Origin of the sequence: Prevotella scopos JCM 17725 (assembly GCF_018127785.1) — a bacterium.
GTDB classification, from domain to species: domain Bacteria; phylum Bacteroidota; class Bacteroidia; order Bacteroidales; family Bacteroidaceae; genus Prevotella; species Prevotella scopos.
The window spans coordinates 1-115343 of sequence record NZ_CP072389.1 but is presented as its reverse complement, the minus strand read 5'-3'; the positions used below and the strand labels follow the sequence as shown (position 1 = coordinate 115343).

General features: G+C 41.2%; 86 protein-coding genes and 7 pseudogenes (1 of these 93 running past the window's edge). 35 read left to right on the top strand and 58 right to left on the bottom strand.

Annotated elements, in window-relative coordinates; all coding sequences use genetic code 11:
* From J4856_RS00455 to J4856_RS00425, 7 genes are all read right to left on the bottom strand, one after another.
* Nucleotides 1–32 carry the 5' portion of a carbohydrate-binding family 9-like protein gene (locus J4856_RS00455; RefSeq protein WP_065367987.1) on the bottom strand. 622 nt of this gene lie to the left of the window's left edge, so the window shows 32 of its 654 coding nt (coding positions 1–32); its start codon is at nt 30–32; its stop codon lies off the left edge, out of view.
* A complete protein-coding gene (locus tag J4856_RS00450; RefSeq protein WP_025839880.1) occupies nt 29–1120 on the bottom strand; it encodes a phosphotransferase enzyme family protein in 1092 nt (363 codons plus the stop codon). Before J4856_RS00450 ends, J4856_RS00455 begins: the two co-directional genes overlap by 4 nt.
* Nucleotides 1121–1185: 65 nt before the next feature.
* Entirely contained in the window at nt 1186–3336 is a 2151-nt protein-coding gene (locus tag J4856_RS00445) for a GH92 family glycosyl hydrolase (protein ID WP_025839879.1), read from the bottom strand.
* 75 nt (nt 3337–3411) lie between these two features.
* On the bottom strand, nt 3412–5487 hold the full coding sequence (locus J4856_RS00440; RefSeq protein WP_065367986.1) for a glycoside hydrolase family 20 protein: 2076 nt from the start codon (nt 5485–5487) through the stop codon (nt 3412–3414).
* Nucleotides 5488–5806: 319 nt separating this feature from the next.
* Complete coding sequence (locus J4856_RS00435) at nt 5807–8062, bottom strand: GH92 family glycosyl hydrolase (protein ID WP_025839878.1); 2256 nt, start codon at nt 8060–8062, stop codon at nt 5807–5809.
* 147 nt (nt 8063–8209) lie between these two features.
* On the bottom strand, nt 8210–9184 hold the full coding sequence (locus J4856_RS00430; RefSeq protein ID WP_025839877.1) for a glycoside hydrolase family 130 protein: 975 nt from the start codon (nt 9182–9184) through the stop codon (nt 8210–8212).
* 110 nt (nt 9185–9294) lie between these two features.
* Nucleotides 9295–9444 carry a hypothetical protein gene (locus J4856_RS00425; RefSeq protein ID WP_159102088.1) on the bottom strand — a complete coding sequence of 50 codons (150 nt, stop codon included), beginning with the start codon at nt 9442–9444 and terminating at the stop codon, nt 9295–9297.
* 171 nt (nt 9445–9615) lie between these two features.
* Between J4856_RS00425 and J4856_RS00420 the strand changes: the two genes are divergently transcribed.
* The 4 genes and pseudogenes from J4856_RS00420 to J4856_RS13040 form a co-directional block, all read left to right on the top strand.
* Complete coding sequence (locus J4856_RS00420) at nt 9616–9975, top strand: hypothetical protein (protein WP_065367985.1); 360 nt, start codon at nt 9616–9618, stop codon at nt 9973–9975.
* Between the two features lie 3 nt (nt 9976–9978).
* Nucleotides 9979–11271 (top strand): AAA family ATPase, encoded by a 1293-nt coding sequence (locus J4856_RS00415; RefSeq protein WP_025839876.1) that lies wholly within the window; start codon nt 9979–9981, stop codon nt 11269–11271.
* Nucleotides 11272–11275: 4 nt separating this feature from the next.
* Nucleotides 11276–12211: a DUF4435 domain-containing protein gene (locus J4856_RS00410; protein WP_065367984.1), complete on the top strand. Its 936-nt coding sequence runs from the start codon at nt 11276–11278 to the stop codon at nt 12209–12211.
* A gap of 77 nt (nt 12212–12288) precedes the next feature.
* Nucleotides 12289–12387 (top strand): annotated as a pseudogene (locus J4856_RS13040) (IS982 family transposase); the annotation flags it as partial.
* Between the two features lie 244 nt (nt 12388–12631).
* Here J4856_RS13040 and J4856_RS00405 read toward each other — a convergent pair.
* The 10 genes from J4856_RS00405 to J4856_RS00360 all read right to left on the bottom strand — a co-directional run bounded on the left by J4856_RS00405 (nt 12632) and on the right by J4856_RS00360 (nt 22374).
* Nucleotides 12632–12877 carry a hypothetical protein gene (locus tag J4856_RS00405; RefSeq protein WP_025839873.1) on the bottom strand — a complete coding sequence of 82 codons (246 nt, stop codon included), beginning with the start codon at nt 12875–12877 and terminating at the stop codon, nt 12632–12634.
* A gap of 828 nt (nt 12878–13705) precedes the next feature.
* On the bottom strand, nt 13706–15286 hold the full coding sequence (locus tag J4856_RS00400) for a hypothetical protein (protein ID WP_025839929.1): 1581 nt from the start codon (nt 15284–15286) through the stop codon (nt 13706–13708).
* A 33-nt stretch (nt 15287–15319) separates the two neighbouring features.
* The gene (locus J4856_RS00395; RefSeq protein ID WP_025839928.1) at nt 15320–15571 is read right to left on the bottom strand and encodes a hypothetical protein; all 252 of its coding nucleotides are present in this window, start codon (nt 15569–15571) and stop codon (nt 15320–15322) included.
* Between the two features lie 877 nt (nt 15572–16448).
* The gene (locus tag J4856_RS00390) at nt 16449–17015 is read right to left on the bottom strand and encodes a metallophosphatase domain-containing protein (protein ID WP_025839927.1); all 567 of its coding nucleotides are present in this window, start codon (nt 17013–17015) and stop codon (nt 16449–16451) included.
* Between the two features lie 10 nt (nt 17016–17025).
* Nucleotides 17026–17757, bottom strand: a complete 732-nt coding sequence (locus J4856_RS00385; protein WP_065367983.1) for a toxin-antitoxin system protein — start codon at nt 17755–17757, stop codon at nt 17026–17028.
* 18 nt (nt 17758–17775) lie between these two features.
* On the bottom strand, nt 17776–18894 hold the full coding sequence (locus J4856_RS00380) for a PDDEXK-like family protein (protein ID WP_025839925.1): 1119 nt from the start codon (nt 18892–18894) through the stop codon (nt 17776–17778).
* A gap of 287 nt (nt 18895–19181) precedes the next feature.
* Nucleotides 19182–20594: a P-loop NTPase fold protein gene (locus J4856_RS00375; protein ID WP_065367982.1), complete on the bottom strand. Its 1413-nt coding sequence runs from the start codon at nt 20592–20594 to the stop codon at nt 19182–19184.
* A gap of 135 nt (nt 20595–20729) precedes the next feature.
* Nucleotides 20730–20987: a nucleoside 2-deoxyribosyltransferase gene (locus J4856_RS00370; RefSeq protein ID WP_306302205.1), complete on the bottom strand. Its 258-nt coding sequence runs from the start codon at nt 20985–20987 to the stop codon at nt 20730–20732.
* Between the two features lie 98 nt (nt 20988–21085).
* Nucleotides 21086–21871, bottom strand: coding sequence for a uracil-DNA glycosylase family protein (locus J4856_RS00365; protein ID WP_065367981.1), 786 nt, complete (start codon nt 21869–21871; stop codon nt 21086–21088).
* A 77-nt stretch (nt 21872–21948) separates the two neighbouring features.
* Nucleotides 21949–22374 (bottom strand): nucleoside 2-deoxyribosyltransferase, encoded by a 426-nt coding sequence (locus J4856_RS00360; RefSeq protein ID WP_025839923.1) that lies wholly within the window; start codon nt 22372–22374, stop codon nt 21949–21951.
* 321 nt (nt 22375–22695) lie between these two features.
* On the opposite strand from J4856_RS00360, the gene J4856_RS00355 reads away from it, so the two are divergent.
* Both J4856_RS00355 and J4856_RS00350 read left to right on the top strand, forming a co-directional pair.
* Nucleotides 22696–23094 carry a transposase gene (locus J4856_RS00355; protein WP_065368028.1) on the top strand — a complete coding sequence of 133 codons (399 nt, stop codon included), beginning with the start codon at nt 22696–22698 and terminating at the stop codon, nt 23092–23094.
* Nucleotides 23095–23177: 83 nt separating this feature from the next.
* Nucleotides 23178–23954 (top strand): IS3 family transposase, encoded by a 777-nt coding sequence (locus J4856_RS00350; protein ID WP_025840004.1) that lies wholly within the window; start codon nt 23178–23180, stop codon nt 23952–23954.
* 405 nt (nt 23955–24359) lie between these two features.
* Here J4856_RS00350 and J4856_RS00345 read toward each other — a convergent pair whose 3' ends face one another.
* The gene (locus J4856_RS00345) at nt 24360–25697 is read right to left on the bottom strand and encodes a hypothetical protein (protein WP_065367979.1); all 1338 of its coding nucleotides are present in this window, start codon (nt 25695–25697) and stop codon (nt 24360–24362) included.
* Nucleotides 25698–25839: 142 nt separating this feature from the next.
* On the opposite strand from J4856_RS00345, the pseudogene J4856_RS00340 reads away from it, so the two are divergent.
* The 3 genes and pseudogenes from J4856_RS00340 to J4856_RS00330 all read left to right on the top strand — a co-directional run.
* Nucleotides 25840–26042: pseudogene (locus J4856_RS00340) on the top strand (IS4 family transposase); the annotation flags it as partial.
* Between the two features lie 221 nt (nt 26043–26263).
* Nucleotides 26264–27103 carry a GLPGLI family protein gene (locus tag J4856_RS00335; protein WP_025839957.1) on the top strand — a complete coding sequence of 280 codons (840 nt, stop codon included), beginning with the start codon at nt 26264–26266 and terminating at the stop codon, nt 27101–27103.
* A gap of 53 nt (nt 27104–27156) precedes the next feature.
* Nucleotides 27157–29712 (top strand): TonB-dependent receptor, encoded by a 2556-nt coding sequence (locus J4856_RS00330; RefSeq protein ID WP_025839956.1) that lies wholly within the window; start codon nt 27157–27159, stop codon nt 29710–29712.
* A gap of 89 nt (nt 29713–29801) precedes the next feature.
* Here the strand turns inward: J4856_RS00330 and J4856_RS00325 are convergent, their stop codons facing one another.
* Complete coding sequence (locus J4856_RS00325; protein WP_025839955.1) at nt 29802–30221, bottom strand: nucleoside 2-deoxyribosyltransferase; 420 nt, start codon at nt 30219–30221, stop codon at nt 29802–29804.
* A 403-nt stretch (nt 30222–30624) separates the two neighbouring features.
* Here J4856_RS00325 and J4856_RS00320 point away from each other — a divergent pair, with 403 nt between their 5' ends.
* The 8 genes from J4856_RS00320 to J4856_RS00285 all read left to right on the top strand — a co-directional run bounded on the left by J4856_RS00320 (nt 30625) and on the right by J4856_RS00285 (nt 40663).
* Nucleotides 30625–31917, top strand: a complete 1293-nt coding sequence (locus J4856_RS00320) for an AAA family ATPase (protein WP_025839954.1) — start codon at nt 30625–30627, stop codon at nt 31915–31917.
* Nucleotides 31899–32633, top strand: a complete 735-nt coding sequence (locus tag J4856_RS00315; RefSeq protein WP_025839953.1) for an RloB family protein — start codon at nt 31899–31901, stop codon at nt 32631–32633. Before J4856_RS00320 ends, J4856_RS00315 begins: the two co-directional genes overlap by 19 nt.
* A 305-nt stretch (nt 32634–32938) precedes the next feature.
* Complete coding sequence (locus J4856_RS00310; protein ID WP_025840005.1) at nt 32939–33337, top strand: transposase; 399 nt, start codon at nt 32939–32941, stop codon at nt 33335–33337.
* A gap of 83 nt (nt 33338–33420) precedes the next feature.
* Entirely contained in the window at nt 33421–34197 is a 777-nt protein-coding gene (locus J4856_RS00305; protein ID WP_025840004.1) for an IS3 family transposase, read from the top strand.
* Nucleotides 34198–35002: 805 nt separating this feature from the next.
* On the top strand, nt 35003–35965 hold the full coding sequence (locus tag J4856_RS00300; protein WP_428842430.1) for an IS256 family transposase, variant Zn-binding type: 963 nt from the start codon (nt 35003–35005) through the stop codon (nt 35963–35965).
* 351 nt (nt 35966–36316) lie between these two features.
* The gene (locus J4856_RS00295) at nt 36317–38701 is read left to right on the top strand and encodes a TonB-dependent receptor (protein ID WP_025839914.1); all 2385 of its coding nucleotides are present in this window, start codon (nt 36317–36319) and stop codon (nt 38699–38701) included.
* A gap of 453 nt (nt 38702–39154) precedes the next feature.
* Nucleotides 39155–39736, top strand: coding sequence for a nicotinamide riboside transporter PnuC (pnuC, locus tag J4856_RS00290; protein ID WP_025839915.1), 582 nt, complete (start codon nt 39155–39157; stop codon nt 39734–39736).
* 186 nt (nt 39737–39922) lie between these two features.
* A complete protein-coding gene (locus tag J4856_RS00285) occupies nt 39923–40663 on the top strand; it encodes a thiamine diphosphokinase (RefSeq protein WP_025839916.1) in 741 nt (246 codons plus the stop codon).
* On the opposite strand, the gene J4856_RS00280 is transcribed toward J4856_RS00285, so the two are convergent.
* The 5 genes from J4856_RS00280 to J4856_RS00260 form a co-directional block, all read right to left on the bottom strand.
* Nucleotides 40642–40851, bottom strand: coding sequence for a hypothetical protein (locus J4856_RS00280; protein ID WP_025839917.1), 210 nt, complete (start codon nt 40849–40851; stop codon nt 40642–40644). The two genes, J4856_RS00285 and J4856_RS00280, sit on opposite strands and share 22 nt — an antisense overlap.
* A 333-nt stretch (nt 40852–41184) precedes the next feature.
* Nucleotides 41185–43032 (bottom strand): hypothetical protein, encoded by a 1848-nt coding sequence (locus J4856_RS00275; protein ID WP_025839918.1) that lies wholly within the window; start codon nt 43030–43032, stop codon nt 41185–41187.
* 121 nt (nt 43033–43153) lie between these two features.
* Complete coding sequence (locus tag J4856_RS00270) at nt 43154–43345, bottom strand: hypothetical protein (protein ID WP_025839919.1); 192 nt, start codon at nt 43343–43345, stop codon at nt 43154–43156.
* 312 nt (nt 43346–43657) lie between these two features.
* Entirely contained in the window at nt 43658–45613 is a 1956-nt protein-coding gene (locus J4856_RS00265) for a hypothetical protein (RefSeq protein WP_143150374.1), read from the bottom strand.
* 14 nt (nt 45614–45627) lie between these two features.
* Nucleotides 45628–45816 (bottom strand): hypothetical protein, encoded by a 189-nt coding sequence (locus tag J4856_RS00260; protein ID WP_143150375.1) that lies wholly within the window; start codon nt 45814–45816, stop codon nt 45628–45630.
* A gap of 471 nt (nt 45817–46287) precedes the next feature.
* Between J4856_RS00260 and J4856_RS00255 the strand changes: the two genes are divergently transcribed.
* The gene (locus tag J4856_RS00255) at nt 46288–47949 is read left to right on the top strand and encodes an IS1182 family transposase (protein WP_065367651.1); all 1662 of its coding nucleotides are present in this window, start codon (nt 46288–46290) and stop codon (nt 47947–47949) included.
* A gap of 168 nt (nt 47950–48117) precedes the next feature.
* On the opposite strand, the gene J4856_RS00250 is transcribed toward J4856_RS00255, so the two are convergent.
* From J4856_RS00250 to J4856_RS00230, 5 genes are read right to left on the bottom strand one after another with little or no spacing between them, the layout of a single operon-like run.
* Nucleotides 48118–49110, bottom strand: coding sequence for a discoidin domain-containing protein (locus J4856_RS00250; RefSeq protein WP_025839087.1), 993 nt, complete (start codon nt 49108–49110; stop codon nt 48118–48120).
* A gap of 19 nt (nt 49111–49129) precedes the next feature.
* Complete coding sequence (locus J4856_RS00245; RefSeq protein ID WP_025839088.1) at nt 49130–50290, bottom strand: DUF1735 and LamG domain-containing protein; 1161 nt, start codon at nt 50288–50290, stop codon at nt 49130–49132.
* A gap of 16 nt (nt 50291–50306) precedes the next feature.
* On the bottom strand, nt 50307–51398 hold the full coding sequence (locus J4856_RS00240; RefSeq protein ID WP_025839089.1) for a glycoside hydrolase family 18: 1092 nt from the start codon (nt 51396–51398) through the stop codon (nt 50307–50309).
* Nucleotides 51399–51433: 35 nt separating this feature from the next.
* Nucleotides 51434–52984 (bottom strand): RagB/SusD family nutrient uptake outer membrane protein, encoded by a 1551-nt coding sequence (locus J4856_RS00235; RefSeq protein ID WP_025839090.1) that lies wholly within the window; start codon nt 52982–52984, stop codon nt 51434–51436.
* A gap of 31 nt (nt 52985–53015) precedes the next feature.
* Nucleotides 53016–56117: a SusC/RagA family TonB-linked outer membrane protein gene (locus J4856_RS00230; protein ID WP_065367978.1), complete on the bottom strand. Its 3102-nt coding sequence runs from the start codon at nt 56115–56117 to the stop codon at nt 53016–53018.
* A 1417-nt stretch (nt 56118–57534) separates the two neighbouring features.
* Between J4856_RS00230 and J4856_RS00225 the strand changes: the two genes are divergently transcribed.
* From J4856_RS00225 to J4856_RS00210, 4 genes are all read left to right on the top strand, one after another.
* Entirely contained in the window at nt 57535–57714 is a 180-nt protein-coding gene (locus J4856_RS00225) for a hypothetical protein (protein WP_025839097.1), read from the top strand.
* 34 nt (nt 57715–57748) lie between these two features.
* Entirely contained in the window at nt 57749–60571 is a 2823-nt protein-coding gene (locus J4856_RS00220) for a fimbrillin family protein (RefSeq protein ID WP_065367977.1), read from the top strand.
* A gap of 788 nt (nt 60572–61359) precedes the next feature.
* Nucleotides 61360–61584 carry a hypothetical protein gene (locus J4856_RS00215; RefSeq protein WP_025839099.1) on the top strand — a complete coding sequence of 75 codons (225 nt, stop codon included), beginning with the start codon at nt 61360–61362 and terminating at the stop codon, nt 61582–61584.
* 110 nt (nt 61585–61694) lie between these two features.
* On the top strand, nt 61695–63593 hold the full coding sequence (locus J4856_RS00210; protein ID WP_234967289.1) for a hypothetical protein: 1899 nt from the start codon (nt 61695–61697) through the stop codon (nt 63591–63593).
* A gap of 149 nt (nt 63594–63742) precedes the next feature.
* Here J4856_RS00210 and J4856_RS00205 read toward each other — a convergent pair whose 3' ends face one another.
* Nucleotides 63743–64678, bottom strand: coding sequence for a hypothetical protein (locus J4856_RS00205; RefSeq protein WP_025839102.1), 936 nt, complete (start codon nt 64676–64678; stop codon nt 63743–63745).
* A 136-nt stretch (nt 64679–64814) separates the two neighbouring features.
* Nucleotides 64815–66296 carry a proline--tRNA ligase gene (gene proS / locus J4856_RS00200; RefSeq protein ID WP_025839104.1) on the bottom strand — a complete coding sequence of 494 codons (1482 nt, stop codon included), beginning with the start codon at nt 66294–66296 and terminating at the stop codon, nt 64815–64817.
* 377 nt (nt 66297–66673) lie between these two features.
* On the opposite strand from proS, the gene J4856_RS00195 reads away from it, so the two are divergent.
* The 7 genes from J4856_RS00195 (at nt 66674) to J4856_RS00165 (ending at nt 77652) form a co-directional block, all read left to right on the top strand.
* The gene (locus J4856_RS00195) at nt 66674–67351 is read left to right on the top strand and encodes an OmpA family protein (protein WP_065367976.1); all 678 of its coding nucleotides are present in this window, start codon (nt 66674–66676) and stop codon (nt 67349–67351) included.
* Between the two features lie 210 nt (nt 67352–67561).
* Nucleotides 67562–68680, top strand: coding sequence for a leucine-rich repeat domain-containing protein (locus tag J4856_RS00190; RefSeq protein ID WP_025839106.1), 1119 nt, complete (start codon nt 67562–67564; stop codon nt 68678–68680).
* 202 nt (nt 68681–68882) lie between these two features.
* A complete protein-coding gene (locus J4856_RS00185) occupies nt 68883–71555 on the top strand; it encodes a TonB-dependent receptor (protein WP_065367975.1) in 2673 nt (890 codons plus the stop codon).
* The gene (locus J4856_RS00180) at nt 71552–71932 is read left to right on the top strand and encodes a hypothetical protein (RefSeq protein ID WP_025839108.1); all 381 of its coding nucleotides are present in this window, start codon (nt 71552–71554) and stop codon (nt 71930–71932) included. Before J4856_RS00185 ends, J4856_RS00180 begins: the two co-directional genes overlap by 4 nt.
* A gap of 44 nt (nt 71933–71976) precedes the next feature.
* Nucleotides 71977–73497: a DUF6850 family outer membrane beta-barrel protein gene (locus J4856_RS00175; RefSeq protein ID WP_065367974.1), complete on the top strand. Its 1521-nt coding sequence runs from the start codon at nt 71977–71979 to the stop codon at nt 73495–73497.
* A gap of 37 nt (nt 73498–73534) precedes the next feature.
* On the top strand, nt 73535–74770 hold the full coding sequence (locus tag J4856_RS00170) for a DUF4876 domain-containing protein (RefSeq protein WP_025839110.1): 1236 nt from the start codon (nt 73535–73537) through the stop codon (nt 74768–74770).
* 56 nt (nt 74771–74826) lie between these two features.
* Nucleotides 74827–77652: a M16 family metallopeptidase gene (locus tag J4856_RS00165; RefSeq protein ID WP_065367973.1), complete on the top strand. Its 2826-nt coding sequence runs from the start codon at nt 74827–74829 to the stop codon at nt 77650–77652.
* A 101-nt stretch (nt 77653–77753) separates the two neighbouring features.
* Here J4856_RS00165 and J4856_RS00160 read toward each other — a convergent pair whose 3' ends face one another.
* A complete protein-coding gene (locus J4856_RS00160; protein ID WP_065367972.1) occupies nt 77754–80141 on the bottom strand; it encodes a TonB-dependent receptor in 2388 nt (795 codons plus the stop codon).
* 192 nt (nt 80142–80333) lie between these two features.
* On the opposite strand from J4856_RS00160, the gene J4856_RS00155 reads away from it, so the two are divergent.
* Nucleotides 80334–81593 (top strand): S41 family peptidase, encoded by a 1260-nt coding sequence (locus J4856_RS00155; RefSeq protein ID WP_234967290.1) that lies wholly within the window; start codon nt 80334–80336, stop codon nt 81591–81593.
* Nucleotides 81594–81771: 178 nt separating this feature from the next.
* On the opposite strand, the gene J4856_RS00150 is transcribed toward J4856_RS00155, so the two are convergent.
* A complete protein-coding gene (locus J4856_RS00150; protein ID WP_004359180.1) occupies nt 81772–82644 on the bottom strand; it encodes a sigma-70 family RNA polymerase sigma factor in 873 nt (290 codons plus the stop codon).
* A 607-nt stretch (nt 82645–83251) separates the two neighbouring features.
* On the opposite strand from J4856_RS00150, the gene J4856_RS00145 reads away from it, so the two are divergent.
* Together J4856_RS00145 and J4856_RS00140 are read left to right on the top strand one after the other, a co-directional pair.
* Nucleotides 83252–86371, top strand: coding sequence for a SusC/RagA family TonB-linked outer membrane protein (locus J4856_RS00145; protein ID WP_025839112.1), 3120 nt, complete (start codon nt 83252–83254; stop codon nt 86369–86371).
* A 22-nt stretch (nt 86372–86393) separates the two neighbouring features.
* Nucleotides 86394–88007, top strand: coding sequence for a RagB/SusD family nutrient uptake outer membrane protein (locus J4856_RS00140; protein ID WP_065367971.1), 1614 nt, complete (start codon nt 86394–86396; stop codon nt 88005–88007).
* Nucleotides 88008–88549: 542 nt separating this feature from the next.
* Here the strand turns inward: J4856_RS00140 and J4856_RS00135 are convergent.
* The 7 genes and pseudogenes from J4856_RS00135 to J4856_RS00110 form a co-directional block, all read right to left on the bottom strand.
* Nucleotides 88550–89326, bottom strand: coding sequence for an IS3 family transposase (locus tag J4856_RS00135; RefSeq protein ID WP_025840004.1), 777 nt, complete (start codon nt 89324–89326; stop codon nt 88550–88552).
* Nucleotides 89327–89409: 83 nt separating this feature from the next.
* The gene (locus J4856_RS00130; protein ID WP_025840005.1) at nt 89410–89808 is read right to left on the bottom strand and encodes a transposase; all 399 of its coding nucleotides are present in this window, start codon (nt 89806–89808) and stop codon (nt 89410–89412) included.
* Between the two features lie 334 nt (nt 89809–90142).
* A complete protein-coding gene (locus J4856_RS00125) occupies nt 90143–90619 on the bottom strand; it encodes a hypothetical protein (RefSeq protein WP_025839804.1) in 477 nt (158 codons plus the stop codon).
* A gap of 344 nt (nt 90620–90963) precedes the next feature.
* Complete coding sequence (locus tag J4856_RS00120) at nt 90964–91173, bottom strand: helix-turn-helix transcriptional regulator (protein ID WP_025839803.1); 210 nt, start codon at nt 91171–91173, stop codon at nt 90964–90966.
* An 820-nt stretch (nt 91174–91993) separates the two neighbouring features.
* Entirely contained in the window at nt 91994–92773 is a 780-nt protein-coding gene (locus J4856_RS00115; protein ID WP_044081285.1) for a S1C family serine protease, read from the bottom strand.
* A 187-nt stretch (nt 92774–92960) separates the two neighbouring features.
* Nucleotides 92961–93253 (bottom strand): annotated as a pseudogene (locus J4856_RS13415) (IS30 family transposase); the annotation flags it as partial.
* Entirely contained in the window at nt 93225–93377 is a 153-nt protein-coding gene (locus tag J4856_RS00110) for a hypothetical protein (RefSeq protein WP_156766854.1), read from the bottom strand. The pseudogene J4856_RS13415 and the gene J4856_RS00110, both read right to left, overlap by 29 nt.
* Before the next feature lie 136 nt (nt 93378–93513).
* On the opposite strand from J4856_RS00110, the gene J4856_RS00105 reads away from it, so the two are divergent.
* Nucleotides 93514–94797 (top strand): AAA family ATPase, encoded by a 1284-nt coding sequence (locus J4856_RS00105; RefSeq protein ID WP_025839801.1) that lies wholly within the window; start codon nt 93514–93516, stop codon nt 94795–94797.
* Nucleotides 94798–94802: 5 nt separating this feature from the next.
* Nucleotides 94803–95381: an RloB domain-containing protein gene (locus J4856_RS00100; RefSeq protein WP_025839800.1), complete on the top strand. Its 579-nt coding sequence runs from the start codon at nt 94803–94805 to the stop codon at nt 95379–95381.
* Nucleotides 95382–96075: 694 nt separating this feature from the next.
* Here J4856_RS00100 and J4856_RS00095 read toward each other — a convergent pair.
* The 4 genes from J4856_RS00095 to J4856_RS00080 all read right to left on the bottom strand — a co-directional run bounded on the left by J4856_RS00095 (nt 96076) and on the right by J4856_RS00080 (nt 101320).
* Nucleotides 96076–97407, bottom strand: coding sequence for a DNA recombination protein RmuC (locus J4856_RS00095; RefSeq protein WP_025839798.1), 1332 nt, complete (start codon nt 97405–97407; stop codon nt 96076–96078).
* Between the two features lie 90 nt (nt 97408–97497).
* Nucleotides 97498–99978, bottom strand: a complete 2481-nt coding sequence (locus J4856_RS00090; RefSeq protein ID WP_025839797.1) for a bifunctional UDP-N-acetylmuramoyl-tripeptide:D-alanyl-D-alanine ligase/alanine racemase — start codon at nt 99976–99978, stop codon at nt 97498–97500.
* Nucleotides 99979–100060: 82 nt separating this feature from the next.
* On the bottom strand, nt 100061–100495 hold the full coding sequence (locus J4856_RS00085) for a Fur family transcriptional regulator (RefSeq protein ID WP_065368076.1): 435 nt from the start codon (nt 100493–100495) through the stop codon (nt 100061–100063).
* Between the two features lie 12 nt (nt 100496–100507).
* Nucleotides 100508–101320, bottom strand: a complete 813-nt coding sequence (locus J4856_RS00080) for a GSCFA domain-containing protein (protein ID WP_025839796.1) — start codon at nt 101318–101320, stop codon at nt 100508–100510.
* Between the two features lie 97 nt (nt 101321–101417).
* Between J4856_RS00080 and J4856_RS00075 the strand changes: the two genes are divergently transcribed.
* Nucleotides 101418–101849: an NUDIX domain-containing protein gene (locus J4856_RS00075; protein WP_065367970.1), complete on the top strand. Its 432-nt coding sequence runs from the start codon at nt 101418–101420 to the stop codon at nt 101847–101849.
* A 70-nt stretch (nt 101850–101919) separates the two neighbouring features.
* On the opposite strand, the gene J4856_RS00070 is transcribed toward J4856_RS00075, so the two are convergent.
* From J4856_RS00070 to J4856_RS00005, 14 genes and pseudogenes are all read right to left on the bottom strand, one after another.
* Nucleotides 101920–102099, bottom strand: a complete 180-nt coding sequence (locus tag J4856_RS00070) for a hypothetical protein (protein ID WP_025839795.1) — start codon at nt 102097–102099, stop codon at nt 101920–101922.
* A gap of 164 nt (nt 102100–102263) precedes the next feature.
* Entirely contained in the window at nt 102264–102752 is a 489-nt protein-coding gene (locus tag J4856_RS00065; protein ID WP_065367969.1) for a hypothetical protein, read from the bottom strand.
* 518 nt (nt 102753–103270) lie between these two features.
* Nucleotides 103271–103732 carry a DKNYY domain-containing protein gene (locus tag J4856_RS00060; RefSeq protein WP_025839792.1) on the bottom strand — a complete coding sequence of 154 codons (462 nt, stop codon included), beginning with the start codon at nt 103730–103732 and terminating at the stop codon, nt 103271–103273.
* 76 nt (nt 103733–103808) lie between these two features.
* Nucleotides 103809–104402, bottom strand: a complete 594-nt coding sequence (locus J4856_RS00055) for a hypothetical protein (protein WP_025839791.1) — start codon at nt 104400–104402, stop codon at nt 103809–103811.
* A gap of 139 nt (nt 104403–104541) precedes the next feature.
* Entirely contained in the window at nt 104542–105054 is a 513-nt protein-coding gene (locus J4856_RS00050) for a hypothetical protein (protein ID WP_025839790.1), read from the bottom strand.
* 7 nt (nt 105055–105061) lie between these two features.
* Nucleotides 105062–105364, bottom strand: coding sequence for a hypothetical protein (locus tag J4856_RS00045; RefSeq protein WP_025839789.1), 303 nt, complete (start codon nt 105362–105364; stop codon nt 105062–105064).
* Nucleotides 105365–105431: 67 nt separating this feature from the next.
* Complete coding sequence (locus J4856_RS00040; RefSeq protein ID WP_025839788.1) at nt 105432–106127, bottom strand: hypothetical protein; 696 nt, start codon at nt 106125–106127, stop codon at nt 105432–105434.
* Nucleotides 106124–107191 (bottom strand): annotated as a pseudogene (locus tag J4856_RS13375) (RHS repeat-associated core domain-containing protein); the annotation flags it as partial. The gene J4856_RS00040 and the pseudogene J4856_RS13375, both read right to left, overlap by 4 nt.
* Nucleotides 107192–107632: 441 nt before the next feature.
* Nucleotides 107633–108070 (bottom strand): hypothetical protein, encoded by a 438-nt coding sequence (locus J4856_RS00030; protein WP_065367967.1) that lies wholly within the window; start codon nt 108068–108070, stop codon nt 107633–107635.
* Between the two features lie 18 nt (nt 108071–108088).
* A pseudogene (locus J4856_RS00025) lies at nt 108089–108938 on the bottom strand (ISL3 family transposase).
* 240 nt (nt 108939–109178) lie between these two features.
* Entirely contained in the window at nt 109179–109691 is a 513-nt protein-coding gene (locus J4856_RS00020; protein ID WP_025839556.1) for a hypothetical protein, read from the bottom strand.
* Between the two features lie 8 nt (nt 109692–109699).
* Nucleotides 109700–109852, bottom strand: coding sequence for a hypothetical protein (locus tag J4856_RS00015; RefSeq protein WP_156766853.1), 153 nt, complete (start codon nt 109850–109852; stop codon nt 109700–109702).
* 65 nt (nt 109853–109917) lie between these two features.
* Nucleotides 109918–110427: pseudogene (locus J4856_RS00010) on the bottom strand (RHS repeat-associated core domain-containing protein); the annotation flags it as partial.
* Nucleotides 110428–110970: 543 nt separating this feature from the next.
* Nucleotides 110971–115338: pseudogene (locus J4856_RS00005) on the bottom strand (RHS repeat-associated core domain-containing protein); the annotation flags it as partial.
* Nucleotides 115339–115343: the final 5 nt, after the last annotated feature.

Genomic DNA, 115343 nt, shown 5'->3' with positions numbered 1-115343 from the left:
CACTCCAAACGTTTTACCTTTAATTGTTTCATTGTTTCAATGTTTTCTTCACAAAGTCAGCCATCATCTGGTCATGACGACGTACGTCACAATAGAGCAAGAGCTGATTGCGTGAGCGAACGAGGTTGTGCTCAGCATACTTTGTCTTGTAATATACATCTCCGTTGATGTAATCAGTAAAGAAACGAACACACTGCATATATGGGAAGAGTGCCACAGCGTATGGCAGATGGCTGGTCTCTACTGGTGTAAGGAAATTGCCGGCAGTACTGAGATAACCCTCTGTGAACGAACAGAATATATCCTCTTTCAATCCAACAGCATCGTAGTTATCGCTATCCTCAGCCACATGGTTAGCACCAGTGCGCAGGAAGTCGCCATAATCAGAGAAGATAAAGCTTGGCATTACGGTATCGAGATCAATAACACAGAGCACCTTACCATCTTTATCGAACATCATATTGTTCACCTTTGTATCGCAGTGACAGATACGCTTAGGCAGTGTTCCCTCACGATAGAGGCGCTCAGCAAGACACATTTCGTCAGCATCACGCTCTAACTCAGCAAGGATATCTTTCACAGAAGCCACTCGACCAGCCTTATCAGCACTAACAGCCTCACGCAACTGGCGCAGACGAAGTTCCATATTATGGAAGTCTGGGATGGTTTCTCCCAATGGTTCCTTCAAATCAACCAACATATTCTGGAAGTTACCGAAGGTTTCACCACAGCAGAATGCGCTCTCTGGGTTTACTTCCTCTTTTGTAACAGCGTTAGGAATGAAGACACTCACACGCCAGTAGAGGTTGTCAGCATCCTTGTAGTAGGTCTTACCGTCCTTAGCTTGTACGAAACGCAGACACTTACGCTCGATATCTGTCTCACCCTTCTCCATCAACTTGTGACGAATATGGTCAGTTACGAGTTCGATATTATGCTGTAACAAATCTACATCGGTGAATATGGCGTTGTTAATACGCTGTAAGATATAATCAGGCGTATTAGCCTCTACAGTTTTTACACGCAGCGTTTCATTGATCAGTCCATTACCAATTGGAGTTACACTTTCAACAGTTCCCTCAATACGAAACTGTGATACAACATCATTAAAATTAGTCATAGCTGTTTATTAGTATTAAAGATTGATGCACTATTAGGAGTTAAAGGAGTTAACTCCAAAAACTTTTAGGGTCTGTCAGCAGGCTTAACACCGAACTGAGAAGGCTTGCTACCCATCACAAACTCAAGTGTTCCACCACGTTTGATGTCCTTGAAGTCGATGTAAGAACGGGTATAAGGCTTACCATTCAACTTAGCACTCTGAATATAAATATTCTTATCGCTGTTGTTATGTGCCACAATGCGGAAGGTCTTACCATCTCCAACGTTCACCGTAGCCTCATCGAAGAGCGGTGTACCGAAGATATACTTACCACCTGCAGGCTCAACCTGATACATGCCAAGAGCGGAGAGAATGTACCATGCAGACATCTGACCCACATCCTCGTTACCACTCAATCCATCGAAGTCGTCGTGGTATAAGTTCTTGAGTACATAGCGAATCTTGTCCGCTGCCTTCCAAGGCTGACCCACATAGTTGTACATATAAAGGATATGATGGCTTGGCTCATTACCATGAGCGTACTGACCAATCAGACCAGTGATGTCTGGTGAAGCCTCTGCTCCCATGTCACCACTAACGATGAAGAGAGAGTCGAGTTTTGAAACAAATGGTTTCTCACCACCGAAAGCAGATACAAGACCATGCACATCGTGTGGAACCAACCATACATACTGCCAAGCATTACCCTCAGCATAGTCGTCCTGGCGGTGTACAGTACTGAATGGATCGAATGGTTCACGGAACTTACGATCAGATGTTACACCACGCATAAACTTTGTTTTCTTATCGAAGTAGAAGTCACGATACGACTGACTGCGCTTTGAGAAGTACTTATAATCAGCTGTCTTACCCAATTCCTTGGCGAGTTTTGCAATACATGCATCAGCCAAAGCATACTCCAATCCCTTTGCTACTGTCTCATGCTCTGGGTCGAGATCACAAGGAATATAACCATACTTCTTCAACAGTCCCATGCCACGTTCATCAAGCATAGCAGACGCCTTAGCAGCCTCAAAGACTGCATTCTTATCTACATCATAGCCTTTCAGTGCAATATCAACAAGCACAGGAACACCCGGATTACCAATCATACAGTCGGTTTCATTGCCCACAAGATGCCATACTGGCAACTTGCCCTGCTGCTTATAGATGCTAAGCATTGTCTCAGCAATGTCGCGCTGCTTCTCTGGATGAATGATAGTCATCAATGGATGTGCTGCACGATAGGTATCCCATAGTGAGAAGGTGGTGTAATCAGTGAAGTCACCCTTATGTGTCTTACCGTCTGCACCACGGTATTCGCCGTTTACATCATTGAAGACAGAAGGTGCAATCATCGAATGATACAGTGCTGTATAGAATATCTTTCTTGCACGCTCGTCCTGTGTCTTGATAGCAATCTTACTCAACTCACGATTCCACTCGTCCTTTGCCTGAGCAACAGCATTGCGGAAATCCCAACCCGGAAGTTCCTTCTGCATATTCAATCGAGCGTTCTCAACACTCACTGCAGAGATACCTACCTTCACGAGAAGTGGCTGCTCAGCATTGTCAAAAGTAAAGACACCGATCGTATCACGCTCGTTTGACTCCAACTTAACAGGCTGTGAGAACTCTGCCACGAAGTAAACGCGCTGGTCCTTAGCCCATCCTTGTGACATACGGTAACCGCTAACAACCTTAGCCGACTCCTGCTTGAAGCTGCAAGAAGTCATCTTGTCCCAACCGATACCCTGTGAAAGGTTCAAAATAACGTAACCCTTCGCTGCATCAGCAGGGAAAGCGTAACGATGGAAGGCTACACGCTGGGTGGCAGTCAACTCTACACGAATACCAGAAGCCAACATTACAGAGTAGTAACCAGGGGTTACATGCTCGGCACGATGTGAGAACTTCACCTCACGCTGTGCTGGATTGATAGTAGGAAGGAGTGATACATCACCCAAGTCACCAATACCCGTACCACTAAGGTGCATCTGTCCAAAGCCGATGACCGTTGAGTCGCTGTAATGATAACCAGAACACCAGTCCCAACCCTGCTTCTTCTGTGTAGGACCAGCCTGAATGTTACCGAATGGAACATTAGCTCCAAGGAACACATGTCCGTGTCCGCCTGTTCCGATGAATGGATCTACATACTGCGTATAGTCCTGTGCAAAAGCGAAAAGACTGGTTGCAGCAAACGCCATTAAAGTTAAGAACCTTTTTCTCATATACTGAATTGTTTTAATCTTCTTGTCTGATATGTCTTGACAAAGCCGTCATTCAATGGCTCATCAAGTATTCATTTACTTCTGATTGACGATGATTTCGTCTGTGAAGATCCATGCACCTCTCTCACGAGGGAGTGCTTTCACACGCACATAACGGCCCTGGACATCTCCCTTCCACTTGTAAGGATAAACGAGGTAGTCCTCTGAAGCCTTAATACCTGGACGTACTATGTCAATGGTCTTGAAGTCCTTACCATCGTCTGACACCATCAATTCGATTGTTTCAGGCGTATAGATAACCGATTCATAGAGGTGCATAAAGTCAACACGTACGTCACGTATGTCCGTAACCTTACCCATATCAACTACTACATCCACACCAGTACTATCAATGAAGCCCTGCCAACGGCCCTCAAGATAGCCCCAGTCGCCACGCAAACCATTGGTTAGCGTACTGTCGCCTTCGGCACGATACTTCTCTGCATAGCGTCCTAAGTAGGTGACAGGCTTACCCAATGCCTCATGCTGAGTCATGCTACGGCTTTCTATACGTGAACCCTTCTCCTTTGAAAGGTCAAAGGCATTGTAGCCCGCACGCTTCAAACGCTCAACATTTACGACCGCTCTCTTACGGAAGTTGTCATAACCTGTGCGCTTCTTTGTCCAACCTGTCTCTGCTAAAGCCAACAGACGAGGATAAAGCATATACTCTAAATGGCTTGGCTCAGCGATGAACTCGGTCCATACACAAGCCTGAACGCCATCCATATATTTCTCAAGATTACTACCCTTATAGGCTGCAGGGATTGGCTCATAGTTGTAAGTCTTATCCAAACGTGTATAACCTCCCTGTGCCTTTGGCTGTTCCATCGGGTTGTCCTGATACATATTCAGATAATAGAACTGCTGTGGTGCCATCACTACATGGTGCTTACTTGTTGCAGCCTCAATACCAGCCTCTGTTCCACGCCATGACATCACAGCTGCGTTAGGAGCTAACTTTCCTTCCATAATCTCGTCCCAACCGAGGAGCTTACGACCGTTACGGTTCAAGAACTCTTCCATACGATGGGTGAAATGGCTCTGCAATTCGGCTACATCCTTTAAGTGATTCTCCTTCATCATCTTCTGACAATCAGGACAAGTCTTCCATGTACGGCGCTCTGCCTCGTCTCCTCCGATGTGGATATACTTAGAAGGGAAGAGTGCCATGACTTCTTTCAGGACGTTCTCCATGAAGGTATAAGTTGCCTCCTTACCTACACAGAGGTCTGACTGCGTGTAAGGCTTGCCTGTACATGATATCTCCGGATAAGCATAAACTACCTCATCGCTATGACCAGGCATCTCAATCTCTGGGATTACCTCAATGTGGCGCGCTGCTGCATAGCGTACGATATCCTTGATATCTTCCTGTGTGTAATAACCACCGTATGCTCCCTGCGTATCCTTATGACAATACTTACGGTCGTTATCCATCCACCACTTTGTCCAATCAGACTGTGTGCGATAAGAGGCTTCATCGGTCAGTCGAGGATATTTCTTCACCTCCATGCGCCATCCACCACCATCGGTGAGGTGCCAGTGGAAACGGTCGAGTTTGAAATAAGCCATCGCATCAATCTGCTTCTTCAAAAAGTCCTTTGTCCAGAAGTGGCGAGAGCAGTCGATCATCAAACCACGATAAGCGAAACGAGGGGCGTCCTTCACCTTTACACAAGCTATCTGACCATCCTTTTCGAGCTGGCGAACGGTTTGCAAACCATAGAACAAGCCCGTTGGAGTCAATGCCTGAATGGTGATACCCTTTGGTGTAACCTCCAACTCATAGCCTTGCAGACGTACACTGTCCATTGCCTGCGCTGCCTGTTGGGCTGTTCCCTTGCAAATCAAGCGGAAAACGCCCTGCTTAGAAGGATTCTTTGCGTATGCTAATGGATGCTTCAGCACCTCAGAAGTGTACTGATTCAACACCTTAAAATCACGACCTGTAAGATTGGTCACAATCTTCGTACCCTTATTCAGCTTGAATTGACCCTTCAAAAGACTGATATTCTCAGGTTGTGGGATGATGTTCTGAGCTGCAACAGGCATAGAAACGGCTGCTGCAAACAACAGGAAAACTGCACTCAAAAGAACTTTTTTTCTCATAACGTGAGTATAAATTTCGATTTTAGATTTTTATTATTTGTTTTTACGTTATATCTCTTTCTTCGATAGCTGCCGGCTATTGGATTGCTTGCCTATAGTCCTTTAATACCTTCTTAATAGCCAACTGCCTTCCACATTAGCATCTTCTTATTTCGTGCTAAGGCTCCGCACACTATGTGCTAAGTATCCGCACAACTTGTGCTAAGCCTCCACACAGTAACAGAAAACGGCAAACAATGTCTGTTATTGTCATTATATATAATGTAATAAGACATTAAAGACCATCTGATGTGTGGGAGGTGCGCCCGATAGTAGCCTTTTACTTTAGATAGAACTTCAATGTTCCACCCTTTAAGAGTTCATCATTCGTAATACGATAGCGGTTCAATGGCTTACCACCTAATTCTATTTTCTTGATAATCACAGCCTCATCATTTGGACGAACAGTTTCAATCACAAGGTTATCTCTGCCCCACTGCGCCTTATCCAAACGGATTGTCACCTTGTCAAAGACGGGTGAAGTGAGCGTGTAAGATGGGTCCCCCGGACAGTCAGGATAGAATCCTATCATGTTGAACACCGCCCAAGCCGACATGGTTCCTGTATCGTCATTACCTGGGATGCCCTCTGGTGCATTCTTGAAATACTCCTTCAAGAGTCTGCGTGTCTGTACCTGTGTACGCCACTCATCGCCCTTGAAATAAGAGAAGAGGTGAGGATAAGCGATATCTGGCTCATTGGCAGGATCATAATAACCCTTGTCGAACACACTCTGGAGCTTGTTTACAAAGTTTTTCTGTCCTCCCATGAGCTTTGCAAGTCCCATAACGTCATGCGGAACATAGAAAGTATAGTTCCAAGCATTACCTTCATGGAAGCCTGGAGATGGTTCGAAGTTCTCTCCTTGCTTTGGATCGAAAGGTTTATAGAAGGTGCCGTCTGGCATCAATGGGCGCAACAAGCCAAACTCCTTGCTGAAGTAATGGCGATAACCCAAAGCACGATTGTGGAACAGACGAGCATCATCTTTCTTACCCAATGCCGCAGCCAAGCGTGAGAGGGCATTGTCAGCAATGTAGTATTCGAGTGCGTGAGAAACGGAATTGTCGAACTGCTCGTGCAAAGCAACATATCCCTTCTCCATATATTCGTCATTATCTGGGCGCAGAGGGTTCTCGCTTCCCTTTGTCAAAGCCGACTTGCGGAATGCCTCGTAAGCCTTGTTAATATCATAACCACGCAGACCTTTCAACCAAGAATCAGTGATAACAGGGATAGCTGGGTCGCCTTCCATCGTGTAAGTCTCACGACTGAAGAGTTCCCACTTTGGCATCCAACCATGCTCCTCGTACATCCCAATCATCGAACGAATCATATCACGCTGACGATTTGGATAAACCAACGTAAGCAACTGATGCACATTGCGATAGGTATCCCACAGAGAGAAGACTGTATAACGATTGCCCTCCTTCACCGTGCGAATCTCATCACCCTCCATAGCAGGGTACTGTCCGTTGACATCCTGCAGAATATTTGGGTGGATAAGCGTATGATAAAGAGCTGTATAGAATATGGTGCGCTCTGTCTTTGTACCACCCTCAACGAGGATGCGAGAGAGATCATCATTCCACTTAGCACGCGCCTCTGCGTAAATAGCGTCGAAGTTCTTTCCACGCTGTTCGGCATCAAGATTCTCACGAGCGTTTGCCATACTTACGAAGGACACACCCATCTGTACCTCTACCTGCTCATCTGCCTCAGTATTAAAGTTCATCCACACACCGATATCATCACCAGAGAGTTCCTTGTGATAAGTCTTATAAAGCTTGAACTTGCCATTGTCGACATCCCACTCAGACTCAACGCCTGTCATCGGACGCTGTTTCTTCCAATAGCCAGCCTCTGTAGGCTTCTTGCTGACACGCATCACGAAGTAAATTGGGAATACAGCCTGTGGGTTATAACAGAATGTACCCTGCAGTTTCATACCCTCATACTCCGTGTCGCTCACCTTCTTCACCATTGCACCCGACTCATTTGTCAAGCCTTCACCGAGGTTCAACAAGATATGACTTTCTCCTTTCGGAAATGTGAAACGTGCAACAGAACTGCGAGGAGTAGCTGTTACCTCTGTCTTCACATTATACTTTTTCAGATAATTAGAATAATAACCGGGGTGTGCAACCTCCTTTTCGTATGTACTTCCGTACTCCTTATAATCAACGTTCAACTTTCCTGTCGTTGGCATCAACAACAATGAGCCTACTTCTGGACAGCCCACACCACTCAGATTGACGTGAGAATAACCAGTGAAAAAGACGTTATGATATTCGTAAGGAGTTGACCACCAGCGTGCATCCTTGTCATATTTATTCAAATCAGAACCCATTACGTTGAATGGTACGACTGACATCAATCCGTTAGGGCATACTGCTCCCGGATTGGTAGTACCGAAATTAGATGTTCCGATAAAAGGATTGACAAGGTCAACAGGCTCTTCCCCACCCTTGTCAGCCGCCTTGAGCGAAAGAAAAGACAAGGAAAGAAGTAGTCCCAACAAGAAGTTACGCTTCATAAAGTTTAGGGTTGATAGTTATAATTCGAGTGATATTCTATGAAATGATAATATCCCCTGTTGGGACAAACACACTAACAAGCTTGACTCTATATGATTCAAACCTATAAACAAGTGTGTCTGTCCCTACAAGAGGATGTCCTATTCTTACAAAATACTATTGTTCTTTGTGAACTCTACGATGTCCTTAATATAGCCAAATGCCATACCAACGACGGTATCAGCTGCACCATAGTAAACGGCTACACGCTCGCCATCCTGCAAAGCAGCACATGGGAAGACAACGTTTGGCACGTCACCCTGCAACTCGTAAGGTGCATTTGGTGCAAGAAGATATGGACGAGTACGATAGAGAACCTTCTCTGGATTGTCCTTGTCAAGGATAGCTGCACCCATTGAATAACGGAAACCATTACAAGTAGTGATTACACCGTGATAGAAGAGCAACCAACCTTCGTCTGTCAAGAAAGGAACTGAACCTGCACCAATCTTCGTACACTGCCATGCACTCTCTGGGAAAGGAGTCACCTTCATCACGCAACGATGCTCGCCCCAATACTTCATATCTGGGCTGAAGCTGATATAGATATCACCGAAAGGTGTATGACCATTGTCACTTGGACGACTCAACATCGCATACTTTCCATTAATCTTCTCTGGGAAGAGTACGCCATTACGGTTGAATGGTAAGAAAGCATTCTCACACTGATAGAACTTCTTGAAGTCGAAGGTGTAAGCAATACCGATAGTTGGACCATGATAACCGTTACACCAAGTAATCCAATAACGGTCCTCAATCCATGTAACACGTGGGTCGTACTTGTATTCTGACTCAATCATCTCAGTGTTACCAGCCTCAAACTTGATAGGCTCATGATTGATTTCCCAGTTCACACCGTCCTTACTGAAACCAGCAAAGATGTTCATCTGCACCGCCTTGTTGTCGCAACGGAACACTCCAGCGAAGCCGTCCTCAAAAGGAACAACAGCACTATTGAAGATACTGTTTGATGTTGGAATATGATAACGGTCGATGATTGGGTTCTTTGAATAACGCCACATCACATCCTTGCAGCCTTCTGGACGTTCCTCCCAAGGCAGAATATCTTTTAAACTTTTCATTATAATTATAGTTTTATGCTTTTAGTTTTGTAATCTTGTTAAATATACACATTATATATACAAGCAAAGTTAGCTTTTTACTTCTACAATTGACAAGTTTTTATTATTCGTTAAAAAGGAAAAACACTTCTTAACAAGTAATACTGAACACCATCGCCCTTTTCGTAAAGCTCCGAAACCTTACCGACATCACTACGAACACCATCAACAGAGGCATCCGTGGAGGCAACAACGCCACTTGCCTCATTTAAATGACACAAAAATATCAAAAACTGCGATAGCCCCCCGCCCTTAACCTGAAATAATAAGGAAAATCTTCTGCAGACAACAATGATATTTTATCTATTATTGTAGTAACAAACAAAAAAAATAGTATCTTTGCAACATATATAGGCATTCAACAAAAAATTAATGCCAAAAAACTTATCATTATGACAGACGAAGAAAAGAAAGAATATTGTTGGAATCATGCCCAAATAGTAGAGGGTTATGATGAGGACACTATAAGAAAAGATGCATGCGGAGCATGGATCTTCAAGGCTCATTATGGGATGAGAGATTCTGTCTTCGGATGGGAAGTTGACCATGTTTTCCCTGTTGTTATGGGGGGCGACGACTTTGAACGTAACCTTAGAGCTATGCAATGGAAAAACAATGTATCCAAAGGAGATGATTATCCGGAATATATGTCTGCAATCCAATCAGAAGGCAACAAGAATATCGAAAAAGAAGCAAGCTATACAGTGAACGACTCTCTTCAACAAGAGTTACGTGAATATTATAATAAATAAACCATGCAAATTTCAAGACTACAAATCAAAAACCTTTACGACCAATATAACTATGATATAGATTTCAATAGCGAAGAGAAAGAACAGATAACTATTCTCACAGGTCCTAATGGATATGGCAAAACAACCATTCTACGCATTTTAAATTCCCTTAATCCAAAGTCTCTATATTATTTCTATGTTATTAAATTCAGCGAAATAATAATTTCTTTTGATAATAATACTGTATTAAATATCACTCAGAATTATAAAACAGAAATTGAAAGTATATTTGCTGTTGACTATAAGGATGAGTTGGAAAAAGAGGTCAGATTTATCTGGAACAAAGCTACGGGGGAACCACTCACTCATTTCGTATATAATAGAACAAACATTGAAAAAGCACGCCGTACATATAAATTCTTAAGAGGGACATATAGTAGACGTAAGACGTTTGAGGATTTGACTAATAGAGAAAAAGAAGAAATCTTATTAGACAACGAAGAATTCAACGAATATATTGCCAAAGCAAATGGACAGGAACAGTTCTTGATGCAGCTTGAAACGTTACGCTCCTGCTATATACCATCAAACCGTATCTATAATGAAGCCCATGAAGAGAATGAAAAACTGCCAATAGAGAAAGTTTGTGAGGCATTGATGGCTGAAATGAAAACCGCCAAATATGACTATCTGATACATTCACAAAGAATCGATTCAATTTTTATCAAAAAAGTATTAGGTTCAATTTATGAAGATTGCTCAATCTCTTCATACAATGAGTTGAAGGCTGAAGTTGAGAGTCAGATGAACACAGCCGCTGAATATAAACTTGCAGAAAAAGTAGAAATTCCAGAATATAACGAAGAAAACAAAGCAGTACTCTTTGCTTATCTTAAAGGACTCAAGGAGAAGTTCAGCAAGATTTCAACAATATCGAAAAAGACAGAATTGTTCCAAGAAATGCTGACTTCTAAGGGGTTTGCAAACAAATCTATTGAAATATCTCCTCAACATGGGTTTAGAATCAAATCGGACAATGGCGATATTATAGACGGATATAAACTTTCAAGTGGTGAACAGAATGAAATCATAATGCTGTATCGTTTAATATATGAGGTGCCTGACCAAGGTTTATTGTTGATTGACGAACCAGAGAACTCGCTTCATGTCGCATGGCAGAAGACAATCGTAGATGATATGAAGGAAATAGCTTCTGTCAAGCGTCTACAGATCATCATCGCCACTCATTCGCCAAGCATTGTAAGCAAAGGTCTTAGTATGACCAAAGACCTTTATTACTTAACAAACAAATAATCTAATGGAAAATTCCGTATTGCAGGAATGCGAATCCCAATCTTGCGTAGAAGATAATAAATCATTGGGGAACACCGTATTGGAGGAAACTGGAGCCGAAATTCTCGTAGCACGAATAAGGCTAAACATACAACATCCTAATCATAAGGAGGTGATAATTGTCGTTGAGGGAGAAGACGATGAAAAAGCTTTGAAAAAATTCTTTAATATCCAGGCTGTAGAATTCACATGTGCTACCAATTGCTCAATCGTAAAAGATGCTATGCTCATTGTAAGCACAGATAAGCAGCTCAAAGATTGCGTTATAGGCATCAAAGATGCTGATTTTGATCATTTAAATCATATCAATCATAACATTGCCAATCTTATGTTGACCGACACCCACGATATGGAAACAATGATGTTGACTCCTAAGGTCTGTGAATGTATTTGTTGGGAAACGATTAAAGAAGAATATCCAAATTTGTCGTTCGACGCAATGCTCTCTCTAAAAAACTTGTCATATCTCCGTTATTATAATGACAAAATGATTTTAAATGGAAGAGACCCTGATAAACACGGAATTAGCTTCAAAGGAATTGATATTGCTCAAGTAGCATCCAATAGTCAACCTATCAGTGTACAGAGTGTACTTCTACATGTACAAGAGAAAGGAAATTCTAAGAAAACATCATTTCCAGACTTGAACACAATGAACCAGTTTATACAACAGAACCCTATCAATGATGAAGAACTTTTTTTATTCACAAACGGACATGATTTGGTTTATGCTATTCGCAATATACTTCATTCTAAAGCTAAAAAAGCAAAAGAATATAGTGATAAAAACATTGCAACTATGATCAGAATTGGTTATGCCAAAGAGGATTTTGAAAAGACTAATCTGTATAAAAGCATAAACGACTGGAATAATAATAGATTCAATCTTTGGGCTGTATAATAATAAAAGCTACAGCAATAGTAATATTAACGTGAGTACAACGAATTATAAACATCTGCAAACCTAGTGGTTAGAGAATCATGCTGATAATGATTCTTTTTCACGATTCGGGTTATCGCTGCTTTAAACATTTCTATCTTGAAAAAGTATGCAAGCATCTTCGCCATCTGCCTCCTCTTTTTGTTTTTATGCATTGCTTGTTGAATTTTCTCTTACATGGGGGCTACTCGCCCCCAAACCCATCGGTGTTTTCAGGTATAGATTATTAGGCTACACCTGCACCAAAAATTGCAGTTCTATGTTGAACTTGCATATTTGCCAAACAAATTTATTGTAAAAATAGCCGTAATTACCGTTTAACCCAGTTCTGCACTTCCAATCCTTCTATACGTGCAAGGTGTTTTACATTCTCTATTGAATTTAGGAGCTCTGCCTGATAATACCCATCAGTTCGTCAGCAGTTTCGTTTCCTTCCCACTTCCCAAAAAACTTATTAAGCATTTCTTCTGTATAGGCTTCGTCAGACATTTCCTTACGTTCTTCTTCGAGTACAGAGTTGGTAAGTTTCACAGCTAAGCCCAACCGAATGTTCTTACTCATCGAACGCAATGCGTTCCAATACATACGTATCGTATTGTTCTCGATGTTTGTCATTGTGCCTGCCATAATTATACCTCTTGTTTATATTTTTCTGCAAAAATAATGCAAACGAGAGCAAAGAAAGCTTGCTTTCAATTTGCCGAGTGCAGCTTATTTTCTGTAAAAATAATGCAAATGAGAGCAAAGAAAGCTTGCTTTCAATTTGCCGAGTGCAGCTTATTTTCTGCAAAAATAATGCAAACGAGAGCAAAGAAAGCTTGCTTTCAATTTGCCGAGTGCAGCTTATTTTCTGCAAATATAACGTTTTCCTATGACAACTCCAAATCTACATCTTGGTTTTCACATTCTTATTGCAACTGATTAAGTGAAAAGAGCATTACACTATTACGCTCACAGCATAAGAGAATAACGGACCGAAATCCAACAATACTTTTATTTCATTTTGCTGTCATTTTAACATTTAGACAGAAAAGGCTGTAAACTAACCTGTTACACCTTCATACAGCGTGACAGAAGTGACAGGAAAAATGATTATTGGCTTATCATTGACATCTCATTCCATCGTTGAAAACAGCACATAAAAAACCTACCTCCAAACAAGAAATTACTTCTTGAAAGGAGGTAGAAAAATGAAATTAAAGTCACCGAATAAAAATCGGATGATAGTCAGCTACATCACGCAGCGGACAAACTTATTTTTATAACTAATATTCGATATCACATCGAAGAAAACTTTTCAACGCTGCAAAAGAAAATTTATAACCCGTTAGACGTCACGCACTAACACGTTCCCCGTAAATTTCTAACGTGTTAGAAATTTCCTTCTAACAGGTTAGATATTTTCCTCTTTTATCCTGTTAGGCTCCCTCTCCTCTCGGGGTGGGGCTTTTAGGACTACTCGAACACGCTGACTATGATCCCGCGGTTGCGGTTGGTGCTTTTCACGGTGACGGAATTACTGTCGAAGAACAGGTAGCCCGCGAATACCCTGTCCGCCGCGGAAGCACTAGACGACCAATAGTAGCCGTTGGTGCCAAAGTTTTCCAGCTGACCAAATAGGCTGTAGTTACCTAAGGCGGGCAGGTAGAAATAATTACCAGCGTCAGCAGCAGATGGAAGTGTCTGAGAAACATGCCAGCTACCACCCCATGCAGCTGAACGCCAATCATTACCGTCAATACCCATGTTGCCGTTGTAATGACCTTCGGCTTGCAATACTGACTTCTTCTTAAACCACATGCCACCTTTATATAAATGACCAAAAGTTGTCCATAATTCATCACCATCCCAACGAGGATCGCCATATTGAGCGTACCAAGACATCTCGTTTAGGTTGGGAAGGTCTTTGCATGAGGTGTGAGTAGCGGAGGTGTTTACACCATAAGTAAATGCTTCGTTGTACCAACGTGAGTCAGTGTTGCTCTTGGCGTAGTTGGCATTACTGGTCCAGTTCGCCACAGGCTGCCATGGATTAGCACTATTCCATTCGTGACCAGCCCAATAATTCTGCTGTGCATCCCACATGTAATACTGTTTACCATCGTAATTCTTTAAGTCTAGCTGCAACTTGATATCGTAGTAAGTGTTTGAAGCATAGGTTGTTGAAGAAAGTGTTTTTGTTATAGTTCCTTCTATATTCGTTGCAACGTCCTTTACCCAATAACGTACCTTTAAGGTATGAGTTCCTGGCTTAATCACCATGTAAGCACCGTTAGTTGTTCTGCTAGCTGTGCTGGTAGTCAGTGGGAAGCCATCTGGGTTGCTGCTGCCGCTTGTGGTTAAGACTATCTGTTTGCCGTCTGTTACTGCAGAAGCGTCTAAAGCACCTGTAGTTGGGTTGACAGTGTAGGTCTCAGCTATATCGTTGTCGGATGTAACCTCTACCTTTGTTAGGTAGCAGCCTTGCAGGATTGTGTTACTTGTGTAAGGCTGGAAGACTAAGTAAGTTGGCTGATGCTCCAACTCAAAACTAAAAGACTTTCCTCCCAAGGTTCCTGTAGCGGTTGCGGTTCCATAATCGCCTGCTGTGCCGAAGTGCTCAGTATTGTCTGGAGTTGTCTGGCTCTGGGCGGTTGAGATACTTACTGAGTTGCCGTTGCTGTTCTTGCCCAAGTAATAAACCTTATAGCTACTACTTGCATTAAACGTACCAGGAACTTCATACTTAAAAGAAGCCACCTTGCTCGTTGGAGCATTCGTACTCTTCTGCAATACACCGTTGTCATCCTTTACGTAAATATAATCGCCTGCCTCCCAATAGAAGTTTCCATTGTTGTAATCCATTGATGTGCGGGTCTTAGTCTCGTCACCTGCAACAAAGGTAGTGAGGTTCTTGTTGTTATCGTCCTCTGTACCTGTTGGGTTCTGTGCCACATCTTCCTTTGCGCAAGATGCAAAAGTCAAGGCTATGCCAAACACAACAGCCACGGACGCTAGTTGTGATGTGAATGAATGTTTTTTCATTGTTTTCTTCATTGTTACTTTGTTCTGTTTGTTAATAACTCTCTGTTACTCTTCCCATGATGGGCTCTCTTCGTCCTCGTCTTCTTCCCATGACATCGAAGCCTTTGCACTTGAAATGGCACCGCCATGATTCGCTGATCTGTGCTGACTGGGGAAAGACGTATCCATGATGGCACCGCCATAATGACCCGGTCTGTGCTGACTCGGGAAGGACGTGTCCATGAGATAAGTCGCTTCACTCATCTGAGCTATCTGGCACACTGGTGCTAAATAGTCGTCTCTTTTGTTTGTTCTCATCGTTATTTGTTTAATAAAATAGTTGTTATTAGCGATAGCTCGTTCATATACATTAACAACGCTTGCAGACAGGCGAAGCTAACAGAAGTGCCATGCCTATCTGCAAATCATAATAAATGGAGAAAAATCAACTTGTATTCAAAGAAACAAAACACTGATTAGCATACAGCATATTGATCACTAATCGTTCCTTATATTGTCTTTCTTTACGTTCAGAAAATAGTACACCGCAGCGAACAAAGGAAACTCCGTGAATTCCTTTGTCTATAAGCCTTACGCCACGACTTTCGCGCGCGTAAGATGGAAGAAAAAATGTATGATTAAACGCTAGTAGCGCCTGTGTGTGTGTGTGTGTGTGTGTGTGTGTGTGTGTGTGTGTGTTAACAAAATATCTGAGACAACCAAATATAAAGCACTAAAAAAGGCAAAGAAATTAAAGTTTCTTTGCAGCGCTATAGTCGTTTGATATGTCGTTAATAATCTCATCACGGCGGCAAAGGTATAACATCTTTTTAGAATGTGCAAGAGAAACCCAAAGAAATGTATAAATTAAATAAAAAAAGGACAGGAGAACAGGAAACAATGTAAGAAAAAGACAGAGTAACAGAAAACAGGGTAACTGGAAACCTTATCCATATATTGAAACGTTTTTGGCTCTATAACAAATTAACCATGCGCACATGTGGTGCATACCCTCCGCACCACATGTGCTAAGCACCCGCACCAAACGTGCTAAGCACCAAACCGGTGGAATATCAACACATCTGACGACCTGAGCTACTCTGTATCACGTTCATATATATGCACATCATCCTCCTTTGTTCGTGTCGTCACGCTCAAACTCCCTAAACCGATATACTCCACCAACAGCCTATTATCAGAACGTTATCAACTTAGGATTATGACACATCTCATAAAAATCATCAAGCGAAGAGCCGTTTGAAAACACTATGTCCTCATGTTTCTCAATCCCATAAGCATCATGAACATGACCAAACAAATGATATTTAGGCTTGGTTTTCATCACTCTATTACGAAGAGGAGCATTTCCCCAATGAGTGTTGTTACTTTCGTCTAATATCATTACAGGAGGCTCATGAGTCACAAGAACATCTATACCATCGGGTATCAAACTCTCAGGATGATTATAACCTAACCCAAAGAACTTTACACCATTAATCTCACAACCTCGGTCTTGAAGGAAGTGAACATTATCAGGCAAGTCTTCTATCCCATTTGCTTCCCACAAGCAAAGGTCGTGATTACCAACAACAAATAACTTATGCGGATAAGGTAGAGATATAAACCAATTCAGGAAGTCCAGTACTTCCTCTTCCGTACCCATATCAGTAAAGTCACCGCAATGGATAAGGACATCGGCTTCAGGCATATCAGTCAACAGTTGATGACGATTATGTGTATCAGAGATTTGAAGGATTTTCATTATCAGAGAACTATGAATTGTCATTTTCCCGCATAGGGTCCTCATCAAAACCTATAATATACTCTGTATGGTGCTGACCACATTTAGGAGTAATTTGCCATATGATTTCTACATTATCTGGAAGTTGTTCAAAGAAAGAGGCTAACACATCCATATTCTCCTTTGCCCTGTCTGCTTCAAGGCTTTGCAACTCCAGCCCGAGCATAACAGTTCGAATATTATTATTGCTATAGGATATAGGACAAATGGGCTGGTCTAACGAAGGGGCTGTTCCCGAAGTAATATATGTTGCTGTACGAGCACACATCCTAAAATCATTAAAGTCCATACCTATGAGTCCAACAGTTTCTATGAAATGATGGAAAAACATCAAAAAGTGAAGAATATTATCTTGCAAAGTATAATAGTGTGAGGTAAAAATATTGTAGAATTTCCACCTGTCCTTGAAAACTTTATACTGCGAAGTAGGGTGTAGGTCTAAAACAAAAATACTACCAACTAAACTATTATACTGTTTAATAAAAGCGTCTATTTCAGACATATATACTTCTGCATTGTCAGTAAAGACAAAAACAGCGAGGCATTCTAAAGGGCGTAAGTCATCTATATTATAAGTAACTATATCCTTATAAGGCTGCTGTAGACTGCTCAGACACTCTGTAGCTTTATCACCAAAACAATGATAAGCAACAAATTGTGGATATGATTCCCCAAAATCCAGGAGTTGATTCAATTCTTCCATTTATTTCTTTTCTAAATCTTAATTTTTGAAACAAGCTTCTATTTCACTAATTTTCTTCTCTATCCACCTCAACACTTCTTCTTTTCCAATTGCAGGATATTGAGCTATATCATGCCAGTTGTTACCTTCGTTATCAGAAATCCAACTCCAACCATAAGGGTATTTTGAGGTAGGTGCATCTGTAAAGCAATCTAATCTCTTTTGCAAAGGCATACAGCCCTCCTTTAACGTTACACCAATCCATATATTTCTCCAATAGGTCTTATCATCTGTTTTTATTACGATTGCGTAGTAATCATTTAAATCTCGCCATAAAGCACCATTGTCATCTTGACGCTGTTTAAAACCTATACCTATGAGAGGCTTGATTATATATTCTTGTCTTAATTTATCTCCAATTTGTTTCTCTAACATTAGCAATTCAGAAGTAGCATCTATATTATCAATGGCTTCGTTGATGATACTTTGTGAATATTTTGTATCCATATCTTGATAAGTAAGTTGTTTAATAATTGTGATATAGTCTTTAATGGTGCGGTGAATAGGCTTTTGTGGAGAAGTAGTTACCAATCCTTCTAACAATCCTAATATATCCTGTGCATAGGAAAGTTTGATAAAATCAAAATGTCCCCCTCCAAATGAATCTGGAGAAGGTTCACTACCATCTAAAGTAAGATAAACTAATTTAAAATTATTTTCACCAAACTGTTTCACCCCATAGTTATAATATCGAAGTAATTGATTGGGTTGGTCACATGCGTAGATTTTATTTTCTATGATAATGCCATGCTTACCATCTTCAAGAATAATATCTATGCGACCTCCTGTAGTTTCTGTTACTTCACCTATATATCGTTCAGCAATACTCTCATTACAATGCGTGATATAATTATCATCTACCTTTATAGCTGTAACAAGAAATTGCCTAAGGAACTCATTTCCCAAGCCATGGTTTGCTTTGGGATTGAATAATGTTGCAAGCAAACGTGAATGCAAACGCATTTCGTCAGAGCACATATTCAAAGCCGAAAACACATTAAAGTTTTCTCCTTCTTTTTCTTCTTTTTGAAGCCTATCTTGCTCAGCACTATGCATATCTGACAATTTAGATAGTAGCTCTTTTATGCTATTAGTCATAATAAAGATATTTTAGTTAGATTTTCCCTCCTTCATCTTATTCAACTCTTCCTCCTCCGTACCCATATCGGTTAAATGTCCTACTTATCATTATGGTTTTAACGACCAATTCCCATTTGAATTGTTCAACAGGGCAAAGATAAAAATAATATATGCAAAAACACTACTTAGGTCTAAGAACGAGTCATCCTCTCCATAATATAATGCCTTCATTGTTAAAATCAACCTGAAGTGAGACTTAACCACAAAGATACAATAGCTACTAACACTTCTCAAACTATATCAGCCTAATCTAATCGCAAGGCTGATAAGTTCGCAGAAATAGAAAGATGTTTCAGAAATGGTATAATTGTTTCTCCTATATCCTCTTGACCAATAATACCTTCCAAATTTCCTTCTGATACTATAATAGGTTCAACAACAACCTTGTAACCATTTTCCATTCCTCCTAACGTGAGTTTATATATACCTTTATAAGCTTTTATATATTGCATATTAGGAGAATTCGTTATGTACACTGGGTACAGAAATTTCATTATTTCATATGGATTTAAGTAAACATTAGAAAATTGAAATAAACATTTGTTGAGTGAAAGTAAATCCTCTTGTATCTTTTCCGTAGGCATACCACTTTCCATCATATAAATAATCAGATGAAATAAAGGTAAAGATGTTGGCATACTGCCCCCAAAATAAGAATACTCAAATCCATTAAAATAATCATCAGTATCAATTTGTGTGAGTTTATATAAATCACGCAATGAACTCCCAGCAAGTTTTTCCCTAAAATGTTTAAGATACGGCAGTAATTCATGAATACCAAGTTTTTCTCCTAATTGTGCCTCAATATCTCGAATCATAATAGATTTTATACTATATCTGAATGGTTCACGAGACAAGAATTTACTCATGTAGCCTTCATAACAAGCTTGCGCACCATAGAAATGATGAAATATATGCTTAGTCACATCATAGTCCATTACCAAGACAATGTTATTAAACCCAAATTTATTACCGACAATATCAGGTTGCTTACTATCGTCTATGTGCGCACTCACGACATTAAGAATTCTAAAAAGATGCTTGGGGTCTAAACGGTCTAAGTCTTCTATTATCAATACAGGCTTCTTTGCTTTCTTCACTTTCCCATTCAAAGAATGGTCTTGACTAATCCATTCAATAGCCATTCTTATCAATGTCGTATATCCATCTTCTTCATAAATACAGCCAGCTGTATTCGCAAACTGCGACAAATACTTATCCGCAGTGTGTTTTTTCTCATCATATTTATTCTTTATCTCAAGGAACTTATGATATACTTTATTGTAAAACTCTCCCATAGGAACGAAAGAAAGCAAGAAAGACACAACAGATGTAAAGTCATCAGAAGTTAATACAGAAGCAAATAAAGCATTCAAATCAATATTCTCAAGCAACTTTTTTTTATGCAATTGTACAATAATATCTCTTTTAATATATTCAAAAACGTCCTCATTCTTTGCAACAGAATAGTTTACTGGATAAATAGTAAAGAACTCATATTTATCTTTCATTACTTCATCATTTCGCAACTTATTCAGCAAATAGGTTTTTCCATCGCCAAACTTAGCAGACAAGATTATTCTGTCTGTCGTTTCAAGATATTGGGCAAAATCGTTTAGCTTGCCTGATATATTAATACTGTCTAATGTTATTTTCATAATTTGTCAGCTACTTTCGTATTTATAGATTAATAATGTTTAGAAGTGATTTAAGTTTAAATCATACGCAACAAATTAAACTTCGAGTAATAATCTTTGTATATCAAACCACCCTACTTATTTCCTAAGATTTTATCAAGAACGGGATACACCATGAGAGGGGTTCGTACATTCTGCTATCAGCACATCGGATGACCTAAGCCATTCTGTATCACGCTCATATATATGCACATCATCTTCTTTTGTACGTGCCTTAACGCTCAAACTCCCTAATCCGATATGCTCCGTAAGTACTGTATCAGTCCTGTTGATATAGTCAATAATCCGCTTATACACAGCCGTATCCTCCCTACCACCACGAATAGAACCTGCGAAATATACCTTTTTCTTCATTTGCCTCTATTGTACATTCTCCTTTCCATAGATTCAATAAAAGAATTTAATGATATCATTATTAAATAACTAATTAAAGAAAGAAATATATTTATTGACTAAATAAGTACCCTTTCTTGCCATAATCTCATTTCCTTACGCATATTATCTGCAACAACACTAAGTGGAAACATCTTGTTCCTTTTATTTGTTATTTCTGACATCCTATGTAAAAAGATAAAAACAGAAATAAATTTATTACTAACTTCCCATTGTCTTGAAGGATGAGCCACACATACCGTTGGAATATTAAATATACGACCGATTTGAGCTTTTCTATTACTAAACACGTGAGTATATTCTATAAAAGAGTCTGACTCATCACTATTGTTCTTTAACTGTTTAAATGCATCTACCCCCAATAAAACGATGTACTTTGGTTTGATTATATCAATTAGTTCTAAAATACTTTTTACACCCTCTATCATAAGCTCTTTAGGAGAATCATTATTCCCATTTTCAGAGACAAAAGGAGTAAGATTAGTCCATACTGTCCTCTGGTCATTATCTATACTTTCTGGATGATAAAAGTGATCATAACCAAGAAACGTATGTGCCCCTGAAAGAAACTTTCTCCAGTCAGGGTTTATAGTACCATCATCAAGAAACCTTTTTTCCCAAGTAGAATTCCCTTTTAAATAATCATCAGCACTGCCTAAAACCGTCTCTCCCCCACCTGGACAACCTTTCGGGTTTATGCCTATAATCATAGTTTCAACATCCTCACCAACTACATTTAAAGGGGATTGTGTGTAATAAGTAGTATGATACTTCTTTGATAATTCGTTGAATTTAGGCACGTATTTTTCAGCCCAAGATTTAATTCTATCATTCATCGCAACCATATTTGTTCCTTTATCTTTTTAACTTTATTATTTTTTTTACTTGCAATAAATCAAGTAACAAATATCTCTTTAAACAACTATTTACCTTGTTTTCCTAAGATTTCATCAAGAACGGGATATATCTCCGCTTCGTTCTCGTATGGATAAACCTTAAAATAGGCGTTGCCATTCAGCATTGCGGAGATATTGGCTTTGCGCTTATCATAGAAGATATGGACAGGGATATTACGAGCCTCAGCATAAGCCAATTCATAACCAACGCCATGAGAGGGGTTCGTACATTCTGCTATCAGCACATCGGATGACCTAAGCCATTCTGTATCACGCTCATATATATGCACATCATCTTCTTTTGTACGTGCCTTAACGCTCAAACTCCCTAATCCGATATGCTCCGTAAGTACTGTATCAGTCCTGTTGATATAATCAATAATACGCTTATACACAGCCGCATCCTCCCTACCACCACGGATAGAACCTGCGAAATAAACCTTTTTCTTCATAATACAATGCTTTCGTTGACAAAACATATATGAGTAACACTCGCCCACAAAGATAATACTTTATTGTGAAAAATAGATAATTCAGATATCCAAAGAACTCTTTTACAATCCTCCTGCCGACATAAAATCGCTATCCATTTGCAAGCTATAAAATACGGAGTGTTTAGTGAAAAATATTTACATAAAATCCTGTAAAACACCTAAAACAAAGGTAGAAAACACGTATAAGGCGTAAGCCTACAACAGTCAGAAATTCAATTAGTTACAAAGGCTATCTTATAGCAGATTTACTTCACATCATTTTAACATTTAAAATTCAAAATGGGAAGTAAACATTCTAAACACAGAACATTCAGTGAGGACTTTATTCTCACTTTACTTCGTGAGTATTACTCATCAGAAGTGTCAATTAATTTCATCTGTCGTAAGTACGGCATTAATAGTGCCAGCTTTTATCAATGGCAAAAAAAGTATGATTTAGATGAAAAAAAGCTATCTTTGTCGCATGATATTATTACTAAAGTAAAAGCTATGCGTAGTAAGAAAGCTATGGAGAAAGCCCCTCTAACTCGTGAGGAAGAGCTTGAAGAACAAGTATCGAATTTGAAGAAAGCTTTGGAGTATTCTGAACTTCGCAATCAAGGTTTGATGAAAGTCATAGAGATAAGCAGTAAGGAATATGGTGAGGATTTGCTAAAAAAAGCTGGCGCCAAGCAGTAGACAGCCTTCGAGTCAGCAACCCTTGTTTATCAATTGGGCTGCTGAGTGGACTGTTTGGCAAGACTCGTGAAGGCTATTACTCTGTGAGTAAAGAGAAGAGGGAGCATCGTAAACTTACTGAGAAAATTGTCGTACGTGCAGTAATGGATGTTCGTGCAGATGCTCCTCGAATAGGTGCAAAGAAACTTTTGCACATGCTTATGGATATCTATCCTGGCTTAATGCTTGGGCGCGACAGGTTCTACCAGCTAATGCACAAGCATCACCTTATGCTGAAGCCATCCAGATGTCGCCACACCACGAACTCCAATCACAACTATTTCAAGTATAAGAACACGGCAAAAGGAATGGTTCTTACACGTCCTGCACAACTCTGGGTAGCAGACATCACATATATAGATACTGAGGATGGTGTGGTCTATCTTCACCTCATAACCGATGCATTCACTCATGAGATAATCGGATGGAAGCTTTCTGACAGTCTGCAGGCTGTCAATACGCTTGCTGCCCTAGACATGGCAATAGAACATTCACAGGGTATGAATCTCTCGCTGATGACGCACCACTCTGATCGTGGGGTTCAATACTGCAGCAACGCCTACGTGGCAAGGCTGGAGAGTATACACTCGGGCATAAGCATGACTGAAGACTACAACCCTACAGATAATGCAATCGCCGAAAGAGTGAACGGAATAATAAAGCAAGAGTGGCTCTACCACATGAAACGACCGAAGAACCTCGATGATGCACGATGCACTATTGCTGGTATCATAGACTTCTACAACAATAAGAGACCCCATATGAGCAACGGCATGCTTACGCCAAGACAAATGAGAGAAAAGCACTGCAATGTAGCATAAGGGTTTCTGTGCGTTTCATGGTATTAAATTTTGTAAGTTGAAGGAAAAATACTAACTTTGAACATGTGCTACACACGTTCAGACTTCATTGTCAAGATTTATGACTATGTAAAGCGAATCAGTAAAGTTTCCATGGGGGTGTAAAGCTGTTCAGGAAGCAAGTAAAAAATGTGTAAACCAATTTAGTAACAATAACCAGAAAAGTGTGAAGTAAATTTAGGCATAGTCAAGGAGATCAGTTAGTTACAAAGACACCGGCAAAAAGGTGCTTAATTGGACTTCAAAAGGGCGTTAGTAAGGGACTTAAAGAGCACCTTTTACAAGCCAAAAGAGCGTTAATTGAAAACTAATTAACACCCTTCTGCTTTTTAATATTAGAATTTTATTTACAATAATTGATATAAACTATTTTTTTACTCTTATCTTATCAGTATCTCTTGCCAACAAAATCTTAATAATAAGAGATAATAAGTTTTTCCCTTCAATACTTGAAGATTTTTTTCGATCAAACATATTCGTACATGCTATGTATACAAGAAAGGACTTTGCCACAATTAAATCTACCTCTTGACTTAGTAAAGGTCCTCCAGTTTGTAAGGTTTTAAAAGTAGAAACTATCAGAAAGAAAGAATACGCAGCATAAAAAATAAAGTTCAAATTCTCTTTAGTATATAAGAACTTTACTAATTCTCTCATGAATAGCTGATAATGATGTTCCTTCTCACTAAATATAGTATATTTTAAGATTAAATTTCGTATTATTCCTGAACATTGTGTAGCAATAACAAAAGGAAATGTAAAAAATATAAATCGTATAGCATTCAAGGTTATATCATAACCCAAAATCTTTACTATAATCAACACAAGGAGTACTGGAAGTAAAGAAAAAAATAATATAAATATAATAGCCATAACAATAGTCATAAATGGCATAACAAGGTCATTTAACGAGAAAATAAAAACAGGGATTAAAAGGATTCCTCTAATAATATTACAAAACCAATTCTTTGGTAGTAACTTATCAAGATAGTTATAAAAAGGAATAATTAGAAGAAAAAGAATAAAAAATAAAGATATAATTCTAAGACCACAAATATCATATAGTATCTTCAGAAGAAATATTATACCACAACCTATAAGCAGAATTCCAATAATAATAATCCATATTATGGTTCTGATAAAAAAAGGAGATTTTATAATATTATTCCATGCTTTTGTTTTCAATATTTTTTCGGATTGAATATCATTTTCACATAATAAAAACTCTTTCTTTATCAACTTATGATTATAATGTTTGTCTTCTCTATTAAGTTGCTCAATTGGACACTTCATTATTGTTTTATTTGAAAGTAAAACTAAGACATACTCTTCATCAATAGTGCCATGTGAATTCGACGACTTAGAACAAAACTTTATTTTCAAAATACTTTGATTTTGCCGAACGACTTCTTGCTCTGCTATAATATAAATTGCCTCTGTCACTAAAGCCGCTTCTTCTTTTATTAGCATCTCATTTCGGCAACATAAAAATCCGACAAGAATAATAGATAATAAAACAAAAATGAATGAAATAGTATTTAGAAAAGAAAGGATAACCCATTCCTGAATAAGAAAACAAAAGAAACTAATGAATAAAAATACAAGACATAAAGCCATTCCTCTTAAAAAAAAATTTGATTCATTTAATACTTTGTATTCAATGTCTCCATTATCATTAATATGTACGATTTCTGCTTTTGCCATCTTCACAAATAAAAGTTTATAATATTAAATAACTAAAGTTTCCCACACTAATAAATAGATAAAAATAACAGTTTGTCAAATTTTCTTTGTAAATTAGTAATCGCTAAAGAACAGATTTTAAAGACAAAACAATAAAACTATTATGGAAGCAAAAATAGAGAAAATAAGTGAGTTATCCAAACTTTCAAGTGTTAAAACCCGAATGAGTGATGATTTATTTCATCTTTTGGTAAGTTTGGCATCGGTCACCTGTTATCTAGCATTTCATTGGAAAAACATGACGGGGTTTCGGCTTCGGAGTTGAACCTTTCTCTTTGCCTATTCCGCATTGTGGGTGGGAGTATCTAAAGTATATACAAGCTTAAGATATTATAAATTCAACAAGCAAGTGAAAATTTACTTAAAATCCAACGAAAACGCCATCCAAACATAACGAAAGGAGTAGAAAGATATACAATAAAGATAATAATATGAAATTTAGAAGGGCATCACTTGCGTTTTACAAAAAGATTTCGTACTATTGTACTCACTTTTTTGCTTTACCTATTTATATAAATAAGACAACTATGAATTCGAAGATTAAACTACTACTAATTGCACTAACCTTGTCGCTATCTGCAAATGCACAAAAAATGAAGGAACAGGATATTTTTAAGCACACAGCAATCGACACGACGCAGCTGATTGTTTCTTATGACCTAACCGTTAAATATGACCTATCAGGACAGAATAATCCTGATCTTGAAAAGGTATATACTTACATCGGACGTAAGGTTTGCCAGAGTTTTGTGGAGAGTGAACATAATGCTGACCTAAGAATGGCTAAAGCCTTTCTACGTAATGGAAAGCGAGGCTCAAGAGCATCTATGAAACTCGTGGCTAATGTTGGTGAAACCTATATTGGCTATCCAAAGGGAAAGACAACAGTGATTTACAATATGGACGGAGCTGGCTCTTACCTTTATCAAGAGGCTACTCCAAAAATGCAATGGAAGATTACAACCGAGCATAAAACACTTTTAGATTACGATTGTACAGCCGCAACCTGTTCTTATCGTGGAAGAAATTATAAGGTATGGTTCACCACCAAGATTCCGCTTTCCTATGGTCCGTGGAAGTTTACAGGACTGCCGGGATTAGTTATGGAGGCTGAAACCAAAGAGGGAGATTATCATTGGACGGTTACAGGCATAGAAAAGCCTAAGACAGCAACGCCTATCTATTTCCTTGACAGGAACTATGTAAAGACTTCTCGTGAGAACACCCGAAAGCAAGAGAGGCTATTGCTGAAAGATCCTGCAGGCTACCTTGAGAGTTATGGCTACAACTTCACTACGACTAATTTCAATGGACAAGTTGTGAAACTAACGCTCTTTACATTCGACAATCCTTTGGAACGAGAATGATAAGACACCTACTTATCTTACTATCGTTTATCAGCTTATTGTCTATAAACAGTATGGCTCAGAATAGTCAGGGAGACTCTCTGACTATTACTGGGCGTGTGGTTGATAATAAACATCAACCTATGGATGGCTGTATTCTTACAATCATACAAGAAAAGGATTCTTCCATTCTTACCAGTAGCGTGACCAATGAAGATGGCAGATACGCTATCAGCTATCCACGAACAAATGACAATCTTCTTTTAAGCCTGACAGGATTCAATATAAAACGGCAGGTAAAACGGATAACTCCAACGAGTCAGACCGTTAACTTCACCACCACCTACGAGAGTATCACACTGAAAGAAGTGGAGATAAAGGCAAAAAAGCTATGGGGAAGTAGGGACACACTGAACTACTTGGTCTCTGCCTATATGAAAGGACAGGACAGAACCATTGGTGATATTCTCAAACAGCTGCCAGGTATCACGTTAGAAGGTGGCATGGTGAAGTATCAAGGTGTACCTATCAACCATTTCTACATTGAGAACATGGATATGTTTGCGGGCAAATATAGCATCGCCACGAATGGCATTAAGGCAGAGGATGTCAGTACGGTACAGGTGATGGAAAACCATGAACACATCAAGGCATTGCAGGATCAGATACCACCTGAATCGGCAGCTATCAACTTAAGGCTAAAGAAGAAAGCAAAGGGCAGATGGCTAAAGACCATAGACTTAGGGGTAGGCTTCGATTCTAATGGTTTTTTGAGAGAGGTCAATGCTGCCCTTATGTACTTCGCGCAAAGACAACAGCACGTTTTCTATTACGAAACAGATAATAACGGTTCAAGCGTTGATTGGTTTAAATCATACTATGATGGGAGTAATATCGGAGCCTCTCGCCTAACATCCATCATCTTTCCGGGGTCGTCTCCTGTAGGTAAGAGTCTACGTAACAATCAGCATAACCTATGTTTCAGCAATCTCAACAAACTAAGCGAAACGGCGGAAATAAAGTATAACATAACTTACAGGCACGATATCCAACGGCAAAGTAGCTATTCGCAAACCACTTATCTGCTCCCCGATGCAAGCACTCGTATGATGACCGAAGACATTTCTGCACGTAATACGACGAACGCTGCCACAATGCAGTTGCATTTTGAGAACAACGGCAGTAAGACTTATCTTAAAAACACACTTGACTTATCAGGGAACTGGAGTGACGACAATGGACTAACTTTGTCAAACAATGCACGTATTCTGCAACATGCCTTTAACAGAAACTTAGGGCTGAACAATCACACAGAATGGATTCAGCGTACAACCAATGGAGGAGGTTTTAAGCTGAAAACAACCAACTTTGTACAGACAAATCCACAAGCTCTCGCCATTGAAGGGGACATGCAGGCAAGACAAGATGCAAGACTCTCAAACATGGGAAGTTACAACAGCCTCACTTTGATAAGAAACATCCGAAAACACAACTGGACCATTGCGCCTTCCGCAGAACTGAATATTGAATATGTGGGACTGAAAAGTCTATTAAACGATACAGCTGTGACAATGGCGACGAGCGGAGACATGGGCTACTTGCAAATGAAAAGCAACTTGGGAGCCAACCTACAATATGTCAAAAACACTTTCCGTCTATCGTTCAATCTGCCTTTATCGCTCAACTATACAAAGGTGGATAACGAACCGATAGCTAACGAGACGACGAAAGGAAAGCGCACAACCCTACTCTTCTCGCCATCTTTTACAATGCTTTGGAAAGCAACAGACAATTGGACGCTTTCTGCAGGAGGGAGTTACGGGATGTTTCCTACGAGTTGGAGAAGTCTGTTCACTGCTTATCTAATGAGCAACTATAGGACACTGAACCGCTACAAGATGAATCTATCGGAAAACAAATCGGCAACTATACATGGGAAGATACACTACAAGAATATCCCGCATCAGTTCTTTGCCTACCTCTCTGGGGCGGTTAGTCGCTCATGGAGTGACATGATTTATGGTACGACAATCGACCAGAATGCGCATACACTACTGCAAGCTGAATATGCTCCGAACCACCAGAACAACTTCTCTATGACGGCGAATATACGAAAGGAGATTACTTGGCACGACATGAGTATCGGGGCAACAGCTGATTATTCGACTAACACAAGCAAGATACTACGTCAGTCTGTCATCACCGACTATCAGTATAATAGTTTCTTTGTCTCTGCTAATCTTGCCTTTAATCTTATCAAGAACATCCGACTAACAGAGAACTGTCGATGGGCAATTTCTCAATCACAGTCGGGTAACTATAAAAATATGATTCGCAATTTTAGCTATGAAACTTCGCTCTCCATGACTTTTATCCCTGACAGACTGATACTTAACACCAACCTACAATACACGCATAACAGTGGTTTTACGGATAAAAAGGATTACACCTTTATGAATCTTAGCATCACATTTAAAACAAAAAAGAAGATACAATTCGTTCTGAACGTCGATAATGTCTTCAATACAAAAACCTTTATCTATCGTTCTAACAGCAATCTTTCCGAAAGCTACACCCTCTACCAGCTTCGTCCAAGAAGTGTGATGCTAACTACCCACTTTGCTTTATAACAGAAAAAGCAAGTGTGTTCGTCCCTATCTTGACAAGAATGAGAGCATACTGTCAACCTCGAATATTGATTTTTCTCAATTAAACCGCCCTACTTATTTCCTAAGATTTTATCCAGAACGGGATATATCTCCGCTTCGTTCTCGTATGGATAAACCTTAAAATAGGCGTTACCATTCAGCATTGCAGAGATATTGGCTTTGCGCTTGTCATAGAAGATATGGACAGGGATATTACGAGCCTCAGCGTATGCCAATTCATAACCAACACCATGAGAGGGGTTCGTACATTCTGCTATCAGCACATCTGATGATCTAAGCCACTCTGTATCACGCTCATATATATGCACATCATCTTCTTTTGTTCTCGCTTTTACGCTCAAACTTCCTAAACCGATATGCTCCGTAAGTACTATATCGGTCTTGTTGATATAGTCTATCATCCGCTTATACACAGCCGTATCCTCCCTACCACCACGGATAGAACCTGCGAAATAAACCTTCTTCTCCATAAAACAATGCTTTCGCTGATAAAACATACATGAGTAACACTTGCCCACAAAGATAATACTTTATAGTGAGAAACAGATGACTTGTTTAACAAAAAGCATAATGAAGATAGCCAACTATTTTTTTTAATCTAATACAAAAGACCTTTCCATTCTCGAATCTCAAAACACAAACAACGACATTCTATAAATGAATTTATGTAAAAAAATAGATCAAAGATTTTTTTCACTTAAATATAATTGGCTAAAAACTACAAAATGTAGAGTTAAACAGATTAGAATTGCAAGAAAACTCTAATCTACACGTTATAATTAATTACAAACATCAAATAATTCATCTAAATTAAAGATTATATCTAAGTTTATATGTATATTTGCAATTAGTTAAACAACTGACAATAGACGCATGATACAAGAATTAAAAATAAAAAACTTTATCTCATTTAAAGAAGAAGTAAAGTTTAGTTTCGAAGCATCAAAAGATACATTTGCAGAATCTTCTCAAGTCGTAAAAGTTAACGAGAATACACGGCTTCTGCGTTTTGCTGTCGTCTATGGTTATAATGCCTCTGGCAAAACAAATTTGCTAAAAGCTTTTAAGTTTTTAAAAGATTTTTGGTTTAAAAAGCAAAGTGATGCTTATGATGGGACTAACGTAAAGCCATTTAAATTGGATCAAAGCTCTGAGAAAAATCCATCTACTTTTGATTTAATATTTTTCGTAGAAGGAATTAAATACCGATATCAATTAGAATTAAACCAATCGGTTGTTCTTCTTGAGAAACTTTCATACTATAAAAGCTCCCAGCCCATCAAGCTATTCGAAAGAACTTTGGAAAATGGACAAACTGCAATCTCATTTGGCGCCAACTTGAAAGTTAGTAAAGCCATAAAGGATAATATTACCTTATTATGTTTGAACAACATGTCTTTCTTTGCCGCACGTGAGCAATTAAATGCAAAGATTCCACTAATTGATGACGTGAAAGAGTGGTTGAGACGTAAATTTATGGAAACAATTACCCCCTCAACATATTTAACCTTATATGCTCAAAGAAAATTATCAAATGATAATGACCTTAAGAAATACATCATTGATTTTCTTCATGAAGCAGACTTTAATATTTCTGACATATCATCAGAAACAGTAGAAAATGCTTTACCTAAAGAAATATTAGACCTAGTATTGAAGATTAAAGAACCCTCTACTATTGGTAAGAGCAAACTTAGTGATAAGAAAATTCGCACAGATTTTTATCATACGGTTGAACGCAATGGTGAATCAGAGACATATCCTTTAAGCTTAGACGATAAAGAGGAATCTAATGGAACTGTTCGAACTTTCGGCATCGAAACTGCGATACATTCTGCTTTGAAAAGAAATGCTTTTCTTGCCATTGATGAGATAGAAACATCATTTCACCCCTACCTACTTGAGAAAATACTTTATGAGTTCCTCAGAAGCGAATCACAATCGCAACTTTTAGTTTCAACACACAATGATGGTTTGCTGGACTTAGTCAATGATTTGATACGAGAAGATTGTGTATGGTTTACTGAGAAGCAAAAATCAGGTATTACCGACCTGTACAAACTAAATGATTTCCGAGGATTGAAGAATCTAATTTCTATTAGGGAAGCTTATCGAAACAAACGCTTTGGAGCCACAATGGGATCATCATGGAAAAAAGAACTTTAAAAGACGCAGAACCCAAAGAGAGATATTTCTCTCCTACTTTACAAGATTCTCAACCAGAAATAGATGAAGGGGTAAGAGAATTAGGAAAACTCTTCCCTTTCATTATTAGTGGTGGATCTAATACTGAACGTTTTTATTTTACTCATATCAACGATACAACAAAGTATAAATTTAATATCCGCCCAAAATATTTCAATGACGAGTCAAACTATATAGAAGCTTTCAAGAAAAGAATAGAAGAAATCTTGAAAGCAAATTCTGATGCAAAGATTTTCTGCGTTTACGATTGGGATACAATATTCCCAAAAACTGGAAATCAAGAAAAAGATGCTAAATTCAGAGAAAAGTATAATAAAGAGATAGAAAATGGTGTTATTACAATGTGTCCTAGTATGCCAAGTATAGAATATTGGTTCTTGCTACACTTCGTGAACCATACCTCTTTGCTTAAAAATTATAGTAAAGTGTCGCAATTATTAGCCCCATATATAAAGCCTTGTTTCCCAGAACAAAATCAAAAGAACAAATTAAAAAAACTGCTTAAGGCAGAAAAACATTTGAAAAATCCACAATGGGTTAGAATCTTGTGTGAAAAAGGAAAATTAGAAACTGCTATCAAGCGAGCTGAAACAAACATACAAAAAGCAGAAGAAAAGAATGACCTGATAAATCAATCTTTTTCTTATGTTTATAAGATATTTAATAGCTGGCAATAATAAATCTTTCATTAAGTTCCTAAACACTAGTAAATGTACGATATAGCTTTACAGAAGAAGTAAAATTCCATAAACAAAAGCAGACCTTAAACTGTCACATATTTGTTTTATCCAAAACCTTAGAAGAAGCCCCTCACATCTCAAATGCATTTTTTGAAAAACAACCATACTTTTTCAAAGCAAAACCTCTAAAACAAAGAAAACACGTATAAGAAGCAAGCCTTTAACAAACAGGGAATCAATTAGTTACAAAGTCTGTCTTATAGCAGATTTACTTCACATCATTTTAACATTTAAAATTCAAAATGGGAAGTAAACATTCTAAACACAGAACATTCAGTGAGGACTTTATTCTCACTTTACTTCGTGAGTATTACTCATCAGAAGTGTCAATTAATTTCATCTGTCGTAAGTACGGCATTAATAGTGCCAGCTTTTATCAATGGCAAAAAAAGTATGATTTAGATGAAAAAAAGCTATCTTTGTCGCATGATATTATTACTAAAGTAAAAGCTATGCGTAGTAAGAAAGCTATGGAGAAAGTCCCTCTAACTCGTGAGGAAGAGCTTGAAGAACAAGTATCGAATTTGAAGAAAGCTTTGGAGTATTCTGAACTTCGCAATCAAGGTTTGATGAAAGTCATAGAGATAAGCAGTAAGGAATATGGTGAGGATTTGCTAAAAAAAGCTGGCGCCAAGCAGTAGACAGCCTTCGAGTCAGCAACCCTTGTTTATCAATTGGGCTGCTGAGTGGACTGTTTGGCAAGACTCGTGAAGGCTATTACTCTGTGAGTAAAGAGAAGAGGGAGCATCGTAAACTTACTGAGAAAATTGTCGTACGTGCAGTAATGGATGTTCGTGCAGATGCTCCTCGAATAGGTGCAAAGAAACTTTTGCACATGCTTATGGATATCTATCCTGGCTTAATGCTTGGGCGCGACAGGTTCTACCAGCTAATGCACAAGCATCACCTTATGCTGAAGCCATCCAGATGTCGCCACACCACGAACTCCAATCACAACTATTTCAAGTATAAGAACACGGCAAAAGGAATGGTTCTTACACGTCCTGCACAACTCTGGGTAGCAGACATCACATATATAGATACTGAGGATGGTGTGGTCTATCTTCACCTCATAACCGATGCATTCACTCATGAGATAATCGGATGGAAGCTTTCTGACAGTCTGCAGGCTGTCAATACGCTTGCTGCCCTAGACATGGCAATAGAACATTCACAGGGTATGAATCTCTCGCTGATGACGCACCACTCTGATCGTGGGGTTCAATACTGCAGCAACGCCTACGTGGCAAGGCTGGAGAGTATACACTCGGGCATAAGCATGACTGAAGACTACAACCCTACAGATAATGCAATCGCCGAAAGAGTGAACGGAATAATAAAGCAAGAGTGGCTCTACCACATGAAACGACCGAAGAACCTCGATGATGCACGATGCACTATTGCTGGTATCATAGACTTCTACAACAATAAGAGACCCCATATGAGCAACGGCATGCTTACGCCAAGACAAATGAGAGAAAAGCACTGCAATGTAGCATAAGGGTTTCTGTGCGTTTCATGGTATTAAATTTTGTAAGTTGAAGGAAAAATACTAACTTTGAACATGTGCTACACACGTTCAGACTTCATTGTCAAGATTTATGACTATGTAAAGCGAATCAGTAAAGTTTCCATGGGGGTGTAAAGCTGTTCAGGAAGCAAGTAAAAAATGTGTAAACCAATTTAGTAACAATAACCAGAAAAGTGTGAAGTAAATTTAGGCATAGTCAGTCGATACAGAAAAGGTGCTTAATTGGACTCCTAAAGGGCGTTAGTAAGGGGCTTAAAGGGCATCTTTTGCAAGCCAAAAGGGCGTTAATTGAAAGCTTATTTACGCCTTTCTGATTTTCGATATTAGAATTATCTTTACAAGACAGAAGGATAAAAAGAGACAGAATGACAGAAAGAGACAGAATGACAAAAAGACAAATAAAGACAGAATGACATAAAGACAAATAAAGACAGAATAATAAAACAAACTACGAATTACGCGAATACCACGAATCATTATCACAACAAATAACTTGTAAACTTGTGAACTCGTAAACTCGTAAACTTGTGAACTCGTAAACTAAAACAGCTATGAACTACTATAAGCTATGGTTTTAATTACTTCGCATCTTCTTTCCTTTTTGCATATTTCAATTTTGCTGTCACTGCTATCACTTAAAGGCACAAGATAACTCATTAGATTACAGAGGGAAAGGATGAAATGTTAAAAGTGACAGCAAATCAAAACAAAACTTATATTGTGAGAAATGTGGCCTATATGACAAAAATGTGCTTAAAATCCTTGTAACTATCTAATAATCATTATCTTTGTTTTATTTATATTTTTATGGCAAAAAATCTGCTTTTATTGTGGCTCAAAATCGACTATAAAACGTGGTCATCTTAATGGTAGTCAACGCTGGTATTGTAAGTGCTGTAAGAGGAGCTTTGTTGGACATAATCGCCTTACCAATACCATTGTCAATAATCGTTATTCCAAGGGTAATCTAACAGTCAAAGATCTATCAGAGGAGTACGGAGTTTCAACCAGGACAATTTATAGAAAACTCACCAAATCTTATAAAGAAGAACTTCCCAACCTTCTTGTTCGCCCTGTAGTGGTTTTAATGGATGCCACCTATTGGGGACGTAATTTTGGTGTCGTTATCATGAAGGATTCATTGTCTGGTGATGTACTTTGGTTTAAGTTTATCAATAGGCATGAACGTCTTGAAGACTATAAGGAGGGCATAAGCTACTTGGAGTCACTTGGGTATACCATTCAAGGGCTTGTATGCGATGGTTTTAAGGGACTTAGGCAAGCTTTTCCCAATTATAAATTCCAATTATGCCAGTTCCATCAAGTAATGACTATAAAGACAAAACTAACTTCAAGACCCAAGCTTGAGGCTTCAAAAGAACTGCTTGAATTATCCAAGATGTTATGTCATACGGACAAGGAGTCCTTTATTGGGGCTTTAAAGGAATGGTACACCAAGTGGGAGGATTTTCTTAAGGAACGGACAACAACAGAAGATGGAAAATCACATTATACTCATAAAGCTCTACGTAGTGCTTTTTTGAGCCTTAAAAGGAATATGTCGTCATTGTGGACATACTATGATTACCCTGAATTGAAGATGCCAAATACAAACAATGCCATTGAATCACTCAATGCAGATTTAAAGACAAAATTGAACCTACACAAGGGGATCAGTATGGAAAGAAGAAAGATCTTCATCCAAGACTTTATAAAGTCCCATTCTCCTAAGAAATAAAAGGGGAATGGGAGATTTTAAGCACATTTTTGTCACATAAGAGAAAACGACGCTAAAATAAGCACACTTTTGTCACATAAGCCAGAAATGTAATAGTTTCTCTTGTTAGAGAATAGTTATCACTCCTTATATAGGAAGAAAGGAATATAAACACACGCATCCGATATTTGTACAGATTACATTTGGCGATTTGATAAGAAAGTATTACTTTTGCAATGGTTTTCAAAATGGAAACTAAGGGGTGCTTGCCTGTTTGGGCTTGCTGAGATTATACCCATTGACCTGATACGGATAATGCCGTCGTAGGAAGATCCCCCTTTATACTTTTTTCTTAAATCATCAACCTGGGATATGAAAAGAATTATCCTATTTACTGCTGCACTGACGTGCGTGGCAGCTATAAAGGCGCAAACAGTGACGGACACGCTGAAACAACAACAGCTTGACGAGGTCGTTGTGGCAGGTGTTCGTGTACCAAAGAGTGCACCATACGCAGTATCTAATATTAAAAAGAAGGAACTTGAAGCCTTCTCTAAGAGTGGACGTGAAATGCCATTCCTCCTCACTCAGACTCCGGGCGTATTAGCTTGGGGCGAGAATGGACTTGGAACGGGTACGGCAGCGATGCGCATTCGTGGTGCTGCTGGTAGTAGAATCAATATTACGTTAGATGGAGTATCGCTCAATTCACCAGAAGATCAGACCGTTTTCTGGGCAAACATGAACTCATACGCATCGCTGATGAATAGTGTACAGATACAGCGTGGTATCGGAACATCGACCAATGGTGATGGTGCTTTCGGTGGTTCGGTGTCATTGGCAACAAGTGCTCCAAGCCGACAACCAAGCGTGGAGGTGAGTGGTTCATACGGCTCATACAATACGTATAACGCAGGTGTGAAGTTCTCTACAGGTTTGTTGTTCAATCATCTTGTCTTCGATGGAGCTTATCATGAGACCGCAACAGACGGATATGTCAACGGAACAAGTGGGCGTTCGGGTTCTTACTATGGTGGTCTGACTTGGTTGGGCGATAACTTCCGCATCAGCTATAAGAACATCGGCAACTTCGAGAAGACTGGACAAGCATGGAATGGTGTCGTTACGGGTAGTAATGACCTTAGTCTGATGGATGGCACCTACGGCTCTAAGACGGGCATCACCACCTATAAAGATATGTATGAGAGAGGTTTGGGCAAGTTCAACCAGCTCTATGAATACTTACAGACCGATGCTAACGGGGCCTTTGTTAAGGATGGGAATGGCAACTACGAGACGGCACGTTACATGATGCGCGACGGCTCTTTCTGGAACAAAACGACAGATAATTTCTATCAGAATCATAACCTCTTATCGTTTGCTTTCCAACCATCCAGCCACTGGAGTCATAATGTAACCCTGCATTACACCTACGGTTACGGCTATTACAGCGAATTTAAGCATAACACAAAGTTTGCGAAGTTCGGTTTGGCATTCAATGACAGCAATGGTAACCTCGTGAAGAAGTCGGACTTCGTACGCCTGAAGGGTTTGTCACAGCACACCTACGGCATTGTCTATACCAGTAATTACAAGGACGAGAGTTGGGATGTGACAGGCGGACTGAACCTACAGCAGTTCCGTGGCAGCCACTTCGGCTATCTCACCTATATTAAAAATGAAGAGGCAGATGCAAAGTTCCGTGCTGGTGGTAATGACTATAAGTTTTACGACTCTAAGGCACATAAGTATGACTACAGCGGATTCTTCAAGGCAAAATACAACTTTGCGGACTATTGGAACGTATTTATGGACCTACAGATACGTCACGTGGAGTATATGACCGATGGTCAGAACGACCGTTTCTATAAGGTTGGGAATGGCTATCAGAACCAACGCTTAGACATCAGCGAGCGTTATGACTTCGTCAATCCGAAGGCGGGTATCAGCTATTATCGTGGTGGTCACAAGGCATACGCATCTATTGCGCACGCCAGTCGTGAGCCAGAACGTAATAACTTCACCAACAACGGTAGTTATCCTGCACCTTCGCCAGAACGTATGATGGATATCGAAATGGGCTATCAATACAATGGTCGCAACTGGAGAGCAGGCGTTAACCTCTATTACATGGACTATAACAACCAGTTTGTACAGACTGGTGCGCAGAGTGATATCGGTGAGAATCTGACTACAAACATCAAGAGCAGCTATCGTATGGGTGCTGAGTTGGAGGCAGGCTGGAGCCCATTGTCATGGTTGACCGTTGAGGGTAACGCAGCTTTGAGCCGTAATATCATCAAGGACTTTGACGAGATGGCAAGTGTAGATTGGGAGTCTTCGTTCCGTAAGATTCATTACAACCACTCTACTTTGGCTTTCTCACCATCAGCCATACTCAATGGTATGCTCAATCTTCATTACAAAGGCTTTGAGGCAGTATGGCATACAAACTTTGTCAGTCGTCAGTATCTCGACAATACCGAGAACATGACACGCTCACTGCCATGCTATTCACAGACGAATGTCAACCTCAGCTATACCCTTCGTCCTACCAAGCACATTGCTGGTTTGAAGGAAGCTGTCTTCGGTGTGAACCTCAATAACATCTTCAATCGCCACTATGCAGCCAGCGGATGGGTGTATAGCTCTATCCTCGACAACGATGGTCATCCTAACGAGAACCGTTACACACAGATTGGCTTCATCCCAATGGCAGGGTTTAATGTGATGGGGAGTGTGACGTTGAAGTTTTAGCCTCACCCCCAGCCCCTCTCCTATTGGAGAGGGGAGTGAAATGTGATCTTTGCTAAACTTATATGAGACAATAGAACAAATAAAGTGAATGAAATACTTCATAAACTATAGTATCAATAAATAGAGGAAACTCGCTATCTACTCCCCTCTCTATTCGGAGAGGAGGGGGAGAATATGATATTTGCAAAAACTTATATGAGACAATAGAACAAATAAAGTGAATGAAATACTTCATAAACTATAGTTTCAATAAATAGAGGAAACTCACTATCTACTTCCCTCTCTATTCGGAGAGGAGGGGGAGAATATGATATTTGCAAAAACTTATATGAGACAATAGAACAAATAAAGTGAATGAAATACTTCATAAAGTATAGTATCAATAAGTAGGGAAACTCGCTATCTACTCCCCTCTCCAATAGGAGAGGGGCTGGGGGTGAGGCTGTTGTTATTATGACACTAGACATGCTGGGCTGCATCGTTGGCCTAATTTACATCTATCAAGAATACAAAGCGAGTATATGGCTTTGGTTGACGGGGATTATCATGCCCCTCATCTATATGGTGGTCTATTACGAAGCAGGACTATACGCCGACTTCGGAATGCAGATATACTATACATTAGCTGCCATCTATGGATTCTTGTATTGGAAATTTGGACGGAAGAAAGAACAAAAGGAGGTACCCATCACGCACTTCCCGCGTCGGCTGATACTCCCCGCACTCCTCGTCTTCTTCGGCATCTGGGGTGTGCTCTACCTCATCCTCATCCACGCCACCAACTCCACCGTACCCGTATTAGACAGCTTCGGCAATGCGCTTAGCTTCATCGGTATGTGGGCGTTGGCAAAGAAATACATCGAACAATGGTGGATATGGTTCGTCGTCGATATCGAACTGGCTGGACTGTATGTGTATAAAGAAATCCCTTTCACCGCCGGACTATATGCCTTCTATGCCGTTATCGCTGTGGCAGGGTACTATAAGTGGAGGAGAAGCCTCCCCCAACCCCTCCGAAAGGAGGGGAGTGCCTAACGGAATAAGGTTCCTTCTGAGTTCTTCAAAATAGATTCATAGGCTGAAGGAGAAGTTATCGAAAGGAATAATAAGATATAAAGTATCTCGAAAGAGAGAAAGAATAAAATAAGGTTACTGCAATAAAATAAAAGAATATAAAGTATCTCGAAAGAGAGAAAGAACAGAATAAGAATAGCAAGAGAAATGATTATCAATAATAAAGAGAATAATAAGGACAAACAACACCAACACATTCCCAACGAGCACTCCGTTAGGCACTCCCCTCCTTTCGGAGGGGTTGGGGGAGACTTTAATTCCGTCATCCTTGCTGCTGGCGACTTCCCCACTCACCTCCTTCCACTTCGCATCCTTCGCACGGCGAAGAACCTCATTGTCTGTGATGGTGCACTAGAGGACCTCCTTGAATATGAGATTGAACCAACGGCTGTGGTCGGAGATGGCGACTCACTCTCTGACACACTGAAACAGCGTTATGCACACATCTATCATCCGATTTCGGAGCAAGAGTTTAACGACCTGACCAAGGCTACCCTCTTTGCTCGCTCTCACCTGAAGATGGATGCATCAACGCATACGCGTCCTCGCTTCTGTTACCTTGGAGCAACGGGTAAACGGGAGGATCATACCTTGGGCAACATCTCTCTCATGCTCTACTACTATCGACAGTTAGCTATCGACCCAGTGATGGTAACGGACTATGGTTACTTTGTTGTGGCATCGGGCACTACTCGCTTTGACGCTTTCCCCGGACAGCAAGTTAGCATCTTCAATGCAACCTGTAAAGAGATGTCGAGCAACGGCCTTAAATGGGACGCTTATCCCTTCAACGAACTTTGGCAGGGTACACTGAACGAAGCTCTAACAAATGAATTTACAATCTTTGCGGATGGTGATTACCTTATCTACCGTACACACAAAATATAATCACCCTCAAAATACAAAGCATTTTCACTTGCATTCGTAAGAGACTTTACAATCTTACCATCTGCGAACGACACTTTATCACTGAAGGCATAGAATTTATAGGTACCTGCAGGCAGATATTGTTCAGCATTGCCTTCAGCCATCGTATAGGTAGAGCCGTTATAGTTTAAAACCCACTTTGCTTTCAAGTTACAACTTTTTTTGTATTTAAAGGATATTGCACGAGTAAAAGCAAATGGGAAAGATTAGAAGTGATGAAAAACGAAATATATGTGAGTAAGTTCTGGGACTTCAAAGGTTAAATCATGACATCACATATAAGTCTGAATCTGTAGAACCTCTGTAAGATTGGTTCACCAGCCACATCTGTGAGGGGTTGATGTCACTAAAAAATTAGCTACTATGTTACCCTGTCTTTATAATGCAAATCGGTCATTACAACCTCGTACTGCCTTAAAACAGCAAGAAATCATAATGACCGATTCTTATTTATATAATCCGAACGTTATCGGATAAAGAAATTAATAATCCTGTACCAAACGGATCGCACAACCCTGATTTGGATCTGTCGTGTTATAGAACTCGGTGAAAATAGCTTTAGGTGTAATTTTAACATGACGCATTGAATTTCCTCTACGTGAGGAAGTCGCATAATTAGCATGTGTACCCCATTGTTCTAACTTGTTGGAACCACTCGCTCTATAAGCTGAGAATGGGATAAACACGGCACCACTATTTCTAATTTTGTCAAATGATGTTTCGTTAGAATCTGTGTTTGACCAATGACCAAAATTACTAAAACTTGTAAACAATGCCTTAGCTTCTGCAACCGTCATATTATCAGGGAAAATAAGTACGCCACGCAACCATACATCATCATCACCACGCTGTTCCGATATTGCTTTAATATGACATTTTGCCCATTTAGCAGCTTTTACGCCAGATTCTCTCCATACTCGATTATTATTTGGCAAACCGGGATTGAGCTGATCAGGCATAAGATACGCCCACTCGTCTGAAGTCATGACACGTGTTTCTTTGTTTCCAACTTTCAACTTATGACCATAGTCTTGCTGATTTGCTACTTGATCACTTGTGGCAGAAAAACTACTATTGAGCAATGTTGGATTGTCGAGAGTTCCCCATGATAGCAAGTCAAAAAGTCGATACTTTTCAGGAGAAACATATTTGTTACCCCCCACCTGTATCATGTCAATATAGGTATCTCCTTTTTTTCTGGAAGTTGTTGGAATTGCCATCTCCCACTGCTTTGGTGCTAATTGATAGTAACCTGGCTGTATAGTACGTGTAGCAGAGACTTTAAGTGCAACATTCTTCTTCCATCTGATGAGAGAATTTGCCTTGAGGTTTCTTGTATTCAAGTCGTATGTGTAGGTTGCGATAGGCATAACATACTGCACATTACCATTGGTAATAGCTACCTGCTTGGTGTCACTTACAGAGAATCTTGCCTTAGACCCTTTATAATAAACAAATGACTTGCTTGCATCATAGTTGCGTGTCTGTGGCTTTTCTTTAACTACACTCGTATATGAACCAGCATAATAGCCATCGAAAGATGGAGCTACGTTACCAGGAACAAAGGTCACATAAAAGTCAGTCTTACCATTAAAGAAGATGTTCTCTTCTGGGTCAGCCACTGTACCAACCTCAGAAACACCTATTACGGTTCCGTTTGCCAAGTTAACTTTTGCAGAGCGATAGACACCCTTACCACGAAGACCTACCTTTGTTATTGAAGTGCGGTCGTTGGCAGAAATAGCAAAGTGAGCTACAGCAAAAACGTTTGACAATTTAACGCCTTCTGCCACAGTTGCCTTTCCATTAGAAACGCTAACCTTAGCCTCACCTGTCAATACGCAGTTACGCTTTAAGTCAGCAAGGTTACCCGTCTGGCTTGTAAGATCGATATTGATAGAACCAGCATTAGCCTCCTCGTCGCTGATTTTTCTGTCAGCACTACCATCGGCGGTCTTACCAATATAGAAGAAACGATACTTTGTACCAGTTGTCAAACCACTCGCTGGTACTTCTCCCTCAAACTCACCACTGCGGTCGTTATTTTTTGTTGACTTTAATGTAAGCTTGCTCGCTACCTTCTTACCCGCACTATTGGTTGACACAAACAATAGTTGGTCACCTGTCTCCCACTTCCATGGGCTAGTTGAAGCATCAGCCTCAGAAAGTACAGCTCTTGACTCAGGAGCGTCCTCATCAGTTCCTGCAGAAACTGTAAGCGTTACCATTGGCTCTTTCTCTGCTGTATATTCGCTATCATCAGAAGAGCAAGATGTCGCAAAAAGTGATATTACCATGCAAATAGCAGGTAAAAGAATTCTTTTTTTCATTCTTTTTATCTTTAATTCTTATTAAAACTCTTAAGTTAATTATTCTTTCACATAAACGACCAAAACAGATTTAGCCGCATTTGTAATAATTCATAAATGTAACCGATACTAACAGCTTCGATTAATCACCCTGCCCTGTGTTCCAAGGGTCGCTTGAATTATTCTTTAAATCCTCATTGTCTGCGTCACTAGTCACACTTGCACAAATCATTGATTCAGCCTCGATGCTATATGTTGAGCACCATGGTTTCAAATAGGCTTGCTTCTTGCCTATTACAAAAGCTTCTACTGTCGTTAATACATTTCTTTTCATAACTATTTTAAAAATTGATTTTATCTTGAATGCTTAAAATTGATAACAGATACCAACTAAATAATACGTTTTTTATCCCTATTGCTTTAATTTCGGTGCAAAGTTAATAAAAATTGTCACAACAATTTCATATTTCATTGTTTTTAACTTTTTATTTAATCTTCTGCGAGCGTTATCTATAGTTAAAATCACATCAATCAAACCATTCACAAACAATAATTCCCACCATGTCAGGATTGAATCCAGCATGGCGGGAACCTTGTTTATAGTGGTTAAGAAGTAAATCGATTATTCCGTAGCCATCAGTTGCAGTTAATGCTTACGGCCGTTGACATCAATAATATTGCTGAAGGCTGCGAACTTGGCGGCATCAATTGGTTGCGTCTCATCATTATTTTCTGCTCCAACATATACGGGGCGGATATTGCTTCCTTGGTCTTTTGATGGCACAGCGATATTCATTTTGAATGCAGCACCAAAGAACACACCATGTGGAATGGAGTAAGTTGTACTTTGCGATGTATAGTACTGTCCATAGAATCCGCTGTTATAGGCAACATGGCGGAACTCTACAGAAGCACTGTTTATTGGACGACGTCCACCAATGGGGAGGAATAAACCTTGATTCGCCAGAACAAGTCCCGTCACATCTTGATATTTCCATATCTTTCTTCCCGTTGGGAATTTTGGTGCCGTACCACTAAACTTTGTATCACTGAAGTAAGCTCCATAGATTTTATTACCCTTATCGGTGTAACAATAAGCAGGAATGCTGGTGTTTGCCGAGAATAACGCATTAAAATCTGCATCTGAAGGATACTGATAGTGGTAATGCTTTTGCCCATGTTCGGTGTAATACCTTACGATGTCACCATGAGTAGCTTCTGCTCTGTTGCTCGTCTCGTTGACATGTACCAATCCACCTCTATTCTTATAGTATTTACCTGCCATGTCGAAGTTCGTACCTTGGAGGTAATAAACGCCATTAAACTTCAGTGCATCCTGAATGACCCCCCACTGGAAGAGGTCTACATCTTCCTCCGTCTGTGTGAATCTACCAATGTGATCGTCAATAAACCAGTTTTGCGAACCTAATCCATCATATTTTATATCCTGATTATCGGCTTTATTAACACTCGTTGGATTCTCACCATAGCTGCTTATCCACCATTGTGCTGGTGCGATACCCCAATACTCAGCTGAGCCAGTATTATAATGTATGAAGTTACCCGTTGCCCACTTCACATTATTTACTTCAACGTATGGTTGTGGTACAACCTTCTCAACAGTGATGACAGTACGATAGTCATAATCGGTCTCAAACTTCTTGGTAGCTGTCTTTGTAAAGGCACCCTGTTGCGTGTAGAGCGTTATAGTAAACTTTGTCTCAGCATTCTCAGCTAACAGTGCTACCCATACATAGCCATTAGTAAGTTGTAATTTCGTCTTGTCTTTATTGGCAATCGTAATTGCATATTCTTTCTCATCATTCGTACCGACAAATTCTCCGTTGCTGAGGTCAAGAACATCATACGAGCGCAGCCCATTGATTTTCACACTATCGATATCTGCAATCTCACCACTACTACTGGGGTCGCCAGTGACCTTAAACTTCAATCCCCAGATGGCTATCTTACGCTTTAGACTTGGCTTTAGCTTGATGTCCTCCTTATCAACAGGAACTGTCTTTAGTACATCAGTACCCCAATTAAAGTCGAACTTTTTGTCAATGCTCTCTAATGTACCATCCTGTTTCTTTAAATCAAGTGACACAAAGTTTGTTATTGTTGATGATTGGTCATGATAAGAAATCGTCACACCTTGATTACTTTCTGAAGTTATGATATTACTTACCAGACCGATAGAACCTTCTTCCAGACCACTACCCGGATAGAAGAAAGTAAAGATATCACCTTTCTTCACCTTGTTATGACTTTTCACCTTTCCACGATAGGTAGTTTGCTTGGTACCATCACCATTCGTCTCAACCAAACTATAGGTTGTTTGTTTGCTACCATTATTATCTGAGAGATTATAAACGAAGAGTTTGTCATTCTTAGCCCACTTAGAAATGACATTGTTATCGTCATCAAGTATCAGCTGACGCGTATCCGGACCAGCACCTCGATTGTTATCAACTGTAACAACGAGGTTGTTGACATATCCATCAACCTCTGAAACAAGTGCATTGTTCTCATTATCACTACATGCTGCAAACCCTATCATGGTCATCAAACCACAAAGGGATAATAAATCATACCTTTTCATCTTCGCTTGTCTATTTAAGATTCTTCATTCCATTTTTCATCCTCAATTCTGTCATTATATTCAAAAGGGTTTGGCTTTGCTTTTTGATCCTCTCCGCCATGGTGTGGACTATCTTTGCCAAGTCCGCTACTGCCAGCTAGCAAAGGAAATTCAATACAAGTTGTGAAGATCGCACAGGTTGGTCGTTTGTAAAATTTATCCATAAGTGACATTGTTAGCAGATATACATTAGAGCTAGCCTTTTTGGGTTAGGAAGGCTAGTGAATGTTTATCTGTGGTTTATATTTGTAACAATTAAACGTTTTTACCTTATAATCCTATTGTACAGTTAAAGATTAAGATAGTAATCTAGGTTTTTATTCTTAACGCTCGTAAAAATAGGTATAAGATCCTTTCGTGTCAAGTGATGAGATACTAAAAAATGTTAGGGGTAAAAAACTAATACATGAAAGTTTAGTTGACGAGTCTGGGGTTGACGAGTTGACTAGTTATATGTGGCAATAAACACAGCAAACGAAAGTAATCATAATGATGAATTAGGATAGGTACAAAAAAAGAGGGTGTGTCAAAATGTACACATCCTCTTTTTTATGCACAAAGCCCCGACTTTCTCAAGCCAGGGCTTTGCTATTTCCTAAAGTTTTTGTACCTTTAGGCATTAAAAAAATCTCATTATGACAAAGATACACTTTCGTTCTTACATACACAAGAAAATGATTCTTTTTCCTCAAAGAATCGATAAGGATATCGCAGAAGATGCCCCTGTTCGTCTTTTAGACGCCTTGGTGGATAATCTTATGTTGGATAATGTCTACAAACTTTATAAGCCCAGTGGTCGCAAGCCTTATCATCCACAAATGATGCTTAAGGTGATTCTTTACGCCTATATGAATAATATCTATTCCTGCCGTCGTATAGAGTCACTTCTCAAGCGTGACATTCATTTCATCTATCTGGCAGGATATGAGCAGCCTGATTTTATTACCATCAATCGTTTTCGTAATCGTGTGAAAAAGGAAATCAACAATATATTCACACAAGTCGTATTAGTACTTGCAGCCAAAGGTTTGATAAGTCTTGACGTTGAATATATTGACGGCACAAAAATAGAATCGAAAGCTAACAAGTATACCTTCGTTTGGAAGAGAACCGTGGAAAAGAACCGCACCAAGTTGCAGGAACAAATACGCACACTCTTGCTTCAGGTTGACGATGTCATTGCGCAGGATAATGCCGCTAAGAAAGAAGGTATTGAGTTCACTGCAGCTCTGCTTGATGAGATATCCGAGGAATTGAACAAGTCTTTGGAATCAATCCCTAAACCTAAGACAAAAGAAGAGAAGCAGGCTGTTAGAACCAAGAAAAAACAGCTTAAAGAACTTGAGAAGAAACGTAATAAACTCCAGGAGTATGACCAACACCTTGAGATTATGGGAGAGAGAAACTCCTACAGCAAGACCGACCCTGATGCCACGTTTATGCACATGAAGGAGGACGCTATGCGGAACGGACAGACTAAGCCTGGATATAATCTGCAGATAGCAACGGAGAACCAGTTTATCACCGACTTTGCACTCTATGCCAATCGTACCGATACACTCACACTACCTTCTTTCTTGGAGTCTTTCAAATCACGCTATCATCGTTATGCCAAGACAGTCGTAGCCGATTCAGGGTATGGCTCCGAGGAGAATTATCTGTTCATGGACGTACATAATATGGAAGCCTATGTGAAGTATAACTACTTCCATAAAGAGCAGCGTCCACGCTACACACCTAACCCATTCAGTCCCGCAAGCCTTTATTATAATAAGGAACAGGATTTCTACGTCTGCCCTATGGGACAGCACATGAGGCGTATAGGTATGAAGCGTTCCCTAACCTCTAATGGATTCGTTACTTACAGCGTACGTTATCAGGCAGAACACTGTGATGGTTGTCCGTTGAGAGGCTCATGTTTTAAGGCAAGAGGGAACAGAATTATAGAAGTAAACCACCAACTACAGCACTATAAACAAAAGGCACGGGAACTACTGACCTCGGAAGAAGGCATCAAGCATCGAGGACGAAGGTGCATAGAACCTGAAGCTGTTTTTGGACAAACAAAATATAATAAAGCCTACAAGAGGTTTAGGCATTTTGGGAAAGACAAGGTCAACATGGACTTTGCATTCTTTGCCATTGCCTTTAACATAGGAAAAATGTGCAGAAAAACTAATCTCAAGGAACTAAAAGCCATTATGGAGGTACTTTTAGTCACCTTCAGATGCTCTATACAAGTTTATATAGGCTATTTAAAGACCAATAAATCATTTTATATGAAATTAGCAGCATAGCTATAGTAAATAATGATTTATATGGTAGACAAGGTAAAGGGGGGGGGTAAAAAGAGGATGTGTCCATTTTGACACACCCTCTTTTTATATTTATTTTATGAAGTGTCAACTCATTTACAAATAACTTGTAAACTCGTCAACCAGTCAACTTGTCAACCAACAAAAGTCCTACTCGTAAGCATACATTTCGCCAATCAAATAGCGAGGATATTTTTCAGTGCTGAAACTTTCGAGTACCTTAACCTTAACATACTTACAGGTTACAGGACTATTGAAGACAACTGGGAATGGCGTATTGTCATCGTAGGTTGCAGAAGCAGAAGCAGTACCCATGTTAACCCATGTCTTACCATCTTCGCTCGTGTAAACAGCTACCTTCTTAACACCATAGCCATAGCTTGTGTAGTTGCAAAGGATACCAACACCTGACACTGTCTTTGTGCTCTTGAATTCCATTACGAACTCAGGCTCGTAAAATACATATGAATATATGTAGCTATTATTATTGCCATCGTTCAACTTTGTTGCATCTGAATTAGTGTTAGGGGATGACATTGTATAATCGGTCAATGCAATCTGCTTAGCTGTGTTAAGCGTACCAGAGGCGTTGATGTTATCAAAGGTGAAGTCGGTTGCAACTACAATCTTAGTGTTTGTCTTTGCTGTTTCAGCCCCATCAACACTCTTGATGACAACAGAGGTCACACCATTCTTCAACATCGTAAGATTCTTAAGCGCATCACCATTCACCAATTTAACAACAACTGGCTCGGTAGTCTCTTGCTGACCCTTTGCGATTGAAACGGTTGTCTTGCTAAGGCTGATAGCTTCTGTGCTCATCACCTCTTCACCACTGCGTGCTGTAACACCATCAGATGAAGCAGCCAAAGTAACCGTAACATCCTTCTCAGCTGGAGCAGAGAGTCGCACATAGAACAATGCGCTATCGCCTGATAAGGTAATGGCTGTAGATGACTTCACACCTGCGAGCGTCAGCTTATTACCATCGCTGCTACCTGTGTAGAGGTAAGCCTTAGCTGAGTAGTTCTCTTCTGCAGTAGGATAGAGCGTGCTACCAACTTCTGGTTCGCTCTGACAAGATGCCAGTGTGGCAGCAACCAAAGAGGCTGCCAGCACTGACTTGAATAGGTTTATTTTCATATTTGCGATTTCTTTTGACTTATTTACCATCGATTCTTACGTTCTGCTCCCAGGTTGGAACAGCCACACACTTACCGGTGTTGCCGTGACCTGTTGCATCGTTGAAGGTATCACCCTGACCCTCGTTACACTTCCAATAGCCTTCCAATCCAGTGCTTGATGGGTCACAAGCATACATATTATTGAGAATCTGAGCCTGTGTGCGTGCTACTGTCCAGAAACGAAGTTCGCTCACCTTCACGTCAGCTCTCAAGTAATCGGTGTTACCGAAGTTGATTCGGTTGCTGAGATTAGTATTCTTACCAGGGAGGTCCATTGAATTATCAAGTACACCATTCACATAGAGGTAGAGCTTTGTACCTGTGCAAACGAATGCGAGGTGGTACCACTTGTTAGCCTCAAAGAGCTGCTTACTATTCATCTGTGTACCCTGAGTCTTAATCTGCAAGCGGTTACCCTCGATAGGAGCATCACCGAAGCGAGTATAAATCTCACCACCATCGTTACCCCATGCACCGAAGAGTGTCTGGTTGTTAAGTTCGCCAAGACCCTTACCGAGTCTGCTCATGTTCACGTTCATCTCTACAGTCCACTGTGAAAGGTCATAGGTATTACGCATTGTGAAGTGGATGTTGTGTGATGCGTTGATGATTGGCACAGCCTGATAAACAACCTGATCGAGGATGTAAACCATTGTACTACCAGCGTTCAGCACGTCATACTTACCATCCTTACTCTTCAGACGAAGGGCAACAGCATACTTCTGACCACTATCCTTCAACGCCTGTGTGAGTGGGTTGATGGTCAGTGTCAACTCAGAAGAGATAGACTTACCAGCCTCAATGGTCACCTCGTTTGATGACAAGCTGTAAAGACTTGCAGGCAGTGCCTTGTAAGAGGTTTCGTTACGCTGGTTGTACTCAGCGAGAGCTGTTGTGTCAGCAACTACCTCGAAGGTATAGTCCTGTGTAGCGAGGTCAGAGAGACGCACGTTCACAGAAGAAGTGACAGCAGACGTACCGATAGTAATCTTCTCACTTGAGTTACCATTGGTATTGGTCTGTAAGATGAAAGCCTTGTTTGTGAGTGGAGCGTATTCTGCATTCTCACAAGAAGCCATCAATGTCAGGGAGGCAATAGCGAGTCCTCCGATGAAAAGCTTTGAAATATTGTATTTCATAATTTGAATGTCTTGATTATTGGATTGATGGATTCATAATCTGAATAGCCTTACGCAAGAATGGATAGTTGCCGGCTTGTCCAGACACGCTGTATTCGTATTCCATGTGGTAGGTACCAACACCACCCTTACGATAGGTCTTACCATTGTAAACAGGGTTCCAGTAAGCCATACCCAAGAGTGAAGGAATGGTTGTGCCGTTGCCCAACTGGAAGTTAACACCACCCTTACCAGCATAGCTCTCAAAGTTCTCGCAGACGATAATCTTCTTTGCCACCTGCTCAGGCGTGAGATACTGCTGGAAGTGAGTAGCCTGTGCTTCGAAACGGCTGTTCAAACCACTGTTGCCTGTACTGCCATACGCCTGCAGGATGAAGTAGTTAAAGTATTCGCCATACTCTGCAGCCATAGCGTCTGGCTCACCATCGATAACGAACATCTTATCAGTACCTGACTTCGGACCGATGCGCTTGCCCATTGTCTTTACGAAAGCTTCCATCACCTTAGCGTTCTGCCAAAGTTCCTTATCGGTCTGGAAAGGCTGAGCATATGAAGGTTCAGCATCGAGGTCGAAACCATCATAACCATACTTAGCGATAGTGTCGCAGATAGCGTTAGCATACTTTTCAGTAGCTGCAATCTGTGAAGCCTCATCATTGCCCCAACCCCAGAACTTATGACGCCACTCTTTCCAAGTGAGGTTTTTGTCGGTATTGGTTGGAGTAATCTGGTCACCAATGTCAAATACAAGGCAACTGATGAGTACCTTCGTACCCTTTGTCTTCTGAACAAAGCGAAGGTCCTTCAACATTGCCTCAGTTGGGTTCTTCCAGTTTCCCCAGAGAGAAACGAAGTCAGTACTGTCAGGGAGACCTGCCAATGAGTTCTCATAAGTTACGCCTGTACCCGTCCAGTTACCAAACCAACCGAAAGCTACAGGGTGGTCAGTCTTCTTATAGTTACGAAGTTGAGCATAGTAAGCCTCTGACTTATTTGAGTGTGTGAGGTCAGCACCGTCCTTTGCCTCAGTTTCAGTCCAGTCGCTGCAAGCTGTGAAAGCTGTTGCAGCGCAGGCTGAGAGTAAGAATATCTTTATTAAATTCTTCATTTTAATCGAATGTTTATTGTATAATAGCTATCTTATTAACGCTGCCACCACATCTTGGTAGCATAGTCGTCATTACCATTCAACATCTGAACAGCCTTAAGGTAGTTTACCTTGTTATTGGTAGCCTCATCGATATCGAATGGGATACGATTGGCAACCTGGATGCTGTAGTCTGTTGACTGTGCCAGAGGGAACACCTTTGGATAACCTGTACGACGGATATCACACCAGCCTTCCTGTCCGTTAGGGAACATTGCAATCCACTTCTGAGTAATCAGACGCTCCATCTTCTGTTCTTCAGTTGCTGAGTCGTCCCACTTGATGGTGATGGTACTAACAGCACTTACATTCCCACCATAGTCACTGATTGGGTCCTCATAATTCTTCTCGGTTGATGTGTTATCAGCCAAGTAGGTTGTTGCATCACCAGCACCCCACTGCTCGAAGGAGAGTTTCACACCTTCCTCATAGAGGCTCTTTGCGGTACCACCCATGTTGCTCCATCCTGCCAAAGCACCCTCAGCACGACAGAAAGCCATCTCTGAAGCAGTGAGCCATACGCCCTTGCTGTCCTGCTTGATGTTAGCAGCTGAGTAAGCCTTACCAGCGGTAGTCTTGTTACCAATCTTAGCAGCGGCACGACAACCGATTACCGGACGAATACCACCCTCTACTGGGGTAAAGAACTTCGTCAGACGTGGGTCATTATAACCTGTGAGGAAGCTCTCGAGGTCGGCACAAGCACGGCTATCGCCCCACTCTACAGAGGTCTTATACTGTCCGTTTGGTGTATAAGCAATAGCGCAGTTGTCTTCATTGCTTGTAATCACACCATCCTGCACAGCCTGCTCACCTAACTGCTTAGCCAGTGTAGGCTCAACAAAGCGGATGCGGATAGCAATACGGAGCTTCAAAGAGTTAGCATACTTCAACCAGTTAGCCAACTTACCCTGATAAACCTTGTCATGCTCCTCTGAAATAGCAACATTTGCGTTTGCTGCAACGAGAGGTTTGATAATCTCTGTAGCCTTGTTGAGGTCAGCGATAAGGCTCTTGTAAACATCTTCCTGTGAAGAGTAAGCATTACCATCGTTTGCATCAGCACCGATAGGAAGTGGTCCGTACATATCGGTCAGACGCATGAACGACTGTGCACGGAGAATCAAAGCCCAAGCATAAACGGGTCCTTCGCCCTTTGTCACACGCGCAATCTCCTTGAAAGCTGAAACAGTCTTTGGCATAGAATCCTTGAAAGGATAGCGTACCCAACCATTAGGAGCATTCAGACGAGCGAAGTTCTTCTCAGCGAAACCATTGTTGGCGTAAGTCATGTAACGGCCCAAGTAGTTACCGATAAGGTCTTGGTTCATCTGGTAAGTATTCTCCTGCTCAGGGAAAGCTTGGTCCTCCATCTGTACGATGAAGGAAGAGGTAAGATAGTTGTCACGATTCAGGTCTTCAGCAGAAGCACCTGTTCCTGGACGGTTTGCCTCCTGAAAACCATCTGTACAAGATGGCATTGAGATTAACACTGCACTTGCGAATGTGCAGGCAGTGATGGCTTTATATATATTAATCTTTTTCATTTATATATCAATTAAATGAGTGGTTAATTGTTTAGAATTTCAGCTTCACGTTGAAACCAAGTGTACGAAGGCTTGGCTGCATGAGGTAGTCAAAGCCCTGATAGTAGGTACCTGTTGATGCTGTTGCCTCTGGATCAAATGGTGCCTTGTTGTAAAGCATGAGGAGGTTGTTAGCTGTCAAACCGAGTGAAAGCTCCATACCGCCTAACATCTTACGTGGGAAGGTGTAAGCGAGGTGTGCCTCCTGGATACGTGCGTTGGTTGCACTGTAGATATACTCTGACCAGATTGGGTTATCACCACCTACTACAGCGTAGTACTTCTCAGCTGATACCAAACCATTGTTTACAGCAATACCGCCCTTGTCGCGTGCATCAGCAGATACCTTTGATACACCGTAAGCATCCATCAACGCCTGTGTCTGTGACATTACGATACCGCCAAAGCGTGCTGTAACAACGAAACCGAAGTTGAAGCCCTTCCAAGAGAAGTCGTTAGAGAAACCAATGTTACCCTTTGGAAGTACTGAACCACGATAAGATGGGTTGGTAAGGTTCACCTGTGATACGTTACCATCCTTGATAGCAACGTTGCCTTCAGCGTCACGCTTGAAGTCGCTGGTCATATAGAGGTCGCCCATCGTACCACCCTTCTTAAGGATGATGTTAGCACCACTCAAACCACCTTGATTGATAACCTCGTTAGGATCGTCGAGCAACTCAACAATCTTGTTGCGGTTAGCACTGTAAGTGAAGCTTGTGTTCCATCCGAAGTCGCCCCATGTGTGGCCATAACCCAATGAAAGCTCAATACCACGGTTTCTTACGTTACCTGTCTGTACATATTCAGCAGAGAATCCCTGACCACCTGTGATAGGACGGAGGAAGGTCTGGTTGCGGGTGTTAGACTGATAGAGTGTAACATCCAATGTCAAGGCATTGTTGAAGAAACGAGTTGTCAAACCAGCCTCCCAAGAGTTGGTACGCTCTGGACGGAAGTTTGATGGGAACTTATAAGTTACGGTGCTATAAGTACCTGACGCTGGGTTATACTGATAACGCCATGGTGAGGTGATGTTTGGAGAGATAGCAGAACCTACTGATGCCCATGAGCCACGCACCTTCATGTAGCTAATCCATGATGGGAGTTTTGCCATCTGTGAGATAACTGCTGACATACCCACTGATGGATAGAAGAAGGAAACATTGTCGGTGCCATCCAAAGCTGAGTCCCAGTCGTTACGACCTGTAACGGTCATAAACAGCATACTGCGCCAGCCCAACTCAACGTTAGCGAAGAGTGAGTTGATCTTATGTGCGTTGTCAGCGAAGATTGGACGGTTGTCAGCGGTTGCTGTACCATAATCAATAGCGTTTGGAGTAAACAAGTTAGAAGGTGCCTTCAAACCACCTTGGAAACCTGTTACGTTATACTTGTTACGAGTGAATGAACCACCAAGGTTGGCTGATACTGAGAAGTCATTCAATGTCTTGTTGATATTGAACATCAAGTCACCATAGAGTGAACGATCATTCACCTTGTCATAACCATAGAAACCATAGTTTGAGTGAGCAAAGAGGTTGGTTGTTGAAGCGTAACGCTTGTCCTCCTGCTTTGTAGCAGCATCGTCCCAACGCAAACGACCCACAACGTCCATCCAGTCGAAAATCTTATACTTCAGACTTGCACTTACCATGTAACGGCTGCGGTTGTTAGAACGTACCATGCGCTTTGCTACCCAATATGGGTTCTGCATACTCAAAGCGTCACCGAAGTTCCAGTTCTGAAGATAGATACCTCTTGAAACATCGAAGAGCTCGAACGTACGAACAGCGTCGAAGCTCTCACCACGTGGGAAGAGATAGACAGCAGTCAATGGGTTGAAGTACTGACCCTGTGCGGTCAAGTTCTTATCATGCTCCTTGATGTAATTGAAGTTGAAGTCGAAGGTCATCTTGTCGTGCAAGAACGATGTTGTGTTACGGAAAGCAAAGTTGTAACGATCGTACTTGTTGTTAGGGATAATACCCTTTGCATTTGTCGTACCTACTGAGATGTAGGTCTGGTTCTTGTCAGTACCTGCGGTCAAAGCAACGTTGTTCTGAACGTTCGTACCTGTATTGAAGAAGTCCTTTGGCTCATAGTTACCATAGACTGATGGAGTCTTTGCACCCCATGACTTCACCTCGCCAGCACGGTTTACATATGAGTTCTGGAACTCTGGCATGATGAATGGGTTAGCAAACTGTGAACTGTTACTTACAGTCACACTTACCTTACCCTCCTTACCCTTCTTCGTGGTAATCATGATGACACCCTGCGCAGCAGCTGAACCATAGAGGGCAGCAGCAGCAGGACCACTGAGGACGCTGATTGACTCGATATCCTCTGGGTTGATATCGGCAATACCTTCTGAACCCGGCTGTGAACTGAAGGCACCACCTGAAATCTCACCCTGACTGGTGTTGTTGATTGGCACACCGTCGATTACATACAAAGCCTGATTGCTACGGGTAATAGACTTAGGACCACGCATCACAACGCGGGCTGCACCACCCATACCGGCTGATGAAGCATTGATGTTTACACCAGCTACCTTACCTGAGAGTGAGTTCATGAAGTTAGGGTTCTTAACCGTTGTGAGGTTCTCACCGCCTACCTTCTGAACGTTATAGCTCAAAGCCTTCTCTGAACGCTTGATACCCAAAGCAGTTACCACAACTTCCTCAATCTGATGAGCCTCAGCCTTCAACGTGATGTGCAAAGGTGCGTCACCTGTTACCTTCACCTCCTCGGTGTTCATACCGATATAGCTGATAATCAATGTAGCACCCTTAGCCGCCATGATCTCAAACTTACCATCGAGGTCGGTTGTTGTACCATTCTGCGAGTCTTTCACACGAATAGTAGCACCGATAACAGGGTCTCCGGCATTATCAACGATTGTTCCTGTAACTTTTACGTTACCACTTGATTGTTGTGTTTCTAATACCTTTGCGGTATTTGCCTTTGTTGCTGTAACAACTGCGTTCTTGCCAAAATTATCAGCCTTTACGACATGACTGCTGGCAAAAGCGCCCAAACTACAGCAAGATAGGAAAACACTTACTGGTAGGATCTTTCCTTTTCTCATTAGTTATTTTATAATTTGGTTATAATCTTATTCTCGACTTTTTGTACACCTTATATTATAAAGCTGCTTTCAAAAAGTTACCCATAATCTTTAAAGTCGATTTACGTTTTTTTTTTGATTGTTCATGCAAAGATAACATCTGATTTACGCATATTACTTACATATTAACCTAATTTTAACTATAATAAACATATTTACTTTGTTTTTTACAGATATTACAACCCATTAAGGCTTCGATTTACTTAATCCACAACCACTTTAGGCTTCGGTAATTATTGTCATCCAGCGCCTTTTAGTGCACCGAGTGAGCAAAATTAATTCGATTAATTTATATGTTAATTAATGATATACTATAATGTAAGAAAAATGGAGAGAAGCCGGCGTGCATTCCTCCATCATTCATATATCGTACCGAGAACGAGCCCTTCGATACCTTTGACCACTGCAACTCAAATGTTCGGAACACTCTGTTCGGAACAGCGCCTTTAGTACCATTGTCACCCACCAATCCTTTTCAACAGCGTAGTCCGGTATATGTTCCTTTTCTGCGGTAGCCTGCAACATTGCCTTGCGCTCGGCAAGAGAGTAAGAGAGCCAATTATTCATTGTCTATTTCGTTTTTCAGTTCCACAAACAACCGCTTTATCCACAGTGGAGGCAGGTTGATGTTTCCTTCCCATTCCTCTTGCCGAATGATGGTACGCAATATCTCTTTGGTCCTGTTTCTCTCTGAATCAGTTGACGGGTTAACTAATTACTGATGATTGCCGTGATTGTTGCTACAAACAACTAGTCAACTCGTCAACCAAAAACTTGTTAACTAAATCCTTCTCCTTAACCATCCCCAGATATGGTGCATGCCCTCCGCACCAATTGTGCATGCCCTCCGCACCAATTGTGCTAAGCACCCGCACCAATTGTGCCAAGCACCCGCACCAATTGTGCCAAGCACCCGCACCACATGTGCCGAATATAACCACAACAGCGGTTGATGGTGAACATTCACAACATAGCATAAGGAAGACCTTAAAACCACTCTATCCCTTCAGCAGAACGAGGCTTGCACAGTTTTTACGACTTCTATCAATGTACAAAGAGGAGTTTATTCACTAGCGGTTCTTAACTATATAAACAACTAATCATAAAGCGTTCTTGTTACTACGTAACAAACAGCGATTGCTACTATTTTGCCAAAATAATGTTAAATAAACACTATAAAATCATAATAAACGAACCATTGTTTGTAATTTTGCAAAAAGTATTAATTTCAGGGTAAAAAAATGGATTACTCAGGACAACAAACTGGCGTTTTTGTCAAGTACTGAGAAAACATACATTACTTTTTTACCATATACGTTTATAGCAAAATTATTACGGCTAAGACACATTAAAAAAAGACAACAATAAAAGAACAACAATGGAAAGAAAGAAACTAAATTATCTTCGTCCGACTATTTCAGTATGCAATGTCATAGAAGAGAGTCTTATTTTAGCAGGAAGCCCCGACGTTAAACCAGGCGGAGGTGGCCAAGGAGGTATAAATGTTGTACCTGCAACTCCGGAGGTCGGCGAAAATGACGACGAGTTAATTGGATAATAAAATAATAGAAAAAAGAGAAGAATAAAGGATAATGAAAAAGACATTTTTCTATCATGCACTTTCTGCCTTGTTTATAGGTAGCATGGCATTCTCTGCTGTATCATGTGCAGATGATGATTTGGGAGATAACGCTAACAATGGCGATAATGGAGCTGTTGTACGCTTTAGCGTAAGTGATGCACAGGATGATGCACAAAGTCGTAGTGGCGCTTTGACACGCAGTGACATCAACCCTGAATTAACTGATAAGGACCTCAGTGGTCAAAAGTTAGACATACAAAGTACTGAGAACCTCAATGCTTGCCTGATTGAGACAACCATTGAGGGTGTTAACCCTGTGAAGATTGAGCCAAGTACGCGTGCTAATATTATCACCAGTAGCACTCTTGGCAATTTCTCGTCATCAGGTATTCGTAGTACTGTCGAAAATACAATTGGTACAAATTGGTTTGACAATAAATCTACCACAGCTCAGGGTGTTATTAGCCCTTCAATCCCTTGGTCATGGGAGCAGCGTTTCGCTCGCTTCTATGCTGTTTATCCAGAGAGTACAAATAGTAGCAATGGTATTACTGTTCTTTCTCAGCCAACAGCTACAAAACCACTAAGCATTGAATTTACTGTCAATAAAGACGTTACTCAGCAAGTAGATCTTATGACGGCTTGCTCTGGTAAGGTAGAATACAAAATTCACCATCAAGCACCAAGAACTGATCTTCAGTTCCGTCACGCTTTGACAGCTATCCGTTTTGCTGTTGGTCAGAACCTTTCGTTCAACAAGACGATTAAGGATATTACGCTTAAGAACGTATTGCTGAAGAGCAAATATACACTCTCTAACAACCTTGATGGCTCTGGTGCTGTATGGGACCACACTGGATATAGCCAACGTGGCGATGTAAAACAAAGCAACGTAAACTATAACACCAACGAGAACGCTAATAGTATCGTTAGAAACACAAGCAGGTTTAGCAATTCTAACGAAACTGACCTTACAAAGTTGGATGACAACTACACCTTCTATATGATTCCACAGGACCTTGATGGCAAAGTTTCTGCTGAGGTTCTCTTTACTGATGGTAGTAAAATTACCGTACCTCTCAAAGGCTCTTGGAAGGCAGGTACAACACGTACCTATAAGTTGAGCGAGAAGAATTCAACATGGAATTATATTCTCAATCCGATAAGTCCTGCTACTGCAGTTGCTTATAATGGCACACAGGCTAACTATAAGATTGAGAGCTATCGTGAGATTAAGATAAATGGTATTAGTACTAAACAGGCTGTTAAATGGAAAGTTGTCGAATATAGTGTAGATGGCGGAACGACATGGACTACTACCAAGCCATCATGGTTGAAGAGCCTTAGCAAGGAGCAAGGCGAAGGTGGAACTGAAGCAGAAGTATGTACAGCAACTTTAGGAACTGACATCGTTGACCTCGTTGCACAGCGCAACAAGGGACTTCAGGATGCGACACCATTGGGTACAGCTGCTACACCTTATAACCTCTCTAACAACACTGGTGCTGCAGCCGTACAGAACACAGCTAACTGCTATGTTATCTCTGCGCCTGGATATTACATGATTCCATTGGTATATGGTAATGCTATTAAGAATGGCCAGACCAACACAAGTGCATACAAAAGTACAGCTCCCAATACTTCTCTCACGTTTGGAAGCCCTAAAAAAAGTACGGATGTTATTCTCCATCATTTCGTAGATCATAACAGCCAGTATATAACAGACCCATGGATTGAAAAAACAAATGGTAAGGCGAACAATGGTGTCAATGGTGCAGAAGTTACTTGGTCTGATGAGAATAACCTTGTAACATTATTACCTGGTAGTCCTATCTATCACGATGCAAGCGGAAACGCTTATGTGAAGTTTGAAGTAAAGAAGGAGAATATTAAGAGTGGTAATGCTGTCATCTCTGTTAAGAAGGGAAATACTATTCTGTGGTCATGGCACTTGTGGTTTGCACCAAAGACTGCACTTGATGAGATTTCAGTTACGAACGCACAAAACAAGGTCTATAAGTTTACGAATGAAACTTTAGGATGGAAGCCTACTAAGTGGATAGCTACATCTTATTCTGCTCCACGTACTGTAAAGATAAAAATTGAGCAGACGATAGCTAACAATGGTACTAAGCAGTTTGGAGTGATTACCATTACACAGGATGCATATATTGAAAGAAGAGGTACAGCAACCTACTATCAGTGGGGACGTAACAATGCTTTCCCTGGTACAGATGCAACACTCCCACAGGGAAGTATTGTCAAGGGTGATAACCAGATTCATATGAACAATAAGATTCAGCACCCAAATTACTTCTTCACAACTAAGTTTTTGAGTGGAATCATTGATCCGTATGATGGCTTAACGAAATTCCATTACTTCTATAACCTTTGGTCAATGAATAATAACCGACGTGGAGATAACAATGCAGCAAACAACATCGAAGTTGTCAAGACCATTTATGACCCATGTCCAGTAGGCTTCAATGTTCCAACGAATGGTGCTTTCTCTGGTTTCACTACAAATGGAAGGAATGAGGGACCAATGAATGTAAATGGCACTAATGTCAATACAACATATGACTTAAACACTGGACATCTCTTCTGGACAAATAGTAGCAAAACAGAAACCATTTACTTCCCAGCAACAGGTTATAGACAGGCAACAGACGATAATATAGTTCAAGCAAACAGCTCTGGTAACTATTGGTCTGCTGACCCACAGGACTACAACAACGGTTGTTCAATGGGCTTCAACAATAGTATGGTCTTGCCACTTACCTTCAACATCCGTACCTACGGTCTCTCTGTTCGTCCAGTTGCTGAGAAATAATTACACTTTGATATAGCAGCAGCGTAAAGCTGTAGTTACTATACCTTGATTATCGGGCTGCATCAAAATAGGAGTCATCCTATCTTGATGCAGCCTTTCTCGTTTAGATGTAACACGCACATAAAACTGAAAAGGGCTCAGTAGGAAGAGGTGGGGGAAATTTCTATAACTGATATTTCCCGGCACCTTCATGATGTGGCTTTCAGCTCTGTACCGCCTTTTCTCTATGTGACAAATGATATTGCGAAACTTTCGTTATTCACTTCATTTTTGGAAGAGAAGAAGTTTATAACAATTAGCCGATTTCGTTTCGCCAGACAACGCATAAATCTTAGTTCCTGTCACTCCTATCATTTATGATAGTTGCTTTACTGGTTGTGTCTCAGCAAGATGCATGAAATGTTAAAAATGACAGCAACTTAAAATAAAACTTCTCTCGTATTTTATGCGATGATTTCTTTCTTATTTTGAAATACCTGTTATTCAAAAGCTTGAAAGTGCTTTTTATCAATATTCTTTATGTCCTATTCCCACACCCTCTTCCTACTGAACCCTGAAAAGAGGTGATATACATAGAGAAAGATATCCATCTCAACTACTTTTGCCAATAGAAAATTACACTACAAAACAAAAAATAAAAGCAAAATAACTAATTATCAAAAAAATTTACCTAACTTTGTAAAATCATTAATAATATACGATGGAAAGCAAGTCTGATTTCCTGCAGTGGGAGATGGACTTCAGCAATCTAATATTAAAGTATAAACATTATTTTAAACGACTTTACTATGAGGAAAAACTATTTAAAACCAGAGACAGAATCCTATTGCTTAAAAGTAGAAGGACCATTACTTGATTCAACAACAGTCCGTGCTAGCACAAGAGACCCCCAAGAAGGAGGCGACCCAACAGGACAGTCTAATCCATCTACACCTAGCCCATTCCCATCAAATGCTAAGAGGAGTATATGGAATGATGAAGAATCTGTTGAAGGAGAGGAACTGTTGTGGTAGTGACGACTACAAGACCTTTGAGTGAATTATTTTAACACACAAATGTTTAACCTATTATTACTTATTTCATGAAAAATCTTAGTAAAATCACAATTGCTGTTTGTGGGACCATGACGATACTCTTTTCTGCATGCCAGACAGATGAACTCACCAACAACGCTAATGATGAAAATAAGCCACATGTTTATCATGTCACAGCGTCAGCCAATCAGTCACAGGGAGCAGCACCATCACGTGCACTATCTGTTGACCCAGACAATGGGAGAAGACTGATATCAGAGTGGGCAGCGAATGATGGATTGGTAGCCTTTATCAATGGTGACGAAGGAACACTTGAGAAATATTCTATATTAACAGCCAAAAGCAGTGGTAAGGCATCTAGTTTTATGGGGGATATCATGACAAAACGACCTACGATATCAACCAATGATAACATTAGCTTCCTTTACCCAGCTGTTGCTTTAAAAGGAACTAAAAAGACAATCAACCCAGTTGAGAGAAGATTGATAGACGTAACCATAAAGAATACCACAACGAAGCTACTCTATTATGCGCCTAGCCCAAAGGTTCAGCAATATGTACACTTTAATCTTAGCCGCCAAGATGGAACTGCGACAACACTCGGTAGTAAATTTGATTATCAGTGTAAAAGCGCCCACCCACAAAGCGTGCAAGGAGATAAGTTTGATGTACAGGTTGGGACGTTAGAACGTATTGTTTCTTTTTGGGGTTTGCGCTTCACAGACGAGAACAACAATAAACTCTCAAATATAGACTCTGTCTATATCTCAAACATCAAGGCCTCAGGTGTGCTTGACATGACACAAAACAAGCTTGTCACTGATGATAAGTATGAGGAAAGCAGAAGTATTGCTGTTGTCCCTGAAGATGGGACAAAGTTCACCTCTGTCAATAACGAGTACACTTACATAGCTCTTTTGCCAGGTAGCTATACAGACATACACATCATGGTATATGCCAATGGTAAGAAATATGAAAAGGTTTATTCTAACTTAAATTTCACTGCAGATTACGTCTATCACACTGATATCCTTCACATGATACCAGTACACCCTAGACCATGGGTTGACGTGCAAGGCGTAAGATGGGCAACAGGTAACTTTATACACTATGGTGATGCCAATGGTGGATATTGGGGTATCGCACCAGCACAATGGTGGATATCACAGCGTGCTGTGACCTTAGATAAGAATAGAAATATTACCAATTATGATAAAGGTAATACTACGTCACAGTTTGCCAATGCACCAAAACAGATAAAAGAGGATGTTGACCTCTTCCGCTACGGACATATTAAAGAGGCATTGGATTTGACTAATGGAGATATCTTTAAGTATAGTGTTGCAGATAAGAAGCTTTGGTATCCTGTCAACAGGTATGGTTCATATACCGATTGGGATATGAATGGAACTGGCGCAACACGTGGTGACATTGCTTGGTATTATACAAAAGACAAACACCAGCGTTATCGTATGCCAACTCGTAGTGAGATTGATAAACTCTACAAGGAGGCACGTGCCATTCCTGCTTATTGCTACACGGATAAGGGTACTAAGGTTTATGGTGCTTACTTCACAACAAGTAAAACGGGTGGCTATCATCGTTTCCCTGCAAAACGTTTTGTGAACTCAATAGATAACTATACGAATGTGACAGCACTTGTGCAAGCTAACAAAGGATTGTTCTTGCCATATACAGGATTACGCCTTCCTAATCATGCGGAAGTGGGTATGCGTGATGTATCTTATAATCAAAACGCATACGGACAATACATGACCTCTGATGAGAGCCATGAAAGAAATGGTAAGTCTGGAAAAGAATCATACGATTTCTACTTTGGTGCTGCTGAATGGAATGCCAATAACTTAGCGCCTAAATCACAAGCTAAGGCTATCCGCCCTGTTTGGGATTCTGGTGATGGTTCCGATGATAATCCTACATTGGATGATGATTACGTTAACTTACGTAATTCGTTGGGCATCAAGTAAACGTCATGAAGTCCTGATAGAAGATAGAGGAACAACAAAGCATAGAAAACAGAAAAGGTGGTGATAGGAAATCCTACACCACCTTTATTTATATCTTATATCATCTTAATTATATAATGTAACTAAGATGATATCATGCGACTAAAGCTTTACTTCCAACTCTTCTCTACTAATTTAGTAACAGTGTTGATGGTCATTTCCATTCCCATCATCTTTGTTTTCACATCCGTGCTGTATTCAGTAGCCCAACCACTGTTGAGGAGTTTGGTAATAGAAGTACCGTCGGCATCCATTTTTGCCATACCCATCTGCTTCATCTGTCCCCAGTTAGCATCGAGTTGTGAAACCATAGCTTCGTCAGCACCCATCTGTTTCATCTTGTCAATAAAGAAGGCTTTGACATCGTCTTCGGTCATATTGCCCTTAATCTTACCAATGATATTGAGTGCGTTTGGCTCCTTGTTTACCTCGTAGGTTACAGAGATTTTGATGCCTTGCTTATTCATATCTTCTTTGTCACCCGTCTTGAGGGTCTTGCCAAAAAGGATAAAGAAAGTATTGTTTTCAGCAGACTCGATAAAAGATTCTTTGGTGAGTAGGCTGTTGATAGACATAGCCATCTTATACTTAGGCAGTGTCTTCTCCATTTCAGGTTTGGCCTTATAGAGCGAGTCAATGGATGCCATTGCTAATTTGCTAACCTGTGTTTGAACTTCAGTATAGTTCAAGAGGTCCTTCACCTTTCCATTAGCATCTGTCTTTAGGAGCATTGGTACATTGCTGAGGTATTGGTTCAGCATGTTTCCTGTCTGCTGTGCAACCTCCTGCTTGCCTTCCATCTTTATATTGGTTGTCGTCATTTCGATGACATAACCATCTGCGGTAGCATTTTTTACGATAATCTTTGTTTGGCTGTTTGTCTTTATGCTTTCAGAGTTTCCAGCCATCGGAACACTGACTTTAATATTAGCTACACTCTCATAGGTAGCCTGGTCGCCCTTTTGGAAGTTAGCCTTGATTAAGGTCTGGGCGTTCAACGCTGTTACAGCGAGGAGTAAAACGAAAGTTAGAAATGATTTTTTCATAAGGCAAATATTATTTAATTAGTATTTTAGGCTTAAGAATAAAAAGATTAACGGCTCCAGAATTTATAAGCATTCGTTGTTAGTCCTGCCTTTATAAATATCCTGAAGCCGTTAATTCTATGTGTATTATTGACGATTAGTATGATCTTGCGATGATAACACGATACTTAGCAGGCTTGCCGCTTACCATGTCAACACCTGGTGTCTGCTCGAACATATAAGGCACACAACGGATGGTTGCCTGTGTGTCCTCCTTAATCTTCGCCTCAGTCTCCTCAGTACCATCCCAATGGCAGAGGAAGAAACCGCCGTCCTTCACCTTCTCCTTGAACTCCTCATAGTTCTCGCACTCGTAGATGTGAGCATCACGGAAGTCCTTAGCCTTCTTGAAGATGTTGTCCTGAATCTCGTCGAGGAGGTTCTTGATATAATCAACGATACCATCAAAGCTTACGCTCTCCTTCTCCAAGGTGTCACGGCGCATCACCTCGATAGTATTGTTCTCCAAGTCACGACCACCCATAGCGAGGCGTACTGGCACACCCTTCAACTCGTAGTCAGCGAACTTAAAGCCCGGACGCTTGTTGTCGGCATCGTCATACTTAACGGTGATACCCAACGCACGAAGCTGGTCAATCACTGGCTGCAACTTGTCTGTGAGCGCCTTCAACTGCTCCTCACCCTTGAAGATTGGTACGATAACCACCTGAATAGGTGCAATCTTTGGAGGAAGAACGAGACCGTTATCGTCAGAGTGAGTCATGATGAGCGCACCAATCAGACGAGTACTTACACCCCATGAGGTAGCCCATACATACTCTGGCTTGTTCTCCTTATTAAGGAAGGTAACGTCGAATGACTTTGCGAAGTTCTGACCCAAGAAGTGAGAAGTACCGCTCTGGAGAGCCTTACCATCCTGCATCATCGCCTCAATGGTATAGGTATCCAATGCACCAGCGAAACGTTCTGTCTCACTCTTCACACCCTGTACGACAGGGACAGCAAGCCACTTCTCGGCGAAGTCAGCATAGACACGCAACATGGTCTGTGCCTCCTTCTCAGCTTCCTCACGTGTAGCGTGAGCCGTGTGACCCTCCTGCCAGAGGAACTCAGACGTGCGGAGGAAAGGACGCGTACGCATCTCCCAACGCATAACATTACACCACTGGTTGCACATCAATGGCAGATCGCGCCAAGAGTGAATCCAGTTTTTATAGGTGTTCCAGATGATGGTCTCACTGGTAGGACGGATAATCAATTCCTCCTCTAACTTTGCGTTAGGGTCAACCTGCACAGCATTGCCATCCTCTGTAGCCTTCAGACGATAGTGAGTAACCACAGCACACTCCTTGGCAAATCCCTTTACGTGCTCAGCCTCACGAGAGAGGAAACTCTTAGGAATCAGCATTGGGAAGTAAGCATTCTGCACGCCCGTCTCCTTAAACATCTTGTCAAGCTGTGCCTGAATCTTCTCCCAGATAGCATAGCCGTATGGCTTGATAACCATACAACCACGTACGGCAGACTGCTCAATCAAGTCTGCCTTTATTACCAAGTCATTGTACCATTGAGAGTAGTTGTCTGCTCTCTTGGTCATCTCTTTTAGTTCTTTTGCCATAAATATATTATTCTATTTTCTTATTTTGCATGTTTAGGGGATTTCCCATGTTATTATAGGCATTTCCCTTTTGCGAGTATGCCTTGAAACACTAACTTTGCACACAGATACAGCTGAAAAGCGAAGACGGAAAGAATCTAATTCCTACTTGCTAATACCAGCCTATCCTTTGCGAAAAAGAATGCAAATGAGTGCAAATGAAACTTGCTTCACTTTGCCAAGTTGGCTTTATTTTTTGCAAAAATACAAAAAAATGTTGGCAATGCGTGCCCAATGGCATATATTTGTTTAACTTTGCACGAATTAAAATGAATTAAGGTGCGGCTAAAAAGCCAAGCCAAAAGGTAAAAGATATTAATCAATAAATACGTTTGATTATGAAGAATATGAAAATGATAGCAGCAGGAATGTGTTTCCTCACTGTTGTAAGTTGTCAGACAAAGCAAGGTTCAGGTGCATTAATCGGTGGCGGTGCTGGTGCAGCATTAGGTGGCATCGTTGGTCAGATTATAGGTCGTAATGGTAAGAGTACAGCCATTGGTGCTGCTATTGGTGGTGCTTTAGGTGCTGGTGCTGGTGCCCTCATCGGTCGTCACATGGACAAGGTTGCACGTGAGGCTGCACAGCAGTTGCCAAACGCACGTGTCGACAAGGTGACAGATGCTAATGGTTTAGACTGTGTGAAGGTTACCTTCGACTCTGGTATCCTCTTCCCATTGAACGGTTCAAACCTCAGCGCAGCTGCTAAGAACGACCTCACAAAGTTCGCTTCTTTGATGCAGCGCAACTCTAATTGTGACGTTGCTATCCAGGGTTACACTGATGCTTCTGGTAACGACAACATCAACCTCCCATTGTCACAGCGTCGTGCTGATGCGGTATCATCTTACCTCAAGAGTCGTGGTGTAAGTAGCCGTCAGATTCGTTCAGTACAGGGCTTCGGTAGTGCAAACCCTATCGAGAACAAGACTATTAGTCAGGCTAACCGCCGTGTAGAGGTTTATCTCTATGCATCATCTGAGATGGTTCGCCAAGCCAACAATGGTTCTCTGTAATCGACATATAAAACATAAACGCACAAAAAAAGGATACTGCCAATTGGCAGTATCCTTTTTTTTGTAGTTGACAAGCGCTGCTCATTCTGAATGCATAATTATGATCCGTGGCGAGCCAAAACTTACCTACATTTGAGTATTGTTCACCTTTCAACATCTTCTTACCTTTGCACAATAATTTTTTACCTAAATATTTTATAAATATCAGACATGAAAAGACTTTACTTAGTATTATTAACATTGTGTGCCGCACTCCTATCATTCACAGAAGCAAAGGCTGAAATTGGTCAAGGAGTCATCAAAATCAAGACAGACAAAGGGGTTGGAAAAGTTATCTCGATGGACATCTCCGTGTTTGGTGGAATCGACTCAGAGGGGGATGATATAGACTTAGACCCTAAGGATGGAGAAAACATCTCCTTTGAAGGTGCAACCAAGTACTTAATGGTAAACCAGAAAGTTTATCTTACTGTCAATGCTCCTGAAATCACAATTCATGGTGATGTCAATTCCCTTACAATCGTTAATCAGGAGGTGACGGATATTGACATCAGTGGAGCAAACAAGCTAACCCACTTACGTGTGAATGAAAATCCATTGACAACGCTTGACCTCTCTCATAATGCCAACCTTATTGAGTTATGGGCTACCTCTTGTTCAGCACTTAACACTATAAAGTTTGCAAATGCTGCATCGTTGATGACGCTCTCCATACAAGGTACAACCATCTCATCATTAGACTTTTCGCAGCTTCCTTCCCTAAGGACGTTGCACGCTGGAGACAATCCTAACCTAACATCGATTGACCTGTCAACCCTTACTGAGCTTGACGAACTATGGGTTAACGGCAATGGCATCACCTCGATTGACTTATCACATAATCCTAACCTTGCTTATCTTGAATGTAGCAGAAACAAGCTGACAACACTCGACCTGACGAACAATCCTGAACTTAACTTCGTTGCATGTTGGTGCAACCAGATCAGTGGTGAGGGAATGAATAGCTTGATTCAGTCTTTGGTGCTGGAGAGTGAAGGCGAAGAACGTGAACTCTGCGTCTTCAATGAGTTCTTTACAGAGGAGAAGAATGCACTGACCGATGCGCAAATTACAGCTGTCAAAGCCCGCGGGTGGACACCTAAGAAGGCAAAAGGAACAAAGGATTTCTTCACATGGGAAGAACTGACAAAGGCAACAACAGGTATCAATGCTACGTCTGCCGCAACAAAAGAGCGGGAGACATGGTACGACCTTCAGGGTCGCCGTATTGAGAAGCCAACAGTCAAAGGCCTCTACATCCACAACGGTAAGAAGATTCTTTTAAAATAAAACACATTTCTAACTGATATTCTGCAGATTCTCCATCGTTTTTTTAGCAGTGACCTGGGGTGAGATGGGTTAAAGACAACCTACCCCTTACTCCTCGTCACTTGCTATTTTGAGCTGACGAAGGCTGCAGAACAAGCGTCATTCTAATTCTGTGATAAGAGCAGTATTCATCTTTATAAGTTGTTGTATCCTCCAGACAGCAATGGCACAGATGCGTTGCAGGGTCCTCGAGAAGGGTTCCAACGAGCCTGTCATAGGTGCCACCATAATGGTTGAAGGAGGGAAAGCGATTATAGCTGTGACCGATCAAGACGGCTTCTTTTGTCTGTCTGACGGCTTCAATAAGATTGTCAGAATATCGTATATCGGCTATAAACCGCTTGTTGTGCGTCCTCGTAAGGATGCCGTTTATCACTTACAAACCAACCTGAGCAAGCTGCAAGAGATTGTTGTCACAGCCCAGGAGGGGCATGGATTGTCCAGTGCATCTACAATTAGCAGGCAAGCCATGGAACATCTGCAGCCTTCCAGTTTTGCTGACCTCATGGAGTTGCTGCCTGGTGGGCGTGCCAACGACCCGCATCTGAATGTCCCCAACACCATCAGTCTGCGCGAAGCTGGTATCAGTAGCAGTCAGTATAACACATCCTCACTCGGTACTCGCTTTGTTATTGATGGCGCACCAGTGAGTGCTAATGGCAATATGCAATACCTCTCGGGCGCACTCGATCGTACGTCAGGAAAACGTAACTTCGCTAATGCGGGTATTGACATGCGCTCCTTATCAACTGACGACATACAGGAAGTAACGATTGTGCGGGGTATTCCTTCGGTAGAATACGGCGACTTGACGAGCGGATTGGTGAAGGTAAAGCGCCGAAAAGGTGGTAATGACATTGCTGCACGATTCAAAGCCGACATGGACACAAAGCTCTTCTATCTCTCCAAAGCCATTGAATGGAAACCCTCAAAGCTGTCGCTGAACCTCAGTGCAGACTATCTAGACAACAAGGCTGAACCACGTAACCTGCTTGAGACTTATAAACGCATCACCCTCTCGGCACGCCTTAACAAACAATGGCACACCCAGCGGATGAACTACGTTGCGATGGTAAACCTTGACTATGGCGGCTCATTCGATGATGACAAGGTTGACCCACAATTCAATCATGGTGGGGCAGACAAATATAAGTCGGCTTATAATCGTTATGCAACAAGTATTGCGCTCGATATGAGCAGTAATATGGAGCATTCCCTCTTCCGAAATCTATCATTATCGGCTTCGTTCTCGTATGAGAAAAACGTCTTGGAGCGTACCCGTATGGTGCAACTGGATGGCGACACGCCTGCTGCCATGACTATGGCTGATGGTGAGAGCGATGCTGTCTTGATTTCACCTTATACTTATACTGCCACACACACCGTAGATGGCAGACCTATCAGTCTTTATCTGAAAAGTAATGCTTCATTCAGTATGCCCATTGCGGGCGTGTCTAATTCACTATTGGTAGGTGCCGATTACCAGATGGACCGTAACATGGGTAAGGGACAGATATATGACCGCTTGCACCCTGTTTATACCGGAACATCCTATCGACCACGCAAATACTCAGACCTCCCAGCATCACAAATGCTCGCCGCCTATATAGAAGAACGTATGAGTATGGGCATCGGGAGTAACAAACTTGACCTTGAGGCAGGACTACGTGCAGAGACCATGTTGGGCATTGACAAGCACTATGCGATACATGGAAAGGTAAATCTCGACCCACGTGTGAATATTGGATGGACCTTCCCCTCCTTCAATCTTGGAAAAGAAAGAATGACAATCGCACTGACAGGCGGTATAGGATGGCATAGCATGTTCCCAACTATCGACCTCCTTTATCCAGAACTTGCTTATATGGACATCGTAGAACTGAACTATTATCATCCTAACCCAGCCTATCGAAGGATGTATCTACAGACTTACGTCATCAATCCAACGAATCCAGAACTGAAAGCGGCACGCAACGTGAAATGGGAAATCAAAGGAGATGTAGATTGGGCTGGCAACCGGCTTACGATGACTTACTTTGTTGAAGACATGACCTCTGGCTTCCGTTCGATGAGTGTCTATGCGCCTTATCAATACAAGGAGTTTGATGCTTCAGGCGTCAATGCCGATGCCTTAACTGCAAAACCTGATGTGTCAGCGTTGCCTTATACGCTCCGTAACGTCCTTCGTGCCTATGAACACACGTCAAATGGCAGTCGGACTTATAAACGAGGTATTGAGTGGATGCTCTCTACGATGCGCTTCCCCATCGTCAACACGCGTCTTACAATCACTGGAGCATGGTTCAAAACGGAGTATCATAATTCGTTACCCATCATGTATAAACCCGTAAAAATGATTGGGGGCAGACCACTTGAGCGGGTCGGTATATACAAAGATGACGAGGGTTATATACGAGAAATGGTCAATACCAACTTCACCTTTGACACGGCTATACCTAAACTGAAACTCGGAATCTCATTGTCCTTTCAATGTGTCTGGCGTACAGCAGAACAGTCTATGGTGAAAGATAACATGCCACTGCAGTATATGGATGATAACGGAGTGGTGCATCCTTTTACTGAAAACGATGCGCACGACATCTATCTTCAGCACCTTGTGCGAAGCTATGCAGCAGGAATGTTCGATAGGCAAACCATCCCTTTCTATATGGATGTAAACTTGAAAGCAACCAAGAAGCTCTTTAAGGACAAGCTCATGGTAGCTCTCTTCGTCAATAAATTATGGGATGCACACCCTGATTATACACGTAGCGACTTTATTATAAGACGTTACGTAACACCTTACTTCGGACTTGAAATGAACATCAGATTATGAAAAAGAATGCTTTTACCCTATTCCTTTCACTCATAGTCGTAGTAATTACTACCGCCTGTGAACAACAAGAAGATGATTATTATACGCAAGTTGACATAACCTTACAGACTAACGACAGCATCACGCCGCTTAAGATACAGGGAACAACGTCGCTGAGAAACCTCTCGAACGGACGTACTTACGCGTCATCTGACTTCAATAATGCGACCGTCAGGCTCGAAGTGTTACGAGGAACCTATATGCTTGATGTAGAAGGAACGATGCTGTGTCGTGAGCGGAATGGTAAAGAAGTGGTTAAGAACTTCCGTTCATCGAAGGATTATGTCGAAATCATCAATCATCCTACACAGGTAACCGCACCCGTGATATTTATGTGATGATAGGTAAAGAATCGATTATTCCCTATGCTCCGGTTTATAAAATGATACGAAAGAGAAGATTATTATGTTTGTTGTTAGCTGTCATTTGGGTGTCAATAGTAGCCAGAGGACAGGAAAAAGACAGCCTTGCAGTTGTTGAACACCTGCATGAGTGGAGTCAGGTGATGGCTGTATCGAGAAGGAATCCTGCCTTCATGCAAACAGCTTACCACTCCTCTATTACACAGGCTGGCGCGCACTTTAGCTACAGGAACGCCAACAAGGCTTTTCAGGCACAGAATGGGGATGGGCATACGCTGCTTTCAGCCTACGTCACCTCCTACCTTCGCCTTGACGAGCGCAACACGGTGTGGGGTGGAGCAGCTTATCAGACTGGTAGGAAGCGTCATATCCACTTCAATTCCACCTCTGATTACGACCTCCTTTATCCCTACGTCATGGCTGACACAGTTGGGGGGAACATGGAAAATGAACGTTATTCATTCAATGGAGGATATGCCGTGCGGATAAACAGATGGTCCCTCGGAGCCTTGATTGATTTCAGAGCGGAACATGAGTACCGCACCATCGACCCTCGTCCACGTGGCATCGCTACCGACCTGACTATCCGTATGGGTGCAAACTATGAATGGAAGGACTACCTGATGGGAGTGGGTGTGGGCACAAGAACTTATAAACAAACCAATAACGTTGACTTCTATAACCCCTTGGGCGTGATTCCAGAATATCACATGACAGGTCTCGGGACCGACTATGTGCGCTTTGCAGGAGCTGTCCGTTCGGCTTATTACAAAGGGACTGGTATCATGGCTGATGTCCAGATGACACCTGTCAGGGGTAAGTCAGGGGCTTACCTGTCAGTTGAAGGTCATTTCATGCCCTACGAAAACATTCTGACGGAACTTAATGCACTACCAATTACACGCTTGGAAACAAGCAAACTGAATGTAAGAACAGGATGGATTAACGACAAAAAGATAGGTTGGACAACTTTCGTAGGCATTGATGCGGAGCGAAGAAACGGCAAGGAACATATTGCAGGAAGTTCGTCAAGTACGGAATATCGTTCGCTAATCAGTCTCTCTATGTTCGCTGCTAACCGATACGATTACTATCTTGGTGGAAAACTCAACGTGGGTAAAAGCCGAAACCTTACCTTATCGATGCGCATAGGCTTCATTGACGACCTAGCCACCTATGTTGACCTGAGACGCGAAATGGCTTTTACAAAATCGTATGGTGCATTCAGCTGGCAATGGATGTGGCATAGTAAACAGCAATGGCTCGTAGCATGGAAGGGGCACATGGCCTATTATCATAATCGCTCCAAACGGATTGTGATGCCCTACGCATGGATGGACAGCAAGATAACCGACCTTATCAATGAGACCTATGCGTCAATGACTGCCAACCGCATGACTTTTGGCATCTCCATCGATGGTTTTTATTATCCTAAGAAGTGGGGAGGCGTGGGACTGTTTCTATCTACTGACATCCAACATGAACGGACGAAGCATATCAAACAAAACCTCCTCAATGCCACTGTTGGCGTAGCTTTCTAAATGATAAAGAACGAATATTAATCAGATAAAGCATAAAATGAAAACAAAACTCAAGCCCCATCTCCTTCTGTTGCTATTGACAGGAATAGTGCTCATAGCCTGCAACGAATATAAAGAAGTAGAGACACAGGGAAAAGTTGTCGAACATGAGATTACGCTCCAGCTACCTCTGAACATCAAGGACGCACAACTTGCAGACGCAAAGGCGGTAATGACAAACATAAAAACCCGACAGAAATATGACGTGGCGTCCTTCCTTACAACGGATGAGAAACTTAAGGCAAGTATGTCAGTACCTGAAGGAGTCTATAACATCAGCGTGAATGGTACTATCACCTATCAGCTGAATGGCAAGCAAATCAAGGCAAACGTGAAGGCTAGACGTGACAATATTGCCATCCAATCGACCTCAACGGCTACAAACTTAGCACTGGACGTATATACAGCACAGGAAGGATTTATCATTACCGAGATATTCTTCACGGGCACAACAACACCGAAGGGCTTCATGTACACCGATGACCAGTATATAAAGATAGGCAACAATAGTGATACCACCATGTACGCTGATGGGTTAGCGTTCATTGAAAGCTTCTTTACTAGCGATGACAAGCACGACTATCAACCTAACATCATGAACGAAGCTATGACGATTGACGCTATATATGTCATTCCAGGAACTGGAAAGCAACACCCCGTAAAACCAGGTGAGGAACTTACGATTGCGTTGACTGCTATTGACCATCGTCCCATCAATCCGAACTCTTTCGACCTTAGTAGTGCTGAATTTGAAATCTTCGATAAGACTTCCGACCCTGAAGGCGACCAAGACAACTCTAAGATTGAAAACCTTGAAAACTGGTATGGGAACTTTGATGGTACCTTCGTCATGCACACCAGAGGCGTAAAAAGTTACGCACTAGCCCGTCCAATGGTTGACATGGAAACTTACATGAAGGGTTATCGCTATAAGTTTGGCTATATCTTCAGACAAGGTGACTATGTCATTCCGATGGATGAAAAAGAATATTTCATGCCTAACCCATGGATCGTTGATGCCGTAAATCTTGCTGTACCAACAGTCCATGAATGGAACCTTGTATCGCCCATTCTAGACAAGGGATTCACTTATTGTGGTCATGTTGATTTCGATGAGACTCGATATAACAAAGCGGTAGTGAGGAAGAAAGATGGCAATAAATGGATAGATACGAACAATTCGTCCAATGACTTTGAACCCAATGCAGTTCCTACTTATCTGCGGAAGAAGTGAGGAATGAGTTTGCTACGTGCTTCCGTCAACCGATAAACAATAAGTAAAGACATACAATGAAATCTAAGAAACAAATCCTAATACTTATTTTCATGCTTGTTTCTGGCTGTATGATGGGCCAGAACAACACGATTGATCAAGACAAAACCATCAGGAAAGGTAAACTTTCCAATGGATTGACCTATTATATACGTCATAACGACCAAACAAAGGGCGTTGCCGACTTCTATATAGCACAACATGTAGGCTCGATTCTTGAGGAACCGAACCAACGTGGACTTGCTCACTTCCTCGAGCACATGGCTTTCAATGGGACACGCAACTTCCCTGGCAACGACAGAAAGCCGGGGATTGTAAAATGGTGTGAGGGAGTAGGTATTCAGTTCGGAACCAACCTCAACGCATACACTAGTGTTGACCAGACGGTTTATAATATCTCTTCTGCCCCTGTAAAAAGGGAAGGAATCGTGGACTCGTGCCTGCTGATACTCCATGATTGGAGCCATAATCTACTGCTTACCGCAGACGAGATTGACAAAGAACGTGGCGTCGTTGAGGAAGAGTGGCGCACACGTCGGATGGGACTGGCCATACAACGACTTGCGGAAGCCTCTATGCCTGTTATCTATGCTGGTACAAAATATGCCGACTGCATGCCGATTGGCGACATGAACATCATTAGGACTTTCCCTTATCAAGCACTTCGCAACTATTATCACAAGTGGTATCGTCCCGACTTGCAGGCAATTATCGTTGTGGGGGATATTGATGAAGACCAGATAGAACGGAAAATAAAAGCACTCTTCGACACCATCCCGATGCCTGAACATGCTGCTGAACGTATCTTCTATCCCGTAGCCGATAACAAGAAGATGCTGCTCTTTACAGCAACTGACAAAGAACAACCCACGGTTAACTTCACACTCTACATGAAACGAGATGCTACACCACGCAAGGAGCGCAAGTCGTTGCAGTCATTCGCCGACAAATACAAAACAAGTATTGTGAGAATGCTTATCAACGATCGTCTTGATGAATACGCACGAAAGACTGATGCACCCTTCATCTCAGCATCCGTGCGTGATGGGAACTTCTTTATGGCATCTACGAAAGAGGCGTTCGAAGTGTCGGGTGTACTAAAAGAAAGCAGGATGGAGGATGGTATTCAGACCATTGTTGGCGAGGTTGAACGCGCAAGAAGTATGGGCTTCACTGAGCAGGAACTGAAGCGTGGTAAGGCGGAAATGCTCTCCTTTGCTGAAAGTGGTTATAACGACCGACTGAAACGGAAGAATGGCGACTTTGTGGAAGCTTGTGTGGAGAACTTTCTGGAGGCGGAACCTATCATAGACCCTGTCGTTGAACTACAATTAACAAAACGTCTTGATAGTGTCGTGACACTTGCCGACATCAACCAGCTTGCACGCGAAATCATTTCGAATAAGAATCAAGTCGTGACACTTTATGGACCTGAGAAGAAAGGGGTTGTTCTCCCATCAAAGCAAGAGATAGAAAAGCTCATCCTCAACGCTCAAGAGAAGACCTACGAACCTTACCAAGATAAGCAATTGCCTTCAGAACTCATACAGGACCAGCCTGCTGCCGGACGTATTGTTGCTGAGAAGAAATATAAGTATGGTTATACAGAGTTAGAACTGTCGAATGGCGTACATGTGTATGTTCGTCCTACATCCTTTGAAGATGATGAAGTGAGACTGAAAATGTTCAGTCTGGGAGGTAAAGATATGTACACTGATGAGGAGATGCCTAACCTTGCTTACCTTATCTCAGGTGCGACGATAGGTGGAGTAGGAAGGTTTGATGACCTAACACTGGAGAAGATGTTGGCAGGGAAGTCTGTGTCAATAAGTCCGTACATTGATGATGAGACGGAAGGAATGAATGGTTCCTCCAATGTCAAGGACATGGAGACCCTTTTTCAGTTGTTATATCTCTACTTTGCACAACCGAGGAAGGACACAGAGGCCTATCAGAACATGATGGCACAACAGGAGGAATTCCTCACGAATGCACATGTTAATCCAATGATTGCGTATAATGACAGTCTGCATCATATTGCATACAACAGCGACAGACTGAAATCTATAGACGTAGGGATGCTTCAGAAGGTGAACTATGAGCGCATCTTGCAAATTTACAAGGAGCGTTTTGGCAATGCCGCTGACTTCCAACTTATCCTTACAGGCAACATCGACATGGACCGACTACGCCCAATACTCTGTAAATACGTTGCTACCCTACCCTCAAATGACAGATTTGAAACTGTCGGCACTCATGGTGCGAAACTCCTTAATGGTATGATTAGAAAGGTCTTTACCAAAGAACAGAAGACACCTTCAGCCACAACAACCCTCGTGGTGAAAGGAGTAATTGATTATAACACACGTAACGATATACTGCTCGATGCCGCTGTACAATTGCTCCGCATCGTTTATACGGAGAAAGTACGCGAGGAGAAAGGTGGAACTTATAATGTACAGGTGTCCGCCTTACTGCAGCATCATCCAAATGACGAAGCTATCTTGCGCATTGCCTTTCAGACCGATCCAGATAAGTACGCTTCACTCATGCCAATTATCTACGAACAATTAGAGAAGATGGCTACAGAAGGGCCATCGCAAACAGATCTTGATAAGGTGAAAGCGTATGAACTGAAAGTGTATAACCAAGTGTTGGAAATGAACAACTATTGGGAGCTTGTGCTGTACAATGACCTTTACAATGGTAATGATATCGACACCGATTTCAGGAAGATCGTTGAGGGAATGACAGTGGAAGACGTAAGACAAATCCTCAAACAACTCCTCGATCAAAAGAATCGTATTGAGGTTACGATGACAAGCAAGTCACTGAAAACCTAGTTAAATCACAATTCATAATTATGATTACTTTCGTTTGTTATGTTTATTGCTGCATATAACTCGTCAACTGAAAACTCGTCAACTCGTCAACTAAATACTATTTAAAAATCAATCGTAAGTCTTCCGTTAATCTGTCGCCCTGTGAGGTAGTTTGGCACAGCATACTGCTGTCCGGCGATGTCTGTCACCCAATAATAAGAGTTGACGTTATTGATACCGAAGAGGTTCAGACAATCAAGGCCAAGCCAGATATTCTTAAAGATAATGTTGCGATGCCCATCGTGGTTGTCTAAGAGTCGATAACTCATACCGATGTCTGCACGTTTATAAGCAGGTGCTCGGAAGGTGTTATTCTCCAGTTCTTGGTGCGGAGCAGAGAACGGCAAACCATCCGCATAAGCCAGTTTCAGCGACATACGCCAACGTGTTGAGCCTGGGAAGAAGTCCGTGAAATAGAGGTTGAGCGCATAACGTTGATCGGTTGGAAGCGGAATACGCTTACCATTCAGGGTCATGCTGGTATTCATCACACTAAGTGTCAGCCAGGAATCAGCCCCTGGAACGAACTCGCCGAAGAGTTTAAGGTCGAGACCCGTGGCGTGTCCTGAGGCTGTATTTTCACCATAATAGGTCACCTTCACATTGTCAACTGAGTAAGGGACGAGACGTGAGAGGGCTTTATAATAAGCCTCAGCAGTGAACTTAAACGGACGACCTAACATTTCAAAGCGATAGGTCATACCTGCTAATGCGTGGATAGACTGCTGTGCACGAATCTTCTGATTGAGCGTTGCATAGGTGACACCATTGACGATAGACGTGTCGCGAAGCTCCTTATAGAAAGGTGCCTGATAGTAGATACCACCTGCAATGCGGAAGCTAAGGTTGCGGTTTCTGCCAGGAGTGATGGACAGCGACGCACGTGGAGAGAACAGACTCTCGCCATTAAAGTCCCAATGCGCAAAGCGTACACCATAATTCAGTGTGAAAAGCGTTGGCACAGAGTCGCGTGTCTGGAAGTTCCATGTGTCCTGCAAATAGCTTTCAAAGCGTTTCGCCTTGAGTTCATTGCGAGCACGAAGCGAGTAAATCATCTTCAAGTCACGACCCGTATGAGGTACGTTATAACCCGCAGAATCACGATATTCATACTCTGCAGAGTTCTCCTTGATATGCTCAATCTTATAAGTCACAGCTCCTTCAATTCGATGCTTTCCTGTGCGATGCTGCATCATCAGCTTCAGACTCTTCACGTTTGCATTGAGGTAATCACGTGAATGTTGCATAAACGTACCCACGCCGAGGTTCTCTGACGTCTCCGTCTGTGTGAGCCAATACTGTCCTTGAATATCATAACGCTCCTGCTCCTTCGTTGTGAAGGCCGATGCGAGGAGGGAAACATCAGTTCGTGAACTCAAATGGCGTGTGATAGCCAACGAACCGAAGAAGGTGCGGAAGAGGTCTTTCTCTTGTCCATCGAAATAGACACGGAACTTCTTCACGTTCTGCAGCGTACCAAAGTTTGTCTCACGGTCTTCTGGTTGGAAGTTATATCGGTTTTCAGAGATGTTACCGATGAAATCTACCTGCCAGCGTTTATTGGGTTGCCATGAAAGATAAGTCTGGTAATCTAGGAAGGACGGACGATATTCGCCCTTTGTCTGGAGCGAACCGAGGAGGTAACGATTCGTTTTATAACGCACACCATTTGTCCATGTCAACTTCTTAGTAGCCAGTCCGAGGTAGCCGCTAGCACCTAAGAGGGAGGCAGAGACGGATGCTTCTGTCTTCTTCGGACGCTTATACGTGATGTCCAAAGCCGAACTCATCTTGTCACCATATTTCGCTTCATATCCACCTGTTGAGAAGCCAACGCTCTCAACCATGTCAGGATTGATAATAGAAAGTCCTTCTTGCTGTCCACTTCGCACAAGGAAGGGACGGAACACTTCTACATTATTGATATATACGGAGTTCTCATCAAACGTACCGCCACGCACATTGTATTGTGAGGATAGCTCCGAGTGGGTTGAAACACCCGCCTGCGTCTGTACCAACTCTTCTACGGCATTACCCGTAGTAGAGGGTCCTTGTTTGTTTTTTTGAATATCCAATTCTTCTGTTGTTCCATGCTGTTTAGCTTTACCTTGCACTACAACCTCCTCCAATGCGTTGTCGTCAGCCAACTGAATGAGCAGTGTCTGCTTCCCCTTTGGACGCACCAGAACCCTCGTCTTGGTCTTGTAGCCAATCATTGAGAAGCGCACCTTCACGGAGTCTTCACTCTGCAACTGCATGTTGAACTCGCCTTTAAGGTTCGTCATCGATAGTTTTCCCTGCGAAACAACCATGACTGAAGCCAACTCAATCGGGTTGCCATCCTTGTCGGAAACCTTCCCTTGCAGTGTGAACGATTGTGCCAATGCCAACTGGGCAGTCACCATAAACAATAGTAGTAATATGTATTTCTGAATATCCTTACGTTTCATACATTGTATAACGTTGCTGATTTCGTTTTATTGTTTTTCTCGGTTGCTTAGAAGTGAAAGACTTGCTGCAAAGCGGTTCTTGCGCTTTTGCAGAAAAGATAAATGCTTTTATTTATCTTATTTATGTGTTTCAATTTGATGTATAATATATTTTTTATATCTTTGTGACAAACAAATCATGCCATTTTAAATATGATGAAGAAACTTATCTTATTTACCTTTGTATTTTTAGGACTGATACTTACAGCCTTTGTTCTTTACGTTTGGAATCAGAAACATACATCTTTAAACTGGGAAGATGTACAAGTATATAATGCAGACAAGATACCCGTTGAGCCAAAAGATTTCCGAAATGACTTTGAAGAGATGTTCAACCTCGTCAAAGAGCGGTATATATATAAAGATGAGAAGCATCTAAATCTTGATTCGATTCATACTGTCTACATTCAGCGTCTTGATACTATGCAGTCAAAGGTGGCTTATTCATTGTTGATAAAGGAGTTCTTTGGTAATCTGAAATGTGCTCACGCAGATAATGTATCCATAGAGGAACCTTGGTTTATACAGGGAGATCAAATTATTGTGATTGATAATCGGGTGTTCGTTGACAAGCCTTCTAACTCTGCAATTAAAGCTGGTTTGCGGGATAAAGATGAGATTGTTTCGGTGGATGGAGTGCCAGTAAATAAGTGGGTAACTAATAATGCCAAGTATATTTCTGCATCTACTGATGCTGCACGTTACCTGTATTCAGCAAAGGATATACTGTGGAGCTATACGGATTCAGTGAAGAAACTGGACGTTATCCGACAAGGTAAACCTTTAACGCTCACCGTTCATCTGCAATCTCAGTATATTCCTACAAAGGATAAAGAGCAAGACGTGACATGGAAGAAACTTTCTTCAAAGATTGGATATATAGATGTGAGAAGTATGGTGGATGGAGTTGATAAGCAATTCAGCAAAGCTTTTGCGTCTTTAAGACAACTGCCATTCCTTATAGTGGACATTCGTCATAATGGTGGAGGCAATAGTAGTGTTGGGGATTTCATAGCACAGCACCTGATAAAGGGTGAACGGACGATTTGGGACGGCACAAAAATGTCGCCTTCTGCGGATGCTTATAAGGGCAAGGTGATTATCTTGGCAGGACCTGTTACGGTTTCTGCTGCTGAGAGCTTTCTGATAACAATGAAAGAAAGTGGTGATGCTATCATTGTAGGTACGCCTTCTGCGGGTGATACTGGTGGTAATCCTCGTTTGTTTAAGACCACATACGGAATGTACTACTGGATTCCAATCGGTCATCCTTTTAAGTATTCTCCTAAGGGTTTCCCATTAGAGGGCGAAGGCATTAAGCCTCACCACCTTGTACCGATGAAGGTCGACGACTTCCTAAAGGGGAAAGATACTCAACTTTCTTATGCTGAGGAACTCACTCACAAAATGTGATAAGCGTTTCAAAACGAATTTACTTACGATGATGAAGCGAAGTCTTATGGCTTCAAATATCGTATGAAACAAAAGCTTAAAGCCCTACAATAAAAGATTGCGGGACTTCTATAGAAAGTAAAGAGGATGTGTAAGAAAACACATCCTCTTTACTATTTATCATCTTAATCTTGCTTTTTTATCCCAAGTACTTCATGAGTACGCGTGCGTTGCCACTCTCACGAATCTTCTCGATAGCCTTCTCACGAATCTGGCGAACACGCTCACGGGTAAGCCCCATCTCTGTTCCAATCTCCTCCAGACCCTTCTCTTGGCAACCAATACCGAAACACTCGGTGACAATCTTTATCTCACGATCCTTCAAGGTGTTCTGAAGAACAGCACGGAGATCGTCAGACATTGACTCGAAATCAACGCCACGGTCGGTACGTGAGTCGTCACCTGATGACAGCATATCACTCATTGAGTTGTCATCGTCATCGCTGAATGGTGCGTCGATACTCATGTGGTGATTGTCTGCACTCTGGCTCTGACGGATGCGAGCCTCATCGATACCTGTCAACTCTGCCAACTCATGGATAGAAGGACGACGATTGTGCTGCTGCACAAACTCGTTCGTCACCTGGTTAATCTTTGAGATAGCACCCACCTGATTTAGCGGGAGACGCACAATACGACTCTGTTCGGCAATAGCCTGCAGGATGCTCTGACGAATCCACCAAACGGCGTATGAGATAAACTTAAAACCACGTGTCTCATCGAATTTCTCAGCTGCCTTCACCAAACCAATGTTTCCCTCATCGATAAGGTCGGTGAGAGAGAGTCCCTGGTGCTGATACTGCTTAGCTACTGAAACGACGAAACGGAGGTTAGCCTTTATCAGTTTCTCCTTCGCACGTTCGCCCTTGCGACCGCCCTTGTGGATTTCCTGTGCCAACTCAATCTCTTCGTCAACGGTAATCATCGGCTCACGACCAATCTCAACAAGATACTTATCCAGTGCCTCACTTGATCGGTTAGTGATACTTTTTGAAATCTTAAGTTGTCTCATGAATTGTTTACTATTTCCTCCTAAAAAAATATAGCTTTTCCGTTATCCAAATTTGATACGGCGTGCAAAGGTAAATATAAATATGTGAACAACCAAATTAAGCCGCATTTAATTTTGTTTTTTTATAGTTTATTATATCAAATAGCGAGCCAAAAGCATAAAACAACTGGTTCGAACGATGATGACAGTGTAAGTTGATGACAATGTGACAGAGTCATAATGTTGGATTTTTTGAAGACAGAGTAACATAAGAACTGTTTAAAAGTTCTATAACGCACTCTATGGGTTGTGTGTTGATATTCTACCGGTTTGGTGCGGGTGCTTAGCACATGTGGTGCGGGTGGTATGCACTTATGGTGCGGATGGTATGCACCACATGTGCGAAGGATTAACACCATTATAGACACAGAGTCACCACTGGTGTAAGGAGTAAAAGAGTTTTATAACAAGCAACTCATTTACTCATCAACTCAAAACTCGTCAACCAACACCCACCCTTACCTGTGTCCGTAAACAACACGTTAAGATTAAAAAAATAAAGTTTTATTTTGGTGTTTATTGTATAAAATACTATATTTGTAGCACAAAACCTAAATCAATAAAGTATATGTCTAATTTTATGAAAGTAAGAAAGACCTACAAGAAGAACCCGCCATTGTTGACGGGCAGCCTAGCTTTCTCTTTAGCTTTCGGGTTGATGGCGTTTGCACCATCCCCAGTATTAGCCAATGCGGATGCGAACACGAGTATGAGTGTTCAGCAGCAAAAGCAGAGTATTAATGGTGTGGTAAAAGATGCTAATGGCGACCCAGTCATTGGTGCTTCTGTACTGGCAAATGGTACTCCAGTAGGGGTGACCGACATGGACGGTCGCTTCTCAGTCTCTGTTGCTCCGGGTACGGAGTTGAAGATTAGTTATGTTGGTTTCGCCACTCAGAGCGTCATGGTGAGAAGTGGTGTGACGAACTATAACATTACTCTAAAGGATGAGAACAGCGCACTTAGTGAGGTTGTTGTTGTCGGTTATGGTACACAGAAGAAGGCAAACCTCTCTGGTTCTGTTGCACAGCTTGACAGTAAGGCACTCGAAAACCGCCCTATCTCTAACGTGTCTTCAGGCTTGCAGGGATTGCTTCCTGGTATCACGGTGACCGGAGCAGACGGTGCGCCGGGTCTTGATAATGGTACGATTCTTGTGCGTGGTGTGGGAACATTGAACTCCGCTTCGCCTTATATCTTGATTGATGGTGTTGAGGCAGGAACACTCAACTCGCTCGACCCAGAGGACATTGCGAGTATCTCTGTCCTGAAGGATGCTTCTTCAGCAGCCATCTATGGTTCTAAAGCATCTAACGGTGTGATTCTGGTAACTACAAAACGAGGGCAGAATGGTGCGCCAAAGGTTAGTTATTCAGGTTATTTTGGTATTCAGAATGCAACAGCCTTGATGGAAAGGATGAATTCTGCCGATGCCGCTTACTATTATAATAAGGCATTGGAACGTAGTGGTAAGGCAGCACGTTTCTCTGATGAAGCGATTAAGAAGTTCCGTGATGGCTCAGATCCTTACAACTATCCTAATACAGACTGGTACGATCTTGCATTCAAAACCGCTTGGCAGAACCGCCATAGCGTGAACATTACGGGTGGTAATGAGTATGTGAAGTATCTTGCTTCTGCAGGTTATCTCAAGCAGAGCAGTATTCTTCCTAATGCAGGTCGTGAGCAGTTTAATGGTCGTGCGAATCTCGACATGGTGTTGTCAAAGCGCATCACTGCCCATCTTAACCTTGCTTATATCCAAAACAACTATCGCGATGCAAGTAGTGCATACGCTGGTGGTAGTAGCGATCAGATTATTCGTCAGCTGAATATCATTGCTCCTTGGATTGTTTATAAGTACGAAGATGGTACTTATGGTACTGTTTCTGATGGTAACCCAATGGCTTGGTTAGAGTCTGGAATGACCGTAAACCGCAACAATCGCAACTTTACGGGTATGATTGGACTCGACTATCAGATTCTGAAAGACTTGAAGTTGACGCTGCAGGGCGCATATGTTGATGCTTCTCAGCGTTACTCTTACTTCCAAAAGTTCATCCAGTATAACCCTAATAAGGCCTCTGACCCTAACAAGTTGGAGATTGCTCACTATGACTGGCATCGCACAACCTTCGATGCGTTCCTGAACTATGACAAGTCATTCTCACAGCATAACTTCAAGGCTATGCTCGGTTGGCATACTGAACGCTATAAGTATCTGCCAGACTGGATGTATCGTAAGAACTTCCCTAACAACGAACTTACTGATATGAACGCTGGTGATGCTTCGACACAGCAGAATGCTGGTAATACTCGCGAGCTGGCGATGGTGTCTTACTTTGGTCGTCTGAACTACGACTATGCAGGTCGTTACCTCTTTGAGGCAAACTTCCGTTCTGATGCTTCTTCACGCTTTGCAGAAGCTCATCGCTGGGGTTTCTTCCCATCATTCTCTGCTGCATGGCGTATCTCTGAGGAACCATTCATGGAGAGTTCAAAGTCATGGTTGAACAACTTGAAGCTGCGTGCATCATGGGGTCAGCTCGGTAATCAGGATGCCTTAGACGATTACTATCCTTGGATGAACACTTATAACCTCAATGCGAAGTATCCATTTGGTGGTCAGCTCACTCCGGGTTACTATCAGGGTAGCTATCACCTTGAGACAATCTCTTGGGAGCGTTCTACTACATGGGGCGTTGGTCTTGACTTTACCCTCTTCGGTGGTTTGACTGGTTCGTTGGATTACTACAACCGCAAGACGACTGGTATCATCATGAACGTGTCTGCTCCAGCAGAGTTTGCACTCGGTGCTTACAAGGATAATATCGGTGCATTGCGCAATCAGGGTGTGGAACTCTCATTGGCTTATGCAAAGCAGTTGAACAAGGATTGGACAATCAATGTCGGTGCGAACTTCGCTTACAACAAGAATAAGATTCTCAACTTGGGCGACGGCACAGAATACATTGGTAGTGGCAACCGCCGTACAGCAGTAGGTCAGCAGTACAATAGCTTCTTTATGTACAAGGCTACTGGTAAGTTCTTCAACTCACAGCAGGAGGCTGACGACTACACAGCGAAGTATGGCAACCCATTCGGACGTAAGTTCATGGCAGGTGACCTTATCTATGAGGACACAAACGGTGATGATAAGCTCGATTCAAACGACCGTATCTACACCAAGCATACGGATATCCCAGCAATTACCTACGGTTTCAACCTCGGTGCAACATGGAAGAACATTGACCTCTCTATGATTTGGCAGGGTGTTGGTGCAGTATCTCATATCTACAACCGTGAGGTACTTGGTGAGTTCTCTGGTGATGCCAGCCACCCTTCAACACTGTGGAAAGACTCATGGACAGACGACAATCACAATGCTAAGTTGCCACGTGTATTTGAGACAGGAAACAGCCCAAGCGACATGACTCGTGCTATGTCAACCTTCTGGTTGTGGAACACAGCTTACTTGCGTTTGAAGACTTTGCAGTTGGGTTACACCCTTCCAAAGAGTGCGCTCAAAGCAGTTGGTCTTGAGAAAGTACGTATCTACTATGCAGGTGAAAACCTCCTTACCTTCGATGCATTACCATTCAATATTGACCCAGAAGTGACCAGCGAGCGTGGATCATCTTATCCATTGCTGCGTTCACATTCTATCGGTATCAATATCACATTCTAACCGTAAATACCCGATATACATTATGAAAACTGTAAGAACATATATATTAGCAGGTGTGGCAGCCTTTGCGCTCACATCTTGTAATGACTACCTTACCACTGTGCCGAAGGATGCAATGTCGCCAGCTACAACATGGAAGACGGGCGACGATGCTGAGAAGTTCCTTGTGGGCTGTTATGATGGTTGGGAAGAAGGTGCAGCCTTGCTTTATTGGGACGCTGGCTCTGACTTTGCGTACAACAACTTCCCTTGGGAAGGCTTTACCAATATCGGTAATGGTTCGCTCTCACCATCGTCTCCGGGCTGGTCGTTCTACGATTATACTATCATTGGTAGATGTAACACCTTCCTTGAGAATGTTGATAAGTGTGTATTCAGCAGCGATGCGGTAAAGAAAGACCTCGTTGCGCAGGTGAAGGCTATCCGTGCTTACAACTATTTCCGCATGGGTTTCCTCTATGGTGGTGTGCCAATCGTTAAGCCTTTCACCAGTGCTCAGGAGGCACGCGTGCCACGTAATACGGAGCAAGAGGTGAAGGATTTGGTATTCAAAGACCTTGATGAGGCAATTGCTGATATCAATACGTCTCCTGCTGCACGTGGACGTATCGCAAAGGGTGCTGCCTTAGCTATGAAGATGCGTGCTGCCCTCTACTGGGGCGACTATCAGAAGGCGAAGGATGCTGCTCAGGCTATCATCGACTTGGGACAGTATACGCTTGATAGTGATTATTCGAACCTCTTTAAGTTAGCTGGTCAAAACTCTAACGAGATTATCCTTGCTGTACAATATAAGAGCGGTACTCGCCCAATCGGAACTATTGGACAGCTGTATAACAATGGCGATGGTGGTTGGTCATCAGTCGTTCCAACACAGAATTGTGTTGACAACTATGAGATGAGCAATGGTATGACTATCGACGAAGTTGGCTCTGGCTATGATGCAACGCATCCTTTCCATGGTCGTGATCCTCGCATGGCTATGAGTATTCTCTATCCTGGTTGCGATTGGAATGATGGCGTCTTCAATACGCTCGACGAGAATGTTAATGGTAAGAAGAATCCAAACTATCCAACCAATGCTGCCAATGCTTCCAAGACTGCGCTCACATGGCGTAAGTATCTGGACCCAAAGAGTCAGTATTCTGATGTATGGGATACCGAGTGTAGCCCTATCGTCTTCCGTTATGCTGAGGTACTTCTGACATGGGCTGAGGCTGAGAACGAGTTGAATGGTCCTTCTGCCAACGTCTTTGCAATGATTGACAAGGTGCGTACCCGCGTAGGTATGCCTGCTGTTGACCAGTCAAAGTATAACACTAAGGACAAGCTCCGTGAGCTGATTCGTCGTGAGCGTGGCTCTGAGTTCGCTGGTGAGGGTCTCCGTCGTGCTGATATCTTACGTTGGACAAGCAATGGTAAGATGGTCGCAGAGACAGTATTGAATGGTCCATTGAACCGCATCACAGGTACTATTAACACATCTGCTACCGACCCAACAATGCGTGCCGTAGTCAGTGGTAGCAGCAAGGTTGAGGATCGTACGTTCCAAACCTTCAACAGATACCTGCCAATCCCACAGTGGAATATCTCTGATAATCCTAAGTTGGAGCAGAATCCGGGGTATGCGAAGTAAAAGCCCCACCCCTTCCCTCCCCGAAGGGGGAGGGGGGAAAAAGCCTCACCCCCAACCCCTCTCCGAGTGGAGAGGGGAGTGATTAGCGAGATACCCCATGTGAGAAGTTGACGAGTTGTGAGAATAATACGCTTCTTCATTTGTTTCTCCTATCGTATCCGCTACTCTGTTTTGTAAATAAAAATCAAAGGCTGAAAAATAAAAGGGCGTTAATTCCATTCGAATTAACGCCCTTTTGGCTTGCAAAAGATGCCCTTTTGAGGTCTTACTAACGCCCTTTTGAAGCCTTACTAAGCACCTTTTGAAAACCACTTGACTATGCCTAAATTTACTTCACACTTTTCTGGTTATTGTTACTAAATTGGTTTACACATTTTTTACTTGCTTCCTGAACAGCTTTACACCCCCATGGAAACTTTACTGATTCGCTTTACATAGTCATAAATCTTGACAATGAAGTCTGAACGTGTGTAGCACATGTTCAAAGTTAGTATTTTTCCTTCAACTTACAAAATTTAATACCATGAAACGCACAGAAACCCTTATGCTACATTGCAGTGCTTTTCTCTCATTTGTCTTGGCGTAAGCATGCCGTTGCTCATATGGGGTCTCTTATTGTTGTAGAAGTCTATGATACCAGCAATAGTGCATCGTGCATCATCGAGGTTCTTCGGTCGTTTCATGTGGTAGAGCCACTCTTGCTTTATTATTCCGTTCACTCTTTCGGCGATTGCATTATCTGTAGGGTTGTAGTCTTCAGTCATGCTTATGCCCGAGTGTATACTCTCCAGCCTTGCCACGTAGGCGTTGCTGCAGTATTGAACCCCACGATCAGAGTGGTGCGTCATCAGCGAGAGATTCATACCCTGTGAATGTTCTATTGCCATGTCTAGGGCAGCAAGCGTATTGACAGCCTGCAGACTGTCAGAAAGCTTCCATCCGATTATCTCATGAGTGAATGCATCGGTTATGAGGTGAAGATAGACCACACCATCCTCAGTATCTATATATGTGATGTCTGCTACCCAGAGTTGTGCAGGACGTGTAAGAACCATTCCTTTTGCCGTGTTCTTATACTTGAAATAGTTGTGATTGGAGTTCGTGGTGTGGCGACATCTGGATGGCTTCAGCATAAGGTGATGCTTGTGCATTAGCTGGTAGAACCTGTCGCGCCCAAGCATTAAGCCAGGATAGATATCCATAAGCATGTGCAAAAGTTTCTTTGCACCTATTCGAGGAGCATCTGCACGAACATCCATTACTGCACGTACGACAATTTTCTCAGTAAGTTTACGATGCTCCCTCTTCTCTTTACTCACAGAGTAATAGCCTTCACGAGTCTTGCCAAACAGTCCACTCAGCAGCCCAATTGATAAACAAGGGTTGCTGACTCGAAGGCTGTCTACTGCTTGGCGCCAGCTTTTTTTAGCAAATCCTCACCATATTCCTTACTGCTTATCTCTATGACTTTCATCAAACCTTGATTGCGAAGTTCAGAATACTCCAAAGCTTTCTTCAAATTCGATACTTGTTCTTCAAGCTCTTCCTCACGAGTTAGAGGGACTTTCTCCATAGCTTTCTTACTACGCATAGCTTTTACTTTAGTAATAATATCATGCGACAAAGATAGCTTTTTTTCATCTAAATCATACTTTTTTTGCCATTGATAAAAGCTGGCACTATTAATGCCGTACTTACGACAGATGAAATTAATTGACACTTCTGATGAGTAATACTCACGAAGTAAAGTGAGAATAAAGTCCTCACTGAATGTTCTGTGTTTAGAATGTTTACTTCCCATTTTGAATTTTAAATGTTAAAATGATGTGAAGTAAATCTGCTATAAGACAACTTCTGCAACTACTTGATAACAAAACACTTACAAGGGTGCTAAAAATGTACGTTTTAAGCCCTTTTTGTAGTCTTTTCTTTAATCGTTTTGTCAACATATTTCTTTACTCTGCTGCGTGAAATCCTTTGAACTTTGAGCTATTAACTTTGAACTCTTTTACCTTTGAACTTTGAGCATTGAACTTTGACCTTTATGATTTGAGTTTAATCCTTGAACTATATCGGTAATCATAATTATGAATTCTGAATTGTGAATTCTGAATTAGCAGAGGATTGTGAATCAACTATTTCGTTAGTTTTGGCATTTCCGTAGTAGCGTCTTCGATGATAAACGACTTGCCCTGCTCCTTTATCTTGATATAAATGATGTTGTCTTGTATAACTTCGTATTTTTCTGTTGGCCATGAGAAGGAAACACGGAACCAGTCATTATTCAAGGCTTTAATCTTCAGTGTTTGAAGATTCTCCTTTACACAATCCTGTGCATTGAGAAGTACGTCAGCACCAATGTCAGCAGTCTTCTTCAAAACCTTTGGACTAACAAACTTCTTCGCAATCACCGTACTAAGGTCTGAGAGCTGAGAATAGATAAGGCTGTTCATATAGGTATTATAAAAACCATAAGCGAATTGCAGCTTTTCTATTTGAGTTTCGTTCATAGTACATGTCGTTGCCTTTGCTCGAGTGCACTGTGCGTTGGTGGTAAGTGGTGCAGAAGCCAAGCATACAGCTAAGCTTATTGCAAGATAAATCTTTTTCATTGTTATAGTTGTTTATAGAATTAATATCAGTAAAAATAGTTGATCGCTTTTTCAAGTTGTATTGTGTCAAGTTCCTCAGCGCATAGCTGTTTAGGTGTTATAGTATTTGCCTCTCTGTAGCTGACAAACGTTGAAATCATATCAGCTTTTTTCTTTATAATTGTTTGTTCCGGGAGCAAAGATAGGAAATAAAACTATTCAAACAAATTATTCTGCAATTATTTTCAAAGAGAATGTAATTAAGTGGACGAGTGAACGAGTGGACAAGTTAACAAGTTGTTTGTAAGGCATAAGAACGAGTAGACAAGTTAATAGTGGCGATAAATCACAGTTAGCAGTGGCGATTAGTCCTTTGGAATGGGTACTGGTCCTAACTGTAGGTTGAACAGCTCAAGCACTTGATTGACTTTGTCCATGCGTAATGTAGCTTTTCCTTGTTCCATTTCACGAACAAAGCGCAGCCCTACACCAGCTTTGAAAGCCATGTCTTCCTGCGTAAGATGGTATTCCTTCCGCAGTTGTTTTAATGTGGCTGATAATTGATTTCTCTCCATACTATTTATACCTTTACGGGTACAAATATACGAAATATCTATGAAAAACAAAGCGAACAATCCCTAACGGGTATAAAGTTAGACTTATTTAACGTGATTATACCCTATCGGGGAGGGAGAGTAGCCCCACCCCTCACCCCCTCTCCTGCAGAGAGGAGGAGTGCAGGAAACAGTTTGCTGAGGGATAATCAAATACAAATCGGAAACCATACCATAGTAAAAATTAGACATGTGTGGTCTAATGACTGATAGGGATTAAAAGCTTTCACTAATTGATAGATATGTTTCAGTAAGTAAACCCTGACCAATGGGGTTGTGGGTAGGGTCTGTTTTTATTCTGTCTCTTTTGTTTTTGATGTTCTTCTGTCTTCTTTCATCCCTCTACATTGTAAAGATAATTCACAACCCGAAAAGTAAAAGGGCGTTAATTCCATTCGAATTAACGCCCCTTTCAACCCTTGAGTTTTGAACTTTAACCTTTGAATTTTATGATATGTTTTGGCTCTATAACGAATCGTATAGGTAATTCGTCATAGAGCCTAAAAATATTGTTGGAAGTATAGTCTCCAACTAAACAAAAATACAGATTGACTTTAGTTTTAATTCACTTAATGCACATTAAATCCCTATCCTTACATATACAGCAATGGTGTTAATCCTCCGCACCAAACCGGTGGAATATCAACACCACCCACACGATTCGTTATAGAGCCACAATTAGTCGATTTCAATTTACTAGATAACTCATAAATCTTAGTTCCTGTCATTTATGATAGGTGCTTAACTTATTATGCCTCAGCAAGCAGGAACAAAGATTTCATTATTGTCGCAAATAAGGTTTGATAACATCTATACTCCATGCATAATTTAAGTTAGCTTGTGATCCTTCGGCAAAAGTCCCCGAGGTAATACCTACTACTTCACCAAATTCGTTAACCAACGCTCCACCACTACTGCCATGATCGATAAGAGCACTTATCTGCATAAGATACCTATCACGCCATTGCGAAACCTCACCTGAAGAGAATGTATTTTCTAATCCGCGTGGACTACCAATAGCAAAGACCTTATCTCCTACTTGTGGCTGACTATCCGCAATGGGGAGATACGTACTATTCTGACAAGCTACACGAAATAATATAAAATCATGTTCCTCATCTTTTACATAAATGTGACTTACCTTATAGAAGTGGTCATCGCTTGCAAGTTTCACAGCCTCAAGTCCCATTCCTGTATCTTTGAAAACATGATAATTGCTAACCGCTAATCCATCTTTCCCAATAAAGAAGCCTGAACCTTGATACATATCCTCGCCATCGGAAGTAACGACCATAAAGACTGCGTCACCAAATCGCTTGAAGATTTCTGAGCCACCCATCCGATGACGATGTTGTGCAGTCCTCACATTTGGTTGATCCCGGATAATCGCATCAGGGTCCATATCTTGTTCTATCGTCTTTGAATTATTACTTCTCTGGACCTTATATCTATTTTCTTCAGCAAACTTCTTCCCATGTCCTGAGCGATGAGCACAAGACATTAAGGTGATAAGCGACACCATTAGAAAAAGCTTTTCCCACAATGTTTTTTGTTGTATCATTCTTTGAATATATTTTTTGGGATTATATGAATCAAAAAAGCGTTGATTTTTCTCATTGACAGGATGGCGCATAGAGTGAACGTTGAGTCTCCTATCTCCACTACCAGTTATCTGAACTTCACAGTTGTTGCCAAAGGTTTTTCCCTTCTCATGTAACCAGCGGTGAATTAAACAAGCAAGTGCAAATTTAGTTGATTTTTTCGTAAAAACACTCTCTTAGTGTTCTGAAATTCAATTTCTTTCTTGGCCACATGTTAATTTTGTTTGAGAACTTGGTTATTTGCTGATGACTGATGTATTCAAAAGTTGCTGACTTGGGAACGTACTGCCTGTCCCGTTATCTGCTGTTATAGATTTTATACACTTCTTAAAAGGACTAATCACATGTATGATTATGTGCGCCAACTCTTTAGCACTCTTTCCCTTTGTCAGCTTTCGCATAAATAGCATATTAGTACTGCGCTCTATCAATGTGCAGATAAGTCATAAATTTCTTAGCCTTGGTTTCTGCATCCACAGCCTTTATCAGTCCACCCTCTACAGTATCAGCAATTATACGAGAGGCTATGGATGATTCGATTGGTGCAAGCACGATACTTATCATATTTCGCAATTCTATTTTGCATATTAGCGAAAAAGCACCAAATATAAAGAATAGAATACTAAATAATTATTGATTTATTTGGAGATTTAGATTCAAAACACTATTTTTGTATGCACAATATAGAATAAAGAAGTATATGATAGAGGAAATTACATTCAAAAATGTGCTATCCTTCAAGGAAGAGAATACATTCAGCTTTGAAGCCACAGCAGACACCACATTTGAGGCTCAACAAGTGGTGACAATGCCTAATGGAACTCGACTTCTAAAATTAGGAATCTTGTATGGCCCTAATGCTGGAGGAAAGAGTAATCTGCTGCGTGCTATATCTATACTTCGTGATTTTATGGTGTCTGACCCCCAAAACATGGACGAGCCAACAGGTTTTGAGCAGTTCATGCTTGACAAAGAAACGCCTTCTCAACCATCAGAGTTTAATATTAAGTTTTGGGTAGAAGGTATTCGTTACTGGTATCAGTTAAAGGCCACTCGCCAACAAGTGCTTCAAGAGAAGCTCTCCTATTACAAGACCACACAACCAATTAAAGTGTTTGAACGTGTTCTTGAAGATGGGCAATCTGTTTTATCATTCAACCCTGCTGTGCAAAAGATTGATCAGGAGGAACAGAAAGCTTTGACGCTGAACTGTCTTCCCAACAAGTCTTTTTTTGCAGCACGTGGCCGTGTGAATATAAAAATGGAACATGTGGATGTTGTCCGTGCTTGGGTACGCGATAAGTTCATGTCTATGGTTGGACCACACACAAACGTAAGCAGATATTATAGAAATAAGATAGGAGAAGATGCTGCTCTAAAAACACATTTACTTAAATTCATGCATCAAGCGGACTTCAATATAACAGGTATCAATGATAAAATAAAAGACGCACAATATCTTACTCATTTATCAGAGATACTTCAGACGGAAGGTCTCTTCACTGAGGAAGAAAAAGAACGGTTGACATCTCAAAATTTGTATAAAGAGCATGTTCTCGACTTTGAGCATACGGTAGAGAATAACCGTGGTCAAGAGATTTACGAATTATCTACACGCCAGGAGAGTGAGGGAACAACTCGCGTGATGGGTGTGGAAGCAGCCATCTATGAGGCAGTAAAGAATGACTCTATTCTGATGATTGACGAGATTGAATCATCGTTGCATCCAAAGCTGATAGAGTTCATCATTCAAGAATACATCACCAACAGCAACGAGAGTCAGATGCTTCTCACCACTCATTATCCAGGCTTGCTCAACACAATAGATGACCTTGTTCGCAAGGACAATATCTGGTTTGTTGAGAAGGATAAGTCCGGTGCATCTAACCTATACTCTCTTGTAGAGTTCAAAGGACTGAACAAAATATCAAGATTTGACAACGCTTATAGCAATGGTCAATTTGGTGCACTTCCTAACATCTAAGGCTTATGGCACGCAAGATTAATTCCCGGCAAATCAAACAACCGCAAAAGCGAGTTATTGGTGCTGGCATCACGGAATTCTGGTACTTGAAGCATCTCAAGCCACTGCTTGGATTTGTATATGAAATGAAGCCACGTTACTTTGGTAACGAGTCAATGGATAACATCAATAAGCTCATTGATGAAGGGCTGACAGATGGTGCCGAGGTTATCTGCTTCTTTGATGAAGATGTGTCACAATGGAACCCTGAGGAAGGACGACAAATCAAAGAACTGCATCGCAAGTATGATGACAACGAACGTATCACACTTGCATGTAGCATGCCTTCCATTGAATATTGGTTCCTACTCCACTACGAGAAGACCAATCGACATCTGCGCACCTCCGCCGATGCCATCAATGCCTTGCATAAGTATATCGCCCAATTCGATAAGAAGGAGAAATTCCTGAAGCAAGAGAAATGGGTAGCAGAACTCATCAAGGATGGCAAGATGGAAGAAGCCATGCGACGAGCAGAAGCACTTGGAAGAAGTGGTGCTTCTTATTCGGATGTATGGAAGGCGATAAAATTTTTAAAATCATAATAATAACATAGAACGCTGATGACAACGAGCGAAGCATTTAATGTTTTTCTGGATAACCTTAATTCCGCAGAACAAAATCTTATAAGGAACCCAAGTTCCTGAGAAACAAGCTTCTCAAAACACTTGGAGACGTCAGATTTTTCACCTAATTTAATGCTGTTAAAATACTTCCTTCGGTTGAATTTATCACAACACGGACGTGTTTTCCAAATTGGGATTTGAAAACCTTGCCGAATCTATCTTGGATAAATGTGGATGTAGTGATAAGGCTTTTAGCCATAGAAGCATTATAAGGGCTCTATAAGAAGAGGGTATGGTAATAGGCACATAAAAGATTAGTGATAAAAAGCACTTTTAAACTTTTGAATAACATGTATTCAAAATGATAAAGGAACTATCGCATAAAATACGAGATTAGTTTTATTTTAAGTTGCTGTCACTTTTAACATTTCATGCATCTTGCTGAAACACAACAAGTAAAGCGCCTATTATAAATGACAGGAATGACAGGAACTAAGATTTATCAATTGACTGGCGAAACGAAATCGGCTAATTGTTATAAACTCCTTTTCTTCCAACAAAATGAAGTGAATAACGAAAGCCTCGCAATATCATTTGGCACACAGAGAAAAGGCGGTACAGAGCTAAATGCCACAACATGGAGGTGCGGGATATGATTCGGAGACGGATGGGTTTAGAGGTTCTCGGGAATCTGTTTCTTGGGGTTGATGCCCAAGGTTTTGAGTCCCTCCAGACGGCGGACGATGTTGCCTTTGCCATCGTTGAGCTGCCCCTTAGCCTTATTGAAGTCTTGTTGAAGTCGTTCGATGTTGGTACCTATCTTTAGGAAAGTTTCGGCAAAGGTAGCGAACTTATCGTAGAGGTCGTTGGATTGTTGTAATATCTTATCTACGTTATCATTTAGTCGATGGTTCTGCCACATGGTTCGCGTCAGTTGTAACGCCATGAGGAGGTTACTTGGACTAAGGACAATGATATGCTTACGGAAAGCATATTGCAGGATGGAAGGGTCGCCTTTGATAGCTGCCGAGTAGCCACTCTCATAAGGTACGAACATCAGGACGTAGCCGATGCAGCCTGGGACAATCTTCTCATAGTTTTTCGCAGAGAGTTCGTCAATATGCTTACGGACAGAGGTGACGTGTTCTTTTAAGAGTTTGTCACGTTGAACATCGTCGGTTTCCTTGATAGCGGCTTGGTAAGCCGTCAACGACACCTTTGAATCGACGACAGCGCGTTCGTTATTTGGGAAAACGATGACCGCATCTGGGCGATAGTTATTATTGTCTTCATCCTTGAAGTTCTCTTGAAGGAAGAAATGTTGGTCTTTCACTAAGCCACAGTCTTCGAGGGTCTTTTCAAGAATCATCTCACCCCAATCGCCCTGCATCTTCGAGTCGCCCTTCAGTGCTTTTGTCAGTGACGCTGCATCATTACCGATACGATCAGTCTGTTCTCGAAGTTCCTTTACGGCACGTTCTTGTTCTTCACGCATCGCCTTAATGGTCATCTCCTGCTCCGCATGGAGTTGTTTCATGGCAGCCTCAAACGACGTTTTTATCTCTGTTTTGTTAGCTGCATTCTCCTTGCTGTTATTTGTAACCGTCTGATTGAAAGCCTCTATACGCTCTTTCAGTGGTGCCAGAAGGGCGTCGAGTCGTTCCTTATCGGCAGTATTCATCTTCTCCCGATTCTCAGCCAACATTTGTGCAGCCATGTTGCGCACCTCCTCTTGCAGCAGTCTGTTCTTAGCTTCAGCCTGCTTTTGGAGTTCGTTGCGTAGTTGTTCGCCATGCTTTCGTTCTGCTTCAAGCTGCTGAAGAGCATTCTCTTTGACTGCAGCAATACGTTCATCAACATTCCTCCGTTCCGTGTCAAGTTGGCTACGAAGGACAGCTAATTCCTCACCAGCTTTCTTCTGCTCTAATGTTGATTTGTTCTTTATCCATAGCAGCATAATGCTTGCGCCGATGATGATGCCGAGAAGTAAGTAGATAATTGCCATTTTAAATATATTAAATAGTAGCCCCTCCCCCTTCCCCTCCCCCGTAGGGAGGGGAAGGGGGAGGGGCTGGTATGTGTGGGCTTCCTTTTTCTAATCCTGGAAATAAACCCTCTTCACGCGGTTGCTGATGGTCGTCAGAACCTCGTATGGTATGGTGTCGAGGGTATCGCTGAGGACGGTGACGGGGAGGTGGTCGCCGAAGATTTCGACACTGTCGCCTTCCTTACAATCGATGCCGGTGACATCAATCATCGCTACGTCCATACAGATGTTACCAACATACGCTGCCTTCTGACCATTGACCAGACAATAGCAGTGGCGGTTGCCCAAGTGGCGGTTCAGACCGTCCGCATAACCGATTGGGATGGCAGCAATCACACTGTCGTGGTCGATTTCACCCTTACGAGAGTAGCCAACGGTGTCGCCAGCTGGTACGTGGCGCATCTGAAGAATCGTTGTCTTCAGTGTTGACACATTATTGATAATTTTGTTTGTGCGTGGGTTGATGCCATAGAGTCCAAGGCCCAATCGGCACATATCCAACTGACGTTCAGGGAAGTGTTCGATGCCTGATGAGTTATCCATGTGACGGATAATCTTATGTTTGAAAGCCGCTTGCAACTTCTTGCTACCCTCATCGAAGCGTGCAAACTGACGAGCAGAGAACGCATCGAAGCTGTCGGCATCCGAGCCAACGAAGTGAGAGAATACCGAACGCGGGATGATAGCATTCTGATGTTTCAGTCGGTTGATAAGCTCATCCATATCCTTCTCAGGGTCGAAGCCTAAGCGGTGCATACCCGTATCGAGTTTTATATGAACAGGATATCCCGTGATACCCTCCTTCTGTGCCGCTTTCACGAGCGCATCCAAGAGTCGGAAGCTATACACCTCTGGCTCAAGGTCATAGTCGAAGAGCGTCTTGAAAGAACTCATCTCAGGGTTCATAATCATGATATTGCTTGTGATACCATTCTTACGGAGCGTCACACCCTCATCAGCAACAGCCACGGCAAGATAGTCAACACGATGGTCCTGAAGGGTCTTGGCAATCTCAACGGCTCCTGCGCCATAAGCATCAGCCTTAATCATACAAACCAATTTCGTCTCCTTCTTGAGGAACGAACGATACCAGTTCAGGTTGTCAACAACCGCATTGAGATTCACTTCCAACACCGTCTCATGCACCTTCTTCACCAAAAGTTCTGTCAGATGGTCGAAACCAAACTGGCGTGCGCCTTTCAACAAGATGACTTCATCGTGCAGACGAGCGAAGACCTCGCTATGGATAAAGGCGTTGACCGTAGCGAAGAAATGCTTCTCACCCAGATGTTTAAAAGCCGAACGCTGTGACAAGAGTCCTTCACCGATACCGATGAACTTCTCAACGCCACGTTTCTCACATAGGAAAGCGACCTTGTGATACAGGTCTTTATCCGAGTCACCACTCTGCAGGATATCGCTCAGAATCAGTGTACGACGACGTCCCATGTGGTCAGGACGACGGTTCATAAAGTCGAGTGCTATGTCGAGTGAGTTGAAATCAGAGTTATAAGAATCGTTGATAAGCGTACAGCCATGCTGTCCTTCCTTCACCTCCAAGCGCATTGCGACAGGTTCCAGTAGTGCCATTCGTTCAGCGAGTGCTGACGGAGTAACCCCAAGGTGGAGGGCAACGATAGCACAGGTGACAGAGTTCTCAATGCTAGCATCGTCAATGAAAGGCAGTTTATATTGTCCTTCCGTCTTTCCTTCCCATACGTAGGTGATGGTTGTCTCAATGTCTTTCTTCTCAATGGCTTCGATATAGAAAGCCGCTTCCGGCTTCTTAGCTGACCAGTCGAGCTTAAGTCCCTTATAGTCATATTCGTTCAGGCACTTCGTAAACACCTCTTCATCAGCCGAATAGACTAACGCCTTCGTATCATGGAAGAGTTTTATCTTCTCATGGCATTTCGCTTCTATAGATGGGAAATTCTCTTGATGAGCCGTACCCAGTGCCGTGAAGACACCGATGGTTGGTTGGATGATATCATGCAAAGCCATCATCTCGCCCGGCTGACTGATACCCGCCTCGAAGACACCAATCTGTGTATTCTCATTCAGTAGCAATACAGACAATGGAACACCAATCTGTGAATTATAGCTACGTGGTGAACGGGTGACAACCATCTGCGGAGAAAGCAACTGATAAAGCCACTCCTTAACCATCGTCTTACCATTCGAGCCCGTAATACCCACAATCGGAATCAGGTATTCGTCACGATGGCGTTCAGCCAATCGTTGCAAAGCTTCCAGTGTGTCAACAACTTTCAAGAGGTTAGCGTCAGGATAGCGTGTAGCCCATCCCTCTGGAACTAGCTCCACGACAAAATTCCTTACACCCCTTGCATAGAGTTCTGGGATATAATAATGTCCGTCGTTACGTTCAGACTTAAGTGCGAAGAACAGTGTTTCTTCAGGGAAACACAGTGAGCGGCTGTCAGTAAGTACAAAGCTGATGTTTGCATCCTTATCACCATAACGGCGTGCACCGATGAGCGTCGTTACTTTCTCAATAGTATAATTCATTACTATCTAAATTGTTTTTATATCTTATGCAAAGGTACTGAAAAGTCTTTATACAGCGTATTATCCTTGCCTTTTTTTCATCTTATCCTTTTATATAATAGCGGTGAGCGCATTTAGGACAGAAGCCTTTTACCATGTAGTTTATAGACAATTGTTTGTAGCCTGGTGGTAAATCTACCTGTGGCGCAGAGATTTCTCCAAGGCAGAAGGTGTGTTGGCAATGTTCACAATAGAAGTGTACATGCATGTCGTCATCCTCCTCCACGTCATGGCTGAAACATAACTCATAACGTACCACATCATTACCATCTTCAAGTTGATGTACCAAGTGGTGATCCTTGAAGAGTAAGAGGGTTCGGAATATGTTCGACTTATCAATCGTCTGGATTTTTGATTCAAGTTCCTTCATGGAGATTGGATAGTCAAGTCCGGCTAGGGTACGTGCAATAAGGATGCGGTTGGCTGTTAATCTAATATCGTGTGCCTTTAGCAGATCTTCAATCTCTTTGTCATTCATTTCTCCCATTTGTTATAAGTTGAGTTCTAAATTAGGATATTTTAGTTTCAATAATCTTGCTTTTTCTTTTGTTTGCTTTATGAAATCCTGATATGCCGCTGCCTCTGGATTAAACGGGCGGTGTGCCAATGCCTCTTTGATGGGTTGCCACGCTTTAAGAAATTGTTTCGCTTCAGCTGAGAAGCAGGTTGCCACAAGCTGTTCCCAGATATAGGCAACAGCCTGACTATTAGGGTGTAGCATATCGGCTTTGTAGAAACGATAATCGCGTAGTTCGTCGTTAACAATCTCATAGGCTGGGAAATAATAAATCCGTTCGCCTTCGTCTTTCACTAGCTTATCGGCAGCCAACAACAACACAGCCTTCGACAACTGACTTCCATGAAAGCTATATTTAGCATAACGAATCGGACTGACGGTGACAATAACGTTCACCTTCGGGTTCGCTTGTCGTAAAAGGGCAATAGCCTCATGCAGGGCATCAACACACGCCTCAATCGTTAGTTCGCACTCTTCAAACTCACGCTGTGGACGTTTCTGGCAGTTGTCAACTATCTCACCTGTTGCCCGCTCCACATAGACATGGTTTGTTCCCAATGTGAATACAGCCGTATCAAAGCTATGACCCTCCATCTTTTCCACCGTATGTAACACGGACACAGGGTTATACATCACCCCAAAGGGATTTACCACTGCACGAAACTTCTCTTCTACAAATCGCTTACCAATATTGTCGGCAAAGCATGATCCAACGAAAAGAATCCGTTCACAAGGTTCCAACTCAAATGTTGGACGGGGAATGTTGACAATGGTTCTAAATTCCATAGGTCACAAAGGTAAGAAAAAAATGGATAGAATATTCAAATGGAAAGAATCTTTTTCTTACTTTTGCCAAAGAAAGTTCCTATATAAATTTTAGCTGATGTACACATATAATTATCCACACCCAGCCGTAACGGCTGACTGCCTTGTCTTTGCACGAAGTGATGAGGGGATGAAACTGCTGTTGATACAGCGGAAGAATGAACCTTGCAAAGGGAAATGGGCATTCCCCGGTGGCTTTATGAATATTGATGAGACAACCGTTGATGCTGCTCGTCGTGAACTGAAAGAGGAGACAGGACTGATGGTTGGTGAGTTGATACGTGTCGGCGTCTTCGATGCCGTCCATCGTGACCCACGCGAACGAATCATCACCGTAGCTTATTACACAATTCTTGATAAGCCTGCAGAAGTCAGTGGATTAGATGATGCTGCACAAGCAAAATGGTTCCTCTTGACCGAACTTCCCGACTTAGCGTTTGACCATAGGGAAATCCTCCAAGAGGCTGAAGGGGTGATGGGTGATAGGTGATGGGTGTTGGATGTTGGATGATCAATGAGAACAATAAGTTTAATTAGCCTAATTAGTCCAATTAGTCTAATTAAACTGATTTCTCCTCCTTCTTCTTGAAATGATTAGCGTCTTTTATTAGTTTGTAAGTTCCCCAGAAACTCATAATTTGTAACGTAATAATAGGTATTGTGAACTTAAAATCTGTTCCCAATAACAACAAGCCATTGCCAATAATATAGAGCGACAATATTAGAATAGTCTTTCTCATACCTTTAATCGCTTTTTAATTGTTAGTAGATTCTGTTTGTGAATGTAATTTATTTAGACGAAAGTTCCAAATTAATTCTGTGATTTTATATCAGTATTTAATGCGTGAATTACCTCCGACAAGACATTGGATTTATTGAAAAGTATTGTCGCAGTGAGGAATAACTATCTGAGGAAAAATTGAGGGAAGTTTACGAATAGACAAGTAGTATATTTTCTTTTTCGTCGATGCCCGTTAAAGCACTTCGAAGGGAGTAATGGTATCACCAAACCTTCTAAAGATGTACCCTTAAAATTCTTTACAAGCATACCACGGAGACCACCAACACACACGTCTAGCATCTTGTCAACAACCTTAGGGGATGAAACCTCCCAATAACCATCATCTGTTTTACCAATAACAAAACTATTGAAAGGTTCTATGAGAAATTCTGCTTTAAGACTTTGCATCCCAATTTCTTTTTCACCATTCATCAAATAGGTCTGCAGTGTTATGATGACAGTTTCAGATTTGGGTTCCACATTCATTTTGTACCCGAACTGAAACCCTACCTTTTTTCGGCTCAGGGTTGAAAGATCTATGTCATGATAAATCTCAAAGGAATCTTCTTCCATCGTAACAATCAAAATCTCTATTTTATCTTTCTTTATCATTTCCCAAATTGTTAAGTTTATGTTCTACCATTGATATGACCTATCACGTAAAACGTATAGACATAATTATTCTGGGGGACAAAAATAAAAGAATATTAGGGGATATATACAAATAATCTATGGAGATAATTCTTATTTTAACTTTCACATATTACCGAAATTCCATGTTCTGTTAGTCTTAATACGCTTAACGCACATTTAATCCCTACCCTTTCATATACTGCAATGGTGTTAACCCTCCGCACATGTGGTGCATACCATCCGCACAACATGTGCTAAGCATCCGCACCACATGTGCAAAGCACCCGCACCAAACCGGTGGAATATCAACACACAACCCACACGATTTATAGCTAACCAATCCATAATGCTTTTTCCAAATTTGTTATCATCAAATAAATTACTAGTATATGTAGTCTCAAATGAGTTACCATGTGGCAATGTTACACCACCGAAATCAGTTTTATCAAGAAAATCGTAATACGGGCAAGGGTGTGTCAAACTTCTCTCATAAATACTCATTTCTTTAATCTGCTTTTTATTATTAGATTGTTAACAGCTTTACCTTTTTTAAATAATTTATAGCCATCAGTAGCATATCCTCGTCCTATATATATAAACGACTCTGAAGAGACATCTTCCATAATATAGTCCTTAAAATAACATCCACCAAAGTCCATAGCATCCTCACAAACAACCCATAACGGATAATAAACATGGTACGAGTCTTTCGCGTACCCTGTATTTTTACATACCATGAAGCTACTTACATCAACGCCCTTTAGTATTGGCATCGTTGTATGTAAATATATTGAATCTCCATAGCCCCCATAAATGCTGTCACCTATTCTGGTATAACCATCTATAGTCTCTCCATTTTTTAAGTGGACCCATTCTCCTTTGCTTTTATAGTTATATTTCTTATCTTTGCAAGAAACTAAGAAAGCACATAATATGATAATTGTAATGTAAATCCTCATCTGCTTAGTCTTTTAGGCATGGTAAAACAACATACAATCAAAAGGTATATTATATACCCTCATTGCGCCTATCTATTTATATTATTAATTCTTTAAGCGTATATGAGACTCCGCTCTTCAAAGAATATTGCAAGAGTCCTTTATCTTTACTCCATATTACTTGTTTAAGACCAATAACTGGTTGATCCCCTTCATTTCTCTCCATTTGCCTAATATCTACACAAATACAATCCTTGTATTTGTGCTTTCTTATTTCCAAGGTATTAGGATTCATTCGGGTACCTATCCAACTCCATTCGCAAAAGTTGCAACTGTTTGTTAGAGGACCACTTTCCTTTTCTCTCTTTATTTCAAAGCTTATTAGGAATGTGTCAGTAGAATGCAACAAAGTCATATCTACACTTGCAATACCATCATATTCATGCCCCACCTCTATCCAATTATGTCCCTCGGGATCAAATGGAAACGTATTTTTAGGATTCCATATTTGAATATCTTTTATTATCAATGTATCTGTATCGTCAGTATTTGAAACATAATAGATACTATCATTTATCTTGTAATGAGTTATCCAACTCAAATCTTCATTTGTTAGCTTTACTTTATGGACATAAGGTATTATACAACTAACTAACGAGAAGATAATTATTAAATATACTATTTTCTTCATTTCTTTTCACCATAATAATAATCATAAACACGGTTCTAGCTGTCATACGTAGCACCATAGACATAAGTCCTAATATCCACCACACTCGCCATGACTGTACGGACGGTAAAAAATTGTTTTCATAGACGAAGGATTATATTTATGAAAACAAATCATGGAAAAAGAATAATAATTCATGATAGAAATGAGAACATCTATCTTTCCAACTCCAAGGTTTATAAATAGAATTAATATTAATATATTTAAGCAATTTATCATTCTTCATTGGAGAATTATAAAAATATAGTATGTCATCTACCATAAAATCAAGATAAACGACAGCATATTCAACTCTTTTCCCTATTAGCCGATATTTTTTTTTAGAAATATCTATTTCCACAATATATGTTCTTGGACTGTTTGACCTGTTTCCTGTTTCCATCTGATAGAGAGGTAGATATATATACTTATTATTTTTTATGATTGGCCCCCCAAAACCATCATAATCGGGAATTGTGAGTTGTGTGTCATTTATAAATAATTTTCCACACAATGGACCTTCTTTTCCAAAATTGTGCAAATTCTTAAATTGAATCCTACAGGAAGCAACTTCATAAGAAGATGGGAATCTCCAAGGATTTCCCATTTCTGCATATACAATACTTTTTTTCATTAGATTTCTATTTAACCCTATTTAAATTACCCACTGTAAAATATTGAGTTCTTCCCCCTATCCATTGTCCTCCCTGCGACTTTGCTGTTCCCTTCATCATAATAGCTCCTTTAGGTATTAGTATTTCTGCAAGTATCACAGTCTGACCATCCACTGTAAGGTTCATCACCTGCAGACGTTCACGCTGCTTGTCGTATGTATAGGTAGTCTCCGTGCCATTACCGAGCTTCGTATAGACCGTATGACCCTCCTTGTCGTAACCTATCCTGTCAACAATAACGCTCTGACGTCCCTGTTTATTGCTCGTCAAGTGTTTAGAGAGCTACAGTAACATCACTCTGTAAATCTGTTTTTGCAATGTCTTCATCATGTGCTTTCTAATAAAAATAATCAAAATGACCATGTAGAAAACCCTCTTCTATAATAATTCCTTTTCTATATTTTTTATCCTCATACGATACTATAATACGTCTCCCATCTTTAGCATAGAATTTCCATCTTCCTATTCTGCTAAAAGTCCCCTTGTCTCTTTTTACAAAGCCTTCTTCTGCTATATCATTATTTGTATAATAGTTTTGTACAAAATAGATAGAATCTGTTTCAGATACGCTAAACTCCTTAAACTGCCTTAACTTATTATGGGGTATTATTCTTAACACTTGTCTCATTTTCTTTTGCTTTTCCATTTTACTTATCTCCAAGAAAAGACTCTCTCTAATAATATTTAAGGTATCTAAGTCTAAGTCTTTACTCCATTTTCTTAATAATGGAGAATAGGTATAGAATGATGAACCATAATAGAAAGATAAACGGAAATCGCCGATTCCTACACAGGAGTATCTAAAAGAAAGATTCTTATATATGAGACCTCCACCCAAATCATATTCCTTTATTCCTATCGAGTCTAAGGATAGAGGATAGGTATGTCGTTCCATATTGTATTTTTCTATCTTAGCGATTAGTTCATCTCCATGACTGTAGTATGAATTAAGCATAAAGCTATCATAAGCTGTTTTGCCAATGAAAAAAGCTAAGATAGATAACAAACAAATAATTATAATTTTCTTTTTCATTTTTTGTCTTTTGATATAATAAAGTTAAACTTATCTATACTTGGTACATATTTAATGGTCTTTTTAAAATTATTAATATTTATATCCATAGTCCTGGCATCCGGATTAAACTTCAAAAAGATATTTCCAGTATTATTTCGATTAAATTTATCTATTAGGTTCATTACATCAGCCTTTGTATTCTTGTTAGGTTGATAATAAGCATTCATTACCAACTCTGAGAACTCTATAGCTACGCTAAGCTTCAATTTGTCAGATGTATGGGCAAAGATCCTGGTACGACTGGCTCTCTCATCAACTGATGCATGTAAAAGATGATTTTTATAAGCGTTTCTTTGATCATCAAGTTTATGGAAATACTCATGTTGTAATGTATTCATTAAGTTATATTTATTATCTAACCAACTATCTACAGTTCCATCTGAATTAGATGGTTGTAGCCAGATCCCTTTGTCACTACGATCATAATAAGCAAGAATACCAAGTTTTTCATTACCTTTAGCACCTACTAATCCATGGACGCCTGCTTGTTTTGCATAATAGCCAGCAATATTAGCCACTATTTGGAGATTATCTCCTCTTCCAATTCCCCAAAAATATGGAGAAATATTATAACTAGATAGACTATGTCTATTCCCTTTAGGATCAACGATCGTTATATAGACTGAATGATCATTTATAACTTTCACGATTCTTCCATCCCCATTAATATGGACTTCATCATTTCCATCAACATCAACCCGCCTTACAGGGTTTTGCCTGCAATAAAGATATGAACCACTCGCTTGATAATTTTCCGCTAACGGATCCACCCCATACCACAGACTCGTGACGGGATTCATGTACCTTGCACCGTAATAGTACAAGCCAGTTTCTTCATCAAACTGTTTGCCGTTGAACTTATACGGCAGGTCTTCACTTGATGAGTGTTCGTCTACAAGGAGTTCGCCATATGGCAAGTAAGCATCATACTGTGTGATGTTGGCTTTATCATCAGTAATGTAAGACGTGCTACCGAGGTGGTCACTGTGATAGAAGAAAGTTTCTTCTTTCGTAGTGTCGTTAGTCTATGTAACCATATATATACTGTGCGTACTGTCTTTGTCACCTTAAATTTACGTCCAGAATAATATATTTTACTATCATCAAGAGAATCTCTAAGGAAGTTTTTTCACCATTAACAATAATCGAATATTAATAACTTCATGAAGAGTACCATGAGAACCATTAATAATAAATATAAAATATGTTTTATAAAAAAACTTTTAGTGACGACACCTTTATATATTTCTTTCTTAGATAATGACATGAAAATCAAATTTATAAAAAAAAACATAAGTATTTCGACAATTAATATGGGGGCAGAAGCAAATATTAACCTCTGCATGAAAATTGACCATGGATACTCTTTATATGCTAGCAAACTAGAATGGCCATCCAATGTAAATAATGCTAAAAAGCAAACAATGGGTAACTCTATTAAAAGCAAAACTATATTCTTCCATTTATCTTTTTTTTGTTCCATCTAGATTGTTCAATATAATTCCATTTACACTATAGAAATTTGTTCTCTTTGCGTTTTCTTGATTATACCATGAGGATAAATTTCCATCAATTTCTCCTATATTAAGCTGTAGTGTCACTTTTTCAAGATCTTTTGCAGCATTAAATATATTTTTATTTTTTGTTGTTCCATGCACAGTGTCCCAAGATAAGTTTCCTTTTTTTATCTCACCAACTTTATCTACGTTTTTTATAGTTTTATTTCCTGTCACCCAATCACCTTCATAAGATAATTGAAGAGTGTAAGGAGTCTTAGGTGTAGAGAATTCATCACCTTCGTCCGAGGAAAGATGTAAAATTGTAGTAACTTTATAACCTGCATCTAATAAATATTGAGCTACACCAGCACCATAAGCGGAGCCTTCGGAATGAGTTACCATTTTAAAACGGTTCTTCCGTTAAATGCGTAGACGTCTATCATGCAGTGCATATAGTCTTAATTTGAAGTATTCTTCATTTCTGAACCCATATATCTGTCTTTTCAAAACCTTTATTTTGTTGTTAATTCCTTCTATAGTTCCGTTTGTTATATAATGGTCATACCATGCTAATATATATGTCTTGTATGCTCTAATAGTTGACGCCATTTTCATTAATGGCTGTATTTTGGATTCTATAGCTTGCTTTACCCATTCATCCAACACAGCTTTAGCCTTTTGCTTACTACACTGATTCCATATTTCCTTAAGATCTTCTTTGAGATAATAGGCAATCATTAGCGGACGGTTTAGGCTTAGGGCGTTCTCCAGTCTATTTTTGTGTGCATGATCAAAGATATCATTTCCATTTCTGAGCAACAACCAACGTGTTCCTTTGATTACTTTACGCTTGTTGACGTCCTTTTCCACATGCCATAACTGTCTTCTTAGCAAGTCCAACTTTTCGTTCATAAGCTTGGTTACATGAAAGTGGTCTACTACAAGTGCTGCATTGGGAAGATGCTCACTTACAGATCTTGTATATGCTGCAGAAAGGTCTGTACATACTGCTTGTGATACAGCCACAGTCGTGACATTGAATACGCTGTACACGCATGTCTATATAAGTCTTACTCAAACCTATAGGAACACTTACAAAGCGACGAATATGACTGCCGTTACGATTAATATTATGACTTCCACATACAGGACAGCAAAGTTTTTCCTTTGGAGTTTGGATTTCTAAAACTAAGTTATTACCTTCGTAGCGCAGATTCTGACAAGCTTGTTGGGAGACGCCTAAGGCGTTTTGCATTATGCTGGTATTCATGTTTTTGAAGTTTGGTCACTACAAAGATACATAATACCAGCTTTTTATATATAACTAATCAGAGATATCTATCCATTTAACGGAAGAACCAACTAAAAACAAAGAATACTTTAGGGTTTAGAGTAACTATGGAACACCTCGTTCATTTTTTGACATAAGTAATATCGCCTCCACATTAGTGAACACCAACAGCGATGTAAGAGTAACGACTCGTCTTAGTACTACTCGTAAACCATTGTCTCATTTAGATTTGCCATCTTTTGTAGCAGTTGTCAATTCATTAATAAATAATTTGAACTCTTCCTCTGCTGAATTTATCTGAGGATTGCACCAATAGAAAGAGTCTCCATCATTACCCATCTTAAAACACTCTATTTCCGTTTCCAATAAATCTTCCCACATGTTCGAAATATCAGAGATCTTACTTCTTGAGAAAGTCCCTATAATAATCAAAAGATGTCCCAGATAAAAGCTTTCATCTTCAACTATCATAGATATTATTTTTTTGTTTAAATTTAAATTCTTAGTATAAATTACTTTTTTTGAGTTAATAGTATGATATTCACTTTCTGAGTCTATATCATAGAGAATTGATGTCTTCGTAGGACTCATCTCAAAAAGGAAAACTGATCTTTCTTGCACTTGACGGAAAATAAAATCAGAAATATATTTAAACTTTGAATATAAAATTGCAGTATCAAATTCATTGATAAAATTTAGACTCAACATTTGATATTTTTTATATACTAACATAGTTTACTTTATTTAATTAAATGATTTGCTCCTTCTTCTGCCAACCACGATCCTCCAAAAGAACCTATTATACCACCACCAATACCACCAACAAATCCACCGATGGCAGCGCCAGGTGCTGCACCCACCCCCGCAAACAGTGAGCCAATTATTCCTCCCATTACTGCACCTCCTTTTGCACCAATACTAGCACCTGCAGCTGCACCAGCCCATCCACCAGCAACCTATGCTCATCCACTAACAGTTCACCGTAGGGCAGGTAAGCATCATACTGTGTGATGTTGGCTTTGTCGTCTGTGATGTAAGATGTACTGCCGAGGTGGTCACTGTGATAGAAGAAGGTCTCCTCTTTCGTTGTGTCATTAGGAATATAACCATAACCAGCCTGTGGGTCATCAGGGTTGCTCGGGTCATTCCATGAGACTGGAGCACCGGGGTTGGTACCTGGTGTCGTGTTAGGATGTGGAGTCTGAATCCAACCCTGTGGCACATCGTGGTTACCGAGTTCTGTGAGAACGGCATTATAACCAACGCCCGTGTTCTCTGGGTCACCATACGCACCCTTCTCTGTCGGTACACCAGGAGCTACGCCCACCTTCTTATAATACGCTTCCTTCTGTGTCTGAATCTGATTCATACGTTCCGCATAGTCCTGCTGACCAGCAGTAACGTATGAGCCGTTACGCCCATAGACGTTATTGAACATACCTGTTCCTATCCTTGAAACTTTTCTTTTTTACTATTGTCAGGAACTAAAATAATTAGGAAATGCTCTCCTGTCTTCATATTTTATTTATTTGCTTGTATTTTCTTTTCCAAACTGATATATTCAATTATATATATTCCTCTTATAGGTTCTTTGAGTTCCAATAAAACGTCATATAATTTAGTCATATCTTTATCTGCAATTAGAGAATATTGGGGTAAAGAATGAAATCTACCAAAATTATGCCCTTTGAATGTGAATAAAATTTTGTCTACTCTATTGTAGGTGTAACCATTCAAAGGAAGCCTATAAGTCTCCGTCTTTCCATCAAACTTTGCTATAATAAAAAGTATAGAAAACACGAAGAAATATAGGTGTACAATTGTCTTGGCAATAGAAGTCAGATTAAATTTCAAATTCAAGGTGAAATATAAAACTAAATCAATTAACAATGCTACACATAGGATAACCAAATAATACCAAAGATGAATTACAAGTGTGCAGTAGTAATAATAAGCACAAATAAAGATAATGAGAGAAAATATAATTTTCCGTATAGTTAATTCTTTCATTTTATTTATTATTATTATTAGACGTTTTATTATCTGGTCTTTCAGATACTTTTTCAAATACCAAATCACCTCCTGCTACAACAAGATTCTTTTTAGTAACCGCTTTTGCATATTTACGAACATCTCCTCTATATCTATCTTTCGCAATTTTTACCCTAGACGCATCACTCTTCAGTCGAGTTTCAGATTTTCCTGCTTTTTGATTTCGTTTCAACTTATTAAGCGCAGTATATAATTTTTTATTGCTGCGTTCTAATCCACTGAGCAACTCATTTGCTCTTTTCTCCATTCTTTTGTCTAATAATGTTGAGAAAGTAGCAGAAATAAACTCTTCAGTTAAATCTATTTTATTAAAGTCTTTCCCTTTTTCAATGTCACCAATGATATTGGTAATCATAGTCCGAGCAACATCTATTGCAAATCGTCCCGCTTTACTATTTGCAATTTTTCCTATTGTTTTTGTTGTCCCTGCACCATCAACAAGCAAGGAGATAGCTGCCGTAGAAATACCATCAAAAGCTGCAGCTCCCCAACGGACATGGCTAAAAGCTGTTTTATAATCCATACCTTCAAAAATCCAGTTGGAAATAAAATCTACTCCAGCGGACACAACAAAGGCACTAATGCCTTCCACCGCAGCTCCTATTGGTGAATTACCATCAGGATCAAGAAGTTTTATAGGATTATTAAAAGTATAACAATATCCAGTAACGTTAGGATATTTTTCTGTCAAAGCATCTACCCCATACCATAAACTCGTGACAGGATTCATGTACCTTGCACCGTAATAGTACAAGCCAGTTTCCTCATCGAACTGTTTGCCGTTGAACTTATACGGTAGGTCTTCACGGCTGCTATGTTCATCCACTAACAGCTCACCATAAGGCAGGTAAGCATCATACTGAGTGATGTTGGCTTTATCGTCTGTGATGTAAGACGTGCTGCCGAGGTGGTCACTGTGATAGAAGAAGGTCTCCTCACATGTTGTGTCGTTTGGAATATAACCATAACCAGCCTGCGGGTCATCAGGGTTGCTTGGGTCGTTCCAGCTTACAGGTGGACCGGGGTTGGTATTCGGTGTGGTGTTGGGGCGTGGAGTCTGAATCCAACCCTGTGGCACATCATGGTTGCCAAGTTCTGTGAGGACAGAATTATAACCTACACCTGTGTTCTCCGGATCACCATACGCACCCTTCTCTGTCGGTACACCAGGAGCTACGCCCACCTTCTTATAATAAGCCTCCTTCTGTGTCTGAATCTGATTCATACGTTCAGCATAGTCCTGCTGACCAGCCGTTACGTATGAGCCATTACGTCCATAAACGTTGTTGAACAGACCTGTTCCTATTCTTGAAGCAATTCGTTTGTCACCAATGAAGTAATGCTTCGTAAAGCGATTCTTGTTTACAGAGAGGATACTTGCAGGGTAGAGCGTAAAGTTGTCCGTCTCGTGGAATGTGATACCCTGCGGTGCACCGTTGATATACACACCCTCCATCGTACCGTAACTCTTCATAATACGTTCGCCGGCAGCGTTGTAAGTATAACGACTCGTCTTGCCATTATCGCTTAAGACCATCAGGCGGTTGTCTTCATCCCAATACATCTCACGGGTAGTGTTCGTTGAGTCATTTGTCACCAACACAGGATTACCGTTGGCATCATACGTGTAATGATCGTGACCAATCTGTGTTGGAGCTGTCGGGTGGTTATTGTCCTCGTACTTATAAGCAAAGTTATAAGACTTAGCAGTCGTCGTTGAGTCCACCTTCTGCACCTTAGTCAGCGGTTCACTCATCCGTCCGAACGACATCACCATATCATACGATGCACGCTTAGCCTTACCGCTTGCATGAACAAGGCGATTCAGTTCATCATATTCATACGTATGCGAACTCTTTCCTCCCAGCTTCGCCTTGTTGAGTTTCGTCAGCGACGTTGGGTTGGCAGCATTTGTGATACCGAGGATATTATCCACAGCATCATAGCGGTACCTGTTCTCCATCACAGTCTGACCGTCCGCTGTAAGGTTCATCACCTGCAGACGTTCACGCTGCTTGTCATATGTATAGGTAGTCTCCGTGCCATTACCGAGCTTCGTATAGACCGTATGACCCTCCTTATCGTAACCTATCCTATCAACAATAACGCTCTGACGTCCCTGTTTATTGCTCGTCAGACTCTCCACCTGTCCGGCAGCATTGTAATGGTAAGTAACCACTTCACCATCAGGATAAGTCATCGTCTGCACACGGTTCCAGCTATCATAGGTGGCACCATAGACATAAGTCCTGATATCCGCCACACTTGCCATGACCGTACGGACGGTCTTTGTCACCTCACCCTGTCTGCCGTAGTAATAGGCTTCACCACCCGAAGCATCCTCAACGAGGGCAAGACGACCGGCACGGTTGTACTTATCCCCAGCCTTACCATAGGTATAAGTAACACGATTAAAGAGATTTTCAGGATAAAGCACCTCATGCAGCCGTTCGAAGTCGTAGGTGTAAGAGATATAGCCCTTGTCAGATATCGACTTCCTAAGCTCTGCCGTGAGCTTCGTCAGGAGGTTACCCGCCGCATCGTAAGTCATATCCGTCTCACCTGCATCAGGATGATTCACCATCAGTTTCCGACCAAGCAAGTCGTAGGCATACTTCGTCTCCCTACCGTTAGGATGCTGAACCGTCATTACCTGTCCGACAGGGTCATAGCTGTACTTCACCGTGATATCCTCACCACGAGCATGCTGCACCGTTTCACGGTTGTGTCCCTTGGCATCCGTATAACTCTCCGCATGTCGTCCCAGTGCATCCGTGACCGTTGTCTGAAGCATCGGTTCACCGTCATGACTACCGATACTGTAGGCTGTGCGTGTCACACTGCCGTCAGCAAGCGTAACACTCATGGTACGGTCGTGCGCATCATACTCTGTCTTTGCCTGCAGATCACCTGTAGCATGGTTGTAAGTACCAATATTACCATGGCTCTCCGTCATTGGATAATAAGCCGCAATATTACGTCCAAAGGCATCGATAACAGCCCTCCCACTGACGATGGAGACCTTTTGATTGCTGCCACCAGACCACACCACACCTGTCTGCTTCGTCTGGACGGCACGCATCAGCGAGTCGGCAAAGGTGTAGGTATCTATGTTGCCTTCCTTAGAATAATGGATGGTATGTGCCTTACGCTCTGCAGGGAAGTACTCAAAGCGGATAGTAAACGGCTGACCACTCTCTATCTCATACGGAGCACGGATAGTCATCTGTCTGCCCAGTGCATCGTAGGCGTATTCCATCTTCTGCCCGTTGAGGTCGGTCGTTACAGACGGAGCATTCCATAGACCATCATAAGCCGTACTGGAGCTATAGCCGTATGCATCCTTGACACTTGTCACAAGACTGTGATAGCGGTCATCATACGTATAAGCATAGAACATACGCTGATGGTTATAGTTCTCCGGCTTCGTCATGCGTGTGATGTTACCATAGCCATCGTAAGTCATGTTATAGACTGATGGCTTGTCACCATTATGGAGCATGATCTCCGTTATCTCACCGTTTCCGTCCACCTTCGTTGAGCGTTCACGGTACGTCTTACCACCACTGCTGACAGTGATGCGGCTCGGGATACTGACGATATACTTGTCGGCTATCTTATGATAGTTGATGTTTGCCTCTAAGCTATAGCCCGTTGTCGTCTCCTTATATCCCTGTAGGTTACCATAGTCATCGTAAGTATTGCTGACAGCAACCGCCAGACTGTCCCCACTGGCTTCATCAAAGTTACTCTGAACGAGTGTTTTTAGAGCAGGGAAGACAACAGCATCTGTCGTATTATGGCCAACAGCGAGTGTCTTCAGGTCGTAGTCATAGACAGCGCCCTGCAGTTTCTTTCCCTCAGCCGTATAGAGATATTCACTCGTAACAAGTCCATGTGCATAGTAATCCCTGTTCTTACCATAGGTCTGTACGGAGTAACGATAGAGTCTATCACCGTTCTCAGTGTCTATCTGATTAGTACGTACCTGTTTGAAACCATAGAAGTCACGCTCACGACGGTCACGATAGCCACCGCTATATTCGAAGGTATTCCTGCTTCGTACTGCTCCGTTCTCCTTGTATCCACCTGTCGTCTCAACCGATGACATCACCCAGCGACGTCCCGGCAAATCGTAACTTGGAGTTGTCTGCTCATAGTTGATATTGATATGTCCGCCGAAAGGAAGTGTCACAGAGCGCAGCATGTTCGTTCTGCCCGTAAGGTTACGATAAACAATAAGCTGCTTTCCTCCGTCAGATATGATAAGATCAGGTCTTCCATCGCCATCTATATCCCTTAAGGCAGTCTCAGTATAGCTGACACCATCAG

Coding starts and splice junctions, on each gene's coding strand:
- J4856_RS00450 (WP_025839880.1), bottom strand. CDS start 1,120: ATGACTAATTTTAATGATGTTGTATCACAGTTTCGTATTGAGGGAACT.
- J4856_RS00445 (WP_025839879.1), bottom strand. CDS start 3,336: ATGAGAAAAAGGTTCTTAACTTTAATGGCGTTTGCTGCAACCAGTCTT.
- J4856_RS00440 (WP_065367986.1), bottom strand. CDS start 5,487: ATGAGAAAAAAAGTTCTTTTGAGTGCAGTTTTCCTGTTGTTTGCAGCA.
- J4856_RS00435 (WP_025839878.1), bottom strand. CDS start 8,062: ATGAAGCGTAACTTCTTGTTGGGACTACTTCTTTCCTTGTCTTTTCTT.
- J4856_RS00430 (WP_025839877.1), bottom strand. CDS start 9,184: ATGAAAAGTTTAAAAGATATTCTGCCTTGGGAGGAACGTCCAGAAGGC.
- J4856_RS00420 (WP_065367985.1), top strand. CDS start 9,616: ATGACAGACGAAGAAAAGAAAGAATATTGTTGGAATCATGCCCAAATA.
- J4856_RS00415 (WP_025839876.1), top strand. CDS start 9,979: ATGCAAATTTCAAGACTACAAATCAAAAACCTTTACGACCAATATAAC.
- J4856_RS00410 (WP_065367984.1), top strand. CDS start 11,276: ATGGAAAATTCCGTATTGCAGGAATGCGAATCCCAATCTTGCGTAGAA.
- J4856_RS00405 (WP_025839873.1), bottom strand. CDS start 12,877: ATGGCAGGCACAATGACAAACATCGAGAACAATACGATACGTATGTAT.
- J4856_RS00400 (WP_025839929.1), bottom strand. CDS start 15,286: ATGAAGAAAACAATGAAAAAACATTCATTCACATCACAACTAGCGTCC.
- J4856_RS00395 (WP_025839928.1), bottom strand. CDS start 15,571: ATGAGAACAAACAAAAGAGACGACTATTTAGCACCAGTGTGCCAGATA.
- J4856_RS00390 (WP_025839927.1), bottom strand. CDS start 17,015: ATGAAAATCCTTCAAATCTCTGATACACATAATCGTCATCAACTGTTG.
- J4856_RS00385 (WP_065367983.1), bottom strand. CDS start 17,757: ATGGAAGAATTGAATCAACTCCTGGATTTTGGGGAATCATATCCACAA.
- J4856_RS00380 (WP_025839925.1), bottom strand. CDS start 18,894: ATGACTAATAGCATAAAAGAGCTACTATCTAAATTGTCAGATATGCAT.
- J4856_RS00375 (WP_065367982.1), bottom strand. CDS start 20,594: ATGAAAATAACATTAGACAGTATTAATATATCAGGCAAGCTAAACGAT.
- J4856_RS00370 (WP_306302205.1), bottom strand. CDS start 20,987: ATGAAGAAAAAGGTATATTTCGCAGGTTCTATTCGTGGTGGTAGGGAG.
- J4856_RS00365 (WP_065367981.1), bottom strand. CDS start 21,871: ATGGTTGCGATGAATGATAGAATTAAATCTTGGGCTGAAAAATACGTG.
- J4856_RS00360 (WP_025839923.1), bottom strand. CDS start 22,374: ATGAAGAAAAAGGTTTATTTCGCAGGTTCTATCCGTGGTGGTAGGGAG.
- J4856_RS00355 (WP_065368028.1), top strand. CDS start 22,696: ATGGGAAGTAAACATTCTAAACACAGAACATTCAGTGAGGACTTTATT.
- J4856_RS00345 (WP_065367979.1), bottom strand. CDS start 25,697: ATGGCAAAAGCAGAAATCGTACATATTAATGATAATGGAGACATTGAA.
- J4856_RS00335 (WP_025839957.1), top strand. CDS start 26,264: ATGAATTCGAAGATTAAACTACTACTAATTGCACTAACCTTGTCGCTA.
- J4856_RS00330 (WP_025839956.1), top strand. CDS start 27,157: ATGGCTCAGAATAGTCAGGGAGACTCTCTGACTATTACTGGGCGTGTG.
- J4856_RS00325 (WP_025839955.1), bottom strand. CDS start 30,221: ATGGAGAAGAAGGTTTATTTCGCAGGTTCTATCCGTGGTGGTAGGGAG.
- J4856_RS00320 (WP_025839954.1), top strand. CDS start 30,625: ATGATACAAGAATTAAAAATAAAAAACTTTATCTCATTTAAAGAAGAA.
- J4856_RS00315 (WP_025839953.1), top strand. CDS start 31,899: ATGGAAAAAAGAACTTTAAAAGACGCAGAACCCAAAGAGAGATATTTC.
- J4856_RS00310 (WP_025840005.1), top strand. CDS start 32,939: ATGGGAAGTAAACATTCTAAACACAGAACATTCAGTGAGGACTTTATT.
- J4856_RS00295 (WP_025839914.1), top strand. CDS start 36,317: ATGAAAAGAATTATCCTATTTACTGCTGCACTGACGTGCGTGGCAGCT.
- pnuC (WP_025839915.1), top strand. CDS start 39,155: ATGACACTAGACATGCTGGGCTGCATCGTTGGCCTAATTTACATCTAT.
- J4856_RS00285 (WP_025839916.1), top strand. CDS start 39,923: ATGATTATCAATAATAAAGAGAATAATAAGGACAAACAACACCAACAC.
- J4856_RS00275 (WP_025839918.1), bottom strand. CDS start 43,032: ATGAAAAAAAGAATTCTTTTACCTGCTATTTGCATGGTAATATCACTT.
- J4856_RS00270 (WP_025839919.1), bottom strand. CDS start 43,345: ATGAAAAGAAATGTATTAACGACAGTAGAAGCTTTTGTAATAGGCAAG.
- J4856_RS00265 (WP_143150374.1), bottom strand. CDS start 45,613: ATGAAAAGGTATGATTTATTATCCCTTTGTGGTTTGATGACCATGATA.
- J4856_RS00260 (WP_143150375.1), bottom strand. CDS start 45,816: ATGGATAAATTTTACAAACGACCAACCTGTGCGATCTTCACAACTTGT.
- J4856_RS00255 (WP_065367651.1), top strand. CDS start 46,288: ATGACAAAGATACACTTTCGTTCTTACATACACAAGAAAATGATTCTT.
- J4856_RS00250 (WP_025839087.1), bottom strand. CDS start 49,110: ATGAAAATAAACCTATTCAAGTCAGTGCTGGCAGCCTCTTTGGTTGCT.
- J4856_RS00245 (WP_025839088.1), bottom strand. CDS start 50,290: ATGAAATACAATATTTCAAAGCTTTTCATCGGAGGACTCGCTATTGCC.
- J4856_RS00240 (WP_025839089.1), bottom strand. CDS start 51,398: ATGAAGAATTTAATAAAGATATTCTTACTCTCAGCCTGCGCTGCAACA.
- J4856_RS00235 (WP_025839090.1), bottom strand. CDS start 52,984: ATGAAAAAGATTAATATATATAAAGCCATCACTGCCTGCACATTCGCA.
- J4856_RS00230 (WP_065367978.1), bottom strand. CDS start 56,117: ATGAGAAAAGGAAAGATCCTACCAGTAAGTGTTTTCCTATCTTGCTGT.
- J4856_RS00225 (WP_025839097.1), top strand. CDS start 57,535: ATGGAAAGAAAGAAACTAAATTATCTTCGTCCGACTATTTCAGTATGC.
- J4856_RS00220 (WP_065367977.1), top strand. CDS start 57,749: ATGAAAAAGACATTTTTCTATCATGCACTTTCTGCCTTGTTTATAGGT.
- J4856_RS00215 (WP_025839099.1), top strand. CDS start 61,360: ATGAGGAAAAACTATTTAAAACCAGAGACAGAATCCTATTGCTTAAAA.
- J4856_RS00210 (WP_234967289.1), top strand. CDS start 61,695: ATGACGATACTCTTTTCTGCATGCCAGACAGATGAACTCACCAACAAC.
- J4856_RS00205 (WP_025839102.1), bottom strand. CDS start 64,678: ATGAAAAAATCATTTCTAACTTTCGTTTTACTCCTCGCTGTAACAGCG.
- proS (WP_025839104.1), bottom strand. CDS start 66,296: ATGGCAAAAGAACTAAAAGAGATGACCAAGAGAGCAGACAACTACTCT.
- J4856_RS00195 (WP_065367976.1), top strand. CDS start 66,674: ATGAAGAATATGAAAATGATAGCAGCAGGAATGTGTTTCCTCACTGTT.
- J4856_RS00190 (WP_025839106.1), top strand. CDS start 67,562: ATGAAAAGACTTTACTTAGTATTATTAACATTGTGTGCCGCACTCCTA.
- J4856_RS00185 (WP_065367975.1), top strand. CDS start 68,883: ATGGCACAGATGCGTTGCAGGGTCCTCGAGAAGGGTTCCAACGAGCCT.
- J4856_RS00180 (WP_025839108.1), top strand. CDS start 71,552: ATGAAAAAGAATGCTTTTACCCTATTCCTTTCACTCATAGTCGTAGTA.
- J4856_RS00175 (WP_065367974.1), top strand. CDS start 71,977: ATGATACGAAAGAGAAGATTATTATGTTTGTTGTTAGCTGTCATTTGG.
- J4856_RS00170 (WP_025839110.1), top strand. CDS start 73,535: ATGAAAACAAAACTCAAGCCCCATCTCCTTCTGTTGCTATTGACAGGA.
- J4856_RS00165 (WP_065367973.1), top strand. CDS start 74,827: ATGAAATCTAAGAAACAAATCCTAATACTTATTTTCATGCTTGTTTCT.
- J4856_RS00160 (WP_065367972.1), bottom strand. CDS start 80,141: ATGAAACGTAAGGATATTCAGAAATACATATTACTACTATTGTTTATG.
- J4856_RS00155 (WP_234967290.1), top strand. CDS start 80,334: ATGATGAAGAAACTTATCTTATTTACCTTTGTATTTTTAGGACTGATA.
- J4856_RS00150 (WP_004359180.1), bottom strand. CDS start 82,644: ATGAGACAACTTAAGATTTCAAAAAGTATCACTAACCGATCAAGTGAG.
- J4856_RS00145 (WP_025839112.1), top strand. CDS start 83,252: ATGTCTAATTTTATGAAAGTAAGAAAGACCTACAAGAAGAACCCGCCA.
- J4856_RS00140 (WP_065367971.1), top strand. CDS start 86,394: ATGAAAACTGTAAGAACATATATATTAGCAGGTGTGGCAGCCTTTGCG.
- J4856_RS00130 (WP_025840005.1), bottom strand. CDS start 89,808: ATGGGAAGTAAACATTCTAAACACAGAACATTCAGTGAGGACTTTATT.
- J4856_RS00125 (WP_025839804.1), bottom strand. CDS start 90,619: ATGAAAAAGATTTATCTTGCAATAAGCTTAGCTGTATGCTTGGCTTCT.
- J4856_RS00120 (WP_025839803.1), bottom strand. CDS start 91,173: ATGGAGAGAAATCAATTATCAGCCACATTAAAACAACTGCGGAAGGAA.
- J4856_RS00115 (WP_044081285.1), bottom strand. CDS start 92,773: ATGATACAACAAAAAACATTGTGGGAAAAGCTTTTTCTAATGGTGTCG.
- J4856_RS00110 (WP_156766854.1), bottom strand. CDS start 93,377: ATGATAAGTATCGTGCTTGCACCAATCGAATCATCCATAGCCTCTCGT.
- J4856_RS00105 (WP_025839801.1), top strand. CDS start 93,514: ATGATAGAGGAAATTACATTCAAAAATGTGCTATCCTTCAAGGAAGAG.
- J4856_RS00100 (WP_025839800.1), top strand. CDS start 94,803: ATGGCACGCAAGATTAATTCCCGGCAAATCAAACAACCGCAAAAGCGA.
- J4856_RS00095 (WP_025839798.1), bottom strand. CDS start 97,407: ATGGCAATTATCTACTTACTTCTCGGCATCATCATCGGCGCAAGCATT.
- J4856_RS00090 (WP_025839797.1), bottom strand. CDS start 99,978: ATGAATTATACTATTGAGAAAGTAACGACGCTCATCGGTGCACGCCGT.
- J4856_RS00085 (WP_065368076.1), bottom strand. CDS start 100,495: ATGAATGACAAAGAGATTGAAGATCTGCTAAAGGCACACGATATTAGA.
- J4856_RS00080 (WP_025839796.1), bottom strand. CDS start 101,320: ATGGAATTTAGAACCATTGTCAACATTCCCCGTCCAACATTTGAGTTG.
- J4856_RS00075 (WP_065367970.1), top strand. CDS start 101,418: ATGTACACATATAATTATCCACACCCAGCCGTAACGGCTGACTGCCTT.
- J4856_RS00070 (WP_025839795.1), bottom strand. CDS start 102,099: ATGAGAAAGACTATTCTAATATTGTCGCTCTATATTATTGGCAATGGC.
- J4856_RS00065 (WP_065367969.1), bottom strand. CDS start 102,752: ATGATAAAGAAAGATAAAATAGAGATTTTGATTGTTACGATGGAAGAA.
- J4856_RS00060 (WP_025839792.1), bottom strand. CDS start 103,732: ATGAGGATTTACATTACAATTATCATATTATGTGCTTTCTTAGTTTCT.
- J4856_RS00055 (WP_025839791.1), bottom strand. CDS start 104,402: ATGAAGAAAATAGTATATTTAATAATTATCTTCTCGTTAGTTAGTTGT.
- J4856_RS00050 (WP_025839790.1), bottom strand. CDS start 105,054: ATGAAAAAAAGTATTGTATATGCAGAAATGGGAAATCCTTGGAGATTC.
- J4856_RS00040 (WP_025839788.1), bottom strand. CDS start 106,127: ATGAAAAAGAAAATTATAATTATTTGTTTGTTATCTATCTTAGCTTTT.
- J4856_RS00030 (WP_065367967.1), bottom strand. CDS start 108,070: ATGGTAACTCATTCCGAAGGCTCCGCTTATGGTGCTGGTGTAGCTCAA.
- J4856_RS00020 (WP_025839556.1), bottom strand. CDS start 109,691: ATGTTAGTATATAAAAAATATCAAATGTTGAGTCTAAATTTTATCAAT.
- J4856_RS00015 (WP_156766853.1), bottom strand. CDS start 109,852: ATGGGAGGAATAATTGGCTCACTGTTTGCGGGGGTGGGTGCAGCACCT.